Origin of the sequence: Pseudomonas sp. JH-2 (assembly GCF_036231725.1) — a bacterium.
In the GTDB taxonomy this organism is placed as follows: Bacteria; Pseudomonadota; Gammaproteobacteria; order Pseudomonadales; family Pseudomonadaceae; genus Pseudomonas; species Pseudomonas delhiensis.
Genome location: NZ_JAZAQP010000028.1, coordinates 1 through 92,067 on the forward strand (window position 1 = coordinate 1; position 92,067 = coordinate 92,067).

The window sequence follows — 92,067 nt, forward strand, 5'->3', positions numbered from 1 at the left end:
AGAGCCCCGATCAGCACAGGGACGTGCTGTCGGGGCGGGCCTCCGTGGCGGGGGAATTCGCGAGGGTAGCCCGGCTTCATCGGGCCCGTATGTCGGGGCAAGCCTTTTTGGTTCCTTTTGTGGCGTTTGACAAAAGGGACTCGCCCGAGGGGGCGAAACGAGAGATATCAACGCACTCGGTGCGGCGCGCTACACCAAGCCTCAAGCCAATTGGGTTTCCGAGTTCGCGGAAACGGCGGATATCGCCTGGGGCGTCATCCGCCCTACAGGCGCGCCAGCACCCCGGGCAGTTCCGCGAGGCTGTGGATGATCGCGCTGGGGGCTTCCTCGCCCTCCCAGGCCTTGCGCGCCGGGTTGAACCAGATGGCCTGCAGGCCGGCGCGGCGGGCGCCGGCGATGTCGTCGCTGGGGTGGTCGCCGATGTGCACTGCCTGCTGCGGTGCCACGCCGGCGCGCTTGAGCGCTTCCTGGAAGGGTTTCGGGTCGGGCTTGCCGATGCCCAGTTCCTCGGCGCACAGGGCGAACTGGAAGTAGTCGGCCAGGCCCAGGCGGCGCACGTCGGCGTTGCCGTTGGTGAGCACGCCGAGGATGAAGCGGTTGGCCAGGGCTTCCAGTGTCGGGTGCACTTCGGGGAACAGGCTGACCTGGTGGCGCGCGTGGAGGAAGACCTGGAAACCGGCCTCGGCCAGGTCCGCCGCTTCCGCCTGTGGATAACCGGCGTCGAGCAGGGCGTGCAGGAGGATGCGCCGGCGCAGTTCGCTCAGGCGGTGCCTGAGCATCGGGTCCTGCTGCATCAGCCGTGCGCGGATCGCCCACAGGTGCTCGATGGGCACCGGGCCGAGCTGCGCGGCGTTCGCCGCCAGCCACTCGCGCAGGGTGGCCTCGGCGCTGTTCATCACCGGGGCGACATCCCAGAGGGTGTCGTCGAGGTCGAAGGTGACCAGCTGGATACTCATTCCTCGGCTCCTGTATCGCTGTCTTTCCTGCCGCGCCGGGCGCGGGGGTGGGCCTGGTCGTAGACCTTGGCCAGGTGCTGGAAGTCCAGGTGGGTGTAGATCTGCGTGGTGGCGATGTCGGCGTGGCCGAGCAGCTCCTGCACCGCGCGCAGGTCCTGGGAGGATTCCAGGATATGGCTGGCGAAGGAATGCCGCAGCATGTGCGGGTGCAGGTGCTGGCCCAGCTCGCGCACGCCGGCCTGGCGCACGCGCAGCTGCACGGCGCGCGGCGTCAGGCGCTTGCCGCTGTGGCCGACGAACAGCGCGCGGTCGGCCGGGCGGGCCTGCTCGCGCAGCGGCAGCCAGTCCTCGATGGCCTGGCGCGCGGCGCGCCCCACCGGCAGCTCGCGGACCTTGTTGCCCTTGCCGAGCACCCGCACCAGGCCGGCGGACAGGTCCAGGCCGTCGAGGTCCAGGCCGACCAGTTCGGACAGGCGCAGGCCGGAGGAGTAGAACAGCTCCAGCATGGCCTGGTCGCGGCGGGCGATGAAGTCGTCCTCCAGGGCGCCGTCGAGCAGTTGCCCGGCGCGGTCGGCATCGAGGGTGCGCGGCAGCTTGCGCGCGGCCTTGGGCGCGGCCAGGCCGTCGGCGGGGTTGTGCCGGCAGCGGCCCTCGCGGATCAGGTACTGGTAGAGCCCGCGCACCGCCGAGAGCAGCCGCGCCAGGCTGCGGCTGGCCAGGCCTTGTGCATGCAGGCGGGCGACCTGCGCGCGCAGCTCGCGCACCTGCAGGTCGGCCCAGTCGGCGATGCCGTTCTTCTCGCACAGCGCCACCACCTTGAGCAGGTCGCGCTGGTAGCCGGCGAGGGTATGCGCGGACACCTGGCGCTCGCTGCGCAGGTGTTCGAGAAAGGCATCGATGTCAGCTACAAGCTTCAAGCTTCAAGCTCCAAGTGAAAAGCCCGGCTTCCACCGCGTCGCTCTGCTTGCGGCTTGAAACTTGAGGCTTGCCGCCGCCTTTCTAGCGTACCGACCGCAGCGGCGTGGAGAAGCGCGGCAGGACGCGGGCCAGGACCTCGGCCACGTAGCCGAGGAACAGGGTGCCGAGGGAGCTCTTGTAGTGCTGCGGGTCCGGGCTGCCGATGGCCAGCACGCCGTGCAGGCCCTGGTAGTTCAGCGAGACCACCGCCGCCGAGCCGACGCCGTCGCGCTCGGCTTCGCCGAACAGGAAGGCCAGCTCGTGGGGGCGCAGCACGCCGCACACGGTCTTGCCGCCGGAGAGCAGGCCACCGATGGCCTGGTGCGCCTCGGCGCTGCTCACCGAGCGGCCCACCGGCAGGTTGTTGTCGCTGAACAGGATGAAGCTGACGTAGGGCACCTGGAATTCGTGGCGCAGGCTGTCTTCCACGGTGCTGACCACGTCTTCCAGGCTGGTGGTGTCGAGCAGGTCGAGCACCAGGCGGCGGGTCTTGTCGAACAGCCGGTCGTTGTCGCGGGCCACGTCCATCAGCTGCGCCAGGCGGTGGCGCATCTCGATGTTGCGCTCGCGCAGCAGGCGCACCTGGCGCTCCACCAGCGAGACGGCGTTGCCGCTCTCGTGGGGGATGCGCATCTCCGGGATCAGCTCGTCGTGCTCGACGAAGAATTCGGGATGCTGGCGCAGGTACTCGGCGACCTGTTCGGCATCCAGCGGCGGGCGGTGTTCCGGGCTGTTCTCGGTCATGGGCGTCTCGGCTTGGCGTCTCGGGTTACAGGCGGACCTGGCCTTCGTACACCCGCACGGCGGGCCCGGTCATCATAACCGGCTGGCCGGGGCCTGCCCACTCGATGTTCAGGCGGCCGCCCGGCAGGTCGATCTGCACCGGCGAGCGCAGCCAGCCCTGGCGGATGCCGGCCACCGCGGCGGCGCAGGCGCCGGTGCCGCAGGCCAGGGTCTCGCCGACGCCGCGTTCCCACACGCGCAGGCGCGCATGGTTGGCGTCGAGCACCTGCAGGAAGCCGATGTTGGCCTTGGCCGGGAAGCGCGGGTGCACCTCCAGTTGCGGGCCCAGGGTGCGCACCGGGGCGGTGTCGACGTTGTCCACCCGCAGCACGCCGTGGGGGTTGCCCATGGAGATGGCGGCCAGTTCGACGCTCTGCCCGTCGACGTCCACGGTGTAGCTGGTGGCCTCGGCGTCGGCGACGAAGGGCACCTGTTCCGGCGCCAGGCGCGGCGCGCCCATGTCCACGGTGACCTGGCCGTCGTTGGCGACGCTGAGCTCGATGATGCCGCCCTTGGTCTCGACGCGGATGGTCTTCTTCATGGTCAGGCGCTTGTCCAGCACGAAGCGGGCGAAGCAGCGCGCACCGTTGCCGCACTGTTCCACTTCGCTGCCGTCGGCGTTGAAGATGCGGTAGCGGAAGTCGACGTCGGGGGTGCCCGGCGGCTCGACGATCAGCAGCTGGTCGAAGCCGACGCCGGTGTTGCGGTCGCCCCAGGTCTTGACGTGGCGGGGCAGCACGTGGGCGTGCTGGCTGACCAGGTCGAGGACCATGAAGTCGTTGCCCAGCCCGTGCATCTTGGTGAAGCGCAGTAACATGGTCTCGGCCTCACTCCGGCAGCAGGCTTTCGCCGGCGTAAAGCTCCTGGACGGTCTCGCGGCGGCGCACCTCGAAGGCCCGCTCGCCATCCACCAGCACCTCGGCGGCGCGGCCGCGGGTGTTGTAGTTGGAACTCATGACGAAACCATAGGCGCCAGCCGAGCGCACCGCCAGCAGGTCGCCTTCCTCCAGGGCCAGCTCGCGGCCCTTGGCGAGGAAGTCGCCGGTCTCGCAGATGGGGCCGACCAGGTCGTAGGTGCGTTTCTCGCCAGCGCGCGGGACGACCGGGCTGACTTCCATCCAGGCCTGGTACAGCGCCGGGCGGATCAGGTCGTTCATCGCCGCGTCGATGATGGCGAAGTCCTTGTGCGCGGTGTGCTTGAGATACTCCACGCGGGTCAGCAGCAGGCCGGCGTTGGCCACGATGTAGCGGCCCGGCTCGAACACCAGGGTCAGCTGGCGGCTGCCCAGGCGCTCGCGGATGGCGCGGATGTAGTCGCTGGCCGGCGGCGGGGTTTCGTCGCGGTAGCGCACGCCCAGGCCACCGCCCAGGTCCAGGTGGCGGATGAGGATGCCGCGCGCGGCCAGGCGGTCGACCAGCGCCAGCAGGCGGTCGAGGGCGTCGAGGAAGGGCTCGAGCTGGGTCAGCTGCGAGCCGATGTGGCAGTCAACGCCCTTCACGTCCAGGTTCGGCAGCTCGGCGGCGCGGGCGTAGATGGCCTCGGCATCGTCGATGTCGACGCCGAACTTGTTCTCTTTCAGCCCGGTGGAGATGTAGGGGTGGGTCTGGGCGTCCACGTCCGGGTTCACCCGCAGCGACACCGGCGCCTTGACGCCCAGTTCCGCGGCCACTTCCTGCAGGCGCTCCAGCTCCATGGTGGATTCGACGTTGAAGCAGTGCACGCCCACTTGCAGGGCGCGGCGCATGTCCTCGCGGGTCTTGCCGACGCCGGAGAACACCACCTTGGCCGGGTCGCCGCCGGCGGCCAGCACGCGTTCCAGCTCGCCGCGCGAGACGATGTCGAAGCCCGAGCCCAGGCGCGCCAGGACGTTCAGCACGGCCAGGTTGGAGTTGGCCTTGACCGCGAAGCAGACCAGGTGCGGCAGGCCCTGCAGGGCGTCGGTATAGGAACGGAACTGCTGCTCGATGTGAGCGCGCGAGTAGACGTAGGTGGGCGTGCCGAAGCGCTCGGCGATGGCCGACAACGCCACGCCTTCCGCGAACAGTTGCCCGTCACGGACGTTGAATGCCTCCATGTGCTGCTCCCTTACAGACCGTAGCGGTCCTTGCTGTGCTTGCTTTGGGCTTGCTGGTCGTCCGGCAGGTACAGCGGGCCTTTCTGGCCGCAGCCGGCGAGCGCGGCGCTGAGCACGGCGAGCGCGACGAAGGGAAGAAGCAGTCGCTTCATGGCGGAATCCTTGTGATCAAAGCGTAATTGCCCCGGAGTATACCGGCCCCCCGGCGCCTTGCCTATGCAACCAGGCTCCCGCCCGGCGGGCCTTGCAAAGGGGCTGGCGGGGGCTGCTCGCAGCCGCGACGGCGCCTGTTCCAGCGCGAGTACGGCACCTGCCGCGACCCCGTCGCGCAGTCATACGATGGATGGGCGGCGGCGCGCCGGAACAGTCCCGTCCCTTCGGGTTGCGCGGAAAATGTCGCCATGCGTCGTTGCGGGACTTGGCAAGGGGCGACCATTCCCGGCGTCCCGCGTCTAGCCTGACGACATTTTTCGCAGCAACGCGGTTTGCGATCAGCCCCCGCCAGCCCCTAGCATCTGAAGGAAAAAACGGAGGATCCATGCAAGCCCCCGTCCCACTCGCCGGCTCCATCTCCATCGCCTACGTGCAGGGCCTGGTGGACCACCTCGAACGTCGCGGCGTGGCGCCGCAGCGGCTGCTGGCCGGCGTCCAGCTCGACCCGGCGGTCCTCGACCAGCGCGAGGCGCGCATCGCCGCCAGCGTCTATGTCGACCTGCTGGAGCTGGGCCTGGCGCTGAGCGGCGACGCCGACCTCGGCCTGCACCTGGGCGAGGCGGTGCGCCCTGGCCACTTCGGCGTGCTCGGCTACCTGCTGATGAGCTGCGCGACCCTCGGCGACGCCCTGCACCGCCAGGCCCGCTACGCCGAGCTGGTGGGCAGCCTGGGCCGCGTCGAACTGGCCGATGAGCCGCCGCGCGCCGGCCACGAGCCGCTGGTGCGGCACAGCTGGGAGCCGTTGCTGCCGCGCCAGCAGCGCCAATTGGCGGAGGAGACCCTGGCCTGCTGGCTGCGTTTCGGCCACTGGATCAGCGGCCGCGACCAGGCACCGCTGGAGGTGCGCTTCCGCCACCCGGCGCCGGCCGACATCGCCGAGCACCGGCGCATCTTCCGCTGCCCGGTGCTGTTCGGCCAGGCGGACAACGCCCTGGTGTTCCCCCGGCGCCTGCTGGCGCTGCCCCTGGAGCAGGCCGACAGCCAGATCCAGCGTACCCTCGACGCCTACGCCGGGCGCCTGCTGGAGAGCATCCGCCGTGGCGACGGCGTGCTCGAGCGGGCCCGCCAGTGCCTGGCCGAGCGCCTGCCGGAGCAGGCGGTCGACCTCGAGGCCCTGGCCGGCGAGCTGGCCCTGAGCCCGCGCACCCTGCAGCGCCGCCTGCGCGACAGCGGCCTGTCGTTCAGCCGCCTGGTGGACGAGACGCGCCAGCAACTGGTGCTGCACCACCTGCGCGACCCGGCGCTGGAGCTGGCCGACGTCGCCAGCCTGGTCGGCTTCAGCGAGACCGGCTCGCTGGCGCGGGCTTTCCGCCGCTGGACGGGGCAGAGTCTCGGGCAATACCGGCGTACACTGCAGCCTTTGGCAGATTCCTGAGGACAATGCATGAGCAGCATGAGCGAAGCCCGTTTCCACGACCTCGTCGACGAGGTACAGACCACGGTGGAAGACGCCTTCGATGACAGTGACCTGGACGTGGACCTGGAGAATTCCGGCGGCGTGCTGACCGTGCGCTTCGAGAACGGCAGCCAGCTGATCCTCAGCCGCCAGCCGGTGCTGCGCCAGCTGTGGGTGGCGGCGCGCTCCGGCGGTTTCCACTTCGACTACGACGAGTCCGGCAGCCTGTGGCTGAGCGACAGCACCCGCGAGCCGCTGGGCGCGCTGCTCAACCGGGCGACCCTGGAGCAGGCGGGCACGGATGTCGAGTTCCCCGGCCTCTGAGGCGCCGGTGCCCTCGCCCTGCTGCCGGCGCTGCTGCCTGGACGAGGGCGACGTCTGCCTGGGCTGCGGCCGCAGCCTGGCGGAGATTCTCGAATGGAACCAGGCCGACGGCGCGCGCCGCCGGCAGATCGTCGAGGCCGCCCTGGCGCGCCGCAAACCGCTGTGGCCGTACCCCTGAGCGGGTGGCCTTGCTTATTCGCGGCACTGTGTTAGTGTCCGCTGAAAACCCCGCCTTGGGCGGGGTTTTTCTTTTTTCGATCCACTGCCAAGGAGTCTGCCGGCCATCATGACCACCGCACCGTCCATCACCGTTACCCGTCTCGACCTGCAACGTCTGGAGCGCCTGCTCGACAGCCTGGATGAGTACGGTCCCGCCGCCGAAGCGCTGGAAGCCGAGCTGTCCCGCGCCAACGTGGTCGGCCACGACGAGGTGCCGCCGGGCGTGGTGACCATGAATTCCACGGTGCGCTGCCGCGAGGAAGGCAGCGGCAAGGAGTACCTGCTGACCCTGGTCTACCCGGAAGACGCCGGCGGCGAAGGCAAGGTGTCCATCCTGGCGCCGGTGGGCACCGCGCTGCTGGGCCTGACCGTCGGCCAGAGCATCGACTGGCCGGCCCCGGGCGGCAAGACCCTCAAGCTGAGCCTGCTGGACATCACCTACCAGCCCGAGGCCGCTGGCGACTACAACCGCTGAGGCCTCCCGGCGATGGACGCAGGCCCCGGGGCCGCGCCTCAGGCGTCGGCCAGGGCCTGGTTCAGCGCGCTTTCCAGGCGCTGCTTGTAGCGCAGGTAATGGATGCTCTGCAGCGCCGGCTCCGCGGCCACCGCCGACAGGTCGAGGTCGGTGATGTAGCAGGGGTAGCGCTCCTGCCCGCGGCGCTGGGCGAGGATGTGCCGGGCCACGGCCTGGAACAGCCCGGCGCCGTACTCCAGTTCGGAGAATTCGCGGTGGTTGCAGTACAGGGTGATGCGCGACCGCTGCCCGGCCCCCGGCTCGACGATCGCCTGGACGTTGTAGTAGGGCCGCTCCTGTGCGCTCGGCGGTACGCTGCGGCGCTCCACCCGGCGAGCCCGTCCGCGGCCGGCCGGTAGCAATTCGTAATAAAGAATTTCCTGCACCGGCTGCGCCTCGCCCAGCGGCAGCTGCGCGCTGCGCCGGTAGAGCATGGCCTGGAGAAAGCGCTGCAGCGGCACCAGCAGGGTCTGCTCGTCGTCGCAGGCCTGGCGGCCGTGCCACAGGGAATTGCGTTCATCCAGCAGGTAGAGCGCGGCCTGGCCCTCGTCCAGGCGGTAGACCACCTGCAGGCAGCCGGGGCGGCCGAGCGGCAGCACCAGTGCCAGGTCCTCGCCTTCCAGGGCGTGGCGGTCCAGGTGCAGCGGGCTGTAGGCGCCCTGGCGCTCGCCCAGGTGTTCGAGCAGGGCCGGCAGGTCGGCCAGGCTCTGGTGGCTGACCTGGCCCGGCTGCAGGCGCAGCAGGTGGTACTGCTGGCGGATCTGCAGCAGGTAGCGGCCGCCGTTGCCGCTGGCCAGCTGGGTGTAGGCGTCCTGGAACAGTGCCTCGACGCGCTGGGCGATGGCCGCCGCGCGGTTGCGGCAGAAGCAGCGCACCAGCAGGCGCGGCGGCGCGGCGTCGGCGGGCAGGGCGTTGAGGAAGTCGCGCAGGCAGTCGAGCAGCGCGCCGGGGCCGGTGTAGCGGCTGACCAGCAGTTCGTTCCAGCTGTTCAGGGTGACCTGGTCGAGGGTCAGCACCAGGTTGTCGCGCATCCCGGAATAGCCCAGCGCGTCGGTGCGCCCGCTGGTCATGTGCAGGTTGGCCTGGCTGTGCTGGCGCAGCGGGTCGAGGCCGACGTTCACCAGGATCAGCACGCTGGCGGGGGCGCTGGGGCGCAGCAGGGCGCTTTCGGCCACTTCCTCCAGGGGCATGGGCATGGCCTGTTGCAGGCCGAGCAGCAGGTTGCCCAGCTCGTGCTCGCTCAGGTCGCTGTCGCCGGGCTGCAGCGACAGCCGGGTGCCGCCGTCGATCACGCCGTTGCGGTGGCTCCAGGCCAGCAACTCGACCAGCTCGCGGGCGCGCTTGAGCGGCGCGTAGTCGGCCAGCTCGGCGCCGGTCAGGTTGCCCGGGAACAGCGCCCAGGAACCGCCCTCGGCGGCGTTGCCGGCGGGCAGGCGGGCGAGGGTGAGGAGGTCTTCGCCCAGGTCCGGGGCGATGCCCGGGTTGATGTGCTCGACCTTGCCGGCCTTGCGCTCGAAGGCGGCGTACAGGCGCCGGCCGAGCACGCCCAGGTCGCGCGGGTCGATGCCGCTGGCGGCCTGCTGCTGGCGGGCGAAGCGCGACAGGAAGCGGTAGCTGAAGGTCAGTTCGTTGACCAGGGCACGGCGTTCCAGGGTGACCTGGCGCACCTTCCACTGGCTGCGCGCGTCGAGCAGGCCGAGCACCCGCTCGTCCCAGCCCCAGGCGCCGGCCAGGCGCTCCATCAGCAGGCGCTGCCAGCTCTTGCGGCCCTGCTGCGGGCGGCGGCTGAGCTTCTTGCCGACCTTCAGGTACAGGCAGCGGCGCACCAGCTCCAGGCGCTCCTGCTCGCCGCGGGCGGCCAGGTATTCCTCCAGGCGCCGGTAGAGCAGGATGTACGGGTCCAGGTCGTCCAGCGCCAGGCGCCCGGCGTACACCTCGGCCTTGAAGCGCAGGGCCAGGCAGGCGACCTGCGGGTGCTCGCTGGCGTAGACCTCGCTGAGCAGCAGCTTGAGCACCGCCTTGTAGGGCGAGGAGATGCCCTTGAACAGCTGCCACATGCCCGAGCCGACGAACTCGCCGGGCGGGATGTGCGCCAGGTGGCCGAGGTCGAGGACCTCCTCGTGGCGGATGAAGCGCTTGCTCAGCAACTGCTCGACGTAGTCGCGGTAGCGGCCTTCCTCGTACACCGGCACCAGCCACCACAGCGGTGTGCGGCCGCCGAGCCAGATGGCGGTGCGGTAGAACTCGTCGAGCAGCAGGTAGTGCTGGCTGGTGCCGCAGTCGTCGGAGGTCAGCCGGGCGTTGCGCGCGCCGCTGACGAAGCCGCGCGGGTCGATGAGGAAGCAGTGCACCTCGGCGCCCTGGCTGGCGGCCCAGCGCTCCAGCAGCTCGCACTTGCGCTGCAGCTCGGCCACCGCGCCGGGCGCGAGCCCGGGGGCGTGGCAGACCCACAGGTCGAGGTCGCTCCGCTCCTCCTGGGCCACCGTGCCCAGGCTGCCCATCAGGAACAGCCCGTGGATCGGCAGGTCGGCCTCGCCGCGGCGCGGCTTGTAGGCGAACGAGCGGGTCAGGCGCTGGGCCTCGGCCAGCAACTCGTCGTCGGGGACGAAGCCGCACAGCCCCGCCGGGGTGGCGCCGGAGACGTAGCCGGGCAGCAGCGGATGGTTGACGTCCAGCAGCAGCGGCAACAGGCGCAGCACCAGCTGCTGGCGGCTCGACAGCGCGGCCATGGCGCGCTCCAGGCGCCCCTGGTTGACCGCCAGGAAGCGCTTGCGCAGGCGCGCCAGGACCTTGCGGTCGATGCCGTCGTCGATGTCCGGACGAATCTCGTGGGTGAAGGTCATGGCCTGCCGCGGTCAGCTGTCGGGCGGGCATGGCTGAATGCCATTACCCTGTGCTCTGCACTGTATATCGACCGCGGCGGGGCTGTCCTTAAGGGATTGGGGGAGGGCCGCCGATGGATGGCGGCCACACGGCTCAGGCAGGCTTGAGGATGCCCAGCAGCACCTGGGCGTGTTCGGCGGCGTCCAGCCCCAGGCTGGTCAGGTAGCCGCCGTCGGGCTGGTCTATCAGGCCCTTGGCGTGCAGCCGCCCGGCCGCGGCGACGGCCGTCGGGCCCGCGTCATGGTGGATCTTCAGGCCCGCCTGGGTGTTCTCGAGATCGAACAGGGCAAGCAATTCCAGTTCCGCTACCAGCTCTTGGGTGAAGGCCATGGCGACTCCTCGGTGGCGATGTGGCCCCAGTTTAGCCACAGCCACCCCGCCGTCGGCAAGCTCATTCCTCGCCGGGCAGCTGCGGCAGATCGCGCAGGGCCTGCTCGTACCAGGCGCCGTCGAAGGCGCGGTCCTCGGCGAGCATCGCCTGGATCTCGTGGGCCAGCACCATGGCCATCATCTCCAGGGCCTCCTCGCGCTCGTAGCCGACCAGGGTCAGCTTGTTGAATACCGCGCGGGCCGCCGCCGGTTCGCCGCCTTCGATCTGGTTCTCGATGGCCTGGATCAGGGTTTGCGCCGCGAAGGATTCTTCGCTGTCGTCGATGTCGCTCATGCCGGGTGGCTCCGTGCGGGCTTGTGCAGCCGGGGGAAGTTGTCCAACCTGCGCTGACCTGGATGGCCGCAGAAGGACGCGGATGCGACATGATCACCTATTACACCCTCGACGGCGACCGTCTGCAGCGCCACGCCGGCGAGGTCGGCGCGGCCATGCCGCCGGGCACGCTGTGGATCGACCTGCTGCACCCCACCGAGGAGGAGGAGCGCGTGCTGGAGTCCTTCATCGAAGTGGACGTGCCGACCCGCGAGGAAATGGCCGAGATCGAGGACTCCTCGCGCTTCTACGAGAACAAGGGCGCGCTGTACATGACCACCTCGGTGGTCAGCGGCATCCGCGAGCACCGGCCGACCACCGCGGAGGTCACCTGCGTGCTCACCCCGCAGTGGCTGGTGACGGTGCGCTACGCCGACGTGCTGTCGTTCCGCACCTTCGAGACGCGGGTGCAGCGCAGCGGCTGCAAGGGCACCAGCGACCTGCTGTTCGTCAGCCTGATGGACGCGGTGGTCGACCGCATCGCCGACGTGCTGGAGTCGGTGCAGGGCCAGCTGGACACGCTGTCGCGGGACATCTTCACCGACCACGGCGAGCTGCCCCGCTCCCGCGTGCCCAAGACCGACCTGCAGCAGATCGTCAAGCACCTGGGGCGGATGAACTCGCTGCTGTCCAAGCTCAACGAGAGCCTGCTCAGCGTCAGCCGGCCGCTGGCCTACTTCCGCCAGAGCGGCAACGGCAACGCCTGGATCAGCGAGGAGGCGCGCCTGGGCATGAAGTCGGTGGAGCGCGACGTGCGCTCGCTGGGCGACTACCAGTCGAAGATGTCCGCGGAGATCACCTTCCTGCTCGATGCCACCCTGGGCCTGATCAACATCGAGCAGAACAGCATCATCAAGGTGTTCTCCATCGCCGCGGTGCTGTTCCTGCCGCCGACCCTGGTGGCCAGCGTGTACGGCATGAACTTCCAGCACATGCCGGAGCTGGCCTGGGCGGCCGGCTACCCCATGGCGCTGGTGGGCATGGTGGTCTCGGCGATAATCCCCTACCTCTGGTTCAAGTACCGCGGCTGGCTGTAGCACCGGCGGGGCGCGCCTGGCGTTGACGTCGATCAAGAACGCCGTGCGCGGCGGCTAGCACAGTGGAGGGATTACCCGCCCGTCTCACAGGAGGAGACCATGCCGCAGCCCGACACCAAGACCCCGCCCGTCCTCGCCGCCCTGGAGGCCCCTACGCCGACCCGCGGCGGCGAGGAAATCCGCGCCCAGAGCCATGGCCCCGTCGCCCTCACCGTGGCCATGGCGCCGCGCGGCAGCAACGAGGATTCCGGCTCTGCCGGCCTGCCCTTGGCCTACCCCTATCGCAAGCGCCTGCAGCGCAAGGAGTACGAGGCGCTCAAGGCGCAGTTGCAGGTGGAACTGCTGAAGGTGCAGAGCTGGGTGAAGGAGACCGGGCAGCGCATCGTGGTGCTCTTCGAGGGCCGCGACGCCGCCGGCAAGGGCGGCACCATCAAGCGCTTCATGGAGCACCTGAACCCGCGTGGCGCGCGGGTGGTCGCCCTGGAGAAGCCCAGTAACGCCGAAAGCGGCCAGTGGTACTTCCAGCGCTACATCCAGCACCTGCCCACCGCGGGGGAAATGGTCTTCCTCGACCGCTCCTGGTACAACCGCGCCGGCGTCGAGCGGGTGATGGGCTTCTGCACGCCGCGCCAGTACCTGGAGTTCATGCAGCAGACGCCGGAACTGGAGCGCATGCTGGTGCGCAACGGTATCCATCTGTTCAAGTACTGGTTCTCGGTCAGCCGCGAGGAACAGCTGCGGCGCTTCGTGTCGCGCCGCGACGACCCGCTCAAGCACTGGAAGCTGTCGCCGATCGACATCCAGTCGCTGGACCGCTGGGACGACTACACCCAGGCCAAGGAGGCGATGTTCTTCCACACCGACACCGCCGACGCGCCCTGGGTGGTGGTCAAGTCCGACGACAAGAAGCGCGCGCGGCTGAACTGCCTGCGCCACTTCCTGCACACGCTGGACTACCCCGGCAAGGACCTGGCCATCGCCCACGCCCCCGACCCGCTGCTGGTGGGGCGCGCGGCCCAGCTGGACCGCGACGAGCTGGCGCGCCCGCATGCCGTGCCGTCGGCGGTGCCGGCGGTCGAGGCCGGCGAGCCCGCACCGGCGGCCTGAGGGGCCGCCGGGCAAGCGCCCGCCTCACTGGGCCTGGCTGAGCCGCATGAGCTGGTCGGTCAGCTCGCGGGCGTGGCGCTCGACGATGATCGGCGCCCAGGGCCGGCCGGAGGCGCTGACCAGGGCGTTGCTCTTGCTGTTCATGTCGCCCAGGGCCGTGCCCAGGTAGTTCCAGCGTGTGTGCAGCTTCTTCTCGGCATCCCCGGGCGGCAGGCGGCCGATGTCCTTGTCGATCAGCGGCAGCAGCACGCTCTCGTCCTGGCCGAGGTAGCTCTGCGGCGCCTCGCGGGCGATTTCCAGGCCGCCCAGGTAGGCGCGGCCGAGGTATTGCACGGCGAGGTACTCCACCCGTGCCGGCAGTTGCCACAGCGGCAGCTCGCCGGGCTTGGCCGGCGGCGGTACGAAGCGCTCGACCTGGCCGAGGAAGTCGCGCAGCGCGCGGCTGAGGTCCTTGGAGTAGGTCCAGGGCAGGTCCTCTTCCCTGGGCCCGTAGGTGGTGCCGGCGCGGACCTGGCCCAGCAGTTCCTGGTAGGCCTTGCGCAGGCCGTCGTCGGCCTTGGTGTAGCCCTTGACCGCGGCATCCAGGGCGGCCAGGTCGGCCTTCAGCTGGTTGGCGTGGACTTCCTGGAAGCCTTCGCCGCGCAGCAGCATCAGGCTGCCCAGGGCCCGGCAGGCGTTGACCTGCATGCTCTGCAGCTGCAGCTCGTCGCTGGGCAGGTTGGCCCGGGCGGGCAGGGTGAACAAAGCGAACAGACACAGGAACAGGTACTGCAGGAGATGCTTGCGGTTCATGGCGGGAATTTCCCTGTTGTTCTTGTTGGCCGCCTGGCCACGCCGGCGATGGGCGTGGCGGGTTCGCGGATTGCGCCGGCCGTGCCTGGCCGGCCGGCGCCCTGCGCGGGGGCGCCGAACCGGGGCGCGCTCCCCCGGCGCCCCGCCCCGTGATCCGGGGCTTGCAACAGGCTAGCGGCTAGGCGGGCCGGTGCAACCATCCGAAAGAGTGATTTGCCAACGCCGTCATGCCGGATCGCCGGCGGCCAGGCGCAGGCCGTGGGCGTCGAGGATCTCGATGCCGGCATAGCTCAGGCGCAGCACGCCGCGGGCCTCCAGCTCCTTGAGCAGGTGGTTGGTGGTCTGCCGCGACAGCCCGAGCATGGCCGCCAGCTGTTCCTGGGGCAGGTGCAGCTCGCGCTGGCTGGCCTGGGCCTCGCCGTAGCTGGCGGCCAGCATCAGCAGGCGCCGCGCCAGGCGTTGCGCGGCCGGCAGCAGGGCCTGCTCCTCCAGCACGGTGAAGGCCAGGCGCAGCTTGTGGCTCATCAGCAGGGCGAAGTCGCGCCAGTACTGCGGCTTCTCGGCCAGCAGCGCCTGCAGCGCCGGCAGCGGCACCTGCAGCAGGGTGGTGGGGCCTTCGGCGTAGGCGTCGTGGGTGCGCGGCTGGCCGTCGAACAGGCAGATCTCGCCGAACCAGTTGGGCGCTTCCACCAGCGCCAGCAGCGCCTCCTTGCCGCTGGCGCCCACCGCGCCGACGCGCATACGGCCTTCGACCACGCAGTACAGCCCGCAGGGGGCGTCGCCGCGGGCGAACAGGCGCTGCCCGGCGGGCAGGCGGCGGACGATGGCGGCCTGGCCGAGGGCTTCGCGCAGTTCGGCGGGCAGGCCGTGGAACCAACGGCCGGAGGCGATGCGTTGCAGGCAGTCGGTGGTGTCGGGCATGGGCTTTGTCGGCTAGTTGACAGAGTGGTACGGCAGTCCAAGCCATGATGCCAGTACCTTGCCCGCGAACGACAGAACAATGAAAACACTCGTCGACCATCTGGCGCAGTACGCGGCCTACCACCGCGACCGGCGCAACATCCTCAGCCACTTCATCGGCATCCCGATGATCGTCCTGTCCATCGCCGTGCTGCTGTCGCGCCCGGGCCTGGAGATCGGCGGCCTGCTGCTGGCCCCGGCGACCCTGCTGGCGCTGGCCTCCCTGGTGTTCTACCTGCGCCTGGACCTGCGCTTCGGCGTGCTCATGGGCGTGCTCCTGGCGCTGTCGCTGTGGGCCGGCGCGGTGCTGGCCGCGGGTACCACCGCCAGTTGGCTGGCCTGGGGCATCGGCCTGTTCGTGGTGGGCTGGGTGATCCAGTTCGTCGGCCACTGGTACGAGGGACGCAAGCCGGCCTTCGTCGACGACCTGGTGGGGCTGATCGTCGGCCCGCTGTTCGTCGCCGCCGAGGCGGCCTTCCTGCTCGGCCTGCGCGACGAGGTGCGCAGCGCCGTCGAGGAACGCGCCGGGCCGACCTGCATCCGCGAGCGCAAGGCCGCGGCCTGAGGCCCTAGCCCGTGCCGGTGAGCCGGCGCAGGATGTCCGCGCTGCGCGCATCGGCGGGGAAGAAGGTCTCCAGCGCCAGTTCCGAGAGAGTCACGTCAACCGGCGTGCCGAACACCGTGATGGTGCCTATCAGGCTGAGCACGCCCAGTTCGGTGCGCAGCTCCACCGGTATCAGCACCATGTCGCCGCTGGCCTGTTCCTCGTGGGGCGGCGCCGGGTAGCCCGCCAGTTCGTCGCGCAGGACTTGCAGCTGCGGGTCGCCGCTGGCTTCGATGTCCCGCTGCAGGCGCGCCATCACGTGGGCCTTCCACGGTCCCAGGTTGAGGATGTTCGGCGCCAGGCCCCGCGGGTGCAGGCTCATGCGCAGCACGTTGCAGGGCGCGGCGAGCAGGTCGGGGGCCACGCCGATGAGGAAGACGCCCACCGCGTGGTTGGAGGCCAGCAGGTTCCAGTGGCGGTCCACCACCATCGCCGGGTTCGGCTCGTGGGCCTTGAGCAACTGGTCGATGGCCTGGCGCGCCACGGTCAGCGCCGGGTCGTCCAGCGCCCGCTCGGAATACACCGGCGCATAACCGGCGGCGCCGAGCAGGCGGTTGCGCTCGCGCAGCGGGATGTCCAGCTGCTCGGCCAGGTGCAGGAGCATCTCGCGGCTGGGCAGGGCGCGGCCGGTCTCGACGAAGCTCAGGTGGCGCGTGGAGATGTCCGCGTCGCAGGCCAGGTCGAGCTGGCTGAGGCGGCGGCGCTGGCGCCACTGGCGCAACAGGGCGCCGACGGGGAGGGTTTGGCTGTCCATGGCAACGAACGATAGACCTGCCGCCGGTGCACGGCCATTACCTGGCAGGTAATCGACGCTGTGCCCGCCGCGGCGGATTCTGCAGCCAGGCGCCGCGGACCGGCGGCGCTTCGTTCAGGAGGATTCGCCATGACTCTGCTGCAACCGTCCCCGCTGCTCCGCCGTTCCCTGCAACTCGACGCCCTCGCCAGCGGCGCCACCGGCCTGCTGCTGGCGCTGGCCGCCAACCCGCTGAGCGGGCTGTTCGGCCTGCCCGCCGCGCTGCTGATGGTGGCCGGCATCGTGCTGCTGCCCTTCGCCCTGGTGCTGGCCTGGATGGCCAACAGCGAACTGCTGTCGCGCACCGGCGTCTGGGCGGTGATCGCCGCCAACCTGCTGTGGGTGCTGGAAAGCCTGTTCCTGCTGCTCAGCGGCTGGGTGCAGCCGAGCGTACTGGGCTGCGCCTTCGTCATCGGCCAGGCGCTGGCGGTCGGGGTGCTCGCCGAACTGGAGTTCTTCGGCCTGCGCCGCTCCGCCGTGCCCCATGGCCTGTGATGGGCGAAGGGCGGCCCCGCGGGGCCGCCCGCCGCTTCAGGCCAGCGCCTCGCGGACGAAGTCCAGGCGGTCCTGGCCGAAGAACATCTCGTCGCCGACGAACACCGTCGGCGCGCCGAACATGCCGCGCTTGATGGCCGCCTCGGTGTTGGCCTTGAGCGCGTCCTTCACTTCCTGCTCGGCGCTCAGCGCCAGCAGCGCCTGCGGGTCGAAGCCGGCCTCGGCCAGCAGCGGGCCCAGCACCGTCGCATCGCCCAGGTTCAGGGCGTCCACCCACATGCCCTTGAACACGCAGGCCAGCAGCGCCTCGAAGCGTTCCGGCTGGCGCAGTTGCACGCCGGTGGCGGCGCGCATCAGCAGCAGGGTGTTGATCGGGAAGTGCGGGTTCATCTTCAGCGGCACGCCGTAGCGGCGGGCGAAGCGCTGCATGTCGATGAGGGTGTAACGGCCCTTGGCCGGCACGGCGATGGGCGAGGCATTGCCGGTGGCCTGGAACACGCCGCCCAGCAGCACCGGGCGGTAGACCAGCTCGGCGCCGGCCTCGGCGCAGATGCCCGGCAGTTGGGTGTAGGCCAGGTAGGAGGTGGGGCTGCCGAAGTCGAAGTAGAACTCGACGCTCTTGCTCATGGGGCGATCTCTCTTGTCGTGGTAGTCGGGATTCACCAGCGCTCGATCCAGGGGCGCAGATCCAGTTCGAAGGTCCAGGCGTCGCGCGGCTGGCTGTGCAGGTACCAGTAGTTGTCGGCGATGTGCTCGGGATCGAGGATGCCGTCCTGGTCCTTCAGCGCGTACTTCTGCGGGAAGTTGTCGCGGATGAAGTCGGTGTCTATGGCGCCGTCCACCACCACGTGGGCCACGTGCAGGCCCATCGGGCCGAGTTCGCGGGCCATGCTCTGGGCCAGCGCGCGGATGCCGTGCTTGGCCCCGGCGAAGGCGGCGAACCCGGCGGCGCCGCGCAGCCCGGCGGTGGCGCCGGTGAACAGCAGGGTGCCGCGCTTGCGCGCGACCATGCGCCGGGCCACCGCCTGGCCGGTGAGGAAGCCGGAGAAGCAGGCCATTTCCCAGATCTTGAAGTACTTGCGCGCGGTCTCGTCGAGGATGCTGCAGGGCACGTTGGCGCCGATGTTGAAGACGAAGGCCTCGATGGGGCCGATGTCGCGCTCGATGGTTTCCACCAGTTCCGCCACCTGCTCTTCCTTGCGCGCGTCCGAGGCGAAGCCGTGGGCCTCGCCGCCTTCGGCGCGGATGGCGTCGACCAGCGGCTGCAGCTTGTCGGCTGAACGCCGGGTGACGCAGGCGACGTAGCCCTCGCGGGCGAAGCGGCGGGCGATGGCGCCGCCGGTGGCGTCGCCGGCGCCGATGACCAGCACCACTTTCTTGTCGTTGGGGGAGGCAGCGCTCATGGTCCGTTTCCTCTTTTCGTTATAGGTAAACGATCGTTTGGTAAACGAACGCTATGTTATGCTTCCGACAGCCGTCAAGCCGTTTTCGGAGCCCACGCCATGCGTTACTCAGCCAGCCACAAGGAAGAAACCCGCCAGCGCCTGCTGGAGAGCAGCGGCGCCATCGCAAAGCGCGAGGGCTTCGCCAGCGTCGGCGTGGATGCGCTGATGAAGGCGGTGGGGCTGAGCGGTGGCGCCTTCTACAACCACTTCCCGTCCAAGGATGCGCTGTTCGCCGCCATCGTCGAACGCGAACTGACGCGCAGCGCCGAACGCCTGGGCAAGGCCGGCGACAGCCAGGGCCGCGAGCGCCTGGAGCGCTGCCTGCAGCGCTACCTGACGCTGGCCCACGTGCAGAACGTCGATGGCGGTTGCGCCATCCCCGCCCTGGGCGCGGAGATCGCCCGCGCCGACGGGCAACTGCGCGGCACGGTGGAGGCGGCGATGCTCGGGCTGCAGCAGGCCTGGGCGGAGGAGCTGGGGAGTGCGGAGGATGCCTGGGCGATGCTCAGCCAGTGCGTGGGCGCGCTGGTGCTGGCGCGGATGACGGCCAGTGAGGAGACGCAGCGGGCGATCATCGAGTCGAGTAAAGCGTTCCTGCTGCGGCGGTTGGTGGATGGGGTTTCTTCGTAGGAGCGAGCTTGCTCGCGAATGGTGTTCGCCGGTTGCTTGGGTGCTGAATTTGAGCCCGTTCCCTCTCCCCAACCCTCTCCCTGAAGGGAGAGGGTTGGGGAGAGGGGCGGAGTCAACCCAAAGCACCGTAGCCAGAGGGACACGCCATTCGCGAGCAAGCTCGCTCCTACGAAAAGCCCCGGGCCTTGGAGGCCGCATCAAGCAACCCCCCGAAGAAGCAGCGGCTCAGATGTTCGCCACCTGCTGGTAGGCCTTGGGCTTGAAGTACAGCGTCTCGCCGCGGGCCAGGCCCACCAGGCTGTCGTGGTCCTTGACCACTTCGGCCTCGATCAGCTCGTCCTGGCCGTCCACCTTCAGCGTCACCCGGGTGATGGCACCCAGCGGGCGGATGTCGCGGACTTCGGCGGCGCGGTGGGCTTCCACCGCCTGGCGCGACAGCGACACTTCGTGCGGGCGGAACAGCACGTGCTCGTCGTTGCCCAGGTGCAGGCGGTTGGAGTCGCCGAGGAAGTGGTAGACGAAGTCGCTGGCCGGGTTCTCGTAGACCTCGCCGGGCGAGCCGATCTGCTCGATCACGCCCTTGTTCATCACCACGATGCGGTCGGCCACTTCCATGGCCTCTTCCTGGTCGTGGGTGACGAACACGGAGGTGAGGTTGATCTCCTCGTGCAGGCGCGCCAGCCAGCGGCGCAGCTCCTTGCGCACCTTGGCGTCGAGGGCGCCGAAGGGCTCGTCCAGCAGCAGGATCTTCGGCTCCACCGCCAGCGCGCGGGCCAGGGCGATACGCTGGCGCTGGCCGCCGGAAAGCTGTTCCGGGTAGCGGTCGGCGAGCCAGTCCAGCTGCACCATGTTCAGCAGCTCGTGGACCTTCTCGGCGATGCGCGCCTCGCTGGGGCGTTCCTTCTTCGACTTCATGCGCAGGCCGAAGGCGACGTTGTCGAACACCGTCATGTGGCGGAACAGCGCGTAGTGCTGGAACACGAAGCCGACGTTGCGGTCGCGCACGTCGTGCTGCGAGACGTCCTCGCCGTGGAACACGATGTTGCCGGCGTCCGGGGTCTCCAGGCCGGCGATGATCCGCAGCAGGGTGGTCTTGCCGCAGCCGGAGGGACCGAGCAGGGCCACCAGCTCGCCGCTGTGGATGTCCAGGTTGATGTCATTGAGCGCCTTGAAGGCGTTGAAGTTCTTGCTGACGTTACGGATTTCGATACTCATGGCTTATTCCTCGTCAGCTTTGACTTTCAATCGGGACAGGCGCGACTCGCTCCACTGCTTGAGCAGCAGGATGACCAGGGCCATCAGCAGCAGCAGGGTGGCGATGCTGAAAGCGGCGACGTGATTGTATTCGTTGTAGAGGATCTCGACGTGCAGCGGCAGGGTGTTGGTGACGCCGCGGATGTGCCCGGAGACCACCGATACCGCGCCGAACTCGCCCATCGCCCGCGCGGTGCACAGCACCACGCCGTAGATCAGGCCCCATTTGATGTTCGGCAGGGTGACGTGCCAGAACATCTGCCAGCCGTTGGCGCCGAGCAGGCGCGCGGCCTCTTCCTCCTGGGTGCCCTGTTCCTGCATCAGCGGGATCAGCTCGCGGGCGACGAAGGGGAAGGTGACGAAGATGGTCGCCAGGACGATGCCGGGCACGGCGAAGACGATCTGGATGTCGTGGTCGCTTAGCCAGGGGCCGAAGTAGCCCTGGGCGCCGAACAGCAGCACGTAGATCAGGCCGGCGATCACCGGCGAGACCGAGAACGGCAGGTCGATCAGGGTCACCAGGATGCTCTTGCCGGGGAACTCGAACTTGGTCACGCACCAGGCGGCGGCCACGCCGAACACCAGGTTCAGCGGCACCGAGATGCCCACGGCGATCAGTGTCAGCTTCAGCGCGGCCAGGGCGTCGGGCTCGAGGATGGCCTCGAAGAAGGTGCCGAAGCCCTGCTTCAGCGCCTCGCTCAGGACCACGTAGAGCGGCAGCAGCAGGAACAGGGCGAAGGCCAGCCAGGCCAGGCCGATGAGCAGCCGGCGGCCCCAGGGGTTGCCACGCCGGGCGGCGTTCGCCGCTTGTGCGGTGGAAAGCGTTGCGGAACTCATGGCGCGCTCCTCAGGGGGTCTCGATGCGGCGTTGCAGCAGGTTGATCAGCAGCAGCAGGACGAAGGCCACCACCAGCATCAGCACGCCGATGGCGGTGGCGCCGGTGTAGTCGTACTGGTCCAGCTTGACCATGATCAGCAACGGCAGGATCTCGGTCTTCATCGGCATGTTGCCGGCGATGAAGATCACCGAGCCGTACTCGCCGACGCCGCGGGCGAAGGCCAGGGCGAAGCCGGTCAGCCAGGCCGGCAGCAGCGCCGGCAGGAGCACGTGGCGGAACACCTGCAGCGGCTTGGCGCCCAGGCAGGCGGCGGCTTCCTCGACCTCGCGGGGGATGTCCGCCAGCACCGGCTGCACCGTGCGCACCACGAAGGGCAGCACCACGAAGGTCAGCGCCAGGGTGATGCCCAGCGGGGTGTAGGCGATCTTGAAGCCGAGCTCGGTGGCGAAGCGGCCGACCAGGCCGTTGGGGGCGTAGAGCGCGGTCAGGGCGATGCCGGCCACCGCGGTGGGCAGGGCGAACGGCAGGTCGATCATGGCGTCGATGATCTTGCGCCCGGGGAACTCGTAGCGCACCAGCACCCAGGCCAGCAGGGTGCCGATCACGCCGTTGATCAGGGCGGCGATGAGCGCGGTGCCGAAGCTCAGCTTGAGCGCGGCGAGCACGCGCGGGGCGGTGATGATGGTCCAGAACTGTTCCCAGGTGAGCTCGGTGGTCTTGAGGAACAGGGCCCCCAGCGGAATCAGCACCAACAGGCTGAGATACACCAGGGTGTAGCCCAGAGTCAGCCCGAAGCCGGGTATGACCGGGGAGATGCGTCGTGACATTGAAACCTCTCGGTTAGCTACAAGCCAAAAGCCACAAGCGGCAAGCGAGCTGTTTGCAGCTTATGGCTTGTCGCTTGTGGCTACGCGGTTTACTGCGCCTGGTAAATCTTGTCGAAGATGCCGCCGTCGTTGAAGAACTTGGGCTGCGCGACCTTCCAGCCGCCGAAGTCCTTGTCGATGGTCACCAGGTCCAGTTTCGGGAACTGGTTGGCGAACTCGGCGGCGACCTTGGCGTTGCGCGGGCGGTAGAAGTTCTGCGCGGCGATGCGCTGGCCTTCCTCGCTGTACAGGTACTTCAGGTACTCCTCGGCGACCTTGCGGGTGCCCTTCTTGTCGACGGTCTTGTCGACCACCGCCACCGGCGGCTCTGCCAGGATCGACAGCGAGGGCACGACGATCTCGAAATTCTCGCCGCCCTGTTCCTTCTTGGCCAGGAAGGCTTCGTTCTCCCAGGCCAGCAGCACGTCGCCGATGTTGTTGTTGACGAAGGTGATGGTCGAGCCGCGGGCGCCGGTGTCCAGCACGGGCACGTGCTTGTACAGGTCCTTGACGTAGGCCTCGGCCTTGTCGTCACTGCCGTACTGCTTCTTGGCCCAGGCCCAGGCGGCCAGGAAGTTCCAGCGGGCGCCGCCGGAGGTCTTCGGGTTCGGGGTGATGACCTCGACGCCCTGCTTGGTCAGGTCGCCCCAGTCCTTGATGCCCTTGGGGTTGCCCTTGCGCACCAGGAACACGATGGTCGAGGTGTAGGGGGTGCTGTTGTCCGGCAGGCGCGCCTGCCAGTCGGCCGGCAGCAGGTTGCCGAGCTTGTTCAGTTCGTCGATGTCGCCGGCCAGGGCCAGGGTCACCACGTCGGCCTTCAGGCCGTCGATGACGGCGCGGGCCTGCTTGCCGGAACCGCCGTGGGATTGCTGCACGGTCAGGTCGTCGCCGCCCTGGGCCTTCCAGTGCTTGATGAAGGCCGCGTTGTACGCCTGGTACAGCTCGCGGGTCGGGTCGTAGGATACGTTCAGCAGTTGGGTGGCCGCGGCCGCGGGGCCGGCGACCAACGTGGAAACCAGTGCACTGGCCAGGGCGGCCAGGGCGAAACGGCGGATGGACATGTGCAGCTCCTGGATACGAATCTTGGTGTTGTGCTTGTTGGCGTGTTCTTATCGGGGCGTTGCGACGGGTCCCGCAGGGCCCGGGAATCAGCTCTGGCGGCTGGCGGGCTGCTGCAGGCGGAACTTCTCCTTGCGCTCGATCTGCACCACCTGGCCGTTGTGCACGGTGATCTCGACGGCGCCGAAACGCAGACCGCGCAGGGCGCTCTGCACTTCACGCAGGATGTTGGCTTCGTCCTGGCCTTCCAGGCTACGGAGGGTTGCGCTCATGATCTGGGCTCCTTGGTGGGCTTCGCCGGGCCGTCCCGGGTGGGCGGCGCGTGCGGTGTGAGCGCATCTTAGGCAGGAGTCGAATATTCTTAAAAATACTATTTAAGAATTTTTATATTCCACAAGGTTTTAACTTGGCTGGCGCGATGCCGCCCGTGCCCAGGGCAGCTCGTCGGCGGGCTGCGGGCGGCCGTACCAGTAGCCCTGGCCGGCGTCGCAGGCGTGGTCGAGCAGGAAGGCCGCCTGGTCCGGACGCTCGATGCCCTCGGCCACCACGTGCAGGCCCATGCTGCGGGCCAGGGCGATGATGGCGCGGGCGATGGCGGCATCCTCGGCGTCGTCGGGCAGGCCGGCGACGAAGCCCTGGTCGATCTTCAGCTTCTGCACCGGCATGCGCTTGAGGCGCATCAGCGAGGAATAGCCGGTGCCGAAGTCGTCGATCGCCAGCTGCACGCCGAGCCCGCGCAGGCGCTGCAGCAGGGCCACCGACTGGTCGATGTTCTGCATGATGGCGCTCTCGGTCACTTCCAGCTCCAGGTGCCGCGGCTGCAGGCCGCTTTCCTGCAGGGCGCGGGCCACCCGCTGTTCCAGGCCGTCGCGGCCGAACAGGCGGCTGGACAGGTTCACCGCGACGAACTCCAGCGCCACGCCCTCGTCCAGCCACTGGCGCATCTGCCGGCAGGCCTGGTCCAGCACCCAGGTGTCGATGGCGGCGATCAGCCCGCATTCCTCGGCCACCGGGATGAATTCGCAGGGCGGCACCAGGCCGCGCTGCGGGTGCTGCCAGCGCACCAGCGACTCCACCCCGACCACCCGGCCGCTGGCCAGGTCGTGCACCGGCTGGTAGTACACGCGCAGCTCGTCGTGCTCCAGCGCCTGGCGCAGGGCCGCCTCCACCTGCACGTGGGAGCGGGCGCGGGCGGTCAGTTCCGGAGTGTAGAAGGCATATAGGTTGCGCCCGCTGGCCTTGGCCTGGAACAGCGCAGCGTCGGCGTGGCGCAGCAGGTGGTCGACGTCGCGGGCGTCCTCGGGGAACAGGCTGACGCCCAGGCTGGCGGAGATGTAGACCGGCTGCCCCTGCACCTCGAAGGGCGCGTGCATGGCTTCCAGCAGGCGCTGGGCGAGGCTGCTGGCGTGGTGCGGCTGCTGGCTTTCCAGGACCACGGCGAACTCGTCGCCGCCCAGGCGCGCCAGGGCGGCGTGCTCGTCGAGGCAGCCGCGCAGGCGCTCGGCCACCGTCTTGACCAACTGGTCGCCGGCGCTGTGGCCGAGGCTGTCGTTGACGTGCTTGAAGTGGTCCAGGTCGAGCAGCAGCAGGGCGCCGCCGCCCTGCTCGCGCTCGGCGCGGGCCAGGGCCTGTTCGAGGCGCTCGCGCAGCAGCAGGCGGTTGGGCAGCCCGGTGAGCGGGTCGTGGTGGGCGAGGAAGTCCAGCTCGTGCTGCGAGCGCTTGATGCTGCTGAGGTCGGAGAACACCGCGACGTAGTGCGTCAGGCGCCCCTGCTCGTCATGCACGGCGCAGATGTGCTGCCATTGCGGGTACACCTCGCCGCTCTTGCGCCGGTTCCAGATTTCCCCGCACCACAGGCCCTCGGTGTTCAGGGCCTGCCACATGCGCTGGTAGAAGGCATCGTCCTGGCGCCCGGACTTGAGCATCGAGGGGTTGCGCCCCACCACTTCGTCGGCGCTGTAGCCGGTGATGCGCTGGAACGACGGGTTGACGTGGAGGATCACGCCCTTCTCGTCGGTCACCAGCAGGCCTTCCTGGGTCGCCTCGAACACTGCCGCGGCCTGGCGCAGGTGGTCGTTGGCCTTGCGCTGCTCGGTGACGTCGCGGCTGACGCCGGTCATGCGCAGCGGCTCGCCGCCGTGACCGCCGCTCAAGCGCGCGCGGGCATGCACCCAGCGGTAGCTGCCGTCGGCGTGGCGCAGGCGGTAGGTGCATTCCAGGCGCTCGCTGCGCCGCTGCAGGAGGTCGCGGTGCTGGGCCAGCACGCTGTCGCGGTCGTCCGGGTGCAGCCGCTGCTCCCAGTTGCCGAAGCTGTCGCCCAGTTCTTCCGCGCTCAGGCCGGTCATCCGCGCGTAGCCGGGCGAGTAGAACACCCGGTGCTGCTCGATATCCCACTCCCAGAGGCCGTCGTCCAGGGCGTCCAGGGCCCGCTCGAAGCGCCGTTCGCTCCGCTCGCGGGCAGCCAGGGTGCGCCGCATCCACTTCAGCTGCCGGGTCATCAGCAGGAACAGCACGCCGGCGCTGATGGCAAAGAAAAGATACTTTTTCGCCACCAGCCAGGGCAGCAGGTTGCCCTCGCCGACCGCCAGGCGCAGCAGCCGGTCGCTCGTCAGCCCCCACAGGCAGGCGAACAGCAGGTACAGCAGGCAGATGCGGAGGGCACTCGGGCGTGGGTTCATTGCGACGAGGGGGACGAGTTATTGGCTGCGCAGTATAGAGGATGGCCAATGGCCCCTGTTCATATCAAAAAGACCGGATGGTTTTCCCGCCACGCTTGGTGATAATGCGAGCTGGCCTTGTTCCAGGCTCATCGACCATTGCCGAGGTTCATTATCATTCATGTGGTACAACGGTTTCCTTGATCTACCGCTGTGGCAGCTGATCGTGGTCACGCTGCTGCTCACCCACGTCACCATCGTCAGCGTGACTGTCTACCTGCATCGCTATTCCGCCCACCGCGCCCTCGAACTGCATCCGGCGCTGCAACACTTCTTCCGTTTCTGGCTGTGGATGACCACCGGGATGAACACCCGCGAGTGGACCGCCATCCACCGCAAGCACCACGCCAAGTGCGAGACCGCCGAAGACCCGCACAGCCCTGTGTACAAGGGCCTGGGCACCGTGCTGCGCAAGGGCGCCGAACTCTACCGCGAGGAAGCGAAGAACCCGGACACCCTGCGCATCTACGGCAAGAACTGCCCGGACGACTGGCTGGAGCGCAACCTCTACGGCCGCTTCCCGCTGGGCGGCATCGCCCTGATGGTGCTGGTCGACGTCGCCCTGTTCGGCGCCCTCGGCCTGACCGTCTGGGCCGTGCAGATGGCCTGGATCCCATTCTGGGCCGCCGGCGTCATCAACGGCCTGGGCCACGCCGTGGGCTACCGCAACTTCGAGTGCCGCGACGCCGCCACCAACCTGGTGCCCTGGGGCATCGTCATCGGCGGCGAGGAGCTGCACAACAACCACCACACCTACCCCAACTCGGCCAAGCTGTCGGTGAAGAAGTGGGAGTTCGACCTGGGCTGGGCCTGGATCAAGCTGTTCTGCTTCCTGCGCCTGGCCAAGGTGGCGCGGGTGGCACCGATCGCCCACCGGGTGGAAGGCAAGGGCAGCCTGGACATGGACACCGCCATGGCCATCCTCAACAACCGCTTCCAGATCATGGCCCAGTACCGCAAGCTGGTGATCGGCCCGCTGGTCAAGCAGGAGCTGGCCAAGGCCGACGCCAACGTCCGCCACCTGTTCCGCCGCGGCAAGCGCCTGCTCTCCCGCGAGACCAGCCTGCTGGAAGAGCGCCACCACGCGCGCATCGAGCGCCTGCTGGCGCACAGCCAGGCCCTGCAGGTGATCTACGAGAAGCGCCTGGCGCTGCAGCAGATCTGGCTGAAGACCAGCGCCAACGGCCACGACATGCTGGCCGCCATCAAGCAGTGGGTGCAGGAGGCCGAGGCCAGTGGCATCCAGTCGCTGCGCGACTTCGCCGAACAGCTGAAGACCTACTCGCTGCGCCCGGCTGTCTGAGCCCGGCCGATATCTGAGAGGTCCATCACAAAAAGCCCGCCGTTCGGCGGGCTTTTTCTTTTTTTGTCGAGCACTTGGCTAATTTTGCGGTCATAGACCACTCGATTAGTTGTAGGAAGCTGACACATGGACGACAGGTACAGGGCGCCGCAGGATCTCGACGAAGCGCTGCTGGCATTGCTGCACAGCCGCGCCGAAGTGGAGCGCCTGAAAGAACGCGAGCAGCTTTTCAGCGCCCTGCTGGCCAGCGTCAACGCGGTGCTCTGGGCCTTCGACTGGCAGGCCCAGCGCATGGTCTACGTCAGCCCCGCCTACGAGCGCATCTTCGGCCGTTCGGCGGCCCTGCTGCTGGCCGACTACAACGAATGGCTCAACGCCATCTACCCGGACGACCTCGACTACGCCGCCAGCAGCCTGCTGCAGGTGCTCGAGCGTGGCGCCGTGGAGCAGCGCGAGTACCGCATCCTGCGCGCCGACGGCGAGGTGCGCTGGCTCAGCGACAAGTGCTTCATCAGCCAGCACAGCGAGGCCGGCCTGCCGCTGATGGTGGTCGGCATCGCCGAGGACATCACCGACAAGAAACACCTGGAAAGCGAACTGCAGCGCCTGGCGACCACCGACGTGCTGACCCAGAGCAGCAACCGCCGCTACTTCTTCGACAACGCCGAACAGGCCTTCAACGAATCCAAGCAGGCCGGCGCGGCCCTGGCCTTCCTGCTGCTGGACGTGGACGACTTCAAGAAGGTCAACGACCGCTACGGCCACCAGGTCGGCGACCGCGTGCTGCAGCGCGTGGCCCAGTGCGCCTCCGGCGCGCTGCGCCGCGGCGACCTGTTCGGCCGCATCGGCGGCGAGGAGTTCGCCGTGCTGCTGCCCGGCTGCGACCAGGTGACCGCCCGGCAGATCGGCGAGCGCCTGCAGCGCGAGGTGCAGCGCCTGCGCTTCAAGGAAGACGAGCAGACCTTCGGTATCAGCGTCAGCCAGGGCCTGACCCTGCTGCTGCCCCACGACGAAAACCTCTCGGCGCTCTACGGCCGGGCCGACGCCGCGCTGTACCAGGCCAAGCGCAACGGCAAGGACCGTATCGAGCAGGCCTGAGGCGGCGCCTTTCCGCGCCGCTACCTCTTTCGCCCCCGTCCCGTACCCCTATCGGGAAATGGATTGGCGGGGCGCGATGGCACATTATTTATTCCAAAATGAAATTACATTTTAATAATTAATTCTTTTTGGATTTATTCCCGATTGCTTATCGTTGCCCCAGCGTGGCCGCAGGGTCCAGGCAATGAAGTCCGGTGAGCATGGCGACAAACCGCCAGCCAGGCCGGGGAAGGTGGCGAATTTCCGCTGACCAGCGCGCAGCGAAGGAGCCGGCTACGGGATGCCAACCCGCGCCAGTCCACGTGTCGGGACATGCCGGGCCGATTGGCCCGGGGATTGCCATGTCGGGGTGAAGCCTCAGGTTTCGCCCACAAGAACAAGACACGAGCATTCACCATGACGCTGCCATGCCTTTCCGCAAGTTCCTTCCTGCCTGCTTGCCCACGTAGAGACCCCGCCTAGGGGCGTCCGACTGACCGACCGCCATTCGCCTGCAGGCCCGGGCCGTGCCCGGCCGTGCGACTGGGCGGAGGAATTTGCGCCGTGCGGCGCGTGGCGCTTTGCCGACTTCACACAAGATCAATAAATGGGGATTACCAATGAAGAGTCGTAACATCACGCAATCCACCCTGGCGTTGGCCGTGGCGGCCGCTGCCCTTGGCGCCCATGCTCCGCTGGCCAGCGCCGGCGGCTTCATCGAGGACAGCAAGGCCAGCCTGACCCTGCGCAACTTCTACATCAACAGCGACAACCGCAACGGCACCGCCGAGCCGAGCAAGCAGGAGGAATGGGGCCAGGGCTTCCTGCTGAACTACACCTCCGGCTTCACCGAAGGCACCGTCGGCTTCGGCGTCGATGCGCTGGGGCTGCTGGGTGTGCGCCTGGACAGCGGCAAGGGCACCCACTACAACCCGACCAGCTCCAGCTTCTCCGGCACCGTGTTTCCCACCGATGGCGATGGCCGCGCAGTGGACGACTTCTCGCACCTGGGGGCGACCGGCAAGGTGAAGGTTTCCGCCACCGAGCTGCGCTACGGCACCCTGCTGCCCAAGCTGCCGGTCGTGACCTACAACGACGGCCGCCTGCTGCCGCAGACCTTCGAAGGCGGCCAGATCACCTCCAACGAGTTCAAGGACCTGACGCTGATCGGCGGCCAGCTGGAGCACACCAAGGGCCGCAGCTCGAGCAACAACGAGGGGCTGTCCATCGCCGGCGCCAACAACGCGCGCACCGGCGAGTTCGTCAACAAGTTCTACTACGGCGGCGTCGACTACAAGCTGACCAAGGACCTGACCCTGCAGTACTACTACGGCAACCTGCAGGACTTCTACAAACAGCATTTCCTCGGCCTGCAGCACAACTGGGCGATCGGCCCGGGCGTCCTGAAGAGCGACCTGCGCTACTTCAACAGCAGCGACGACGGCAAGAACAGCCATGACTCGCGCTACTACACCTCCGGTTACTACGGCAACGGCGTGACCAAGGGCGAAGTCGACAACAAGGCCTACAGCGGCCTGTTCACCTACATCGTCAGCGGCCACAGCTTCGGTGTCGGCTACCAGCAGCTCAGCGGCGACAGCGACTTCCCGTTCATCAACAACGGCGACGGCGCCACCGCCTACCTGATCACCGACGTGCAGATCGGCAAGTTCCTGCGTGCCGGTGAGCGTACCTGGCAGGCCCGCTACGGCTATGACTTCGCCCAGGCCGGCCTGCCGGGCCTGACCTTCCAGGCCCTGTACCTGCGCGGCGACAACATCGACACCGCCCGCGGCGACCAGAGCGAGTGGGAGCGCGACATCACCCTGGCCTACGTGATCCCGGACGGTACCTTCAAGGGCCTGGGCTTCACCTGGAAGAACGCCTCGCTGCGCAGCGGCCTGCCGGCCCAGGGCGCTACCCCGGCCCAGCGCGACCAGGACGAGAACCGCCTGATCGTCAGCTACACCCTGCCGCTGTTCTAGAGCCAGGGCTTTCCGTAGGAGCGCGCCGGAGGTTGCGGCTATCGCGGACAAGGTCCGCTCCTACGGGGGGATGCCATGCCTCACGGCGAGGTGGATTGTAGGAGCGGGCCCTGCCCGCGATTTCGCGCGCAGGGCGCGCTCCCACAGGGAAGCACCGTGTGTGGGGTCGGCCCATCGCGGACGGAGTCCGCTCCTACGAGAAGCCATGCTCGCCTGCGGATCTTGCGATGGGTACCGTGATGAAAAAGGCCGTCGTCCCTTGCGGGGCGACGGCCTTTTCGTTGGCGGCTGCCGGCTCAGCGTTTCTGCGGCGCCGGTTGCTGCTGGGTGATGCAGTGGATGTTGCCGCCGCCCAGGAGGATTTCCCGGCCCGGCACCATCACCACTTCGTGCTCGGGGAACACGCGCTGGAGGATGGCCTTGGCCTCGGCGTCCTTCGGATCGTCGAAGCTCGGCGCGACGATGCCGCCGTTGACGATCAGGAAGTTCACATAGGAGCCGGCCAGGCGGATCGACGGGTCGCGCTCCTGGCTGCCTTCCACCAGGTCGACGCCGGAGCACTCTTCCCCGGTCGCATGCAGCGGGCCGGGGATCGGCATCTTGTGCACCACCAACTGCCGGCCCTTGGCGTCGCGCGCCTGTTCCAGCACGCGCATGGCGGCCTGGCAGCGCGGGTAGTTGGGGTCGTTGACGTCGTCGGTCCAGGCCAGCAGCACTTCGCCCGGGCGCACGTAGCAGCAGAAGTTGTCGACGTGGCCGTTGGTCTCGTCGTTGTACAGGCCGTCCGGCAGCCAGATCACGCTCTCCACCGCCAGGTGCTCGCGCAGGACCTGCTCGATCTCCTCGCGGGACAGGTGCGGGTTGCGGTTGCGGTTGAGCAGGCATTCCTCGGTGGTGATGACGGTGCCTTCGCCATCCACGTGGATGGAGCCGCCCTCGAGCACGAAGCCTTCGGTGCGGTAGCGCCCGCAACGTTCGACCTGGAGGATCTTCGCCGCCACCTGGTCGTCGCGCAGCCAGGGGAAGTACAGGCCGCCGTCGAGGCCGCCCCAGGCGTTGAAGGTCCAGTCCACGCCGCGCACGGCGCCCTGGTCGTTCACCACGAAGGTCGGGCCGGTGTCGCGCACCCAGGCGTCGTCGTTGCTGATCTCGATCACCCGGATGGCGTCGCTCAGGCGCGCGCGGGCGTTCTCGAACTGGGCGGCGGAAACGCAGACGGTGACCGGCTCGAAGCGCGCGATGGCCTCGGCCACGGCGCTGAAGGCGGCCTGCGCCGGCTTGCCGCCCAGGCGCCAGTTGTCCGGGCGCTCGGGCCAGACCATCCAGGTCTGGGTGTGGGGTTCCCATTCCGCCGGCATGCGGAAGCCGTCGGCGCGGGGGGTACTGGTCAGAGTGGTCATGGGATCACCAGATGCGGGCAGCTACGGACGAAGCGGCGGGAGGGATCGCCTCCCGCCGCGCGGGGTCATTCGGAGAGGTTCTCTCCGTCGAGGGTCGCGATCGGCCAGTATAGGTTCGGACGGCGGTCGCGGAACACACCCCAGGCGGTGCGGACTTTCTCCAGGGCGTCCAGGTCGAAGCTGTGCACCAGGATGCCTTCCTCGGTCTCGCCCAGTTCCTGGACCTTCTTGCCGAACTGATCGGCGATGAACGAGGAGCCGTAGAAGGTGATGTCGTAGCCGTCCTGCTCTTCCTTGCCGATGCGGTTGGAAGCCACCAGCGGCATCAGGTTGGCGCCGGCATGGCCCTGCTGCACGCGCTGCCAGTGGTCGCGCGAGGTGATGCTGGCGTCATGCGGCTCGCTGCCGATGGCGGTCGGGTAGAACAGCACTTCGGCGCCCATCAGCGCCATGCTGCGGGCGCATTCGGGGAACCACTGGTCCCAGCAGATGCCGACGCCGATGCGCGCGTAGGCGGTGTCCCAGACCTTGAAGCCGGTGTCGCCCGGGTTGAAGTAGTACTTCTCGTGGTAGCCGGGGCCGTCCGGGATGTGGCTCTTGCGGTACACGCCCAGGTTGCTGCCGTCGGCGTCGATGATGGCGATGCTGTTGAAGCGGGCGCGGCCGGCGCGCTCGAAGAAGCTGATCGGCAGCACGACCTTCAGTTCGGCGGCGACTTTCTGGAAGTGCGCGATGGCCGGGTTCTCTTCCACCGGGGTGGCCAGCTGGGTGTAGTCGGCGTTGGGCTTCTGGCAGAAGTAGGGGGTCTCGAACAGTTCCTGGACCAGGATGATCTGCGCGCCCTGGGCGGCCGCCTGGCGCACCAGCTTCTCGGCATTGGCGATATTGGCCTGGACATCCCAGGAGCACGCCATCTGGGTGGCGGCGACGGTGACGGTACGGGTCATGGAACACCTTTTTATTCGGATACTTATCGGCCTTCCGGATTGGGCGGCGGCCGCAGGGTGCTGCGAGAAGGAGGCTTTCTCGCAAGGCTGGGGCGATTTATATCCGATAAAAATCGGCTTTTAAAGCGGAATTTATCTGTAGGCCCATCGAATCCGATGAAAAGGCAGATAAATATCGACAAAGCGGCTTCAGGCGGCAGGCTACAGGCTGCAGGTAAGAGCGTGATCGAAGTGGCGAGGCCAGCCGCTTTTCGCCTGCAGCCTGTAGCCTGCCGCCTACAGCTGCCGTTTGGGCAAGAAGGGCGGCAGATACAGCGACAGATAGGCGTCGAACACCCGCATGCCTTCCTCGGCCAGGCGCGGTTCGATGCGGCCGTGGCGTTGCATCGAGAGGGCGTAGACGCGGTCGCCCAGTTCCATGGCCAGGCTGAACACCTCGATGTCCGCCGGCAGTTCGGGGAGGTGGAAGTGGCGGTCGAACAGCGCCTGCATGGAGCGGCCCAGTTCCATGTCGTGCTGGCGGTCGGCGAGGGTCACCTCGGCCAGGCCGTGGCTGGCGAGGATCAGCTGGCGCGCCGCGGCATCGGCGGCGTAGACGGCGAGCATGCGCTCTTCCACCAGCCGCGAGAGGTCGTGCCAGTCGCGCAGGGCCTCGTGGTCCACCGGCGCCGCCAGGCAGGCGCGGAAGGCGGCGTGGACTTCGCCGGTCAGCGCCTGCAGCAGCGCCGGCACGCTGGGGAAGAAGTGGTAGACCGAGGACGGCGGTATGTCCGCCCGCTCCGCCACGGCGTAGATCGACAGGCCGGCGGTGCCGTCTTCGGCGAGCAGGGCGCGGGCGGCGTCGAGGATGCTGGCGATGCGCGCCTGGCTGCTGGCGCGGGGCTTGCGGGAGCTGGTGGGGGCGGGCATGGGGTTCTCCGGGCATGAGCGGCTATTGGACTTCAGCTCAGGCGCCCGGAGCAAGTTCGCAGGCTTGGCGCCGCCGTGGCGTGGCGGCGCGCCGCTGGCCGTCAGTGGTCGGCCAGCAGCTTGTCCCAGGTTTCCTTGAGCACCGGGGCGGTCTTTTCCGGGGCGATTTCCAGGGCGAACAGGCGGCGCTTGGTCTCCTGGTCCGGGTACAGGCCCGGCTGCTGGCGCAGTTCGGCGTCGAGGAAGGCCGCGGCGTCGACGTTGGCGTTCGGGTAGAGGGTGGCGGCGGTGACCTGGGCGGCGACCTTCGGCTGCAGCATGAAGTCGATGAAGCGCAGGGCCAGGTCCGGGTGCTGGGCGCTGCTGGGCACCACCAGGTTGTCGATGAACAGCACCGAGCCTTCCTGCGGCACCACGAAGTGCACCGGCTGCCCGGCGCGGGCCGCGTGCAGGGCGTCGCCGACCCAGGCCATGGCCACGCACAGCTTGCCGTCGTTGAGGTCCTGGATGTAGCGCTCGCTATCGATGTAGCGCAGGTTCGGGCGCAGCGCCGCGAGCACCTGGCCTGCGCGGCGGATCTGCGTCGGCGCGCTGCGGGCGAAGTTGCGCCCCTGGTAGTTCATCAGCACCGAGAAGGTCTCGTCGGGCGCGTCCAGCAGGCTCAGCCCGCAGCTCTTCAGGCGCGCGCTGTATTGCGGGTCGAACAGCAGGCCCCAGCTGTCCGGCACCGGCCCGCCCAGGGCCTTCTCGGCCTGCGGCTGGTTCACCGCCAGGCCCACGGCGCCCCACAGGTAGGGCACGGCATGGCGGTTGTCGGGGTCGACGGCGGCCAGCTTGCTCATCAGTTGCGGGTCGAGGTGGCTGCGGTTGGGCAGGCGGGTGAAGTCCAGCGGCTGGATCAGCTTGTCCTTGATCAGCTGCGGCAGGTCGTTGTGGGAGGGGACGGCGACGTCGATCTTCTCGCCGGCGCGCAGTGCCTTGTCCAGTTCTTCGGCAGTGCTGTAGGTGTGGTACTCGACACTCACGCCGGTGGCCTTCTCGAAATCCTTGAGCGCTTCCGGGGCGATGTAGTCGTTCCAGTTGTAGACGCGGATGACGTCCTGGGCCTGGGCGAGCAGCGGGCAGAGCAGCAGCAACAGCGGGGCGAGCAGGCGTGGCATTGGCATTCTCCCTGTATGTCAAGGCACAGCATGGACGGCCGGCGGCCATTCCGGGGCTTGGTTGCAGCGTGGAGCGGCAGAGCAGGGTGAGGCGAGGTAAACCCGCCCGGCCGGGAAGGCATGGCGCAGTCGTGCACTGCGGCCGCCCGGCGGGCAAGGCGATCGGACGAACGCCGGCGCGGGGCCGGCGTTGTCCGGGGTGTTTCCTATACGGTGTGCAGGTACCAGTTGTACTCGAGGTCGGAGATCGAATACTCGAACTCCTGCAGCTCGTGTTCCTTGCACGCGACGAAGATGTCGATGTACTCGGGGCTGATGTACTTGTTCATCACGTCGCTGTCGTCCAGCTCGCGCAGGGCATCGCGCAGGTTGTTCGGCAGGCTCTGCTCCAGTTGCTCGTAGGCGTTGCCCTCGATGGGCGCGCCCGGCTCGACCTTGTTGGTCAGGCCGTGGTGGACGCCGGCGAGGACCGCGGCCAGCAGCAGGTAGGGGTTGGCGTCCGCGCCGGCTACCCGGTGTTCCAGGCGTACCGCTTCCGCCGCGCCGGTGGGCACGCGCAGGGCCACGGTACGGTTGTCCAGGCCCCAGCTCGGCGCGTTCGGCACGAAGAAGGCCGAGCCGAAACGGCGGTAGGAGTTGACGTTCGGGCAGAGGAAGGCCATGGAGGCCGGCAGGGTCTCGAGCACACCGCCGATCGCGTGACGCAACGCGGCGTTCTGCTCGGGATCCTCGCTGGCGAAGATGTTCTTGCCGTCCTTGTCCAGCAGCGACACGTGAACGTGCAGACCGTTGCCGGCCTGGCCCGGGTAGGGCTTGGCCATGAAGGTCGAGTCCATCTCGTGGTCGTATGCCACGTTCTTGATCAGGCGCTTGAGCAGCACCGCGTAGTCGCAGGCCTTGAGCGCATCGTTGACGTGGTGGAGGTTGACCTCGAACTGCGCCGGGGCGCTTTCCTTGACGATGGCGTCGGCCGGGATGCCCTGGGCGCGGGCGCCGTCGATGATGTCCTGCAGGCAGTCGGCATACTCGTCGAGGTCGTCGATGGAGTAGACCTGTACCGATTGCGGGCGCTTGCCGGAGATGGGCGAACGCGGTGGCTGCGGACGGCCGTTCACGTTCTCCTGGTCGATCAGGTAGAACTCCAGTTCGAAGGCCGCGACTATGCTCAGGCCGATGTCGGTGAATTTCTGGATGACCTGGCGCAGGACTTCACGCGGGTCGGCGAAGAAGGGCGCGCCTTCCATTTCATGCATGGTCATCAGCAGTTGCGCGGTTGGGCGCTTCTGCCAGGGTTCCATGGCTATGGTGTCGGGGATGGGATAGCAGACACGGTCGGCGTCGCCAATGTCCAGGCCAAGGCCGGTGCTTTCAACGGTGGAGCCAGTGATGTCGAGGGCAAACAGCGAAGCGGGGAGATTGATGCCTTTCTCGTAGACTTTCGGCAGGTTGGTGCGCTCGATGCGCTTGCCGCGAACCACGCCATTCATATCTGCAATAAGGAGGTCGACGAACTGGACCTCGGGGTGTTCCTTCAGGAACTCGGTCGCTTCTGAGAGCGGAACGGCACTCGGGGGTACCGACATGGTGCAACACCTTTATTGTTAAAAATATCAATCATTCGGGGGCTAGGGTGTGAGTCAATCCGAAAGGCCTGTTGATGTCAATAGCGCCACTTCCTGCCCGCTTATGGTGCAAGGTGGCCATTTCTGGGGCATTTCGGCTTGTCTCAGGGGCCGTGAAAGCGTGTTGTCATGGGATGTTCAGCGAGGCGTGTGCGATTTTTTACAGGACTATTGTGTAAAAAAATGAACAGCGCTAAGCTCGGTCGCAACCCATAACACTTACAAGCACGGGTGTCCCATGTCTCGCCTGCCGTTAATAGGCGTGACCGCCTGCGTCAGGCAAGTCGGTCATAAAACCAGCCATACCGTCGGCGACAAATACGTCAGCGCCGTGGTGGCCGGGGCCAATGGTCTACCGTTGATCATTCCCGCCCTGGGCGAGGCTCTCGACCAGGACACCTTGCTCTCCAGCCTCGATGGGCTGCTGTTCAGCGGATCACCGTCGAACGTCGAGCCTCATCATTATAGTGGGCCCGCGAGCGATGCAGGCACTTTGCATGACATCGCCCGAGACGCTACTACACTGCCGCTCATTCGCGCTGCGATCGCCGCTGGCGTGCCGGTACTCGGCATCTGCCGCGGTTTCCAGGAGATCAACGTGGCTCTCGGCGGCACGCTGCACCAGAAGGTGCACGAAACTTCAGGATTCATGGACCACCGCGAGCCGGACGACGAGCCGGTCGAGGTGCAGTACGCCCCGCGCCACGTCGTCGACGTGCAGCCGGGCGGCGTTCTCGCCGGCATCGGCTTGCCGGCGCAGATCCAGGTCAATTCCATTCATGGCCAAGGCGTTGCACGTCTGGCGCCGGGCCTTCGCGTAGAAGCACTGGCGCCTGACGGGTTGGTCGAAGCCTTCTCCGTAGAAGGTGCCAGGGCCTTCGCCCTCGGCGTGCAGTGGCACCCGGAGTGGCAGGTCCGATCCAATCCCAACTATCTCGCCATCTTCCAGGCATTCGGCAAAGCCTGCAGCAAGAGGGCGGGGCAACGTTGAGCCCGGCGGTTGGGGCCGGGCTCTCACACCCTGAGGTCTTTATGACTACCAAGCTAGACCAGCTGACCGGCTGGCTGAAGGAACGCAAGATCACCGAAGTGGAATGCATGATCGCCGACCTGACCGGGATTGCCCGGGGCAAGATCGCGCCGACCAACAAATTCCTCAACGAGAAGGGCATGCGCCTGCCGGAGTCCGTACTCCTGCAGACCGTGACCGGTGATTACGTCGAGGACGACATCTACTACGACCTGCTGGACCCGGCGGACATCGACATGGTCTGCCGCCCGGACGAGAATGCCGTGTTCCTCGTCCCCTGGGCCATCGAGCCCACCGCGATGGTCATCCACGATACCTACGACAAGCTCGGCAACCCCATCGAGCTGTCGCCGCGCAACATTCTCAAGCGCGTGCTCAAGCTCTACGCCGACAAGGGCTGGAAGCCGATCGTGGCGCCGGAGATGGAGTTCTACCTGACCAAGCGCAGCGACGACCCCGACTACCCGCTGCAGGCCCCCGTGGGCCGTTCCGGGCGCCAGGAAACCGGCCGCCAGTCCTTCTCCATCGACGCGGCGAACGAATTCGACCCGCTGTTCGAGGACATGTACGACTGGTGCGAGGCGCAAGGCCTGGACCTGGACACCCTGATCCACGAGGAAGGCACCGCGCAGATGGAAATCAACTTCCGTCACGGCGATGCCCTGGACCTGGCCGACCAGATCCTGGTGTTCAAGCGCACCATGCGCGAGGCCGCACTCAAGCACAACGTGGCCGCGACCTTCATGGCCAAGCCGATGACCGGCGAGCCGGGCAGCGCCATGCACCTGCACCAGAGCATCATCGACATCAAGACCGGCAAGAACATCTTCTCCAATGCCGACGGCACCATGAGCGAGCTGTTCCTGCACCACGTCGGCGGCCTGCAGCGCTTCATCCCCGAGGCCCTGCCGCTGTTCGCCCCGAACGTCAACTCGTTCCGCCGCTTCCTGCCCGACACCTCGGCGCCGGTGAACGTCGAGTGGGGCGAGGAGAACCGTACCGTGGGCCTGCGCGTGCCGGATTCCAACCCGGAGAACCGCCGCGTGGAAAACCGCTTGGCCGGCGCCGACGCCAACCCGTACCTGGCCCTGGCCGCCAGCCTGCTGTGCGGCTACATCGGCATGGTCGAAGGCATCAGACCCAGTGCCCAGGTCAAGGGCCGCGGCTACGAACGACGTAACCTGCGCCTGCCGCTGACCATCGAGGCGGCACTGGAAACCATGGAAGGCAGCAAGACCCTTGAACAGTACCTGGGCAGCAAGTTCATCCGCGGCTACGTCGCGGTGAAACGTGCCGAACACGAGAACTTCAAGCGGGTGATCAGTTCCTGGGAGCGGGAGTTCCTCCTGCTGTCCGTCTGATCGGCGTGGGGTCCGGCCCTGCCGGCCGGGCCCCGTGTTCATTACAGAGAGGTTTTACCAAAATGACGAAACAGACCAGCGCCCAGACCCAACACTGGCAGGCGCTCAGCCGCGAACACCACCTGGCTCCGTTCACCGACTACAAGCAGCTGAACGAGAAGGGTGCGCGCATCATCACCAAGGCCGAGGGCGTGTACCTGTGGGACAGCGAGGGCAACAAGATCCTCGATGGCATGGCCGGCCTGTGGTGCATGAACGTCGGCTATGGTCGCAAGGAGCTCGCCGAGGTCGCCTACAAGCAGATGCTCGAGCTGCCCTACTACAACCTGTTCTTCCAGACCGCGCACCCGCCCGTGCTGGAACTGGCCAAGGCCATCGCCGACATCGCCCCCGAAGGCATGAACCACGTGTTCTTCACCGGCTCCGGCTCGGAGTCCAACGACACCGTGCTGCGCATGGTCCGCCACTACTGGTCGATCAAGGGCAAGCCGCAGAAGAAGGTGGTCATCGGCCGCTGGAACGGCTACCACGGCTCCACCGTCGCCGGCGTCAGCCTCGGCGGCATGAAGGCCCTGCACGGCCAGGGCGACCTGCCGATCCCGGGCATCGTGCACATCGCCCAGCCCTACTGGTACGGCGAGGGCGGCGACATGTCGGCGGAAGAGTTCGGCGTCTGGGCCGCCGAGCAGCTGGAGAAGAAGATTCTCGAAGTCGGCGAGGAGAACGTCGCCGCCTTCATCGCCGAGCCGATCCAGGGCGCCGGTGGCGTGATCGTCCCGCCGGAAACCTACTGGCCGAAGATCCGCGAGATCCTCGCCAAGTACGAGATCCTGTTCATCGCCGACGAAGTCATCTGCGGCTTCGGCCGTACCGGCGAGTGGTTCGGCAGCCAGTACTACGGCAACGCCCCGGACCTGATGCCGATCGCCAAGGGCCTGACCAGCGGCTACATCCCCATGGGCGGCGTAATCGTCCGCGACGAGGTCGTCGATACCCTGAATGAGGGTGGCGAGTTCTACCACGGCTTCACTTACTCTGGTCACCCCGTGGCCGCAGCGGTGGCCCTGGAGAACATCCGCATCCTGCGCGAGGAGAAGATCGTCGAGACCGTGAAGGCGGAAACGGCACCCTACTTGCAGAAGCGCTGGCAGGAGCTGGCCGACCACCCGCTGGTGGGCGAGGCCCGCGGCGTCGGCATGGTGGCCGCGCTGGAGCTGGTGAAGAACAAGAAGACCCGCGAGCGCTTCGAGAACGGCGTCGGCATGCTGTGCCGCGAGCACTGCTTCCGCAACGGCCTGATCATGCGCGCGGTGGGAGACACTATGATTATTTCGCCGCCGCTGGTCATCACCAAGCCGGAGATCGACGAGTTGATCACCCTGGCGCGCAAGTGCCTCGATCAAACCGCCGCCGTAGCGCTGTCTTGAGTCTTTCACCGGACCTTTGACAGACTGCGCCTGTGCGTTGGCCAGGCTCACCGGGTGGTGAAGGCGGGAAGCCGCCGACGCCACCCGGAACATCAAAAACAATTGGAGCTACCCGCATGTTCAAGACCTTCGGCAAGACCCTGCTCGCCATGACTCTGGCGGGCGCTGTGGCCGGCATGGCACAGGCCGATGACAAGGTACTGCACGTTTACAACTGGTCCGACTACATCGCCCCGAACACGGTTGACGAGTTCACCAAGGCCACCGGCATCAAGGTGGTCTACGACGTCTACGACAGCAACGAAGTGCTGGAGGCCAAGCTGCTGGCCGGCAAGTCGGGCTACGACGTGGTGGTGCCGTCGAACTCCTTCCTGGCCAAGCAGATCAAGGCCGGCGTCTACCAGCCGCTGGACCGTTCCAAGCTGCCGAACTGGAAGAACCTCAACCCGGACATCATGAAGACCCTCGAGGTCAGCGACCCGGGCAACAAGTTCGCCATCCCCTACATGTGGGGCACCATCGGCATCGGCTACAACCCGGACAAGGTCAAGGCCGCGCTGGGCGACAACGCCCCGGTGGATTCCTGGGACCTGGTGTTCAAGCCCGAGAACATCCAGAAGCTGAAGCAATGCGGCGTGAGCTTCCTCGACTCGCCCACCGAGATGCTGCCGGCGGCCCTGCACTACCTGGGCTACAAGCCGGACAGCCAGGACCCGAAGGAAATCAAGGCCGCCGAGGACCTGTTCCTGAAGATCCGCCCGTACATCACCTACTTCCACTCCTCCAAGTACATCTCGGACCTGGCCAACGGCAACATCTGCGTGGCCATCGGCTACTCGGGTGACATCTACCAGGCCAAGTCCCGCGCGGTGGAAGCCAAGAACAACGTGAAGGTGGCCTACCACATTCCGAAGGAAGGCGCCGGCGCCTTCTTCGACACCGTGGCCATTCCGAAGGACTCCGAGAACCCCGAAGGCGCGCTGAAGTGGATCAACTTCCTGCTCGAGCCGAAGGTGATCGCCGAGATCTCCGACACCGTCTCCTACCCGAACGCCAACGCCGCGGCCACTCCGCTGGTGAACGAGGAAATCCGTAACGACCCGGGCATCTACCCGAGCGACGAGGTCATGAAGAAGCTGTACGCCTTCCCGGACCTGCCGGCGAAGACCCAGCGCCTGATGACGCGCAGCTGGACCACCATCAAGTCCGGCAAGTGACGGCATGGCCCGGCCGCTCGTCCCGAACGGCCGGGCCCTTGCGGAAAGCGGTGGCGCCGCTGCCGCCTTCCGGAACACACGGATCATCTGCAGTGGGATGACCGTTGGTTGCAGCGCTCTCGTTTCCGACCGGGCTGCATTTAGCGCTCGTGCGCGCCACGGAAGGCCCTGAACAAGCTGTAAAAAAGCCAACCAGACAAAGAAGCTTCATAACAACGAGAGGACCGACGTGTGCGAATTCCCTTCCGCAATACCCTGATCGCCGCCATCTCAACGTTGGGCCTGGGCGCCGCCGTGGCGCAGGCCGAGCCGACCGTCCACATCTACAACTGGAGCGACTACATCGGCGAGACCACCCTGGCCGATTTCGAGAAGGAAACCGGCATCAAGCCGGTGTACGACGTCTTCGACTCCAACGAAACCCTCGAAGGCAAGCTGCTGGCCGGCCGCACCGGTTACGACATCGTGGTGCCGTCCAACCACTTCCTCGGCCGCCAGATCAAGGCCGGCGCCTTCCAGAAGCTGGACAAGAGCCAGCTGCCGAACTGGAAGAATCTCGATCCCAAGCTGATGAAGCAGCTGGAAGCCAACGACCCGGGCAACCTGTACGGCGTGCCGTACCTGTGGGGCACCAACGGCATCGGCTACAACGTCGACAAGGTCAAGGCCGTGCTCGGCGTCGACAAGATCGACTCCTGGGCCGTGCTCTTCGAGCCCGAGAACATGAAGAAGCTCAGCCAGTGCGGCGTCGCCTTCCTCGATTCGGGCGACGAAATGGTGCCGGCCGTGCTCAAGTACCTGGGCCTGGACCCCAACAGCACCAACCCGGCCGACTACGAGAAGGCCGAGGCCAAGCTGATGGCGGTACGCCCGTACGTCACCTATTTCCATTCCTCCAAGTACATCTCGGACCTGGCCAACGGCAACATCTGCGTCGCCGCCGGGTTCTCCGGCGACGTGTTCCAGGCCGCCAACCGCGCCAAGGAAGCCGGCAAGGGCGTGAACATCGCCTATGCGATCCCCAAGGAAGGTGCCAACCTGTGGTTCGACATCCTGGCGATCCCCAAGGACGCCTCGAACCCCAAGCAGGCCCACGCCTTCATCAACTACCTGCTCAAGCCCGAGGTGATCGCCAAGGTCAGCGATTACGTCGGTTACGCCAACCCGAACCCCAAGGCTGGCGAATTCATGGATGAGTCCGTGCGCGACAATCCCGAGGTCTACCCACCTCAGGAGGTACTCGACAAGCTCTTCGTGCAGCACGAGCTGCCGCCGAAGATCCTGCGCCTCATGACCCGTTCCTGGACCAAGATCAAGTCCGGCAAGTAAGCAATCCGAGTACGCCCGGCCGCGGGGGCCGGGCGTCTAAAAGTTGGGAGTTGTGGTAATGGCTATAGCCTCCGGTGCCTACAAGAAAGCCCTCGCGGGCGACCAGCAGCCCAAAGAGGTGTTGGTAAAAATCGACCGGGTCACCAAGCAGTTCGACGAAACCCTTGCGGTGGACAGTGTTTCCCTGACCATCAAGAAGGGCGAGATCTTCGCATTGCTCGGCGGTTCCGGTTCCGGTAAATCCACCCTGTTGCGCATGCTGGCCGGCTTCGAGCGGCCGACCGAAGGTCGCATCTTCCTGGACGGCCAGGACATCACCGACCTGCCGCCCTACGAGCGGCCGATCAACATGATGTTCCAGTCCTATGCGCTCTTCCCGCACATGTCGGTGGCGCAGAACATCGCCTTCGGCCTGAAGCAGGACGGCCTGCCCAAGGCCGAGATCGACAAGATCGTCGAGGAGATGCTCAAGCTGGTGCAGATGACCCAGTACGCCAAGCGCAAGCCGCACCAGCTGTCCGGCGGCCAGCGCCAGCGCGTGGCCCTGGCCCGTTCGCTGGCCAAGCGGCCGAAGCTGCTGCTGCTCGACGAGCCCATGGGCGCCCTGGACAAGAAGCTGCGTTCGCAGATGCAGCTGGAGCTGGTGGAGATCATCGAGCGCGTCGGCGTGACCTGCGTGATGGTGACCCACGACCAGGAAGAGGCCATGACCATGGCCCAGCGCATCGCCATCATGCACCTGGGCTGCATCGAGCAGATCGGCAGCCCGATGGACATCTACGAGACCCCGGCCAGCCGCCTGATCTGCGAGTTCATCGGCAACGTCAACATGTTCGACGGCCAGTTGGTCGAGGACGTGCAGGACCACGCGGTGATCGCCTGCCCGCAGCTGGAGAACCCGATCTACATCGGCCACGGCATCAGCACCCGTGCCGAAGACAAGCGCATCACCTACGCGCTGCGTCCGGAGAAGGTCATGGTTTCCGCGCAGAAGCCGGAGAACCTCGAGCACGAGGGCTTCAACTGGGCCCAGGGCACCGTCTACGACATCGCCTACCTCGGCGGCCACTCGGTGTACTACATCAAGCTGGCCTCGGGGATGATCGTCCAGGCCTTCATGGCCAACGCCGAACGCCACGTGGCGCGCCCGACCTGGGACCAGCCGGTGTACATCAGCTGGTACGACGACAGCGGTGTGGTGCTGCAATCATGAACATCAGCAAATCGCTCATGAAGCGCCTGCCGCGTGGCCGGCACGCCGTGATCGGTGTGCCGTTCATCTGGCTGTTCCTGTTCTTCCTGCTGCCCTTCGCCATCGTGCTGAAGATCAGCCTGGCGGCAGCGGACGTGGCCATCCCGCCGTACACCGAAGTGTTCCAGTACGCCGACCAGACCCTGCAACTGGTGCTGAACCTCGGCAACTACCTGATGCTGACGGACGACCCGCTCTACATCGACGCCTACCTGGGCTCGCTGAAGATGGCGGCGATCAGCACCTTCCTGTGCCTGCTGATCGGCTACCCGATGGCCTACGCCATCGCCCGCGCCAGCAAGGAAATGCAGACCGTCCTGCTGCTGCTGATCATGATGCCGACCTGGACGGCGATCCTGATCCGCGTGTACGCCTGGATGGGCATCCTGTCCAACAACGGGCTGCTCAACGGCTTCCTGATGTGGCTGGGGGTGATCAACGAACCGCTGACCATCCTCAACACCAACCTGGCGGTGTACATCGGTATCGTCTACTCGTACCTGCCGTTCATGGTGATGCCGCTGTACGCCAACCTGGTGAAGCACGACATGAGCCTGCTGGAAGCCGCTTCCGACCTCGGCGCGCGCAACTTCACCAGCTTCTGGAAGATCACCGTGCCGCTGTCGAAGAACGGCATCATCGCCGGCTGCATGCTGGTGTTCATCCCGGCGGTGGGCGAGTTCGTCATCCCGGAACTGCTCGGCGGCCCCGAGACGCTGATGATCGGCAAGGTGCTGTGGCAGGAGTTCTTCAACAACCGTGACTGGCCGGTGGCATCCGCCCTGGCGGTGGTCATGCTGGCGATCCTCATCGTGCCCATCATCCTGTTCAACAAGAACCAAGCGAAGGAACTGGAGGGCAAGGTATGAACAAGCGCTGGTCGTTCTCCAACATCATGCTGGTGTTGGGCCTGCTGTTCATCTACGTGCCGATGGTCATCCTGGTCATCTACTCCTTCAACGGCTCCAAGCTGGTGACGGTGTGGGGCGGCTGGTCGGTGAAGTGGTACGTCGGCCTGCTGGACAACACCCAACTGATCAGCTCGGTGTTCCGCTCCCTGGAAATCGCCGTGTACACGGCGATTTCCTCGGTGGCCCTGGGCACCCTGGCGGCCTTCGTGCTGACGCGCATCCCGCGTTTCCGCGGGCGCACGCTGTTCGGCGGCATGGTCACCGCGCCGCTGGTCATGCCCGAGGTGATCACCGGTCTGTCGCTGCTGCTGCTGTTCGTGGCCATGGCCCAGCTGATCGGCTGGCCGCAGGAGCGCGGCATCGTCACCATCTGGATCGCCCACACCAGCTTCTGCTCGTCCTACGTGGCGGTGGTGGTGTCGGCGCGCCTGCGTGAACTGGACCTGTCCATCGAGGAAGCGGCCATGGACCTGGGCGCCAAGCCCTGGAAAGTGTTCCTGCTGATCACCATCCCGATGATCGCGCCTTCGCTGGCGGCCGGCGGCATGATGTCCTTCGCCCTGTCGCTGGACGACCTGGTGCTGGCCAGCTTCGTGTCCGGCCCCGGCTCCACCACCCTGCCGATGGAAGTGTTCTCCGCCGTGCGCCTGGGCGTGAAGCCGGAGATCAACGCGGTGGCCAGCCTGATCCTGCTGACCGTCTCGCTGTTCACCTTCTTCGCCTGGTACTTCACCCGCCAGGCCGAGGAGCGCCGCAAGCGTGCCGTCCAGGAGGCCATGGAAGCCACGGCCACCGACTGGCAGAAAGGTTCGCCGGCCACCGCCTGACGTCGTCTTGTCGGCCGGCTGCAGCCGGTGCCTGCGAAAGCCATGGGCCACCTTCGGGTGGCCCATGTTTTTGGGGGTGCGGACATATGCCGAAGGGCAAGAAGAATCTGTTTTCTCAGAAGAATCTGACAGTCAATCGCTGCAACTTCCACGCATTTGCCAACTACTATTCAGTGTGTCCGTTGGCGGTTGCCGGCTATTCCCCGCAGCTTGGTCGGCCTCCGTGATCCCGGGTAACTTGCCAGTGCTTACCACAGCACCCAGGCGGGAGGTGGCGCGCAAATACAACACCCCGACAGTTATCCCTAGGGGGAATAACGCGCCAGGGAGCTTCGGCGCCTCCCGCAGTCCCTTCTCACGGAAACGACGAACCCCGCATTGCGCGGGGTTCGTCGTTTTCGGCGCTACCTAGCGGCCCTGCGGGACCAGCCTGAGCAGGCCATGGCTGTTGGCGGCGACCTCGTCGGGCTGGAAATGCTCGGCGTGGTAGCGGCCTTCGACGTAGTCCTCGGCCTGGTCCTTGTAGTGCGCGTCGAAGAGCACGCCGCTCTGGCCCACCGGGTTGATGCCCAGGGCGTGGGTCGGGTCGGCGAAGTCCACCAGGCGCCGCGTCGAGGGCCCGTAGGTGACGGCCCAGGGCGCCGGGCCGATGGGCGCCGAGAGGTTGTTCGGCACCTCGTGGCCACCGGGGGCGGCGAAGGGGCCGATGTTGAACAGGCGGTCCAGCGGCTTCTGCATGCCCAGCGGGTGCACGTGGGTGAGCGTGTGCGCCTCGCCCCATCTCCAATTGGCCGGGTCCTGGCCGAAGGTGTCGCGCAGGTGCGCAAGGCTCGCCTGCCAGGCGGCCCTGACGATGTCCGCGCGGCTTTCCTTCTGCGCCGTGCCGCGGTCGTCCCACCAGGGCGAGGTGTCGTCGGCGGCCAGCCGCGGCAGGGCGCTGTCGATCGCCCGGGTGCTCAGCAGGGTGTTGAAGAAGGCGTCGCCCATCTCGTCGTGCATGGCGGCGTAGGCCAACTGGTAGAGGAACTGGCTGAACAGGGTGGCGGCCACCGAGTCCAGCGGGTAGTCGCCCTTCCAGGCCGCCAGTTGCTCCACCAGCGCCTTCTCCTGGTCGCCGGCCGCCACCTGGCGCAGGCTCGGCAGCAGCGGGGCCAGGGTGCGCGGGCCGTAGTCGGTGCCGGTGTCCAGCTGCAGCGCCTGGCTGTTCTGCAGGTCCCACTTCACCGAGGTGTCAGCCAGGCGCTGGTCCAGGCGCTGGCCGCGGTCGGCCAGGTTGTAGTAGCCGGGGATCGGCCGGCCGTTGGCGGGCACCGGTTGGAAGTTGGCCGAGACGATGTAGCCGCGCGCCGGGTTCTCCTCGTGGGGGTTCTCGACGAAGGGGTAGAAGCCGTCCTTGTCCGCCGCGGCGGTGCTGCCGTCGAGGATGAAGTTGGGCTCGACGCCGGCCGGGCGCCGCGGCAGCTGCGCCGAGGCCCACCAGGCGATGTCGCCGCGGGTGTTGGCCCAGACCACGTTGAGCCCCGGCGCGTGGATCTGCGCGGCGGCGGCGCGGGCCTTGTCCAGGGTGTCGGCGCGGTCGAGGTGGTAGAAGGCGTCCAGCAGCGGGTTCTCGGTCTGCAGGAAGCCCCACCACATGGCGATGGGCGTCTTGCCCGAGGCGGCGCCCAGGGCGTCGTTGACGATCGGCCCGTGGGGCGAGCTGCGCAGCACCAGCTTGACCGGCGCCTGGCCCTTGACCGCGATGCTCTGCTCCTCGCGCTGCAGGTCCACCCACTGGCCGTGGTACCAGACCTGCTCGGGGTTGGCCGGGTTGGTCTTCTCGGCCACCAGGTCCATGTCGTCGTTCTGGAACATGGTCAGGCTCCAGCCGAAGTCCTTGTTGTGGCCGAGCATGGCGAAGGGCACCAGGGCCTGGTGGTGGCCGTAGAGTTCGAAGCCCGGGGCGCTGAGCTGCGCCTCGTACCACACCGAGGGCGCGGCGAAGCGGATGTGCGGATCGCCCGCCAGCAATGGCCTGCCGCTGCGCGTGCGGCTGCCGGAGACCACCCAGGCGTTGCTGCCCTCGTACTGTGGCAGGCCGGCGGCCTCCAGGGCCTGCTGGCTGATCTGCGCCAGGGCGCCGAGGTCCTTCCAGTCGCCGGCGGCCAGCGCGGTGGGCCGCTGCAGTACGCCCTCGGGGTGCCAGGCCAGGTCGAAGGCCTTCAGGTAGTCGGCGCCCAGGTCGTCGCGGATGTAGGTGAGCACCGGCTCGGTGCGCAGGGCCACGGCGAAGCTGTAGGCCAGGTAGCCGGACACGGCGAGGGTGTCCTCCACCGTGAACGGCCGCTTGGGAATGCCCAGCACGTCGAACTCCAGCGGCTTCGGGTGGCTGGCCTGGTACTGGTTGATGCCGTCCAGGTAGGCCTGCAGGGCTTTCCAGGCCGGCGACTGGCGGTCCTGGCGGGCGGCGTACTCGGCGGCATGGCTGCGCAGGCGCAGGGTGCGGAACAGGCGGTCGGTGTCCACCAGCTTGGGCCCCAGCACCTCGGCCAGTTCGCCGTTGGCCAGGCGGCGCAGCATCTCCATCTGGAACAGCCGGTCCTGGGCGTGCACGTAGCCCAGCGCGCGGTACAGGTCGCTTTCGTTCTGCGCACGGATGTGCGGCACGCCACGCTCGTCGTAGCGCACCTCGACCTCGGCCTGCAGCCCCGGCAGCCCGGCCAGGCCGTCGCGGGTCGGCTGCTTGCCATGCAGGTACCAGGCGCCCCCGGCGGCGGCCGCCGCCACCAGCACGGCAAGAACGGTCAACGTACGTTTCATGCAAGGCTCTCCTTGTTGTTCTGCGCGGATTCTGCGCATTCGCGCCGGGCGCTTGCATTGACCAAACGCCCGCAAGCTGCAAGTCTTCGGTCAAAAGGAGGCCGCATGCCCGCTGCGCGCGCACCACTCACCCACTCGGCCACCCTGCGCCGCCTGCTCTACGAGGCCCTGGCCAGCCTGGGGCTGGAGCCGGCGCGCATCTACCGCCAGGCGCTGCGCCGGGTGCGCCTGGCGCCGGTGAGCGCCGACGGCCGCCTGCTGCACGACGAGGTGCCGTTGTTCTGGGCGGCGCTGCCGGAGCTTAGCGGCGACGCGGACATCGGCCTGCACCTGGGCGAGGCGATGAAGCCGCGCCTGCTCGACGTGGTCGGCTACCTGCTGCTCGCCAGCCGCGACCTGGAGCAGGCGCTGCACAGCTTCCTGCGCTTCCAGCACATCCTTTCCGGCGGCCTGGCCGCGCAGCTGCGCGAGGAGGGCGAGCAGGTGCGGCTGGTGCTCGACATCCACTACCGCGACTGCCCGCCGCTGCGCCAGCAGATGGAATGCCTGCTGCTGCTGTTCATCAAGCTGCTGAAGGCGGTCACCGACGACGAGTTCGCCTGTTCCGCCATCGAGTTCCGCCACGCCGCGCCCCGGCGCCTGGCCGAGCACCGCCGGCTGTTCGGGCTGACGCCGCGCTTCGCCTGTGAACACGACGCCCTGCTGTTCCCCCGTGCCCTGCTGCGACGCCCGTCGCGCACGGCCAACGCTGCCTTGCACGGCGTGCTCACCCGGCATGCCGAGGAGGAATTGCAACGCCTGCAGGAGAACGACCTGCGCAACCGCCTGCGCTACCTGCTGGCCCACCGCCTGGGCCGCGAGCCCTGCACCCTGGAGGCCTGCGCCGAGCTGCTGGGGCTGCCGGCCGGGGCCCTGCAGCGCAGCCTGGCCGGGCAGGGCAGCGGCTTCCGCGAGCTGCACGAGGAAGTGCGCCGCCAGCGCGCCACCGAGCTGCTGGCCGAAGGCGTGGCCATCCGCGAGGTCGCGCGGACCTGCGGCTTCGCCGAGCTGTCGCCGTTCTACCGCGCCTTCCGGCGCTGGTTCGGGGTGCCGCCGGAGGCCTACCGGCGGCGTTTGCGGGAGATGGCGCAGGCGCGTTGAGGCGACCCGCGCCGGGTTCATTCGGCCAGCGGGATCTCGCGGGACACGTCCAGCAGGGCCATGGCGTCGAGCTGTGTCTCGATCTGCAGGAAACGCATGGCGCGCGTCGGCGAGACGGCCTTGGCCATGCGCGTGATGTAGCGGTTGCGCAGGTCCAGGCGCATCTGCTGGAGCTTCTCGGCGCGCGTGATCAGCTTGCTGGCGTCGGCATCGGCGACCTTGCCGGTGTTGTAGGACCTGGCGTAGTCGAGGATCAGCGCCAGGTGCTGCTTGCTCAGCTTCTCGGCTTCGCTGCGGTAGGTGTTGTAGATCGGCCAGAACGCCTCGCCTTCCTTGTCGGTGAGGTTCATGTTGGCTTCGACGATGCGCTTGCGCTTGTAGTCGATGTCGGCCAGGCGGTTGTCGATCTCGGCCTTGTGCTCGGACATCACCTGGTCGGGGTTGGGCGCCTGGTCGTCGGCGACGGCCAGCAGCGGCAGGGCGAGCAGGGCGCACAGGGCGAGGGTGGGGCGTAGCGGCATGGGAGGCTCCTTGTAGTCGCGCGCCGGCCCTTCATGGGCCAGCTCCGGCAAGTGTAGATGCTGGCGCCCGGCTGTCCGCCCGCCAGGGGCAATAGCAGCCTTGCGCGAGGGTCTGGGTGGCCTGCACCGGGCGGCCGTCGACGAGGGCCTGCAGCACCGGCTCGATGAAGCTGTTGGCCGAGCTGCACACCGCGCCTTCGCTATAGGGACCGAAATAGGCCAGGCGGCCCTGGCGGTCCCAGATGGCCACTGCCGGGCTTGCCGGCAGCGCCTCGGCGCCGGGCGGCATGGCCAACGGCTGCAGGGCCTGGAGGGTGGCGGGCAGGCGGCCCTGGCTGGCGGGTTTCTGTACGGCGAAGAACTGCACGCCGAGCGGCGCGAAGCGCGCCAGCAGCTCGGCCAGGTGCTGCTGGTTGCCGACGTTGCACGGGCAGGCCGGGTCCCAGAAATGCACCAGGCGGATGGCGCCGGGGCCGGCCAGCCCCGCCGGCAACTGCAGGCCGGCGCCGCTGAACAGCGTCGGCTGGGTGTCGAAGGGGCGGATGTAGCGCTGCTGGAACCACTGGTAGGCGCCCAGCAGGGTGGCGCCGGCGAGCAGTGCGGCCAGGCTGGCGAGGATGAGCTTGCGGCGGGCAGGCATGGCGAATCCCGGTAAGATAGCCCCCAAGAGTGCCATGCCGCCGCCCGCGGCAGAACGGCCCGGTTGCCGCCGGGCACTCGCCCCCGTGCCACCGTAAACGCGGAAAACCCCGATGCCAGAAGCCTTCCAGCCCGATCTGCTGCGCCAGCGCCTGCGACCCCTGACCGCAGCCGGGCGCGATGGCCAGGTCGCCGCCTACCAGTCCTTCTACGGGCTCGACCTGGCGGCCCGCTACCCGGGCCTGGACAGCCGCCTGGGCTATCTCGAGTGCGCCGGCTACCGCATCGCCGTGCAGACCTGGCGCCCGGCCCTGGCCCGCGGCAGCCTGCTGTTGCTGCACGGCTACTACGACCACATGGGGCTGTACGGCCATGTCGTCGACTGGGCGCTGGGCCTGGGCCTGGCGGTGATCGCCTGCGACCTGCCGGGGCACGGCCTGTCCGACGGCGCGGCAGCCAGCATCAACGACTTCGCCGAATACCAGGCGGTGCTCGCCGGCCTGCTGGACGCGGCGGCGCAGCTGGACCTGCCGCAACCCTGGCACCTCTTCGGGCAGAGCACCGGCGGCGCCATCCTGCTGGACTACCTGCTCACCGGCGCGCCGCGCCCGGAGCTGGGCCACACCCTGCTGCTGGCGCCGCTGGTGCGGCCGCGGGCCTGGGGCTGGTCGAAGCTCAGCTACCAGCTGCTGCGGCCCTTCGTCGATTCCATCCCGCGCAAGTTCACCGACAACTCCAACGACGCCGGCTTCCTTGCCTTCCTCCGCGATCGCGACCCGCTGCAGCCGCGCATCCTGCCCACCGCCTGGGTGGGCGCGCTGGCGCGCTGGATCCCGCACATCGAGGGCGCGCCGCCCAGCCCGCGCAACCTGCTGGTGGTGCAGGGCGACGCCGACGAAACGGTGGACTGGCGCTACAACCTGAGGGTGCTGGAGGAGAAGTTCGAGCGCATCGAGTGCCTGCTGCTCACCGGCGCGCGGCACCACCTGGCCAACGAGAGCGAGGCACTGCGCCGGCGCTACTTCGACTTCCTCGGCGAGCGCCTGAGCTAGTTGGCGGGGGACGCCAGCCCGGCTTTCACCGCGGCCAGGGCGGCCTGGTAGTAGGCCTGGCCGGCCGGCGACTCGGCGAAGTCGGCGAACTGCTGCAGCTCGGCGTCGGAGAGGCTGCGGTAGACGTACAGCAGGGTGTTGTCGAGGTCGGCGCCGATCTGCTGCACGACGTTCTGCCGCTGCCCTTCGAGCAGCCCCTGGCCCTGGCCGAGCAGGCCGGGGAGCATCTGGCTGAGGCTGTCGGCGGCCACGCTGGCCAGCGCCATGCTGACCTCGGCGCCCGCCTCGCTGGCCGGCAGGGCACGGCTCAGGCGCTGGGCGAGCTGCTGGCGCTGCGGCGTGGCCTGCTGGCGCGGCAGGCCGTTGGCGTACTGGGCGAGCTGGTCGCTGCGGGTGGCGAGGGTTTCCGCGGCGGCGATCTTGTGCCCCAGGGGCGATTCGAAGAAGGCCAGCGCCGGCCCGCTGTCCGCCAGGTTCTGGCGCAGCCCGGCCAGCGCCCGGGCATCGATCTGCGCTGGGGCGAAGCGCTGGTTGCTGTTGTTCACCAGGGCCTGGTACAGCGCCGGCGGCAGGTTGGCCTGGTAGCGCTTCTGCGCGGCGTGCAGGGCATCGTTGAAGTGCGCGCGTTGTTCCGGCCAGCCGGCGGCCTGGTACAGGCGCTGGTAGTCGTCGGCCAGGACGGGTAGGCCCAGCATCAGCAGGGCTAGGGCAAGCAGTGCACGCAAATCGGGTCCTCCTGGCGACAGTGGCCATCCGCCGCGGCTATTGTCGGCAAGCCCGGCCCCGCTTGTCGAGGCGCTTGTCGCCGGCGTTACAATAGCGCATGAACCCGCATTCCGATTCCTCCCCCCTGCAGAACGCCGTCGACGACCTGGCCGAACGGGGCTGGTCGCTGCAGCGCGACTTCCTGCCCGCGGACCTGGTCGCCGCCCTGGCCACGGAGTGCCGCAAGCGCGCCGCCGCCGGCGAGCTGGCCTCGGCCTCGGTGGGGCGCGGTGCCGGCCAGGCGGTGCGCGAGGGCATCCGCGGCGACCGCATCCAGTGGCTGGAGCCGGGCCAGGCCGTGGCCTGCGATCGCTACCTGGGGCTGATGGACGAGTTGCGTGTGGCGCTCAACCGCGCGCTGTTCCTGGGCCTGGAGGACTTCGAGTGCCACTTCGCCCTGTACCCGCCGGGCGCCTTCTACCAGAAACACCTGGACCGCTTCCGCGACGATGACCGGCGCAGCGTGTCGGCGGTGCTCTACCTCAACGACGGCTGGCTGCCCGAGCATGCCGGCGAGCTGCGCCTGTACTTCGCCGACGGCAGCCACGACGACGTGCCGCCGCTGGGCGGCAGCCTGGTGCTGTTCCTCTCCGGCGAGTTCCCCCACGAGGTGCTGCCGGCCCACCGCGAGCGCCTGTCGCTGACCGGCTGGTTCCGCCGCCGCGGCGATGCCCCGCTCTAGGGCTCAGTGGCCCCAGACGCGGATGGTGCCGCTGATGTCCTGGATGTCGCGGACCTCCAGGCTGCCCAGGCGGCTTTCCCCGACGTAGAGGTCGCCGGCGACGCGCACGCGGATGGTCTGCGCCGGCAGGCCGCCGGCATTGAGCTGCTTGTTGATGGTGGTCAGGTCCGGCAGGGTCAGCGCCAGCTGCTGCTGGCCGTTGCTGCCCTGGACCACGTCGACCTGCAGGGTCGGCAGCTCGACGCCGAAGACCGGCAGGCTCAGGCCCAGTTGCGCGGCGCCCAGGGGCAGCGCGCCGCCGCGGCCGTCCGGGCAGACGGCGGCGCTGGTGCAGCCGTTGTCGATCTTCACGTTGCGCAGCGAGACGCTGCCGCCGTCGTCGACCCAGGCGGCCTTGCCGATGCTGGCCATGACGTCGGCGCGGATGCTCAGGCCGTCCTGGCCGCTGATGCGGCCGAGGTTTTCGTTGTCCAGCGGTTCGAGCGCGGCCTGGCTGGCGCCGGCGGCGCACAGCAGCAGGCCGCCGAGCAGGTGCGGCAGGCTGTCGAGAAACTTGACCATGGTGGCGGTTCCCTCGCGGTGGGCGACATGGCGAGGCAGTCTGCGCGCGATGCGGCCGGCCCGCCATGTCGGCGCGGCAGTTCCAGCCGAAGGATGGGCCCGGCCGCCGTCGGCGGCCCGCCATCGGTTGCCAGGTGACCGGGGCGGATGTGCGGGCTAGTCTGTTGCGATCGAAAAGGGAGCGCTTCGCCCATGCAGAAGATTCTCGTCAGCCGCTGCCTGCTGGGCCACCGGGTGCGCTACGACGGTGGCAGCCACGGCCCCTTCGACCTGCTGGAACGCTGGCAGGCGCAGGGCCGGGTGGTCGCGCTGTGCCCGGAAGTGGCCGGCGGCCTGCCCACGCCGCGGGCGCCGGCGGAGATTCCCGGCGGCCGCGGCGCCCTGGTGCTGGAGGGCCGGGCGCCGGTGGTGACGGTGAACGGCGAGGACGTCACCGGCGCCTTCGTCCGCGGCGCCGAACAGGCCATGGCCCTGGTCGACCGTCACGGCATCCGCCTGGCCATCCTCAAGGCGCGCAGCCCCTCCTGCGGCAACCGCGAGAACTACGACGGCAGTTTCTCCGGCCTGCGCGTGCCCGGCGAAGGCGTCACCGCGGCGGCGCTCAAGCGCATGGGCGTACTGGTGTTCAGCGAAGAGGAGCTGGACGCGGCGGCGGTCTGCCTGGCCGGCCTGGAAGCCGGCGGCTGAGCGCGCTGTGGTAGCCTGAAAGGCGCGGCGTAGAGCCACCCGACAGCCCTTGTAGCACTCTTTCCCTTGAGCCGTCGGCGTGGCGGCCTATGCTGAAGAGTCCCGCTGGAGGCTCGCTTTAGCGTGCCGGGCCTCCCCATCCCGCTCACAAGGAGAACTCCATGAAGCTCACGTTGCCTTGCCTCGGCCTCGCCGGCCTGCTGCTCGCCGCCTCCACCGCCGCGCTGGCGGCCGGCATGCCGCGTACCCCGGCGCCCGAGGGGGCCAAGGTGTATTTTATCGAACCGCAGGACGGCGCCACCGTCGGCCAGACCTTCACCGTCAAGTTCGGCCTGGAAGGCATGGGCGTGGCGCCGGCCGGCGTCGACGCGCCGAGCACCGGGCACCACCACCTGCTGGTCGACCTCAAGGAGCAGCCGGCCATGGACATGCCGCTGCCGATGACCGACAACATCCGCCACTTCGGCAAGGGCCAGACGGAAACCAAGATCACCCTGCCGCCGGGCAAGCACACCCTGCAGCTGCTGCTGGGCGACAAGAACCACGTGCCCTTCGAGCCGAACGTGGAGTCGCAGAAGATCACCGTGATGGTGAAATGAGCCATCGGCTCTCGTAGGAGCGAGCTTGCTCGCGAACCAACCCCGCTGCGGGGTCATGTTCGCGAGCAAGCTCGCTCCTACAAAAGAAGCCGCAGGGCGCAATGAAAAAGGGAGGCCGAGGCCTCCCTTTTTCATTGCCGGCGTGCCTTAGAACAGGACGCGGCTGCGGATGGTGCCGTTGACGTGCTGCAGCTTCTCCAGCGCCAGGTCCGAGTACTCGGCGTCGACGTCGATCACCACGTAGCCGACCTTCTCGTTGGTCTGCAGGTACTGGCCGGAGATGTTGATGCCGTTGTCGGCGAACACCTTGTTGATCTCGCTCATCACGCCCGGGATGTTGGCGTGGATGTGCAGCAGGCGGTGCTTGCCGGGGTGCGACGGCAGGGCCACCTCGGGGAAGTTGACCGAGGACACCGAGGTGCCATTGTCGCTGTACTTGACCAGCTTCTCGGCCACTTCCAGGCCGATGTTGGCCTGGGCCTCGGCGGTGGAGCCGCCGATGTGCGGGGTGAGGATCACGCGGTCCAGGCCACGCAGGGGGCTGGCGAACTCTTCGTCGTTGGACTTGGGCTCGACCGGGAACACGTCGATGGCGGCGCCGATCAGGTGCTCGTCCTTGATAGCGTCGGCCAGGTGGTCCAGCTCGACCACGGTGCCGCGGGCGGCGTTGATCAGGATGCCGCCCTTCTTCATGGCGCGGATTTCCTTCTCGCCGATCATCCACTGGGTGGACGGCAGTTCCGGCACGTGCAGCGAGACGATGTCGCACAGGCCCAGCAGCTCGTGCAGCGAGCCGATCTGCTGCGCGTTGCCCAGCGGCAGCTTGGTCACCACGTCGTAGAAGAACACCTGCATGCCCAGGGCCTCTGCCAGCACCGAGAGCTGGGTGCCGATGGAGCCGTAGCCGACGATGCCCAGCTTCTTGCCGCGGATCTCGAAGGAGTTGGCCGCCGACTTGATCCAGCCGCCGCGGTGGCAGGAAGCGTTCTTCTCGGGGATGCCGCGCAGCAACAGGATGGCCTCGGCCAGCACCAGCTCGGCCACCGAGCGGGTGTTGGAGTAGGGCGCGTTGAACACCGCGATGCCGCGCTCACGGGCGGCGTTCAGGTTGACCTGGTTGGTGCCGATGCAGAAGCAGCCGACGGCGATCAGCTTCTTGGCGCAGTCGAAGACTTCCTCGGTGAGCTGGGTGCGGGAACGGATGCCGATGAAGTGGGCGTCGGCGATCTTTTCCTTCAGCTCGTCGCCGGACAGCGCGGTCTTGAGGTACTCGATGTTGGTGTAGCCGGCGGCCTTGAGGGTATCAACGGCATTCTGGTGCACGCCTTCCAGGAGAAGGAATTTGATCTTGCTCTTGTCGAGAGAAGTCTTGCTCATCTGCTTGAACCTGTAGTCCCGGGATAATGGCTAGAAAATGAACAGCTCTGGCCGAACCGGCCGGTGCCGCAGCTCGGCGCCAGGTGGCGAACTGCGTGGGGTGCGTATGCTAGCATGTTCTCCCTTTTCCTTGTCCGGTTGCGACCTGAGCTGTTCTCAGGACGACCATGAACCATTTGAGAGTTCCTCCGATGACCCGCGAAGCCCTGATCGAATCGCTCAAGCCCCTGCTGGAGCCCGGCAAGCTGCTGACCGATGCCGATTCCCTGGATGCCTATGGCAAGGACTGGACCAAGCATTTCGCCCCGGCGCCGCTGGCCATCGCCTTCCCCAAGAGCATCGAGCAGGTGCAGGCCGTGGTGCGCTGGGCCAACGAGCACAAGGTCGGCCTGGTGCCCTCGGGCGGCCGCACCGGGCTGTCCGCCGCCGCCGTCGCCGCCAACGGCGAGGTGGTGGTGTCGTTCGACTACATGAACAAGATCCTCGACTTCAACGCCTTCGACCGCACCGTGGTGTGCCAGCCGGGCGTGGTGACCAAGCAGCTGCAGCTGTTCGCCGAGGAGCAGGGCCTGTACTACCCGGTGGACTTCGCGTCCTCCGGTTCCAGCCAGATTGGCGGCAACATCGGCACCAATGCCGGCGGGATCAAGGTGATTCGCTACGGCATGACGCGCAACTGGGTGGCCGGCATGAAGGTCGTCACCGGCAAGGGCGACCTGCTGGAGCTGAACAAGGACCTGATCAAGAACGCCACCGGCTACGACCTGCGCCAGCTGTTCATCGGCGCCGAGGGCACCCTGGGCTTCGTGGTCGAGGCCACCATGCGCCTGGAGCGCACGCCGAAGAACCTCACCGCGATGGTCCTGGGTACCCCCGACTTCGACTCGATCATGCCGGTGCTGCACGCCTTCCAGGGCAAGCTCGACCTGACCGCCTTCGAGTTCTTCTCCGACAAGGCCCTGGCCAAGGTCCTGGCCCGCGGCGACGTGCCGGCGGCCTTCGAGACCGACTGCCCGTTCTACGCCCTGCTGGAGTTCGAGGCCAGCACCGAGGAAGTGGCCAACGAGGCCCTGGCCACCTTCGAGCACTGCGTTGAGCAGGGCTGGGTGCTGGACGGCGTGATGAGCCAGAGCGAGCAGCAGCTGCAGAACCTGTGGAAGCTGCGCGAGTACATCTCCGAGACCATCTCGCACTGGACGCCGTACAAGAACGACATCTCCGTCACCGTCAGCAAGGTCCCGGCCTTCCTCAAGGACATCGACGCCATCGTCGAGGCCAACTACCCGGACTTCGAAGTGGTCTGGTTCGGCCACATCGGCGACGGCAACCTGCACCTGAATATCCTCAAGCCCGAGAACCTGTCCAAGGACGAGTTCTTCGCCAAGTGCGCCACCGTCAACAAGTGGGTGTTCGAGACCGTGCAGAAGTACAACGGCTCCATCTCCGCCGAGCACGGCGTGGGCATGACCAAGCGCGACTACCTGGGTTACTCTCGCTCCGAGGCCGAGATCGGCTACATGAAGGCGGTCAAGACGGTGTTCGATCCCAACGGGATCATGAACCCCGGCAAGATCTTCGCCGAGTGAGCTGATCCAGCAGTAGATCCCAGCAGGGCCGGTTCACCGGCCCTTCGCTTGTCTGGGCCGAGGGATTCGGCCGGCAGCGCCCGCGGGAGGCGGGCACCGCGCAGCGTCACGAGCGCCGCGGGGCATCCCATTCATCCGTCCAGGAGTCGGTCATGAGTTACCAGCATCAGTACGTCGACGGCACCCGCATCCACTTCCCGCTGGGCAAGGTGGTCTGCGTCGGGCGCAACTACGCCGAGCACGCCAGGGAGCTGAACAACCCGGTGCCCACCGAGCCGCTGCTGTTCATCAAGCCCGGTTCCTGCACCGTGCCGGTGGAAGGCGGCTTCGTCATCCCCGAGGGCCGTGGCGACGTGCACTACGAGGCGGAGATCGCCGTGCTGATCGGCAAGCCGCTGTCGCGCCAGCCCAGCGCGGAAGAGGTGCTGGACGCCATCTCCGGCTACGCCCCGGCCCTGGACCTGACCCTGCGCGACGTGCAGGCCAAGCTCAAGGAGAAGGGCCTGCCGTGGGAGCTGGCCAAGTCCTTCGACGGCGCCTTCGTGCTGGCGCCCTTCGTCAGCGCCGACCGCTTCCCCGACCCGACCGACATCGGCATCCGCCTGAGCATCGATGGCGAAGTGCGCCAGGACGGCAATAGCCGCGACATGCTCAACCCGATCGTGCCGCTGATCCAGCACATCTGCGGGCACTTCTCGCTGCAGCCGGGCGACGTGGTCTCCACCGGCACGCCGGTGGGCGTGGGCCCGCTCAAGCGCGGCAGCGCGCTGGTGCTGGAACTTCCCGGCGCCAGCCGGTTCGAAAGCCGCGTCCTCTGATCCGTACCCCGCCAAGGGCCGCCCTCCGTGCGGCCTTTGCTTTCTGCGGGGCGTTGCCAAACCCAGACAACAAGAACCCTCGATGACCCAGGTCCGATCCTCCCGTCTTCTGCGCTGGCTGCTGCTGGCATTGCTCTTCGCCGCCGTGGTGCTGGTGGTGCTGGCCAAGCTGTTCCACTGGGACGACCGTGCCCGCCTGTGGTGGCAGGAAGAGAACACCAGCGCGCAGGACCGCGCCGACAGCGTCTGGCTGCCCGGCTATCGCGCGGTGATCCAGGGCAAGCCACTCAAGGGCGGCCTGGAGGGGCAGGAGACCTCCGACCTGGCCTACAACCCGGTGACCCGCACGCTGTTCACCGTGACCGGCAAGAAGCCGCTGCTCGGCGAGCTGTCGCTGGACGGCGAGGTGCTGCGGGTGATCCCGCTGCTGGGCCTGGAGAACCCCGAGGGGGTGGCGGTGCTGCCCAACGGCAACGTCGCGGTGACCGACGAGCGGCAGAACTCCCTGACCATCTTCCACCTCGACCCGCAGACCCACGAGCTGAGCACCGCCAAGCTGGCCAGCTTCGACCTGGGCAACCTCGGGGAGAAGAGCAACAAGGGCTTCGAGGGCATCGCCTGGGACCCGGCGCAGAAGCGCCTGCTGCTGGGCCGCGAGCGCGACCCCATGACCCTCTTCAGCTGGGCCAGCGACGGCAGCCCGGGGCTGACCGGCAGCATGCAGCCGCTGCCCAGCGAACAGCTGTACATGCGCAACGTCTCGGCGCTCAGCGTCGACCCGCGCACCGGCCACACCCTGGTGCTGTCGGCGGAATCGCACCTGCTGCTGGAGCTGGACGAGAAGGGCGAGCCGGTCAGCTTCATCAGCCTGCTGGGCGGGCTCAACGGCCTGCACGACAAGATCCCGCGCGCCGAGGGCGTGGCCATCGACGAGCAGGGCACCATCTACATGGTCAGCGAGCCGGAGCTGTTCTACGTGTTCCGCAAGCTCAAGGACGACGGCAAGGGCGGTTAAGCCTGGATTAAGCGCGGATTCAGGCTGGTTTCAGCAGGCTTGGCTAATCTGGCTTCAACGAAAACAGCCAGGAGGCTACTTCATGAAATCCATCCGTCTTCCCCTGATCGCCGCCATCGCCCTGTTCTCTGGTGCCACCTTCGCCGCCGGCGGCTACACCGGCCCGGGCAGCGACGCCGCCAAGCCGGCCGCGAGCGGCCCGGTGAACACCGTGAAGACCGCCCAGGCCGCCGCCGACGACACCCCGGCGGTACTCGAGGGCGTGATCACCAAGCGCCTGCACGGCGAGCACTACGAGTTCAAGGACGCCACCGGCAGCATGCAGGTGGAGATCGACCACGACGACTGGCCGCAGGGCGTGGACATCTCCGACAAGACCAAGGTGCGCCTGACTGGCGAGGTCGACCACGAGCGCAAGGGCGTGGAGATCGATGTAGATCGCGTGGACGTTCTGCAGTAACGAGATGCATATGAAAAGGCCGCGCCGGGAGTGATCCTGGCGCGGCCTTTTTGCATTCGGCTTTTCGTAGGAGCGAGCTTGCTCGCGAACGGTGCTTGCTCGGGACTTTGGGTGTTGGGCTGTAGAGCGCCCTCTCCCTAACCCTCGGCTGCGCGCCCCGCCCTGAAGGGAGAGGGGACCGTTGGGCAGGGTCGGATGTTCTGGAGTCAGCCGGCAGCTCTGCAGTTTCCGGCTAAAGCCATGCTCCTCTCGGCACGGACTAGCCCCCTCTCCCTTCAGGGAGAGGGCTGGGGAGAGGGAGCGGAGTCAACCTGGCGCGCCAGGGCCGCCGGGAGACGCGGTTCGCGAGCAAGCTCGCTCCTACAGGGAATGGCGATCAACCAACGCTCTCGAACCCCTGCAACACATTCACCGCATTGATCCCGATCTCCTCCACCGCATACCCGCCCTCCATGACGAACAGCGTCGGCAGGCCCAGCCTCCCGATGACCTCCCCCATGCGCAGGTAGTCCGGCGAGTCCAGCTTGAACTGCGAGATGGGGTCTTCCTTGAAGGTGTCCACGCCCAGGGAGACGATCAGCACTTCCGGCCCGTAGGCGGCTATCTGGCGGATCGCCGCCTGCAGCGCCAGGCTCCAGACCGACCAGTCGCTGCCCGAGGCCAGCGGGTAGTTGAAGTTGAAGCCTTCGCCCACGCCCAGGCCCTTCTCGTCGGCGTAGCCGAGGAAGTAGGGGTACTCGAAGCGCGGGTCGCCGTGGATCGAGGTGAAGAGCACGTCGGCGCGGTCGTAGAAGATGTCCTGGGTGCCGTTGCCGTGGTGGTAGTCCACGTCGAGGACGGCCACCCGAGCCGCGCCCTGGTCGAGGATGGCCTGGGCGGCGATGGCGGCATTGTTCAGGAAGCAGTAGCCGCCCATGTAGTCGGCCGAGGCGTGGTGGCCCGGCGGGCGGCACAGGCTGAACACCGAGCGGGCGCCCTTGGCCAGTTCGGCCTGGCCGGTCAGGGCCACGTTCGCCGAGCTGGTGATGGCCTGCCAGGTGCCGGCGGTGATGGGCGCGCCGGCGTCGAAGCTGTAGTAGCCCAGGCGCCCGTCGATGCTGTCGGGCTCCTTCTGCCGCAGGCGCCGGGTCGGCCAGGCGATGGGCAGCATGTCGTGGCTGCGGCCGGTGGCCAGCCAGTCGCGCCAGGCGTGCTGGAGGAAGTTGACGAAGCCCTCGGTGTGGATGCGCCGGATCGGCTCCAGGCCGAAGTCGCGCGGGGCCTGGATTTCGCCCAGGCCCACGGCCTTGACGCGGTCCAGGACCATGTCGGCGCGGCTGGGCTTCTCGAAGCAGGGCGTGAACTGGCCGCCGATCAGCTCATGCTGGCCGTGGTGCAAGCGATGGTCGTCGGTGTAGATCGTCAGCATCTTGCGCTCCAGTGGGCGCCCGGCGGCGCCCGGTTGGGTCCGTGGGGTGTCAGGCGTTTTCCTCGAAGTTCACGCTCGGCGCCTTGCGGCGGAAGCCGCCGGTGTGCAGCGCCAGGTAGACGAAGCCGACGGCGAACCAGCTCAGGCCGACGATCAGCGTCAGCTGCGACAGGCTGGTCCACAGCCAGAGGGTCAGGCACAGGCCGACGAAGGGCACCAGGCCGTAGCGCAGCAGGTCGGCCGGCGTGCGGCGGCCTTCGACGCCCAGGTAGGTGCGGATCACCGCCAGGTTGACCACCGAGAAGGCCACCAGGGCGCCGAAGCTGATCATCGAGGCCAGGGTGGTCAGGTCCAGCACCAGGGCCAGCAGGGAGATGGCCGAGACCACCAGGATCGCCACCACCGGCGTCTGGAAGCGCGCGTGCAGGGTGCCGAACAGGCTGCGCGGGAGGATGCCGTCGCGGCCCATGGTGAAGAGGATGCGCGACACCGAGGCCTGGGAGGCCAGCGCCGAGCCGATGCAGCCGGCGATGTAGGCGGCGGTGAAGAAGTTGCCGAGGAACTGGCCGCCGGCCTTGAGCATCACCTCGTTGGCCGCCGAGTCGGCGTTCTGGAACACGCTGCCGGGGAACACCAGCTGGCTGATGATCGCCAGCAGGGTGAACATCAGGCCGGCCAGCACCGTGGTGATGATGATCGCCCGCGGGATGTCGCGGCGCGCGTCACGGGTTTCCTCGGCCATGGTGGAGACCGCGTCGAAGCCCAGGAACGACAGGCACAGCACCGCGGCGCCGGCCATCAGCGGGGCGAAGCCGGGCTTGCTGCCGTCGCCGACGAAGGGTGCGGCCAGGTCCAGGGCCGGGGCGCCGGCCAGGCTCTTCAGCGACATGCCGACGAACACCACGATGAACACCAGCTGGGCGCCGACGATGGCGTTGCTCATGCCGGCCACCTGGCTGATGCCCACCACGTTGAGCACGGTGACCAGGGCGATGGAGGCGACCACGAAGATCCACGCCGGGATTTCCGGGAAGGCGATGTTCATGAACAGGCCGATGAGCAGGTAGTTGATCATCGGCAGGAACAGGTAGTCGAGCAGCAGCGACCAGCCGGACAGGAAGCCCACCGCCGGGCCGAAGCTCAGGCTGGTGTAGGAGTAGGCGGAGCCGGCGATCGGGTACTTGCGCACCATGAAGCTGTAGGAGGCGGCGGTGAACAGCATCGCCAGCAGGGTGATCAGGTAGGCGCTGGCGGTGCGCCCGCCGGTCATCTCGGTGACCACGCCGTAGGTGGTGAACATGGTCAGCGGGACCATGTAGACCAGGCCGAAGAAGACCAGGGCGGGCAGCCCCAGGATGCGTTTGAGGCGGGCGTCCGCCTGGGCTTGGGGGGCGTTGCCGGTGCTGGCGCTCATGCGGGCGCCTTGTTCGATGGCCATCGATGTTTCCTCGCGAATTCTTGTCGTTGTTGCGCTGGCGCGGGGCGCCGCTGGCGGCCGCGCGGACGGAGCGGGGCGGTCAGCCGCAGCGCTGCCGGCGGGCGGAACGGGCGAGGAAGGGGTGGGCGCGGTGACGGCCGCGAACCGGGGTGGAGCAAGGGCTGTTCATGAGCGTTCTCGGGGCATTGTTCTTGTGGATGCTCGCTGGCGGCGCTCCCTGGATGCCGCCGCATGCTGCGGCGGCGGTCGCGGCCCTGGCGGCCATTCCCTGGGCGAGTACCCGGACTTTAGGCCGCCGCGCCGCCCCGCAGAACCCTGTAAAGGGTCAAAAAGGGATCGAAGTGGCCAAACTGACTGTCAGCCCTGCGGCGGGCGCCCGTCCCGCCGCAGGACCCACCGGTCATTTCTTCAGCTTGGTCCAGACCTTGGCGCGCAGCGCCAGGGACTTCGGCGAGCACAGCTGGAACGGCTTCAGGCGGTCGATCTTGTCTTCCGGGGTGTTGATCGCCGGGTCGTCGAACAGCTCCTTGTCCATGAACTTCTCGGAGCCGGTGATGGCGTTGTTGTACTTGGCGAAGTTGGAGGCGGCGGCGATGTTCTCCGGCTGCATCATCCAGTTGAGGAAGACGTGGGCTTCCTTGATGTTGGTGGCGTCCTTGGGGATGGCCAGGTTGTCGATGAACAGGCGCACGCCTTCCTTCGGATAGACGTAGACCAGGCTGGCGCGCTGGGCGTGGGCGCGGTGGAAGGCGCCGTTCCACTGCTGGTGCATGTACACCTCGCCGGCGGCCATGCGCTCGATGGTGCCGTCGCTGTTGTACATCGCCAGCAGCGGCTTCTGCTTCAGCAGCAGGTCGAGGACCTTCTCGGCCTGTTTCGGGTCCTCGGTGCACTCGTCCACGCCGAGGTAGTAGGTCGCCGGGGCCCACAGCTCCTCGATGGAGTTGAGCGCCACCACCTTGCCCTTGAACGCCTCCGGCGGCTCGAAGAACGGCTTCCAGCTCTCGTCGAACTTGCCGCCCGGGGCCTTGGCGCTGTCGTAGCTGTAGCCGGTGCTGCCCCACAGGTAGGGCACGGTGTAGTCGTGGCCGGGGTCGTAGGAGAGGGTCTTGAACTTGTCCTTGAGGTTGGCCAGGTTCGGCAGCTGCGACTTGTCCAGTTTCTGCAGCAGGCCTTCCTTGACGAAGATCTCGATGAAGCTGTCCGAGGGCACCACCACGTCGTAGGCGCCGCCGCCGGCCTTGAGCTTGGCCAGCAGAGTCTCGTTGCTGTCGTAGGAGTCGAGGGTGGCGTGGATGCCGGTGTCCTTCTCGAACTTCTTCAGCAGCTCCGGCGGGAAGTAGTCCGACCAGTTGGCGAAGTGCAGGGTGCCGTCGGCGTGAGCCTGGCTGGCCAGGGTCAGGCCCGCCAGGGCGGCGGCCTTGAGGGCCAGGGGAAGGCGGCGGATGGTCATCGGTGAAGCTCCTGTGCGAATGGTTTTTATCGGGAGGCAGTCAACGCCGGCGCTGGCCGACGTAGTACGACAACGCAACGAACGCGATGGAAATCAGCAGGATGATCGAGGAGATCGCATTGATCTTCGGCGATATGCCCATTCTTATGGAACTGAAGATGTACACCGGCAGGGTGGTGGCCCCGGCGCCGGCGACGAAGTAGGTGATGACGAAGTCGTCCATCGAGATGATGAACGCCAGCATCGCCCCGGAGAGGATGCCGGGCATCAGCAGCGGGCAGGTCACCTTCCAGAAGGCCTTCCAGGGCGAGGCGTAGAGGTCCGCCGCGGCCTCCGCCAGGCGTGGGTCCATGCCCTCCAGGCGGGCGCGGATCGGCAGGTAGGCGAAGGGGATGCAGAACACCACGTGGGCGATGAGGATGGTGAACAGCGACAGCTTCAGGCCGATGAAGGCGAAGAACATCAGCGTGGCCACCGCGACCACTATCTCCGGCACCAGCAGCGGCAGGCCGAGCACCCCGTTCATCAGGCTCTGGCCGCGGAAGGCGCGGCCGCGCATGCCCAGCGCCGCCAGGGTGGCGAGCAGGGTGGCGAACACCGTGGCCAGGCTTGCGACTATCAGCGAGTTCTTCGCCGCGCGGACGATCTCCGGGTCGTTGGCCACCACCGCGTACCACTTGAAGCTGAAGCTTTCCCACAGGGTCGCCGACTGGCCGCTGTTGAAGCTGAGCACCACCAGCACCAGGATCGGCACGTAGAGGAAGGCGAAGAACAGCCAGGCGGCCGGGCGCACGCCGGCGAAGCGCCACAGCGGGTTCAGCGAGTTCATGGGTGACCTCCGGCGGCGCCCTGCCTGAAGCGCATGCTGTAGACCAGCATGGCGGCGAGGACGAAGGCGAGCAGGGCGAAGGACAGCGCCGCGCCGAACGGCCAGTTGTGCGCCGTGCCGAACTGCAGCTGGATCAGGTTGCCGATCATCAGCGACTTACCGCCGCCGAGCAGCTCGGGAATGATGTAGTTGCCCAGCGAGGGGATGAACACCAGGATGCAGCCGGCCACCACGCCAGGCATCGCCAGCGGGATGATGATGCGCCTGAGCGCCTTCCAGCGGTTGGCGCCGAGGTCGAAGGCGGCTTCCACCAGGCGCCAGTCCATCTTCTCCAGGCTGGTGTAGATGGGCAGCACCATGAACGGCAGGTAGGTGTAGAGCAGGCCGATGATCACCGCGTTGTCGGTGTACAGCAGGCCGATGGCGGCGTCGCTGAAGCCCAGTTTGTGCAGGCCCTCGTCGATCAGCCCGCCGTTGCGCAGCAGCAGTATCCAGGCGTAGACGCGCACCAGCAGGTTGGTCCAGAACGGCACCGTGACCAGGAACAGCAGCATGTTGCGCCGGCGCTCGTCCTGCAGCGCCAGGTACAGCGCGGTGGGGAAGCCGATCAGCAGGCAGCCGGCGGTGGTCAGGATGGACAGCCAGAAGGAGCGCTGGAAGATGCCCAGGTAGTCGGTGTTGAACACCAGGGCGTCGTCCAGGTCGCGTTCCCAGAGGAAGTTGATGTACGCCTCCAGGGTGTGCTGGCCCCATTTCACGCCGCCGTAGTCGCCGGGGGCCTGGATGGACACGGCGAACATGATGCCCAGCGGCAGCACCAGGAACACCAGCAGCACCAGCATGGCCGGGGTGGTCAGCGCCAGCCGGGCGCGCAGGCTCTTGCGCTCGGCCTGCAGGCGCAGCGTACTCATTCGGCCAGCACCCGGATGGCGTTGCCGGGCACCCGCACGCGCACCTGCGCGCCGGGCTGATGGGCGCCGACCGCGCCCTGGCGGTTCTGCTGGCGCACGCGGAAGCCCGGCTGGCCCGCGACCTTCAGGTGGTAGACGGTATCGGTGCCGACGTAGACCACGTTCTCCACCACGCCTTCCAGCTCGCCGTCCTGGGCCAGCTCGGTGCGTTCCGGGCGGATGGCCAGGGTCACCTTGCCCGGCAGGGTGGTGGTGGCGGCCAGGCGCTGGCCGTCGGCGAGCACCACGCCATCGCCACTGGCCTCGGCCTCGAGGAAGTTGGTCTCGCCGATGAAGTCGGCCACCCAGCGGTTGGCCGGGGCGTCGTAGATCTCGGTGGGGGTGCCGATCTGCAGGACCTGGCCCTTGTTCATCACCGCGATGCGGTCGGACATGGTCAGGGCTTCTTCCTGGTCGTGGGTGACGAAGATGAAGGTGATGCCGGTCTCGTGCTGCAGGCGCTTGAGCTCGATCTGCATTTCCTTGCGCAGCTTCAGGTCCAGCGCCGAGAGCGATTCGTCCAGCAGCAGCACCTTGGGCCGGCTGGCCAGCGCGCGGGCCAGGGCGATGCGCTGCTGCTGGCCGCCGGAGAGCTGGTCGGCGCGCCGCGAGCCGACGTCGGGCAGGCGCACCAGTTCGAGCATGGCCTTCACCGTGGCCTCGGTCTCGGCCTTGGGCTTGCCCTGCATCTCCAGGCCGAAGGCGATGTTCTGCGCCACCGTCATGTGCGGGAACAGGGCATAGCTCTGGAACACGGTGTTGACCGGGCGGCGGAAGGGCGGGAGGCCCTGCATGGGCTCGCCGTAGAGGCGGATGCTGCCGGAGGTGGGTTGTTCGAAGCCGGCGATGAGCCGCAGGAGGGTGGTCTTGCCGCAGCCCGAGGGGCCGAGGAGGGTGAAGAACTCGTTGGCGCGGATGTCCAGGGACACGTCGTCCAGGGCCTTGAGGCCTTGGCCGGGGGTACCGAATTCCATGCCGATTCGCTCGATGGCAATCGCGCTGGTCATGCTTCAATACCATGCAGTTAAGCAGTTGTTATTGTTTGCGGTTGTGCGGTTCTGCCGACCGCTTCACCTAGCTGCGGCTTGATAATGGCCCTCCTTTTCGCAGCGGCAGAACGATAGAACAGGCCAATAAGGGATAAATCAGGCCAAGTTGAAGGGCCATATTCACCGGCCATGGCAACCCGTCGTTCCCCTGTAGGGCGCATAACGCCTACGGCGTTATCCGCCGTTGTCGTCGGGCTTCGGTGCATCGGCCAACGGCGGATAACCGCGAACGGTTATTCGCCCTACGTCCTGCTCTTCGTAGGAGCGAGCTGTGCCGTCTGGTGGGGACGCGATTGGCCCTAGCCGCGGTACAGGCTCGGACTCGCCCCGCTCCAGCGCTGGAAGGCGTGGCGGAAGCTGGCGGTCTCGCTGTAGCCGAGCCGCTCGGCGATCAGGTAGATCGGCAGGTCGGTGTCCTTGAGCAACTGCCGGGCCTTGTCGTAGCGCACCTCGTCCAGCACCTGCTGGTAGCTGGTGTTGTGCTGCTGCAGGTGGCGGCGCAGGGTGCGGCTGGAGCGGTGCAGGTGGCGCGCCACCTCGTCCAGGCCGCGGGCTTCCTGCAGGTGGTTGGCGAGGTGGCGGCGGATCAGTTCGAGGATGTCGTCGCGCCCGCTCATGGCCGCGCTCAGGCGCTGGCATTGCTGCAGGCCGTTGTGGCAACTGACCGGGTCGGCCAGCGGCAGGGCGCGGTCGAGCAGCGCCGGGCCCAGGCACAGGGCGCTGGTGGCGGCGCCGAACTCCACCGGGCAGCCCAGGCGTTCGGTGTAGGTGCTGGCATGCAGCGGCGGTCGGTAGGCCAGCAGCAGGCGCCGCGGACGCACCGACTCGCCGAGCAGGTCGCGCACCACGGTGAGCAGCGAGGTCAGGCACAGCTCGGTGTTGAACACCGTCAGCTCCGGCGCGTAGCGGTAGCCCTCAGCGCTCAGCCAGACCTCGTCGCCGTGGTCCTGCAGGGCCAGGCGGAAGTAGGTGCCGAGCAGGTCCGGGTGGGCCAGGGCCAGCTGCAGGGCGTCGCGCAGGGTGCGGCTGGCCAGCATGCTGTAGCCGAGCATGCCGTAGGCCGAAACGTGCATGCGCAGGCCGAGGTACAGGCCCAGGGCCGGGTCCTGGTGGCAGTTCAGGGCATTGGCGAACACCCGCAGTTCCTGGGCGTGGCTGATGAACTTCTCCGGCGTCAGCAGATCGGCCTCGGCGATGCCGCTGCCTTCCAGCAGCCGTCCGCGGGGGATGCCGGCCTGGCTCAGCACCTCGGTGGCCAGCACCACCGTGTGCAGGGTGGTCAGGGTTCGCTGCTCGGGAAGCTGGACGGCGCTCATCGGAACTCCTTGCGGGGGCGGTGAGGACTCGGAATTACGCTAGCCTGACTCTAGCCTTGGAGAAATTTCCTGCACGGCGATTAAGCCTGGCTTCAGCGGCCCTGTGCTATTACTGCGCGCTCCCATCGACATGGACCTGCGATGCTCCGTTCCATCACCCCGCGCCGCTGCCTGGCGGCGCTGCTGCTGCTCCTGCTGCTCGCCCTGGCCTGGCTCGGCCAGCAGTTCCGCGTCTACGAACGCGCCTGGTTCGCCGTGCGCGAATGGCACCATGCGGAAAGCTGGCGCGAGCAGTCGATCTGGCTGCCCGACTACCGCGTGGAGATCGAGGCGCAGCCCATCGAGGGCCTGGACGACGATGTCTCGGCGCTGACCTACGACCCCGAGCGGCGCAGCCTGTTCACCGTCACCAACCAGCCGGCGCAGATCGTCGAGCTGTCCCTGGACGGCCGCGTGCTGCGCAAGATCACCCTGCACGATTTCGGCGACACCGAGGCCATCGAGTACATCGGCCCCGGCCTCTACGTGCTCAGCGACGAGCGCCGCCAGCGGCTGTTCAAGGTGCGCCTGGAGAACGACACCCGCGAGCTGGACGCCGAACAGGCGCAACAGCTGTCCCTGGGCCTGGGGCCGATGGGCAACAAGGGCTTCGAGGGGCTGGCCTACGACTCGGTCGGCCAGCGCCTGTTCGTCGCCAAGGAGCGCGACCCGGTGCGCATCTACGAGGTCCACGGCTTCCCCCACACGCAGCCCGACAAGCCCTTCGCCGTGCACGTGCTGGACGACCTCAAGCGCGACCGCCGGCTGTTCGTCCGCGACCTTTCCAGCCTGCAGTACGACGAGGGCAGCGGCCACCTGCTGGCGCTGTCGGACGAGTCGCGCCTGGTGCTGGAGCTGGACGTCAACGGCGAGCCCATCAGCAGCCTGTCGCTGCTGCGCGGCATGCAGGGGCTCAAGCGCAGCGTGCCGCAGGCCGAGGGCCTGGCCATGGACGAGGCGGGCACGCTGTACCTGGTCAGCGAGCCCAACCTGTTCTACGTGTTCCGCAAGGCACCGGGCGTGGAGTCCGAGTAACAAAAGGCTTACATTGTCGCCCCCACCTGCGGACTCGGCCCTGGAGCGACCTTGAACATCATCCGCGAAGCCCTGATCAACCGCCGCCTGCACAAGGCGCTGAGCGAACACGGCTGCCGCCTGGCCGGCGGGATCAAGTCATTGCGCGACGGCGCGCGGCTGGTCCTGGAGCCGGGGGTGAAGATCGGCAAGGCGAAGATCTACTCGCCATCCCTGGAAATCGGCGCGCACACCGACGTGGTCAGCGGCTGCGAATTCCTCGACGTCTCGCACATCGGCCGCTACTGCTCGATCGCCACCGACGTGGTGATCGGCCAGGGCCGCCATTCGCATCCGATGGACTGGCTGACCACCCACAATTTTCCGTCCAACCCCAGGCTGATCGGCCGCCCGATCCTCCGCGACGAGCCCCGGCGCCCCTCGTCCATCGGTCATGACGTGTGGATCGGCCGCGACGTGCTGATTCTCGACGGCCTGACGGTGGGGACGGGGGCGGTGATAGGCGCGCAGTCCCTGGTCAACAAGGACGTGCCGCCCTACGCGGTGGTCGCGGGAAGCCCGGCGCGGGTGATCCGCTACCGCTTCCCGCCGGAGCTGATCGAGCGCCTGCTGGCCAGCCGCTGGTGGGAACTGCCGCTGGAGGCCCTCGGGGAATTGCCGCTGGACGACCCCCGGGCCTGCCTGGCGCAGCTGGAGCGCGAGGCCCCGCAGGCGCGGGACAAGCCGCTGCGCCTGCAGGTCAGTTCCAGGCCCTGGGGGATCGAGCGGCTCGGCGGCTGAGCCGCCTCAGGTATCGTCGCTGATACCGGCGTCCGGCGCGTAGCGCTTCACCGAGGCGATGCCGTTCTCGGCGTTGGCGCGGCTGGCGTACATCTGGCTTTGCCCGACCACCTGGCCGTTGGTGGCCTTGAGCACGAAGTAGTGCTTGCCGTTGCTCGCTTCCTTCACCTCGAAGGCGCCCTCGCGCTGCGAGTTCCTGCGCACCGACTCGATGCCCTCGGTGGCCGAGGTCTTGGCCTTGTACAGCTCGCTGCTGAGGACGACCTCGCCGTTGCTAGCGTGCAGGGTGAAGTGGAACTGGCCGTCGCTGGCCCTCTTCAGATGGTATTTCGCGGACATGGCTGCCTCCTGTGCTGAGCCGTATACCCAGACCCAGGGTAGACGTTCGGCGGCCGGCCGACGGAAAGTTTCAGGGGCCCTTGAGAGGGCCGGTGGTGGCCGCCCGGACGGCGGCCACCGGGGCTCAGGCCTTGAGCGTCTTCACGCCCTCGGCGGTGCCGAGCAGCAGCAGGTCGGCCGGGCGCGCGGCGAACAGGCCCACGGTGACCACGCCGACGATGTTGTTGATCTTCTCTTCCAGGGCCACCGGGCTGTCGATGCGCAGGTTGTGCACGTCGAGGATGATGTTGCCGTTGTCGGTCAGCACGCCGTCGCGGTAGACCGGGTCGCCGCCCAGCTTGACCAGCTCGCGGGCCACGTGGCTGCGGGCCATGGGGATGACTTCCACCGGCAGCGGGAAGGCGCCGAGCAGCGGCACCAGCTTGCTCTGGTCGGCGATGCAGATGAACCGCTTGGCCACGGCCGCGACGATCTTCTCGCGGGTCAGCGCGGCGCCGCCGCCCTTGATCAGCTCCAGGCGCTCGTTGCTCTCGTCGGCGCCGTCGACGTAGAACTCCAGCTCGCTGACGCTGTTCAGGTCGTAGACCGGGATGCCGTGGCCCTTCAGGCGCTGGGCGGTGGCCTCGGAGCTGGCCACGGCGCCGTCGAACTCGGCCTTGTGCCTGGCCAGCAGGTCGATGAAGAAGTTGGCGGTGGAACCGGTGCCGACGCCGACGATGCTCTTGCTGTCGAGGTGCGGGAGGATGTGGTCGACGGCGGCCTGGGCCACGGCCTGCTTGAGCTGGTCCTGGTTCATCTCTGGGTTCCGGCAAAGGGGCTTGGGGCGCGAATTATAGCGGGGCCGCCGGGCGAATGTGGATTCGCCGCTCCCGCCGGCCGCCGACTGGAGTAGACTGCCGGCTTTGTGCCCCGTCCCTGCGAAGCCCGCCCCGATGCTCGAACAGTACGTCAAGAAGATCCTCACCTCGCGCGTCTACGACGTCGCCGGGGAAACGCCCCTGCAACCGGCCCGCCGCCTCTCCGAGCGCCTGGACAACCAGGTGCTGCTCAAGCGCGAGGACCTGCAGCCGGTGTTCTCCTTCAAGATCCGCGGCGCCTACAACAAGCTGGCGCAGCTGAGCCCCGAGGAACTGGCGCGCGGCGTGGTCACCGCCTCGGCGGGCAACCACGCCCAGGGCGTGGCCCTGGCGGCGAAGGAGCTGGGAGTGAAGGCGACCATCGTCATGCCGCGCACCACGCCGGAGCTGAAGGTCCAGGGCGTGCGCGCCCGCGGCGGCAAGGCGGTGCTGCACGGCGACGCCTTCCCCGAGGCGCTGGCATATTCGCTGAAGCTGGTGGAAGAGAAGGGCTACGTCTACATCCACCCCTACGACGACCCGGACGTGATCGCAGGGCAAGGCACCGTGGCCATGGAGATCCTCCGCCAGCACCCGGGGCGCCTGGACGCCATCTTCGTGCCGGTGGGCGGCGGCGGGCTGATCGCCGGCATCGCCGCCTACGTGAAGTACCTGCGCCCGGAGGTGAAGGTCATCGGTGTCGAGCCGGACGACTCCAACTGCCTGCAGGCCGCCCTGGCCGCCGGCGAGCGCGTGGTGCTGAGCCAGGTCGGGCTGTTCGCCGACGGCGTGGCGGTGGCGCAGATCGGCCAGCACACCTTCGACGTCTGCAAGCGCTACGTCGACGAAGTCATCACCGTCAGCACCGACGAAATCTGCGCGGCGATCAAGGACATCTACGACGACACCCGCTCCATCACCGAACCCGCCGGCGCCCTGGCGGTGGCCGGGATCAAGAAGTACGTCGAGCGCGACAACGCGCGCGGGCAGACCCTGGTGGCCATCGACTCCGGCGCCAACATCAACTTCGACCGCCTGCGCCACGTCGCCGAGCGCGCCGAGCTGGGCGAGAAGCGCGAAGCCATCATCGCCGTGACCATCCCCGAGCGCCCGGGCAGTTTCAAGGCCTTCTGCGAGGCCATCGGCAAGCGCCAGATCACCGAGTTCAACTACCGCTACAACACCGACAGCGAAGCGCACATCTTCGTCGGCGTGCAGACCCACCCGGACAGCGACCCGCGCGCCGTGCTGGTCGAGCAGTTGCGCGAGCAGGGCTTCCCGGTGCTGGACCTGACCGACAACGAGCTGGCCAAGCTGCACATCCGCCACATGGTCGGCGGCCACTCGCCGCGGGTCAGCGACGAGCAGGTGTTCCGCTTCGAGTTCCCCGAGCGCCCCGGCGCGCTGTTCAACTTCCTCAACAAGCTCGGCGGGCGCTGGAACATCACCATGTTCCACTACCGCAACCACGGCGCCGCCGACGGCCGCGTGGTCGCCGGCCTGCAGGTGCCGGAGGAGGAACGCCACAAGGTGGCGCAGGCGCTGGAGGAAATCGGCTATCCGTACTGGGACGAGACCGACAACCCGGCCTACAAGCTGTTCCTCGGCTGAGGCCGGGCGGCCGGGTGGGGAACGCCGGGGCGGCACGCGCTGTCCCAGCTCAACCCGCCGGCCGGCAGCGCTGCTAGGCTGAGGGAACAGCCCGAATCGCGACAGGGACCGCCCGCATGGAAACCTACCAGACCCTCAAGATCCTCCACGGCGTCGCCGTGGCCGTGCCGCTGCTGGCCATCGCCGGCCTCGCCTGGTACGGCTGGCGCAGTTGGCGTGGCGGGGATGCCGGCGTGCTGGCCAAGGCGCTGCAGCGCATCGGCCTGGCCGCCTGGGTGCTGGTCGCCGGCTGCGTGGCCAGCCTGCCGCTCACCGGCTGGCAGATGGTCCACCGCGCCGGCCTCCCGCTGGGGCAGACCTGGCTGCTGGCCAGCGCCTGCCTGCTGATCCTGGTGGCGATCTTCTGGCTGCTGTTCACCGGCCGCCTGTGGCGCATCCGCCGCCTGGCGGTGAGCGCCCGCGACAGCGGCGAGCCACTGGCCGAGGGGGTGGTGCGCGAGCTGCGCTTCGGCGCGGTGTTCTTCGCCCTGGCCCTGCTCAGCTGGCTGGCGATACTCGCGCTGATGCTGGCCAAGCCGCTGTGAGATCGACGGCGACGGAGCGCCGATGAGTCCCTACCTGCTGCTCAAGACCCTGCACATCCTGTCTTCCACGCTGCTGTTCGGCACCGGCCTGGGCTCGGCCTACTACGCCTGGCGGGCCTGGCGCAGCGGCCACCTGGAGGCGATCCGGGTGACCTTCCGCCACCTGGTCACCGCCGACTGGCTGTTCATCGCCACCACGGCGGTGTTCCAGCCGCTCAGCGGCGCCGCCATGGCGCACCTGGCCGGTTGGCCGCTGGACTCGGGCTGGCTGTTGTGGAGCCTGGCGCTGTACGTCTTCGCCGGCGCCTGCTGGTTGCCGGTGGTGTGGCTGCAGATCCGCGTGCGCGACATGGCCGAGGCGGCGCACCGTGATGGCACGGCGCTGCCGCCGCGGACCTTCCTCTACATGCGCTGGTGGTTCGCCCTGGGCTGGCCGGCGTTCCTGGCCTTCCTGGCGATCTTCCACCTGATGGTCAACAAGGGCTTCTGAGACGGCTCAGTCGCGCAGGCTGAGCACCGGCCAGCCGCGCGCTTGGGCGGTGGCGCGCAGGACCTCGTCCGGGTCGACAGCCACCGGGTGGGCCACCACTTCCAGCAGCGGCAGGTCGTTGCGCGAGTCGCTATAGAAGTAGCTGTCGTCCAGGCTCATGCCGGTTTCCTGCAGCCAGCGCTGCAGGCGCGTCACCTTGCCGCCCTGGAAGCAGGGCACGTCGAAGGTGCGGCCGGTGTAGAGGCCGTCGCGCATCTCGCACTCGGTGGCGATCAGCGTTTCCACGCCCAGGCGCTCGGCGATGGGGCCGGTGACGAAGCGGTTGGTGGCGGTGATGATCACCAGGCGGTCGCCGGCGGCGCGGTGCTCGGCCAGCAGGGCTTCGCCGCGGGGCAGGATGATCGGCTCGATGATCTCTTCCATGAACTGGCGATGCCAGGTGGCCAGCTGCTCCAGGCTGTTGCGGCCGAGGATCGCCTGGGTGAAGGCCTGGTAGGCGAACACGTCCAGGGTGCCGGCCTGGTAGTCGGCATAGAAGGCGTCGTTGCGCGCCTGGTATTCGCCGGCGTCGACCAGGCCGCGCTGGCACAGCCATTCGCCCCAGCTGTGGTCGCTGTCACCGGCCAGCAGGGTGTTGTCGAGGTCGAAGAGGGCCAGACGCGCCATGGTTCACCGTTGATTGCGAAAGCGGAAAAGTCGCCTAGAGTAACGGCTTTTGCCTGCCCTGCCCATGCGCGCCAAGCCTCGCGTTGCTGCTGTCACAGGCTTTGTGGAACAATGCGGGCACACGCGTTTTCGAGGATGTACCGCCGTGATCGATCCCGATGGTTTTCGCCCCAATGTCGGCATCATCCTCTCCAACGAGGCCGGTCAGGTTCTGTGGGCGCGGCGCATCAACCAGGAGGCCTGGCAGTTCCCGCAAGGCGGCATCAACGCCCGGGAAACTCCTGAAGAGGCGCTGTTCCGCGAGTTGAACGAGGAAGTCGGCCTGGAGGAGCAGGATGTGCGCATTCTCGCCTGCACCCGCGGCTGGTTGCGCTATCGTCTGCCGCAGCGGCTGGTGCGTACCAACAGCCAACCGCTGTGCATCGGCCAGAAACAGAAGTGGTTCCTGCTGCGCCTCACCGGCGACGAGAACCGGGTACGCATGGATGTGACCGGCAAGCCGGAATTCGATGGCTGGCGCTGGGTGAGTTACTGGTATCCCCTGGGGCAGGTGGTGACCTTCAAGCGCGAGGTCTACCGGCGGGCCCTGAAGGAACTGGCGCCGCGCCTGCTGGCGCGGGACTGAATAGGAGATAAGGCCCTGAGCATGCTCAACACGCTGCGCAAGATCGTCCAGGAAGTGAACGCCGCCAAGGACCTGAGGGCGGCGCTGGGCATCATCGTGCTGCGGGTCAAGGAAGCCATGGGCACCCAGGTGTGCTCGGTCTATCTGCTCGACGCCGACACCAACCGTTTCGTCCTGATGGCCACCGAGGGCTTGAACAAGCGCTCCATCGGCAAGGTCAGCATGGCCCCCAACGAGGGCCTGGTGGGCCTGGTGGGCACCCGCGAGGAGCCGCTGAACCTGGAGAACGCCTCCGAGCACCCGCGCTACCGCTACTTCGCCGAGACCGGCGAGGAACGCTACGCCTCCTTCCTCGGCGCCCCGATCATCCACCACCGCCGGGTGATGGGCGTGCTGGTGGTGCAGCAGAAGGAGAAGCGCCAGTTCGACGAGGGCGAGGAAGCCTTCCTGGTGACCATGAGCGCGCAGCTCGCCGGGGTCATCGCCCACGCCGAGGCCACCGGTTCGATCCGCGGCCTGGGCAAGCTTGGCAAGGGCATCCAGGAGGCCAAGTTCGTCGGCGTGCCCGGCGCCCCCGGCGTGGCCGTGGGCAAGGCCGTAGTGGTGCTGCCGCCGGCCGACCTGGAAGTGGTCCCGGACAAGCCCATCGACGATGTCGAGGCCGAGGTCGAGCGCTTCAAGCAGGCCCTGGAGTCGGTCCGCGAGGACATGCGCAACCTCTCCAGCAAGCTCGCCACCCAGCTGCGCAAGGAAGAGCGCGCGCTGTTCGACGTCTACCTGATGATGCTCGACGACGCCTCCATCGGCCAGGAGGTCAAGCGCATCATCCGCTCCGGCCAGTGGGCCCAGGGCGCCCTGCGCCAGGTGGTGATGGAGCACGTTGCGCGCTTCGAGCTGATGGACGACGCCTACCTGCGCGAGCGCGCCTCCGACGTCAAGGACATCGGCCGGCGCATCCTCGCCTATCTGCAGGAAGAGCGTAAGCAGAACCTGACCTACCCGGACCAGACCATCATCGTCAGCGAGGAACTATCCCCGGCGATGCTCGGCGAGGTGCCCGAGGGCAAGCTGGTCGGCCTGATCTCGGTGCTCGGCTCGGGCAACTCCCACGTGGCGATCCTTGCCCGCGCCATGGGCATCCCCACGGTGATGGGCGCGGTCGACCTGCCGTATTCCAAGGTCGACGGCATCGACCTGATCGTCGACGGCTACCATGGCGAGATCTACACCAACCCGTCGCCGCAGCTGGTCAAGCAGTACGGCGAAGTGGTCGCCGAAGAGAAGGAACTGAGCAAGGGCCTGGCCGCGCTGCGCGAGCTGCCCTGCGAAACCCTCGACGGCCACCGCATGCCGCTGTGGGTCAACACCGGCCTGCTGGCCGACGTGGCCCGCGCCCAGGAGCGCGGCGCCGAGGGCGTTGGCCTGTACCGCACGGAAGTGCCGTTCATGATCAACGACCGCTTCCCCAGCGAAAAGGAGCAGCTGGCGATCTACCGCGAGCAGCTCTCGGCTTTCCACCCGCTGCCGGTGACCATGCGCACCCTGGACATCGGCGGCGACAAGGCGCTGTCCTACTTCCCGATCAAGGAAGACAACCCCTTCCTCGGCTGGCGCGGTATCCGCGTCACCCTCGACCACCCGGAAATCTTCCTGGTGCAGACGCGCGCCATGCTCAAGGCCAGCGAGGGCCTGAACAACCTGCGCATCCTGCTGCCGATGATCTCCGGCACCCACGAGCTGGAAGAGGCGCTGCACCTGATCCACCGCGCCTGGGGCGAGATCCGCGACGAAGGCGTGGACATCCCCATGCCGCCGATCGGCATGATGGTAGAGATCCCCGCGGCGGTGTACCAGACCCGCGAGCTGTCGCGCCAGGTGGACTTCCTCTCGGTCGGCTCCAACGACCTCACCCAGTACCTGCTGGCGGTGGACCGCAACAACCCGCGTGTGGCCGACCTCTACGACTACCTGCACCCGGCGGTGCTGCAGGCGCTGAAGAAGGTTGTCGACGACGCCCACGCCGAAGGCAAGCCGGTGAGCATCTGCGGCGAGATGGCCGGCGACCCGGCGGCCGCGGTGCTGCTGATGGCCATGGGCTTCGACTCGCTGTCGATGAACGCCACCAACCTGCCCAAGGTGAAGTGGCTGCTGCGCCAGATCACCCTGGGCAAGGCCCGCGAACTGCTCGGCCAGCTGATGACCTTCGACAACCCGCAGGTGATCCACAGCTCCCTGCACCTGGCATTGCGCAACCTCGGCCTCGGCCGGGTGATCAATCCCGCGGCGACCGTTCAGGGCTGACCTGGCGCGCCGCCTTCCCCGGAGCTGAGTCGTCCCCGGGGCCCTGTACAACCGGCACTGCCGGGAGAAGGCTTATGGACGAGCAGCAAGCGCGCGTGGACGACCGCGAAGCCATCGAGAAGACCCTCCGCTATGCCCTGGAGATCGTCAGCGACGGCATCTGGGACTGGGACATCCGCAGCGACGACGTCAAGCGCAGCCCGGGCTGGTACCGCATGCTCGGCCACCCGGTCGACGGCCTGCCGGAGAACGTCGCCACCTGGCACTCGGTGATCCACCCGGACGACTTCCCCCGCGTCATGCGCAGCTTCCAGGCCTACCTGGACGGCCGGCAGGCGGCCTACGCCGAGGAGTACCGTTGCCTCTGCGCCAATGGCGAGTACCTGTGGATAAGGGACCACGGCCGCTTCGTCGAATTCGACGAGCAGGGCCGCGCCACGCGGATGATCGGCGCCCACCACAACATCCACGAGCGCAAGCTGATCGAGCTGGAGCTGAAGCGGCGCAACGAGGAACTGCGCGAACTCAACCGCAACCTCGAACAACTGGTCGAACAGCGCACCGAAGCCTTGCGCCAGGCCAACCTGGCCCTGGCCGAGCAGGCCGCGGTGGCGGTGCGCCTGAGCGAGACCGACCCGCTGACGCAGATCTTCAACCGGCGCCGCTTCGAAAGCAGCCTGCAGCAGGAGTGGCAGCGCTTCCAGCGCCACGACCAGCAGGTCAGCCTGCTGATGTTCGACCTCGACCACTTCAAGCGCATCAACGACCTCTTCGGCCACCCGGTCGGCGACCGCGTGCTGGTGGCGGTGACCCAGGCGGTGCGCCAGACCCTGCGCGAGGAAGACTGCTTCGCCCGCTGGGGCGGCGAGGAATTCATCGTGCTGCTGCCCAACACCCCGGTGGCCTCCGCCACCCGCCTGGCCGAACGCCTGCGCCTGCACATCCGCGAGGCCTGCGGCGACCTGGAGCAACCCCTCACCGCCAGCTTCGCCCTGGCCGGCATGCGCCGCGCCGAGTCCCTGGAGGGCCTGCTGCGCCGCCTGGACGATGCCCTCTACCGGGCCAAGCGCCTGCGCGACGCCATCGAGGTGTGCTAGGCCGCAGTGCATGGTGTAGGAGCGGGCCCTGCCCGCGAATCGCGCGCAGGGCGCGCTCCTACATGGAGATGGCGTGGGTGGGGCGGCGTAGGAGCGGATCTCATCCGCGAATCGCGCCGGAACCTCCGGCTATCGCGGAAAAGTTCCGCTCCTACGGGAGGGAATACCGTGCCGCCCGGCAACTGTAGGACGAACCCGCAACCCCCTCCCTAACCCTCCCCCGCAAGCGGGAGAGGGGACCGTCCGTGCCTGCTGGAAGCGTGTGCCTCACGGCTGATCCCGTAGGGCGCATAACCGTTCGCGGTTATCCGCCGTTGGCCCCCGCGCGGGATTGGCATTCGGAACGGCGGATAACCCCCTTCGGGGTTATTCGCCCTACGGGTGCCTTTCGTAGGCGCGAGCTTTCCCCCGTAGCGGGCCCTAGGCGTCGAGCAGCAGGCGCACCTCGCCCAGATGGGCCCCTTCCGGCCCGAAGCTGCGTTCGATGAATTCCCGGCGCCCGTCGGCATGCACCCGCAGCACGCTGCTGGCGCGGGTGCCGTAGTTGGCGCTGGCGATGAACACGCTGGACAGCAGGCGCTCGGTGGCCAGGCCGACGCCGGTTTCCGGCAGCCGTTCGTCGCCGGGGCGCTCGCGGTCGCCGAGCAGCCCCAGCAGGGCCCCGGGCTCGGCTTCGTCGAGGTGCTCCTCGAGGGCGGTGCGGGCGCGCAGCAGCTTGGGCCAGGGCGTATCCAGCGTGGCATTGGACAGGCCGTGCAGCCCGGCCGGCAGTTCCCGTGGCGCGCCGTCGCGGGGGTTGAAGTAGCAGAGCTGGCGGGCGTCGCCGACCAGCAGGTTGAACCCGGAATATTCGCTGGCGCGGCGCTGCACCTCGGCGAGGTAGGCCAGCGGTGCCTGGCGGCCGCGCAGGAAGCCGGCCACCAGTTCGCCGCGGGAGCGCGGCCCCAGCGGCTGGCCCGGATCACGCACGTTGGTCAGGGCGGCGAAGCGCCCGCCAGGCCCCAGGCCCATCCACGTGCCGCCGGCCTCCAGGTCGCGCCCGGCATAGACCTCCGGCGCATCCTCCCAGGCCGCCAGCGGCAGGGTGGGGCGGGCATAGAACTCGTCGCGGTTGGCCGCGACTATCAGCGGCATGGCGTGTCCGGGGCGCCAGGCAAGGACGATCAGGCACATGGGGCAGGGCCCTGCGGTGGTGGTCCAGGCAGGGTAGGTAACTGGCGGTGGCAACTCAATAGCCGGCGTTACCCGGGCTGGGCGGAAGATGACATTTTCGTCATGTTCCGCCCCGGCAAGCCCGTTGTGCCGCGGGCGGCTGCCGTCGCCGGCGCATTTTCGGTACCATGCCGCTTTTGCCACCCGAGGTCTCCATGGAGTTCCTTCTCTACCTGGTGCTGGGTGCCTGCGCGGGGGTGCTGGCCGGGTTGTTCGGCGTCGGCGGCGGCCTGATCATCGTCCCGGTGCTGGTGTTCAGCTTCACCGCCCATGGCTTCCCCGTCGAAGTGCTGACGCAGATGGCGGTGGGCACCTCCCTGGCGACCATCGTCTTCACCTCGGTCAACTCCATCCTCGAGCACCACCGCCGCGGCGCGGTGCTCTGGCCGGTGTTCCTGTGGATGACCGTGGGCATCGTCGTCGGCAGCGCCCTGGGCGCGCTGACCGCCTCGGCCATCAAGGGCCCGGTGCTGCAGAAGATCATCGGCACCTTCGCCGTGCTCATCTCCATCCAGATGGCCCTGGGCCTGCAACCCAAGGCCGGCGGCAGCCTGCCGGGCAAGGGCGGACTGGGCGCGGCGGGTGGCTTCATCGGCTGGGCCTCGGCGATCTTCGGCATCGGCGGCGGCTCGCTGACCGTGCCTTTCCTGTCCTGGCGCGGCGTCTCCATGCAGCAGGCGGTGGCTACCTCTTCCGCCTGCGGCCTGCCCATCGCCATCGCCGGGGCGATTTCGTTCATCGCGGTCGGCTGGCACCGGCCCGAACTGCCGCAGTGGAGTTTCGGCTTCGTCTACCTGCCGGCGCTGGTGGGCATCGCCGTCACCAGCATGTTCTTCGCCCGCATCGGCGCGCGCCTGGCGCACCGCCTGCCGGCCAAGGTGCTCAAGCGCCTGTTCGCTCTGCTGATGTTCTGCGTCGGCATGAGTTTCCTGATCAAACCCTAGGAGTAAGCGATGCTGCCCTATCCACAGATCGACCCCGTCGCGGTGTCGCTGGGCCCCCTGAAGATCCACTGGTACGGGCTGATGTACCTGATCGGCATCGGCGGCGCCTGGCTGCTGGCCTCGCGCCGGCTGAACCGTTTCGATGCGACCTGGAGCAAGGAGAAGCTCTCCGACCTGGTGTTCTGGGTCGCCTGCGGCGTGGTGCTGGGCGGGCGCCTGGGCTACGTGCTGTTCTACAAGCTGGACTTCTACCTGGCCAACCCGCTGAACCTGTTCAAGGTCTGGGAGGGCGGCATGTCCTTCCACGGCGGCCTGCTGGGGGTGATGCTGGCCACCTGGTGGTTCGGCAAGCGCAACGGCAAGAGCTTCTTCCAGCTGATGGACTTCATCGCCCCGCTGGTGCCGATCGGCCTGGGCGCCGGGCGCATCGGCAACTTCATCAACGCCGAGCTGTGGGGCAAGCCCACCGACGTGCCCTGGGCGATGATCTTCCCGCCCTACAGCGACCCCGCGCAGCTGCCGCGCCACCCCTCGCAGCTGTACGAGTTCGCCCTGGAAGGCATAGTGCTGTTCGCCATCCTCTGGATTTTCTCGCGCAAGCCGCGGCCGACCGCCTCGGTCTCGGGCCTGTTCATCCTCTGCTACGGCTGCTTCCGCTTCTTCGTCGAGTTCTTCCGCCTGCCGGATGCCGACCAGGGCGCCGGCGGCAACGGCGGCCCGGGCTACCTGGCCTGGGACTGGCTGACCATGGGCCAGCTGCTGTGCGTGCCGATGATCCTCGGCGGCATCGCGCTGATGGTCTGGGCCTACCGCCGCGCGGCGGCGAAGCCGGCGACCCACTGACGGGACGGCGGCTTTTCGTAGGAGCGAGGGGGACGCCTGGTTCTTGCTCGCGAACCCAACGTCTCTGGGTTCCCGCGTTCGCGGGAATGACGGGGTGGAAGGATGGTGTCTGACCTACAAGCCACTCCGAACGGCTCCCTCTCCCTTCAGGGCGGGGCGCGCAGCCGAGGGTTGGGGAGAGGGCCGGAGTCAACCCCAGACCCAGTGCTCACCGGCAGACACCCCTCAAGCGCGATCCCAGACCTCGAAGGCATAGGCCGGCGTTTCCGCCGTGGCTTCATGCTCGATGCTGGACGCCAGGTGCCAGCGGCTTTCGTCCAGCTCGGGAAAGTGCGCGTCGCCCACCGGGCTCAGGGCCACGCGGGTCAGGTACAGGCGCTCGGCCCTGGGCAGGGCCTCGGCGTACAGCTGGGCGCCGCCGATCAGCATCAGCTCCTCGGCTTCCTCCTCCCGGGCCCAGGCGTCGGCGCGCTGCAGCGCGGCCTCCAGCGAGGTGAAGACTTCCGCGCCTTCCAGCTGCAGGCCGGCCTGGCGGCTGACCACCAGGTTGAGCCGGCCGGGCAGCGGGCGGCCGAGGGAGTCCCAGGTCTTGCGGCCCATGATGATCGGCTTGCCGAGGGTCAGCGCCTTGAAGTGCTTGAGGTCGGCCGGCAGGTGCCAGGGCAGGCGGTTGTCGATGCCGATCACGCGGTTCTCGGCGAGGGCGGCGATCATCGCCAGCGGCAGGCGGGAAGGGGCTTGGGACATCGTGGCTCCGGTCATGTGCTCAGGGTGATCCGTCGGTGGCAGAGGATACCAGCCGCTGGGCCGGCGCGTCGTTCGCATAGGGCGGCACGCGCATGAAGAAGGTGCCGTCCTCGTTGACCTGGGTGATGCCGGTGGCCAGCACCTTGCGGTAGTCCCTGAGGTTGAACACCAGCCTCTGGTCCGGCTGTTCGGCCTTGAGCAGCACCTGCGCGTAGGTGATGAGGATCTCGAAGATCTTCAGGTCGCCCGACTGCAGCCAGATGTACGAGGGGCCGGCCAGGGTGGGTGGCTCGAAGCGCGGCGGCGGGCTGCCGGCCGGGCGGGCGAAGCGCAGGTGCAGGCCCTGCTGGTCGAGCCAGGCGGCGTCGACCTTGCCGTCGATGCCCACCAGCGGGAACACCTGGTGGTAGTTCAGGCGCATGGCGTTGTCGCGCAGCAGGGCGCCGGGGCGCTCCAGCTCGACCAGCGAATCCAGGTGCAGGCCGACCAGGCTCATGGCGCCGTAGGCCGGCACGCCGAGGACCTTGACCTGGTCCGGCTGGTAGAGGATCTCGTCGCCCTCCAGGCGCACGCTGCCGGACAGCCGCAGCGGCAGCCAGGGGCCGATGCCCAGGGGCTGCACCTGGCCGCTGACCAGCAGGCGCTCGCCGTCCACGCTCATGGCGAAGTCGCGCAGCATGCTCTGTGGATAAGCCAGGATGCGCTGGTTGAACAGGTTGGCCAGTTGCTGCGGGTCGAGGATCACCTCGCCCTCGGTGACCTGGATACGCATGTCCTGCGGGCGGTCGAAGTCCACCGGCGCGCCGGCCTGCAGCGGCAGCAGCCAGCCCTTGAGCTGCGGGCTGTGGAAGCCGATGCCGCCTTCGAAGTACATGTCCACGTTATGCAGCAGCAGGCCGACGCCGTCCTGGCCGGAATCACGAATCCCGCCCGGGCGGCTGGCGGCGTGGCCGGCCTCCGGCGGCGTCTGCTGGAACCAGCCTTGGCGCAGCAGCTGCAGCTCCTGCTGCTGGCGGTCGATGGCGGTTTGCGCCCAGGCCGGAACGGCGGCCAGCAGGGGCAGGGCGAGGACCAGGGGCAGCAGGCGCTTCATAGGGCTTTCTCCTGCGGCGCCGGCGCCTTCACCGGCGACACCGCGATGTGCACCATGCCGTCCTGGCGCAGGCGGATCTCGCCGTACTGCAGTTGGCGGCGGTAGTCGTAGAGGTTGAACAGCAGCGGCTGCCCGGGGCTGAGGCTGGTGAACAGGGCGTAGGCCTTGACCAGGATGGTGCGGGCCATCTTGATGTCGCCGCCCTGGATGAACATGTAGCTTTCCGGCGCCTGCAACTGCGGCCATTGCAGGCCGGCCAGGTCCTCGCCCAGCTGCAGGTCCATGCCGCCGTCGGCCAGCTTCAGGCTGCGCACGGCGAAGTCCAGGCGCGGTGGCGGGAACAGGCCGTCGAGGTCGACCAGGATGCGGTTGCCGAGCAGCTGCATGTGCGCGGTGTGCAGCCGCAGCACCTCGGACATCTCGATGGAGGCGGCGCTGAGCGAAGGGGTGACGTCCACGCCGTCGACGAAGATGCGCTGCGGCACCAGCGCCACCTTCAGCGGGCCGGCCTGCTCGATCCGAGTGAGCATCCGCAGCGGCCGCCAGCGCCCCTTGCGCAGCAGCTCGCCGCGCACCTCCTGGCCGTCCTTGCGGGTGCTCAGCACCAGGTTGCGCACCGGCGCATCGGCGCTGCGCAGCTCGGCGTTGAGCAGGGTGGCGAGGGTGGCGTCGGCGACGAAGATGTCGCCGGCCTGGATGCGCGCCACCATGGCCCTGGGGTCGTCGAGCATGAGCGGCGTGCCCTTGGGCCCCACCGAGCTCATGCGGATCAGCATGCGGCGGATGAAGAAGCCGATGTCGTCGTGCAGGCGGAAGTCGGTGTGGCTTATCCACAGCTTCGACTCGTCGCTGTCGGAGGCGCGCTGGCCGACCTTCTCGTCCAACTGGCGCGGCGGCACCGCCTGCATCAGCGGGGTGTCCGGGCCCCAGTCGGAGGGCCGGGGCGGGGGCGTTTCCACGGCCGCCGCGCGGGCGGCGGCCAGCAGGAGCAGGGCGCAGGGCAGGACGCGCGGCATGGCGGGCCTCGTTGTTGTTGTTCTGGTTGGCTTTGGCACCCTATACCCGTGCGCGCGCCGGGTAAGCCCTTCCTTGGTTCGGTCGGTGGCCGCCAGTGTTACCCCCGCGGGCGGACGTGGCACGGCGCAGCGGTTATGCTTGCGCCCAGGAACCAGCGCCGGAGACCCCGTGAGCGATACCGCCCCACCTTCCGCCTTCGACCGACTGTGGCTGTGCGAAGCCGTGCGCCTGCGCGAGGAGCAGGCCGGCCCGCTGGAGGATGCCGAAGCCAACCGCCGCGCCATCGCCGCCGGCGGCGAACTGCCCCGGCGCATCGAGCACCGCGCCCTGTGGCTGGCCGGGCGCGACCAGCTGGACAGCGCCCTGCGCCTGTGGAAACAGGGCGCGCAACTGGCCTTCTACCTGCTGATCGTCCTCGCCCTGCTCAGCGGCGCCGGCCTGGCGCTGGCCGCCCTGGGTGACGGCCAGCGCCCGGTCAACGTGTTCTGGGCCCTGGCCAGCCTGCTCGGCCTGGACCTGCTGATGCTGCTGGGCTGGGCCTGCGGCTTCGCCCTCGGTGGCGGCGAGGCGGCCGGCGCCCTGGGCCGCCTGTGGCTGTGGCTGAGCGGCAAGCTGGCGCGCGATGCCCGCGCCGCGCAACTGGCGCCGTCGCTGCTGGTGCTGCTCGGCCGCCAGCGCCTGACGCGCTGGGCGCTGGGCATGCTGGTCCACGGCCTGTGGCTGCTGGCCCTGGGCGCGGCCCTGGTGGTGCTGCTGGCGTTGTTGTCGACGCGGCGCTACGGCTTCGTCTGGGAAACCACCATCCTCGGCGGCGACACCTTCGTCTTCCTCACCCAGGGCCTGGGCGCGTTGCCTTCGCTGCTGGGCTTCCCGCTGCCGGACAGCGACCTGGTGCGCGCCAGCGGCGACGCCCTGGTGGCCAGCGAGGCCGCGCGCCACGCCTGGGCCGGCTGGCTGGTGGGCATCCTGCTGGTCTATGGGCTGCTGCCGCGCCTGCTGCTCTGGGCCTTCTGCCTGTGGCGCTGGCGCAGCGGCCGCGCGGCGTTGCGCCTGGACCTCTCGCTGCCGGGCTACAGCCTGCTGCGCGAGCGCCTGCAGCCCGGCAGCGAGCGCCTGGGCGTCAACGATGCCGCGCCGGCCAGCCTGGTCGAGCCGCAGGCGCAGAACCCTGCGGCCAGCGCAGAGGGCGCCTTGCTGGTGGCCATCGAACTGGACGACAGCCAGGGTTGGCCGCCGAAGCTGCCGGCCGGCGTGGCCGATGCCGGCGTGCTGGACGATGGCGCGCAACGCCGTCGCCTGCTGGAGCAACTGACCCGCTACCCGCCGGCGCGCCTGGCCATCGCCTGCGACCCGCGGCGCTCGCCGGACCGCGGCACCCTGGCGCTGATCGCCGAGCTGTCGCGCTGCGCCGGCGCCACCCGCGTCTGGCTGCTGCAGCCGCCGGCGGGCATCGGCCTGGACAGCGACCGCCTGGCCGACTGGCATGCCGCCATCGACAAGCTGAACCTGCCGCACAGCGGCGCATCGCCCCTGGCCTGGCTGGAGAGCGGACATGACTGAGCCCCTCAGGCTGGCCGTGGTCGGCCATACCAACGTCGGCAAGACCTCGCTGCTGCGCACCCTGACCCGCGACGTCGGCTTCGGCGAGGTCTCGCACCGCCCCAGCACCACCCGCCATGTCGAGGGGGCGCGCCTGTCGGTGGACGGCCAGGCGCTGCTGGAGCTGTACGACACGCCGGGCCTGGAGGACGCCATCGCCCTGCGCGACTACCTCGACGCCCTGGAACGCCCCGGCGAGCGCCTGGACGGCCCGGAGAAGCTGCGCCGCTTCCTCGACGGCAGCGAGGCGCGCGGGCGCTTCGAGCAGGAAGCCAAGGTGCTGCGCCAGTTGCAGGCATCCGATGCCGGGCTCTACGTGATCGACGCCCGCGAGCCGGTGCTGGCCAAGTACCGCGACGAACTGGCGGTGCTCGCCGGCTGCGCGCGGCCGCTGCTGCCGGTGCTGAATTTCGTCGCCAGCGCCAACCACCGCGAGGAGCAGTGGCGCGAGGCCCTGTCGCGCCTGGGCCTGCACGCCCTGGTGCGCTTCGACAGCGTGGCGCCGCCGCTGGACGGCGAACGGCGACTCTACGAAAGCCTGGCGCTGCTGCTGGAGAAGTCCCGCCCGCAGCTGGAGCGGCTGATCCAGGACCACGAGGCCCAGGCCGTGGCGCGGCGCGAGGCTGGCGCCAAGCTGATCGCCGAACTGCTGGTGGATGTCGCCGCCTGCCGCGACCTGGTGCCCGGCGACGCCGAGGCCATCCGCAAGGCCACCGAGGCCCTGCGCGACCGCGTGCGCAAGCGCGAGGAAGCCTGCGTGCAGGCCCTGCTGCGCCTCTACGCCTTCCGCAAGGACGATGCCCGCGCCGCCGACCTGCCGCTGCTGGGCGGGCGTTGGGGCGATGACCTGTTCAACCCCGAAACCCTGCGCCAGCTCGGCGTGCGCCTGGGCGGCGGCGTGGCGGCCGGCGCCGCGGCCGGCGCCGGCATCGACCTGCTGGTGGGCGGACTGACCCTGGGCGCCGCCACCGCCCTCGGCGCCCTGGCCGGCGGCGCCTGGCAGACCGTGGGCCACTACGGCCAGCGCCTGCTCGGCAAGCTCAAGGGCCAGCGCGAACTCTCGGTGGACGACAGCGTGCTGCGCCTGCTCGCCCTGCGCCAGCGGCAGCTGCTGGCAGCGTTGCAGGCGCGGGGCCATGCGGCGATGGAAGCGATCCGCGTCGACTCGCCGGAAGACAAGCAGTGGCGCGAAGGCAAGCTGCCCGAGGCGCTGCGCAAGGCCCGGGCGCACCCGGAATGGTCGACCTTGAATGGCCGCAAGCGGGTGGACAAGAGCGAACGCCAGGAACAGGTCGACGCCCTGGCGCAACAGCTGTTGGCACCGTAGGGCGTATAACCGTTCGCGGTTATACGCCGTTTGACCTTGCTCGAAGGGCGTTGCGGGTTCGAACACGAAGCGCCTGCGGGCTCAGCCACGGAGTTGGCTCGTGGGCAAGGTGTAGCGGCGGATAACCGCGAACGGTTATTCGCCCTACGTTCAGCCCAGCGTGATCATTTCCACCGAAGCCTGTTTGTCCGTGATGTGCAGGATCGCCAGCGCGATCGGCAGCTTGAAACGGCGCGGCCCGGCGCTGCCGGGGTTGAGGTAGAGCACGCCGTCGCGCACTTCCTGCAGCGGCTTGTGCGAATGCCCGGCCAGCACCACGTCGAAGCCTTCCGCGCGCGGATCGACGGCCAGCTGCTTGAGGTCGTGGATCAGGTACAGGCGCAGTCCGCCCAACGCCAGGACCAGGGTCTCGGGGATCGCCGCGGCCCAGGCTTCGGTGTCGTTGTTGCCGCGCACCACGTCCAGCGGCGCCAGCTGGCGTAGCGCATCGAGAATGCCCGGCTTGCCGATGTCGCCCAGGTGCAGGATGCGCTCGCAACCCCGCAGGGCATCCAGGGCCTCGGGGCGCAGCAGGTTGTGGGTGTCGGCGATCACGCCGACGCGCAGGGGAGTGCTCATGCCCCCAGCATAAACGACGACGCCACCGGCAGGTGGCGTCGTGGCGGGCTCAGTGCCGGGCCTGGGCCGCCGGCGTTTCCGGCAGGAACCAGTTCAGCAGCAGGGCGCAGATGCCGCCGGTGGCGACGCCGGATTCCAGCACGTTGCGCAGCGCCGCCGGCATGTGCGCGAGGAACTCCGGCACCTGCGACACGCCCAGGCCCAGGGCCAGGCTGACCGCGATGATCAGCAGCGCGCGGCGGTCCAACTGGACGCTGGCGAGGATGTTGATGCCCGAGGCGGCCACCGCGCCGAACATCACCATGGCCGCGCCGCCGAGCACCGGCTCGGGCACCGCCTGGATGACCCCGGCGACGCTGGGGAACAGGCCTAGGAGGATGAGCATCGCGGCGATCCACAGGCCGATGTGGCGGCTGGCCACGCCGGTCAGCTGGATCACCCCGTTGTTCTGCGCGAAGACCGAGCTGGGGAAGGTGTTGAAGAGGCCGGCCAGCAGCGAGTTGGCGCCGTTCACCAGCACCCCGCCCTTGATCCGCTGCATCCACAGCGGGCCTTCCACCGGCTGCTTCGAGACCTTGCTGGTGGCGGTGACGTCGCCGATGGCTTCCAGCGAGGTGACCAGGTAGATCACCAGCATGGGGATGAACAGGCTCCAGGAGAAGCTCAGGCCGAAGTGCAGCGGCACCGGCACCTGGAACCGCGCGGCCTGGTGCATGCCGGTGAAGTCCAGGCGGCCCAGGTAGCCGGCCAGCACGTAGCCCACGGCCAGGGCGATGACGATGGCGCCGCTGCGCATCCACACCACCGGAATGCGGTTGAGCACCACGATGATCGCCAGCACCACGCCCGACAGCAGCAGGTTCTCGCCGTTGGCGAAGGTGCCGTTGGCCATCGCCGAGAAGCCGCCGCCCATGCTGATCAGGCCGACCTTGATCAGGGTGAGGCCGATCATCAGCACCACGATGCCGGTCACCAGCGGGGTGATCAGGCGCTTCACGAACGGCAGGATGCGCGACACGCCCATCTCCACGAAGGAGCCGGCCATGACCACGCCGAAGATGGCCGCCATCACCTGTTCCACCGGCGTGCCCTGCTTGACCATCAGCGCGCCGCCGGCGATCAGCGGCCCGACGAAGTTGAAGCTGGTGCCCTGGACGATCAGCAGCCCGGCGCCGAACGGCCCGAAGCGCTTGCACTGGACGAAGGTGGCGATGCCGGAGATGACCAGCGACATGGACACGATCAGGTTGGTGTCCCGCGCGGAAACGCCCAGCGCCTGGCAGATCAGCAGGCCGGGGGTGACGATGGGCACGATGATCGCCAGCAGGTGCTGCAGCGCGGCGAGCAGCGTGACGGGCAGGGCGGGGCGGTCTTCCAGGCCGTAGACCAGGTCGCGCTGGGCCTTGTCGGCGGTGACGGGGTTCTCGAGGGAGCTCATGGCGGCAGTCCGGGAAAAAGAGCGGGATTTTACGGGGTGGGCGCGGGATCGGACAGTGCCATAGGGCAGGGATTTCTTTGGTGATATGACATTAACTGTCAATAGATGACGGTAGTAGTGGCACTATCTGCCGTTGTTCGTCATTTTCGAAATGAGGAGTTTTGAGTGCTGTTGAACGATCTTTGTTGTTGAGGAAATTTCAGTGGTTATCAGCGGAATGTGACTACATATCTTCCTTCTTCATGGGGAATTTAATTCATTTGGCTCGCTGGCTTCAATTGGAGGTTGGCGGATTCAGATAAATGACTCATGGAGCTTGAAGATGGATAGATATCGTTCCTTTCAGAAGGGCTTTACTCTGATTGAATTGATGATCGTTGTGGCGATTATTGGTATTTTGGCGGCTATCGCTATGCCTGCCTATCAGGACTATACAGCTCGAGCCCAGGCTACCGAGGGACTGAAGGCAACTTCAGGCATACAGGCAGATATCGCTATAGAATCTGCGGAAGCAGGTGCGCCAACAGCATCCGATGAAACTATAGCTGCAGCCGCAGCCCTTGCTGGTAAATACTTTGAAGCTGGAGGTGTAGACGTAACCGCAGCGGGTATAATCACAGTTACATTTGCATCGGGTGGCTTGGAAGGTCAGGGTTTAGTATTAACTCCTAACTTTGTTAATGGTACAAATCAGATTTCCCGATGGACCTGTAGCGGCTTGAATAATACTTCGCATATTCCATCGGGTTGTCGTTGATTGATTTAAATGGTGGCCTTTAAGGGGGTAGCTATGATTGTTAACCTCCTTGGCAAGAAGCCCGGCACTTAGGCCGGGCTTCTTATTTGCCGTCAGGTAATTAACCTTCCAGCAACGCCTTATTCCGCACTGCACCCTTGTCGGCACTGGTAGCCAGCAACGCATAAGCCTTCAGCGCGGTACTGACGCGACGGGCGCGCGGTTGCGCCGGCTTCCAGCCCTTCCTGTCCTGCTCGATGCGGCGGGCGGCCAGTTCTTCGTCGCTGACCAGCAGGTTGATGCTGCGGTTGGGGATGTCGATCAGTACCTTGTCGCCGTCCTGCACCAGGCCGATGGCGCCGCCGGCAGCGGCTTCCGGGGAGGCGTGGCCGATGGACAGGCCCGAGGTGCCGCCGGAGAAGCGGCCGTCGGTGAGCAGGGCGCACTGCTTGCCCAGGCCCTTGGACTTCAGGTAGCTGGTGGGGTAGAGCATCTCCTGCATGCCCGGGCCGCCTTTCGGGCCTTCGTAGCGGATGATCACGATGTCGCCCGGCTTCACTTCGTCGGCGAGGATGCCCTTCACCGCGGCGTCCTGGCTTTCGAAGATCTTCGCGCTGCCTTCGAACACGTGGATGGATTCGTCCACGCCGGCGGTCTTCACCACGCAGCCGTCCAGGGCGATGTTGCCGTAGAGCACGGCCAGGCCGCCTTCGGCGGAGTAGGCGTGCTCGACGCTGCGGATGCAGCCTTCGGCGCGGTCGTCGTCCAGGCTCGGCCAGCGGGTGTTCTGGCTGAACGCGGTCTGGGTCGGGATACCGGCCGGGCCGGCCTTGAAGAAGGTGTGCACGGCTTCGTCGCGGGTCTGGGTGATGTCCCACTGGGCGATGGCATCGGCCATGCTCGGGCTGTGCACGGTCGGCACGTCGGTGTGCAGCAGGCCGCCGCGGGCCAGTTCGCCGAGGATGGAGAAGATGCCGCCGGCGCGGTGCACGTCTTCCATGTGGTACTTCTGGATGTTCGGCGCCACCTTGCACAGCTGCGGCACCTTGCGCGACAGGCGATCGATGTCGCGCAGGTCGAAGGCGATCTCCGCCTCTTGCGCTGCGGCCAGCAGGTGCAGGATGGTGTTGGTCGAGCCGCCCATGGCGATGTCCAGGGTCATGGCGTTCTCGAAGGCCTTGAAGCTGGCGACGTTGCGCGGCAGCACGGAATCGTCGCCTTCGCCGTAGTAGCGCTGGCACAGTTCCACGGCCAGGCGCCCGGCGCGCAGGAACAACTGTTCGCGGTCGGCGTGGGTGGCCAGGGTCGAGCCATTGCCCGGCAACGACAGGCCCAGGGCCTCGGTCAGGCAGTTCATCGAGTTGGCGGTGAACATGCCGGAGCAGGAACCGCAGGTGGGGCAGGCGCTGCGCTCGTATTCGGCGACCTTCTCGTCGGAGCAGGAGTCGTCCGCCGCGACCACCATGGCGTCCACCAGGTCCAGGCCGTGGCTGGCCAGCTTGGTCTTGCCGGCTTCCATCGGCCCGCCGGAGACGAACACCACCGGGATGTTCAGGCGCAGGGCGGCC

The 92,067-nt window shown here is 67.9% G+C and carries 90 protein-coding genes; 42 read left to right on the forward strand and 48 right to left on the reverse strand.

The window, feature by feature from the left end; genetic code table 11:
• Positions 1-263: 263 nt before the first annotated feature.
• From VV867_RS18800 to lptM, 6 genes are all read right to left on the reverse strand, one after another.
• Positions 264-956, reverse strand: coding sequence for an HAD family hydrolase (locus VV867_RS18800; RefSeq protein ID WP_328567258.1), 693 nt, complete (start codon positions 954-956; stop codon positions 264-266).
• The gene (gene xerC / locus VV867_RS18805) at positions 953-1,873 is read right to left on the reverse strand and encodes a tyrosine recombinase XerC (protein WP_328567259.1); all 921 of its coding nucleotides are present in this window, start codon (positions 1,871-1,873) and stop codon (positions 953-955) included. The genes VV867_RS18800 and xerC overlap by 4 nt, the downstream gene beginning before the upstream one ends.
• 82 nt (positions 1,874-1,955) lie before the next feature.
• Entirely contained in the window at positions 1,956-2,657 is a 702-nt protein-coding gene (locus VV867_RS18810) for a DUF484 family protein (protein ID WP_089390804.1), read from the reverse strand.
• A gap of 25 nt (positions 2,658-2,682) precedes the next feature.
• Positions 2,683-3,513, reverse strand: coding sequence for a diaminopimelate epimerase (gene dapF / locus VV867_RS18815; RefSeq protein WP_109932730.1), 831 nt, complete (start codon positions 3,511-3,513; stop codon positions 2,683-2,685).
• A 10-nt stretch (positions 3,514-3,523) separates the two neighbouring features.
• Positions 3,524-4,771, reverse strand: a complete 1,248-nt coding sequence (gene lysA, locus VV867_RS18820; protein WP_109932728.1) for a diaminopimelate decarboxylase — start codon at positions 4,769-4,771, stop codon at positions 3,524-3,526.
• An 11-nt stretch (positions 4,772-4,782) separates the two neighbouring features.
• On the reverse strand, positions 4,783-4,923 hold the full coding sequence (gene lptM / locus VV867_RS18825; protein WP_009614052.1) for an LPS translocon maturation chaperone LptM: 141 nt from the start codon (positions 4,921-4,923) through the stop codon (positions 4,783-4,785).
• Between the two features lie 386 nt (positions 4,924-5,309).
• Here lptM and VV867_RS18830 point away from each other — a divergent pair, with 386 nt between their 5' ends.
• The 4 genes from VV867_RS18830 (at position 5,310) to rnk (ending at position 7,398) form a co-directional block, all read left to right on the forward strand.
• The gene (locus VV867_RS18830; RefSeq protein WP_109932724.1) at positions 5,310-6,359 is read left to right on the forward strand and encodes an AraC family transcriptional regulator; all 1,050 of its coding nucleotides are present in this window, start codon (positions 5,310-5,312) and stop codon (positions 6,357-6,359) included.
• Positions 6,360-6,368: 9 nt separating this feature from the next.
• Positions 6,369-6,704 carry an iron donor protein CyaY gene (cyaY, locus tag VV867_RS18835; protein WP_109932722.1) on the forward strand — a complete coding sequence of 112 codons (336 nt, stop codon included), beginning with the start codon at positions 6,369-6,371 and terminating at the stop codon, positions 6,702-6,704.
• Positions 6,682-6,882 carry a DUF1289 domain-containing protein gene (locus tag VV867_RS18840; RefSeq protein WP_328567260.1) on the forward strand — a complete coding sequence of 67 codons (201 nt, stop codon included), beginning with the start codon at positions 6,682-6,684 and terminating at the stop codon, positions 6,880-6,882. Before cyaY ends, VV867_RS18840 begins: the two co-directional genes overlap by 23 nt.
• Before the next feature lie 108 nt (positions 6,883-6,990).
• A complete protein-coding gene (rnk, locus tag VV867_RS18845; RefSeq protein WP_109932719.1) occupies positions 6,991-7,398 on the forward strand; it encodes a nucleoside diphosphate kinase regulator in 408 nt (135 codons plus the stop codon).
• Between the two features lie 38 nt (positions 7,399-7,436).
• Here rnk and VV867_RS18850 read toward each other — a convergent pair whose 3' ends face one another.
• From VV867_RS18850 to VV867_RS18860, 3 genes are all read right to left on the reverse strand, one after another.
• Positions 7,437-10,280, reverse strand: coding sequence for a class I adenylate cyclase (locus tag VV867_RS18850; protein ID WP_328567261.1), 2,844 nt, complete (start codon positions 10,278-10,280; stop codon positions 7,437-7,439).
• Between the two features lie 133 nt (positions 10,281-10,413).
• Positions 10,414-10,650, reverse strand: coding sequence for a TIGR02647 family protein (locus VV867_RS18855; protein ID WP_109932715.1), 237 nt, complete (start codon positions 10,648-10,650; stop codon positions 10,414-10,416).
• A 61-nt stretch (positions 10,651-10,711) separates the two neighbouring features.
• Entirely contained in the window at positions 10,712-10,984 is a 273-nt protein-coding gene (locus VV867_RS18860; protein ID WP_109932713.1) for a hypothetical protein, read from the reverse strand.
• Between the two features lie 89 nt (positions 10,985-11,073).
• Between VV867_RS18860 and VV867_RS18865 the strand changes: the two genes are divergently transcribed.
• Positions 11,074-12,060: a magnesium transporter CorA family protein gene (locus tag VV867_RS18865; protein WP_109932711.1), complete on the forward strand. Its 987-nt coding sequence runs from the start codon at positions 11,074-11,076 to the stop codon at positions 12,058-12,060.
• A 219-nt stretch (positions 12,061-12,279) separates the two neighbouring features.
• On the forward strand, positions 12,280-13,167 hold the full coding sequence (gene ppk2, locus VV867_RS18870) for a polyphosphate kinase 2 (protein ID WP_328567290.1): 888 nt from the start codon (positions 12,280-12,282) through the stop codon (positions 13,165-13,167).
• A gap of 24 nt (positions 13,168-13,191) precedes the next feature.
• On the opposite strand, the gene VV867_RS18875 is transcribed toward ppk2, so the two are convergent.
• A complete protein-coding gene (locus VV867_RS18875) occupies positions 13,192-13,959 on the reverse strand; it encodes a hypothetical protein (RefSeq protein WP_328567262.1) in 768 nt (255 codons plus the stop codon).
• Positions 13,960-14,184: 225 nt separating this feature from the next.
• Positions 14,185-14,880 (reverse strand): Crp/Fnr family transcriptional regulator, encoded by a 696-nt coding sequence (locus VV867_RS18880; protein WP_275628267.1) that lies wholly within the window; start codon positions 14,878-14,880, stop codon positions 14,185-14,187.
• Between the two features lie 79 nt (positions 14,881-14,959).
• Here VV867_RS18880 and VV867_RS18885 point away from each other — a divergent pair, with 79 nt between their 5' ends.
• Positions 14,960-15,484 (forward strand): Mpo1 family 2-hydroxy fatty acid dioxygenase, encoded by a 525-nt coding sequence (locus VV867_RS18885; RefSeq protein ID WP_328567263.1) that lies wholly within the window; start codon positions 14,960-14,962, stop codon positions 15,482-15,484.
• 4 nt (positions 15,485-15,488) lie between these two features.
• On the opposite strand, the gene VV867_RS18890 is transcribed toward VV867_RS18885, so the two are convergent.
• The gene (locus VV867_RS18890; RefSeq protein WP_328567264.1) at positions 15,489-16,277 is read right to left on the reverse strand and encodes an MmyB family transcriptional regulator; all 789 of its coding nucleotides are present in this window, start codon (positions 16,275-16,277) and stop codon (positions 15,489-15,491) included.
• Positions 16,278-16,406: 129 nt separating this feature from the next.
• Between VV867_RS18890 and VV867_RS18895 the strand changes: the two genes are divergently transcribed.
• Positions 16,407-16,811 carry a hypothetical protein gene (locus VV867_RS18895; RefSeq protein WP_089390821.1) on the forward strand — a complete coding sequence of 135 codons (405 nt, stop codon included), beginning with the start codon at positions 16,407-16,409 and terminating at the stop codon, positions 16,809-16,811.
• Between the two features lie 36 nt (positions 16,812-16,847).
• On the opposite strand, the gene VV867_RS18900 is transcribed toward VV867_RS18895, so the two are convergent.
• Together VV867_RS18900 and VV867_RS18905 are read right to left on the reverse strand one after the other, a co-directional pair.
• Positions 16,848-17,438, reverse strand: a complete 591-nt coding sequence (locus VV867_RS18900; RefSeq protein WP_328567265.1) for a 2-hydroxychromene-2-carboxylate isomerase — start codon at positions 17,436-17,438, stop codon at positions 16,848-16,850.
• A 32-nt stretch (positions 17,439-17,470) separates the two neighbouring features.
• Entirely contained in the window at positions 17,471-18,214 is a 744-nt protein-coding gene (locus VV867_RS18905; RefSeq protein ID WP_275628270.1) for an SDR family oxidoreductase, read from the reverse strand.
• Between the two features lie 99 nt (positions 18,215-18,313).
• On the opposite strand from VV867_RS18905, the gene VV867_RS18910 reads away from it, so the two are divergent.
• Complete coding sequence (locus VV867_RS18910; RefSeq protein WP_328567266.1) at positions 18,314-18,886, forward strand: TetR/AcrR family transcriptional regulator; 573 nt, start codon at positions 18,314-18,316, stop codon at positions 18,884-18,886.
• Between the two features lie 225 nt (positions 18,887-19,111).
• On the opposite strand, the gene VV867_RS18915 is transcribed toward VV867_RS18910, so the two are convergent.
• The 6 genes from VV867_RS18915 to VV867_RS18940 all read right to left on the reverse strand — a co-directional run bounded on the left by VV867_RS18915 (position 19,112) and on the right by VV867_RS18940 (position 25,582).
• A complete protein-coding gene (locus tag VV867_RS18915) occupies positions 19,112-20,101 on the reverse strand; it encodes a sulfate/molybdate ABC transporter ATP-binding protein (protein ID WP_089390825.1) in 990 nt (329 codons plus the stop codon).
• 3 nt (positions 20,102-20,104) lie between these two features.
• Positions 20,105-20,977: a sulfate ABC transporter permease subunit CysW gene (gene cysW / locus VV867_RS18920; protein WP_109932692.1), complete on the reverse strand. Its 873-nt coding sequence runs from the start codon at positions 20,975-20,977 to the stop codon at positions 20,105-20,107.
• Positions 20,978-20,987: 10 nt separating this feature from the next.
• On the reverse strand, positions 20,988-21,806 hold the full coding sequence (gene cysT, locus VV867_RS18925) for a sulfate ABC transporter permease subunit CysT (protein WP_109932690.1): 819 nt from the start codon (positions 21,804-21,806) through the stop codon (positions 20,988-20,990).
• An 89-nt stretch (positions 21,807-21,895) separates the two neighbouring features.
• A complete protein-coding gene (locus VV867_RS18930; RefSeq protein WP_109932688.1) occupies positions 21,896-22,906 on the reverse strand; it encodes a sulfate ABC transporter substrate-binding protein in 1,011 nt (336 codons plus the stop codon).
• 87 nt (positions 22,907-22,993) lie between these two features.
• Complete coding sequence (gene oscA, locus VV867_RS18935) at positions 22,994-23,176, reverse strand: sulfur starvation response protein OscA (RefSeq protein ID WP_009614015.1); 183 nt, start codon at positions 23,174-23,176, stop codon at positions 22,994-22,996.
• A gap of 129 nt (positions 23,177-23,305) precedes the next feature.
• Complete coding sequence (locus tag VV867_RS18940; RefSeq protein WP_328567267.1) at positions 23,306-25,582, reverse strand: putative bifunctional diguanylate cyclase/phosphodiesterase; 2,277 nt, start codon at positions 25,580-25,582, stop codon at positions 23,306-23,308.
• A gap of 160 nt (positions 25,583-25,742) precedes the next feature.
• Between VV867_RS18940 and desA the strand changes: the two genes are divergently transcribed.
• From desA to VV867_RS18955, 3 genes are all read left to right on the forward strand, one after another.
• Positions 25,743-26,924 carry a delta-9 fatty acid desaturase DesA gene (gene desA, locus VV867_RS18945; protein ID WP_109932684.1) on the forward strand — a complete coding sequence of 394 codons (1,182 nt, stop codon included), beginning with the start codon at positions 25,743-25,745 and terminating at the stop codon, positions 26,922-26,924.
• Positions 26,925-27,050: 126 nt separating this feature from the next.
• On the forward strand, positions 27,051-28,022 hold the full coding sequence (locus tag VV867_RS18950) for a GGDEF domain-containing protein (protein ID WP_109932682.1): 972 nt from the start codon (positions 27,051-27,053) through the stop codon (positions 28,020-28,022).
• 599 nt (positions 28,023-28,621) lie between these two features.
• Positions 28,622-29,986: an OprD family porin gene (locus tag VV867_RS18955; protein WP_328567268.1), complete on the forward strand. Its 1,365-nt coding sequence runs from the start codon at positions 28,622-28,624 to the stop codon at positions 29,984-29,986.
• A gap of 296 nt (positions 29,987-30,282) precedes the next feature.
• Here the strand turns inward: VV867_RS18955 and aguA are convergent, their stop codons facing one another.
• The 5 genes from aguA to VV867_RS18980 all read right to left on the reverse strand — a co-directional run bounded on the left by aguA (position 30,283) and on the right by VV867_RS18980 (position 35,985).
• Entirely contained in the window at positions 30,283-31,386 is a 1,104-nt protein-coding gene (gene aguA, locus VV867_RS18960; RefSeq protein WP_109932678.1) for an agmatine deiminase, read from the reverse strand.
• Between the two features lie 65 nt (positions 31,387-31,451).
• Positions 31,452-32,333 carry an N-carbamoylputrescine amidase gene (gene aguB / locus VV867_RS18965; RefSeq protein WP_109932676.1) on the reverse strand — a complete coding sequence of 294 codons (882 nt, stop codon included), beginning with the start codon at positions 32,331-32,333 and terminating at the stop codon, positions 31,452-31,454.
• Positions 32,334-32,609: 276 nt separating this feature from the next.
• A complete protein-coding gene (locus VV867_RS18970; protein WP_328567269.1) occupies positions 32,610-33,242 on the reverse strand; it encodes a TetR/AcrR family transcriptional regulator in 633 nt (210 codons plus the stop codon).
• A 101-nt stretch (positions 33,243-33,343) separates the two neighbouring features.
• Complete coding sequence (locus tag VV867_RS18975; RefSeq protein WP_328567270.1) at positions 33,344-34,402, reverse strand: polyamine ABC transporter substrate-binding protein; 1,059 nt, start codon at positions 34,400-34,402, stop codon at positions 33,344-33,346.
• A 206-nt stretch (positions 34,403-34,608) separates the two neighbouring features.
• Complete coding sequence (locus VV867_RS18980) at positions 34,609-35,985, reverse strand: glutamine synthetase family protein (protein WP_109935456.1); 1,377 nt, start codon at positions 35,983-35,985, stop codon at positions 34,609-34,611.
• A gap of 277 nt (positions 35,986-36,262) precedes the next feature.
• On the opposite strand from VV867_RS18980, the gene VV867_RS18985 reads away from it, so the two are divergent.
• The 8 genes from VV867_RS18985 to VV867_RS19020 all read left to right on the forward strand — a co-directional run bounded on the left by VV867_RS18985 (position 36,263) and on the right by VV867_RS19020 (position 45,378).
• Positions 36,263-37,015, forward strand: a complete 753-nt coding sequence (locus tag VV867_RS18985) for a gamma-glutamyl-gamma-aminobutyrate hydrolase family protein (RefSeq protein WP_275628280.1) — start codon at positions 36,263-36,265, stop codon at positions 37,013-37,015.
• A 41-nt stretch (positions 37,016-37,056) separates the two neighbouring features.
• Complete coding sequence (locus VV867_RS18990; protein ID WP_109935454.1) at positions 37,057-38,415, forward strand: glutamine synthetase family protein; 1,359 nt, start codon at positions 37,057-37,059, stop codon at positions 38,413-38,415.
• A gap of 62 nt (positions 38,416-38,477) precedes the next feature.
• Positions 38,478-39,842: an aspartate aminotransferase family protein gene (locus VV867_RS18995; protein WP_328567271.1), complete on the forward strand. Its 1,365-nt coding sequence runs from the start codon at positions 38,478-38,480 to the stop codon at positions 39,840-39,842.
• A 116-nt stretch (positions 39,843-39,958) separates the two neighbouring features.
• Positions 39,959-41,059, forward strand: coding sequence for a polyamine ABC transporter substrate-binding protein (locus tag VV867_RS19000; RefSeq protein ID WP_089390841.1), 1,101 nt, complete (start codon positions 39,959-39,961; stop codon positions 41,057-41,059).
• 255 nt (positions 41,060-41,314) lie between these two features.
• On the forward strand, positions 41,315-42,388 hold the full coding sequence (locus tag VV867_RS19005; RefSeq protein WP_256595942.1) for a polyamine ABC transporter substrate-binding protein: 1,074 nt from the start codon (positions 41,315-41,317) through the stop codon (positions 42,386-42,388).
• A gap of 58 nt (positions 42,389-42,446) precedes the next feature.
• Positions 42,447-43,601 carry an ABC transporter ATP-binding protein gene (locus VV867_RS19010; protein WP_074980346.1) on the forward strand — a complete coding sequence of 385 codons (1,155 nt, stop codon included), beginning with the start codon at positions 42,447-42,449 and terminating at the stop codon, positions 43,599-43,601.
• 26 nt (positions 43,602-43,627) lie between these two features.
• Entirely contained in the window at positions 43,628-44,509 is an 882-nt protein-coding gene (locus tag VV867_RS19015; RefSeq protein WP_173427895.1) for an ABC transporter permease subunit, read from the forward strand.
• On the forward strand, positions 44,506-45,378 hold the full coding sequence (locus tag VV867_RS19020; RefSeq protein WP_109935451.1) for an ABC transporter permease subunit: 873 nt from the start codon (positions 44,506-44,508) through the stop codon (positions 45,376-45,378). Before VV867_RS19015 ends, VV867_RS19020 begins: the two co-directional genes overlap by 4 nt.
• A 408-nt stretch (positions 45,379-45,786) precedes the next feature.
• Here VV867_RS19020 and VV867_RS19025 read toward each other — a convergent pair whose 3' ends face one another.
• Positions 45,787-48,177 carry a penicillin acylase family protein gene (locus VV867_RS19025; protein WP_328567272.1) on the reverse strand — a complete coding sequence of 797 codons (2,391 nt, stop codon included), beginning with the start codon at positions 48,175-48,177 and terminating at the stop codon, positions 45,787-45,789.
• A gap of 105 nt (positions 48,178-48,282) precedes the next feature.
• Here VV867_RS19025 and VV867_RS19030 point away from each other — a divergent pair, with 105 nt between their 5' ends.
• Positions 48,283-49,317, forward strand: a complete 1,035-nt coding sequence (locus VV867_RS19030) for an AraC family transcriptional regulator (RefSeq protein ID WP_275628283.1) — start codon at positions 48,283-48,285, stop codon at positions 49,315-49,317.
• Positions 49,318-49,334: 17 nt separating this feature from the next.
• On the opposite strand, the gene VV867_RS19035 is transcribed toward VV867_RS19030, so the two are convergent.
• Entirely contained in the window at positions 49,335-49,838 is a 504-nt protein-coding gene (locus VV867_RS19035; RefSeq protein WP_109935448.1) for a transcriptional regulator, read from the reverse strand.
• Between the two features lie 31 nt (positions 49,839-49,869).
• Positions 49,870-50,478: a DUF6436 domain-containing protein gene (locus tag VV867_RS19040; RefSeq protein WP_275628284.1), complete on the reverse strand. Its 609-nt coding sequence runs from the start codon at positions 50,476-50,478 to the stop codon at positions 49,870-49,872.
• Positions 50,479-50,590: 112 nt separating this feature from the next.
• On the opposite strand from VV867_RS19040, the gene VV867_RS19045 reads away from it, so the two are divergent.
• Positions 50,591-51,529, forward strand: a complete 939-nt coding sequence (locus VV867_RS19045) for an alpha/beta hydrolase (RefSeq protein WP_109935446.1) — start codon at positions 50,591-50,593, stop codon at positions 51,527-51,529.
• On the opposite strand, the gene VV867_RS19050 is transcribed toward VV867_RS19045, so the two are convergent.
• A complete protein-coding gene (locus tag VV867_RS19050) occupies positions 51,526-52,254 on the reverse strand; it encodes a hypothetical protein (RefSeq protein ID WP_109935445.1) in 729 nt (242 codons plus the stop codon). The two genes, VV867_RS19045 and VV867_RS19050, sit on opposite strands and share 4 nt — an antisense overlap.
• Positions 52,255-52,352: 98 nt before the next feature.
• Here VV867_RS19050 and VV867_RS19055 point away from each other — a divergent pair, with 98 nt between their 5' ends.
• Entirely contained in the window at positions 52,353-52,976 is a 624-nt protein-coding gene (locus VV867_RS19055) for a 2OG-Fe(II) oxygenase (RefSeq protein WP_109935444.1), read from the forward strand.
• Between the two features lie 3 nt (positions 52,977-52,979).
• Here the strand turns inward: VV867_RS19055 and VV867_RS19060 are convergent, their stop codons facing one another.
• Positions 52,980-53,537, reverse strand: coding sequence for a DUF6160 family protein (locus VV867_RS19060; protein ID WP_109935443.1), 558 nt, complete (start codon positions 53,535-53,537; stop codon positions 52,980-52,982).
• Between the two features lie 192 nt (positions 53,538-53,729).
• Here VV867_RS19060 and VV867_RS19065 point away from each other — a divergent pair, with 192 nt between their 5' ends.
• Complete coding sequence (locus VV867_RS19065; protein ID WP_275628285.1) at positions 53,730-54,224, forward strand: DUF523 domain-containing protein; 495 nt, start codon at positions 53,730-53,732, stop codon at positions 54,222-54,224.
• 161 nt (positions 54,225-54,385) lie between these two features.
• Entirely contained in the window at positions 54,386-54,823 is a 438-nt protein-coding gene (locus tag VV867_RS19070) for a DUF4399 domain-containing protein (protein ID WP_328567273.1), read from the forward strand.
• A gap of 147 nt (positions 54,824-54,970) precedes the next feature.
• Here the strand turns inward: VV867_RS19070 and serA are convergent, their stop codons facing one another.
• Positions 54,971-56,200 (reverse strand): phosphoglycerate dehydrogenase, encoded by a 1,230-nt coding sequence (gene serA / locus VV867_RS19075; protein WP_109935441.1) that lies wholly within the window; start codon positions 56,198-56,200, stop codon positions 54,971-54,973.
• A 191-nt stretch (positions 56,201-56,391) separates the two neighbouring features.
• Here serA and VV867_RS19080 point away from each other — a divergent pair, with 191 nt between their 5' ends.
• The 4 genes from VV867_RS19080 to VV867_RS19095 all read left to right on the forward strand — a co-directional run bounded on the left by VV867_RS19080 (position 56,392) and on the right by VV867_RS19095 (position 60,079).
• On the forward strand, positions 56,392-57,786 hold the full coding sequence (locus tag VV867_RS19080) for an FAD-binding oxidoreductase (protein ID WP_328567274.1): 1,395 nt from the start codon (positions 56,392-56,394) through the stop codon (positions 57,784-57,786).
• A gap of 152 nt (positions 57,787-57,938) precedes the next feature.
• On the forward strand, positions 57,939-58,604 hold the full coding sequence (locus tag VV867_RS19085) for a fumarylacetoacetate hydrolase family protein (RefSeq protein WP_089390855.1): 666 nt from the start codon (positions 57,939-57,941) through the stop codon (positions 58,602-58,604).
• A gap of 82 nt (positions 58,605-58,686) precedes the next feature.
• Positions 58,687-59,619: an SdiA-regulated domain-containing protein gene (locus VV867_RS19090; protein ID WP_109935438.1), complete on the forward strand. Its 933-nt coding sequence runs from the start codon at positions 58,687-58,689 to the stop codon at positions 59,617-59,619.
• 82 nt (positions 59,620-59,701) lie between these two features.
• Positions 59,702-60,079 (forward strand): NirD/YgiW/YdeI family stress tolerance protein, encoded by a 378-nt coding sequence (locus tag VV867_RS19095; RefSeq protein ID WP_275628287.1) that lies wholly within the window; start codon positions 59,702-59,704, stop codon positions 60,077-60,079.
• A gap of 376 nt (positions 60,080-60,455) precedes the next feature.
• Here the strand turns inward: VV867_RS19095 and VV867_RS19100 are convergent, their stop codons facing one another.
• From VV867_RS19100 to VV867_RS19130, 7 genes are all read right to left on the reverse strand, one after another.
• A complete protein-coding gene (locus VV867_RS19100) occupies positions 60,456-61,487 on the reverse strand; it encodes a histone deacetylase family protein (protein ID WP_275628288.1) in 1,032 nt (343 codons plus the stop codon).
• A 49-nt stretch (positions 61,488-61,536) separates the two neighbouring features.
• Positions 61,537-62,901 (reverse strand): APC family permease, encoded by a 1,365-nt coding sequence (locus VV867_RS19105; protein WP_328567291.1) that lies wholly within the window; start codon positions 62,899-62,901, stop codon positions 61,537-61,539.
• A gap of 424 nt (positions 62,902-63,325) precedes the next feature.
• A complete protein-coding gene (locus VV867_RS19110) occupies positions 63,326-64,378 on the reverse strand; it encodes an ABC transporter substrate-binding protein (RefSeq protein ID WP_089390860.1) in 1,053 nt (350 codons plus the stop codon).
• Positions 64,379-64,418: 40 nt separating this feature from the next.
• A complete protein-coding gene (locus VV867_RS19115; RefSeq protein WP_009613945.1) occupies positions 64,419-65,207 on the reverse strand; it encodes an ABC transporter permease in 789 nt (262 codons plus the stop codon).
• On the reverse strand, positions 65,204-66,118 hold the full coding sequence (locus VV867_RS19120) for an ABC transporter permease (protein WP_089390861.1): 915 nt from the start codon (positions 66,116-66,118) through the stop codon (positions 65,204-65,206). Before VV867_RS19120 ends, VV867_RS19115 begins: the two co-directional genes overlap by 4 nt.
• Positions 66,115-67,164, reverse strand: coding sequence for an ABC transporter ATP-binding protein (locus VV867_RS19125; protein WP_328567275.1), 1,050 nt, complete (start codon positions 67,162-67,164; stop codon positions 66,115-66,117). Before VV867_RS19125 ends, VV867_RS19120 begins: the two co-directional genes overlap by 4 nt.
• A gap of 341 nt (positions 67,165-67,505) precedes the next feature.
• Positions 67,506-68,522, reverse strand: coding sequence for an AraC family transcriptional regulator (locus VV867_RS19130; protein ID WP_328567276.1), 1,017 nt, complete (start codon positions 68,520-68,522; stop codon positions 67,506-67,508).
• A 141-nt stretch (positions 68,523-68,663) separates the two neighbouring features.
• Between VV867_RS19130 and VV867_RS19135 the strand changes: the two genes are divergently transcribed.
• Together VV867_RS19135 and VV867_RS19140 are read left to right on the forward strand one after the other, a co-directional pair.
• Complete coding sequence (locus VV867_RS19135) at positions 68,664-69,596, forward strand: SdiA-regulated domain-containing protein (RefSeq protein ID WP_109935434.1); 933 nt, start codon at positions 68,664-68,666, stop codon at positions 69,594-69,596.
• Positions 69,597-69,647: 51 nt separating this feature from the next.
• Entirely contained in the window at positions 69,648-70,376 is a 729-nt protein-coding gene (locus tag VV867_RS19140; protein WP_328567277.1) for a CatB-related O-acetyltransferase, read from the forward strand.
• 6 nt (positions 70,377-70,382) lie between these two features.
• Here VV867_RS19140 and VV867_RS19145 read toward each other — a convergent pair whose 3' ends face one another.
• The gene (locus tag VV867_RS19145) at positions 70,383-70,715 is read right to left on the reverse strand and encodes a YegP family protein (RefSeq protein ID WP_109935432.1); all 333 of its coding nucleotides are present in this window, start codon (positions 70,713-70,715) and stop codon (positions 70,383-70,385) included.
• Between the two features lie 124 nt (positions 70,716-70,839).
• Positions 70,840-71,511: a ribose-5-phosphate isomerase RpiA gene (gene rpiA / locus VV867_RS19150; protein WP_089390867.1), complete on the reverse strand. Its 672-nt coding sequence runs from the start codon at positions 71,509-71,511 to the stop codon at positions 70,840-70,842.
• A 106-nt stretch (positions 71,512-71,617) separates the two neighbouring features.
• Here rpiA and ilvA point away from each other — a divergent pair, with 106 nt between their 5' ends.
• The 3 genes from ilvA to VV867_RS19165 all read left to right on the forward strand — a co-directional run bounded on the left by ilvA (position 71,618) and on the right by VV867_RS19165 (position 74,236).
• Positions 71,618-73,162, forward strand: coding sequence for a threonine ammonia-lyase, biosynthetic (gene ilvA, locus VV867_RS19155; RefSeq protein ID WP_328567278.1), 1,545 nt, complete (start codon positions 71,618-71,620; stop codon positions 73,160-73,162).
• Positions 73,163-73,278: 116 nt separating this feature from the next.
• Positions 73,279-73,746 (forward strand): DUF2269 domain-containing protein, encoded by a 468-nt coding sequence (locus VV867_RS19160; RefSeq protein WP_328567279.1) that lies wholly within the window; start codon positions 73,279-73,281, stop codon positions 73,744-73,746.
• A gap of 22 nt (positions 73,747-73,768) precedes the next feature.
• On the forward strand, positions 73,769-74,236 hold the full coding sequence (locus VV867_RS19165) for a DUF2269 family protein (RefSeq protein WP_328567280.1): 468 nt from the start codon (positions 73,769-73,771) through the stop codon (positions 74,234-74,236).
• A 6-nt stretch (positions 74,237-74,242) separates the two neighbouring features.
• Here VV867_RS19165 and VV867_RS19170 read toward each other — a convergent pair whose 3' ends face one another.
• Positions 74,243-74,902 carry an HAD family hydrolase gene (locus VV867_RS19170; RefSeq protein WP_275628292.1) on the reverse strand — a complete coding sequence of 220 codons (660 nt, stop codon included), beginning with the start codon at positions 74,900-74,902 and terminating at the stop codon, positions 74,243-74,245.
• A 145-nt stretch (positions 74,903-75,047) separates the two neighbouring features.
• Between VV867_RS19170 and VV867_RS19175 the strand changes: the two genes are divergently transcribed.
• The 3 genes from VV867_RS19175 to VV867_RS19185 all read left to right on the forward strand — a co-directional run bounded on the left by VV867_RS19175 (position 75,048) and on the right by VV867_RS19185 (position 78,925).
• Entirely contained in the window at positions 75,048-75,527 is a 480-nt protein-coding gene (locus VV867_RS19175) for an RNA pyrophosphohydrolase (RefSeq protein ID WP_009613927.1), read from the forward strand.
• A 21-nt stretch (positions 75,528-75,548) separates the two neighbouring features.
• Positions 75,549-77,828, forward strand: coding sequence for a phosphoenolpyruvate--protein phosphotransferase (gene ptsP, locus VV867_RS19180; protein WP_109935427.1), 2,280 nt, complete (start codon positions 75,549-75,551; stop codon positions 77,826-77,828).
• 74 nt (positions 77,829-77,902) lie between these two features.
• Positions 77,903-78,925, forward strand: coding sequence for a sensor domain-containing diguanylate cyclase (locus VV867_RS19185; protein WP_328567281.1), 1,023 nt, complete (start codon positions 77,903-77,905; stop codon positions 78,923-78,925).
• Between the two features lie 420 nt (positions 78,926-79,345).
• Here VV867_RS19185 and VV867_RS19190 read toward each other — a convergent pair whose 3' ends face one another.
• Positions 79,346-80,098, reverse strand: a complete 753-nt coding sequence (locus tag VV867_RS19190) for an NRDE family protein (RefSeq protein WP_328567282.1) — start codon at positions 80,096-80,098, stop codon at positions 79,346-79,348.
• A gap of 194 nt (positions 80,099-80,292) precedes the next feature.
• Here VV867_RS19190 and VV867_RS19195 point away from each other — a divergent pair, with 194 nt between their 5' ends.
• Positions 80,293-81,081, forward strand: coding sequence for a sulfite exporter TauE/SafE family protein (locus VV867_RS19195; RefSeq protein WP_109935424.1), 789 nt, complete (start codon positions 80,293-80,295; stop codon positions 81,079-81,081).
• A gap of 9 nt (positions 81,082-81,090) precedes the next feature.
• On the forward strand, positions 81,091-81,924 hold the full coding sequence (lgt, locus tag VV867_RS19200; protein WP_275628296.1) for a prolipoprotein diacylglyceryl transferase: 834 nt from the start codon (positions 81,091-81,093) through the stop codon (positions 81,922-81,924).
• A 225-nt stretch (positions 81,925-82,149) separates the two neighbouring features.
• Here the strand turns inward: lgt and VV867_RS19205 are convergent, their stop codons facing one another.
• Genes VV867_RS19205 through VV867_RS19215 form a run of 3 tightly spaced genes read right to left on the reverse strand, consistent with a single transcriptional unit; the run spans position 82,150 to position 84,780 of the window.
• A complete protein-coding gene (locus tag VV867_RS19205) occupies positions 82,150-82,671 on the reverse strand; it encodes a dihydrofolate reductase (protein WP_275628297.1) in 522 nt (173 codons plus the stop codon).
• Between the two features lie 19 nt (positions 82,672-82,690).
• Complete coding sequence (locus VV867_RS19210; protein ID WP_328567283.1) at positions 82,691-83,764, reverse strand: hypothetical protein; 1,074 nt, start codon at positions 83,762-83,764, stop codon at positions 82,691-82,693.
• Positions 83,761-84,780 carry a hypothetical protein gene (locus VV867_RS19215; protein WP_328567284.1) on the reverse strand — a complete coding sequence of 340 codons (1,020 nt, stop codon included), beginning with the start codon at positions 84,778-84,780 and terminating at the stop codon, positions 83,761-83,763. Before VV867_RS19215 ends, VV867_RS19210 begins: the two co-directional genes overlap by 4 nt.
• A 169-nt stretch (positions 84,781-84,949) precedes the next feature.
• Between VV867_RS19215 and VV867_RS19220 the strand changes: the two genes are divergently transcribed.
• Together VV867_RS19220 and VV867_RS19225 are read left to right on the forward strand one after the other, a co-directional pair.
• Positions 84,950-86,341: a DUF2868 domain-containing protein gene (locus VV867_RS19220; RefSeq protein ID WP_328567285.1), complete on the forward strand. Its 1,392-nt coding sequence runs from the start codon at positions 84,950-84,952 to the stop codon at positions 86,339-86,341.
• Positions 86,334-87,707, forward strand: coding sequence for a GTPase/DUF3482 domain-containing protein (locus VV867_RS19225; protein WP_328567286.1), 1,374 nt, complete (start codon positions 86,334-86,336; stop codon positions 87,705-87,707). The genes VV867_RS19220 and VV867_RS19225 overlap by 8 nt, the downstream gene beginning before the upstream one ends.
• Before the next feature lie 150 nt (positions 87,708-87,857).
• Here the strand turns inward: VV867_RS19225 and VV867_RS19230 are convergent, their stop codons facing one another.
• Complete coding sequence (locus tag VV867_RS19230) at positions 87,858-88,325, reverse strand: metallophosphoesterase family protein (protein WP_328567287.1); 468 nt, start codon at positions 88,323-88,325, stop codon at positions 87,858-87,860.
• Positions 88,326-88,374: 49 nt separating this feature from the next.
• Complete coding sequence (locus VV867_RS19235) at positions 88,375-89,763, reverse strand: nucleobase:cation symporter-2 family protein (protein WP_089390884.1); 1,389 nt, start codon at positions 89,761-89,763, stop codon at positions 88,375-88,377.
• 322 nt (positions 89,764-90,085) lie between these two features.
• Here VV867_RS19235 and VV867_RS19240 point away from each other — a divergent pair, with 322 nt between their 5' ends.
• Positions 90,086-90,520 (forward strand): pilin, encoded by a 435-nt coding sequence (locus tag VV867_RS19240; protein WP_328567288.1) that lies wholly within the window; start codon positions 90,086-90,088, stop codon positions 90,518-90,520.
• A 100-nt stretch (positions 90,521-90,620) separates the two neighbouring features.
• Here the strand turns inward: VV867_RS19240 and ilvD are convergent.
• Positions 90,621-92,067 (reverse strand): dihydroxy-acid dehydratase (gene ilvD, locus VV867_RS19245; RefSeq protein WP_328567289.1); only part of this gene is annotated, 1,447 nt, incomplete at its 5' end.

Excerpts from the sequence above, each read along its gene's own strand:
- rnk (WP_109932719.1), top strand. The coding sequence starts at position 6,991 with ATGACCACCGCACCGTCCATCACCGTTACCCGTCTCGACCTGCAACGT.
- VV867_RS19190 (WP_328567282.1), bottom strand. The coding sequence starts at position 80,098 with ATGTGCCTGATCGTCCTTGCCTGGCGCCCCGGACACGCCATGCCGCTG.
- VV867_RS19095 (WP_275628287.1), top strand. The coding sequence starts at position 59,702 with ATGAAATCCATCCGTCTTCCCCTGATCGCCGCCATCGCCCTGTTCTCT.
- lysA (WP_109932728.1), bottom strand. The coding sequence starts at position 4,771 with ATGGAGGCATTCAACGTCCGTGACGGGCAACTGTTCGCGGAAGGCGTG.
- rpiA (WP_089390867.1), bottom strand. The coding sequence starts at position 71,511 with ATGAACCAGGACCAGCTCAAGCAGGCCGTGGCCCAGGCCGCCGTCGAC.
- VV867_RS19205 (WP_275628297.1), bottom strand. The coding sequence starts at position 82,671 with ATGTCCCAAGCCCCTTCCCGCCTGCCGCTGGCGATGATCGCCGCCCTC.
- VV867_RS19025 (WP_328567272.1), bottom strand. The coding sequence starts at position 48,177 with ATGAAACGTACGTTGACCGTTCTTGCCGTGCTGGTGGCGGCGGCCGCC.
- VV867_RS18800 (WP_328567258.1), bottom strand. The coding sequence starts at position 956 with ATGAGTATCCAGCTGGTCACCTTCGACCTCGACGACACCCTCTGGGAT.
- VV867_RS19000 (WP_089390841.1), top strand. The coding sequence starts at position 39,959 with ATGTTCAAGACCTTCGGCAAGACCCTGCTCGCCATGACTCTGGCGGGC.
- VV867_RS19030 (WP_275628283.1), top strand. The coding sequence starts at position 48,283 with ATGCCCGCTGCGCGCGCACCACTCACCCACTCGGCCACCCTGCGCCGC.
- aguA (WP_109932678.1), bottom strand. The coding sequence starts at position 31,386 with ATGACCACTCTGACCAGTACCCCCCGCGCCGACGGCTTCCGCATGCCG.
- VV867_RS18890 (WP_328567264.1), bottom strand. The coding sequence starts at position 16,277 with ATGGACAGCCAAACCCTCCCCGTCGGCGCCCTGTTGCGCCAGTGGCGC.
- lgt (WP_275628296.1), top strand. The coding sequence starts at position 81,091 with ATGCTGCCCTATCCACAGATCGACCCCGTCGCGGTGTCGCTGGGCCCC.
- serA (WP_109935441.1), bottom strand. The coding sequence starts at position 56,200 with ATGAGCAAGACTTCTCTCGACAAGAGCAAGATCAAATTCCTTCTCCTG.
- aguB (WP_109932676.1), bottom strand. The coding sequence starts at position 32,333 with ATGACCCGTACCGTCACCGTCGCCGCCACCCAGATGGCGTGCTCCTGG.
- VV867_RS19090 (WP_109935438.1), top strand. The coding sequence starts at position 58,687 with ATGACCCAGGTCCGATCCTCCCGTCTTCTGCGCTGGCTGCTGCTGGCA.
- VV867_RS18875 (WP_328567262.1), bottom strand. The coding sequence starts at position 13,959 with ATGAACCGCAAGCATCTCCTGCAGTACCTGTTCCTGTGTCTGTTCGCT.
- VV867_RS19105 (WP_328567291.1), bottom strand. The coding sequence starts at position 62,901 with ATGAGCGCCAGCACCGGCAACGCCCCCCAAGCCCAGGCGGACGCCCGC.
- VV867_RS19115 (WP_009613945.1), bottom strand. The coding sequence starts at position 65,207 with ATGAACTCGCTGAACCCGCTGTGGCGCTTCGCCGGCGTGCGCCCGGCC.
- cysW (WP_109932692.1), bottom strand. The coding sequence starts at position 20,977 with ATGAGTTCCGCAACGCTTTCCACCGCACAAGCGGCGAACGCCGCCCGG.
- VV867_RS18865 (WP_109932711.1), top strand. The coding sequence starts at position 11,074 with ATGATCACCTATTACACCCTCGACGGCGACCGTCTGCAGCGCCACGCC.
- VV867_RS18930 (WP_109932688.1), bottom strand. The coding sequence starts at position 22,906 with ATGTCCATCCGCCGTTTCGCCCTGGCCGCCCTGGCCAGTGCACTGGTT.
- VV867_RS18995 (WP_328567271.1), top strand. The coding sequence starts at position 38,478 with ATGACGAAACAGACCAGCGCCCAGACCCAACACTGGCAGGCGCTCAGC.
- VV867_RS19225 (WP_328567286.1), top strand. The coding sequence starts at position 86,334 with ATGACTGAGCCCCTCAGGCTGGCCGTGGTCGGCCATACCAACGTCGGC.
- VV867_RS19160 (WP_328567279.1), top strand. The coding sequence starts at position 73,279 with ATGGAAACCTACCAGACCCTCAAGATCCTCCACGGCGTCGCCGTGGCC.
- VV867_RS18860 (WP_109932713.1), bottom strand. The coding sequence starts at position 10,984 with ATGAGCGACATCGACGACAGCGAAGAATCCTTCGCGGCGCAAACCCTG.
- VV867_RS18970 (WP_328567269.1), bottom strand. The coding sequence starts at position 33,242 with ATGCCCGCCCCCACCAGCTCCCGCAAGCCCCGCGCCAGCAGCCAGGCG.
- VV867_RS19185 (WP_328567281.1), top strand. The coding sequence starts at position 77,903 with ATGGACGAGCAGCAAGCGCGCGTGGACGACCGCGAAGCCATCGAGAAG.
- VV867_RS19145 (WP_109935432.1), bottom strand. The coding sequence starts at position 70,715 with ATGTCCGCGAAATACCATCTGAAGAGGGCCAGCGACGGCCAGTTCCAC.
- VV867_RS19125 (WP_328567275.1), bottom strand. The coding sequence starts at position 67,164 with ATGACCAGCGCGATTGCCATCGAGCGAATCGGCATGGAATTCGGTACC.
- VV867_RS19020 (WP_109935451.1), top strand. The coding sequence starts at position 44,506 with ATGAACAAGCGCTGGTCGTTCTCCAACATCATGCTGGTGTTGGGCCTG.
- VV867_RS19045 (WP_109935446.1), top strand. The coding sequence starts at position 50,591 with ATGCCAGAAGCCTTCCAGCCCGATCTGCTGCGCCAGCGCCTGCGACCC.
- VV867_RS19240 (WP_328567288.1), top strand. The coding sequence starts at position 90,086 with ATGGATAGATATCGTTCCTTTCAGAAGGGCTTTACTCTGATTGAATTG.
- ptsP (WP_109935427.1), top strand. The coding sequence starts at position 75,549 with ATGCTCAACACGCTGCGCAAGATCGTCCAGGAAGTGAACGCCGCCAAG.
- VV867_RS19120 (WP_089390861.1), bottom strand. The coding sequence starts at position 66,118 with ATGAGTACGCTGCGCCTGCAGGCCGAGCGCAAGAGCCTGCGCGCCCGG.
- VV867_RS18915 (WP_089390825.1), bottom strand. The coding sequence starts at position 20,101 with ATGAGTATCGAAATCCGTAACGTCAGCAAGAACTTCAACGCCTTCAAG.
- VV867_RS19080 (WP_328567274.1), top strand. The coding sequence starts at position 56,392 with ATGACCCGCGAAGCCCTGATCGAATCGCTCAAGCCCCTGCTGGAGCCC.
- VV867_RS19135 (WP_109935434.1), top strand. The coding sequence starts at position 68,664 with ATGCTCCGTTCCATCACCCCGCGCCGCTGCCTGGCGGCGCTGCTGCTG.
- desA (WP_109932684.1), top strand. The coding sequence starts at position 25,743 with ATGTGGTACAACGGTTTCCTTGATCTACCGCTGTGGCAGCTGATCGTG.
- ppk2 (WP_328567290.1), top strand. The coding sequence starts at position 12,280 with ATGGCGCCGCGCGGCAGCAACGAGGATTCCGGCTCTGCCGGCCTGCCC.
- VV867_RS19040 (WP_275628284.1), bottom strand. The coding sequence starts at position 50,478 with ATGCCTGCCCGCCGCAAGCTCATCCTCGCCAGCCTGGCCGCACTGCTC.
- VV867_RS18840 (WP_328567260.1), top strand. The coding sequence starts at position 6,682 with ATGTCGAGTTCCCCGGCCTCTGAGGCGCCGGTGCCCTCGCCCTGCTGC.
- VV867_RS19215 (WP_328567284.1), bottom strand. The coding sequence starts at position 84,780 with ATGCCGCGCGTCCTGCCCTGCGCCCTGCTCCTGCTGGCCGCCGCCCGC.
- VV867_RS19195 (WP_109935424.1), top strand. The coding sequence starts at position 80,293 with ATGGAGTTCCTTCTCTACCTGGTGCTGGGTGCCTGCGCGGGGGTGCTG.
- VV867_RS19210 (WP_328567283.1), bottom strand. The coding sequence starts at position 83,764 with ATGAAGCGCCTGCTGCCCCTGGTCCTCGCCCTGCCCCTGCTGGCCGCC.
- VV867_RS18900 (WP_328567265.1), bottom strand. The coding sequence starts at position 17,438 with ATGAGCAAGAGCGTCGAGTTCTACTTCGACTTCGGCAGCCCCACCTCC.
- VV867_RS18855 (WP_109932715.1), bottom strand. The coding sequence starts at position 10,650 with ATGGCCTTCACCCAAGAGCTGGTAGCGGAACTGGAATTGCTTGCCCTG.
- VV867_RS19170 (WP_275628292.1), bottom strand. The coding sequence starts at position 74,902 with ATGGCGCGTCTGGCCCTCTTCGACCTCGACAACACCCTGCTGGCCGGT.
- dapF (WP_109932730.1), bottom strand. The coding sequence starts at position 3,513 with ATGTTACTGCGCTTCACCAAGATGCACGGGCTGGGCAACGACTTCATG.
- VV867_RS19055 (WP_109935444.1), top strand. The coding sequence starts at position 52,353 with ATGAACCCGCATTCCGATTCCTCCCCCCTGCAGAACGCCGTCGACGAC.
- VV867_RS19235 (WP_089390884.1), bottom strand. The coding sequence starts at position 89,763 with ATGAGCTCCCTCGAGAACCCCGTCACCGCCGACAAGGCCCAGCGCGAC.
- VV867_RS18985 (WP_275628280.1), top strand. The coding sequence starts at position 36,263 with ATGTCTCGCCTGCCGTTAATAGGCGTGACCGCCTGCGTCAGGCAAGTC.
- VV867_RS18895 (WP_089390821.1), top strand. The coding sequence starts at position 16,407 with ATGACTCTGCTGCAACCGTCCCCGCTGCTCCGCCGTTCCCTGCAACTC.
- oscA (WP_009614015.1), bottom strand. The coding sequence starts at position 23,176 with ATGAGCGCAACCCTCCGTAGCCTGGAAGGCCAGGACGAAGCCAACATC.
- VV867_RS18990 (WP_109935454.1), top strand. The coding sequence starts at position 37,057 with ATGACTACCAAGCTAGACCAGCTGACCGGCTGGCTGAAGGAACGCAAG.
- VV867_RS18885 (WP_328567263.1), top strand. The coding sequence starts at position 14,960 with ATGAAAACACTCGTCGACCATCTGGCGCAGTACGCGGCCTACCACCGC.
- VV867_RS18950 (WP_109932682.1), top strand. The coding sequence starts at position 27,051 with ATGGACGACAGGTACAGGGCGCCGCAGGATCTCGACGAAGCGCTGCTG.
- lptM (WP_009614052.1), bottom strand. The coding sequence starts at position 4,923 with ATGAAGCGACTGCTTCTTCCCTTCGTCGCGCTCGCCGTGCTCAGCGCC.
- VV867_RS19100 (WP_275628288.1), bottom strand. The coding sequence starts at position 61,487 with ATGCTGACGATCTACACCGACGACCATCGCTTGCACCACGGCCAGCAT.
- VV867_RS19165 (WP_328567280.1), top strand. The coding sequence starts at position 73,769 with ATGAGTCCCTACCTGCTGCTCAAGACCCTGCACATCCTGTCTTCCACG.
- VV867_RS19035 (WP_109935448.1), bottom strand. The coding sequence starts at position 49,838 with ATGCCGCTACGCCCCACCCTCGCCCTGTGCGCCCTGCTCGCCCTGCCG.
- VV867_RS19230 (WP_328567287.1), bottom strand. The coding sequence starts at position 88,325 with ATGAGCACTCCCCTGCGCGTCGGCGTGATCGCCGACACCCACAACCTG.
- VV867_RS18830 (WP_109932724.1), top strand. The coding sequence starts at position 5,310 with ATGCAAGCCCCCGTCCCACTCGCCGGCTCCATCTCCATCGCCTACGTG.
- VV867_RS18975 (WP_328567270.1), bottom strand. The coding sequence starts at position 34,402 with ATGCCACGCCTGCTCGCCCCGCTGTTGCTGCTGCTCTGCCCGCTGCTC.
- VV867_RS18880 (WP_275628267.1), bottom strand. The coding sequence starts at position 14,880 with ATGCCCGACACCACCGACTGCCTGCAACGCATCGCCTCCGGCCGTTGG.
- VV867_RS18850 (WP_328567261.1), bottom strand. The coding sequence starts at position 10,280 with ATGACCTTCACCCACGAGATTCGTCCGGACATCGACGACGGCATCGAC.
- VV867_RS18980 (WP_109935456.1), bottom strand. The coding sequence starts at position 35,985 with ATGTCGGTACCCCCGAGTGCCGTTCCGCTCTCAGAAGCGACCGAGTTC.
- cyaY (WP_109932722.1), top strand. The coding sequence starts at position 6,369 with ATGAGCAGCATGAGCGAAGCCCGTTTCCACGACCTCGTCGACGAGGTA.
- VV867_RS19130 (WP_328567276.1), bottom strand. The coding sequence starts at position 68,522 with ATGAGCGCCGTCCAGCTTCCCGAGCAGCGAACCCTGACCACCCTGCAC.
- VV867_RS18955 (WP_328567268.1), top strand. The coding sequence starts at position 28,622 with ATGAAGAGTCGTAACATCACGCAATCCACCCTGGCGTTGGCCGTGGCG.
- VV867_RS19060 (WP_109935443.1), bottom strand. The coding sequence starts at position 53,537 with ATGGTCAAGTTTCTCGACAGCCTGCCGCACCTGCTCGGCGGCCTGCTG.
- VV867_RS18940 (WP_328567267.1), bottom strand. The coding sequence starts at position 25,582 with ATGAACCCACGCCCGAGTGCCCTCCGCATCTGCCTGCTGTACCTGCTG.
- VV867_RS19010 (WP_074980346.1), top strand. The coding sequence starts at position 42,447 with ATGGCTATAGCCTCCGGTGCCTACAAGAAAGCCCTCGCGGGCGACCAG.
- VV867_RS19070 (WP_328567273.1), top strand. The coding sequence starts at position 54,386 with ATGAAGCTCACGTTGCCTTGCCTCGGCCTCGCCGGCCTGCTGCTCGCC.
- VV867_RS18910 (WP_328567266.1), top strand. The coding sequence starts at position 18,314 with ATGCGTTACTCAGCCAGCCACAAGGAAGAAACCCGCCAGCGCCTGCTG.
- VV867_RS19110 (WP_089390860.1), bottom strand. The coding sequence starts at position 64,378 with ATGACCATCCGCCGCCTTCCCCTGGCCCTCAAGGCCGCCGCCCTGGCG.
- cysT (WP_109932690.1), bottom strand. The coding sequence starts at position 21,806 with ATGTCACGACGCATCTCCCCGGTCATACCCGGCTTCGGGCTGACTCTG.
- VV867_RS18810 (WP_089390804.1), bottom strand. The coding sequence starts at position 2,657 with ATGACCGAGAACAGCCCGGAACACCGCCCGCCGCTGGATGCCGAACAG.
- VV867_RS19065 (WP_275628285.1), top strand. The coding sequence starts at position 53,730 with ATGCAGAAGATTCTCGTCAGCCGCTGCCTGCTGGGCCACCGGGTGCGC.
- VV867_RS19085 (WP_089390855.1), top strand. The coding sequence starts at position 57,939 with ATGAGTTACCAGCATCAGTACGTCGACGGCACCCGCATCCACTTCCCG.
- VV867_RS18905 (WP_275628270.1), bottom strand. The coding sequence starts at position 18,214 with ATGAGCGCTGCCTCCCCCAACGACAAGAAAGTGGTGCTGGTCATCGGC.